The 113,764-nt window shown below is 72.2% G+C and carries 100 protein-coding genes (2 of these 100 running past the window's edge); 57 read left to right on the top strand and 43 right to left on the bottom strand.

Features of this window, described 5'->3' with window-relative positions; translation table 11 throughout:
• From ACIBQZ_RS05935 to ACIBQZ_RS05925, 3 genes are all read left to right on the top strand, one after another.
• Positions 1-618 carry the 3' portion of a sugar phosphate isomerase/epimerase family protein gene (locus ACIBQZ_RS05935; protein WP_396087314.1) on the top strand. 303 nt of this gene lie to the left of the window's left edge, so 618 of the gene's 921 nt are visible here — the last part of the coding sequence; its start codon lies off the left edge, out of view; it ends in the stop codon at positions 616-618.
• Positions 619-631: 13 nt separating this feature from the next.
• Entirely contained in the window at positions 632-2,716 is a 2,085-nt protein-coding gene (locus tag ACIBQZ_RS05930; protein WP_396087313.1) for a PQQ-dependent sugar dehydrogenase, read from the top strand.
• Positions 2,717-2,810: 94 nt separating this feature from the next.
• A complete protein-coding gene (locus tag ACIBQZ_RS05925; RefSeq protein WP_396087312.1) occupies positions 2,811-3,578 on the top strand; it encodes a hypothetical protein in 768 nt (255 codons plus the stop codon).
• A 53-nt stretch (positions 3,579-3,631) separates the two neighbouring features.
• On the opposite strand, the gene ACIBQZ_RS05920 is transcribed toward ACIBQZ_RS05925, so the two are convergent.
• Genes ACIBQZ_RS05920 through ACIBQZ_RS05885 form a run of 8 tightly spaced genes read right to left on the bottom strand, consistent with a single transcriptional unit; the run spans position 3,632 to position 11,901 of the window.
• Positions 3,632-4,768 carry an ABC transporter substrate-binding protein gene (locus ACIBQZ_RS05920; protein ID WP_396087311.1) on the bottom strand — a complete coding sequence of 379 codons (1,137 nt, stop codon included), beginning with the start codon at positions 4,766-4,768 and terminating at the stop codon, positions 3,632-3,634.
• An 8-nt stretch (positions 4,769-4,776) separates the two neighbouring features.
• Positions 4,777-5,541: an ABC transporter permease gene (locus tag ACIBQZ_RS05915; protein WP_396087310.1), complete on the bottom strand. Its 765-nt coding sequence runs from the start codon at positions 5,539-5,541 to the stop codon at positions 4,777-4,779.
• Entirely contained in the window at positions 5,538-6,338 is an 801-nt protein-coding gene (locus ACIBQZ_RS05910; protein WP_396087309.1) for an ABC transporter ATP-binding protein, read from the bottom strand. Before ACIBQZ_RS05910 ends, ACIBQZ_RS05915 begins: the two co-directional genes overlap by 4 nt.
• Positions 6,335-7,177, bottom strand: a complete 843-nt coding sequence (locus ACIBQZ_RS05905) for an ABC transporter permease (protein WP_396087308.1) — start codon at positions 7,175-7,177, stop codon at positions 6,335-6,337. Before ACIBQZ_RS05905 ends, ACIBQZ_RS05910 begins: the two co-directional genes overlap by 4 nt.
• Positions 7,174-8,169: a TIGR03842 family LLM class F420-dependent oxidoreductase gene (locus ACIBQZ_RS05900; RefSeq protein WP_396087307.1), complete on the bottom strand. Its 996-nt coding sequence runs from the start codon at positions 8,167-8,169 to the stop codon at positions 7,174-7,176. The genes ACIBQZ_RS05905 and ACIBQZ_RS05900 overlap by 4 nt, the downstream gene beginning before the upstream one ends.
• 2 nt (positions 8,170-8,171) lie before the next feature.
• Positions 8,172-9,656: a CoA-acylating methylmalonate-semialdehyde dehydrogenase gene (locus ACIBQZ_RS05895; RefSeq protein WP_396087306.1), complete on the bottom strand. Its 1,485-nt coding sequence runs from the start codon at positions 9,654-9,656 to the stop codon at positions 8,172-8,174.
• An 8-nt stretch (positions 9,657-9,664) separates the two neighbouring features.
• Positions 9,665-11,065: a dihydropyrimidinase gene (hydA, locus tag ACIBQZ_RS05890; protein ID WP_396087305.1), complete on the bottom strand. Its 1,401-nt coding sequence runs from the start codon at positions 11,063-11,065 to the stop codon at positions 9,665-9,667.
• A complete protein-coding gene (locus ACIBQZ_RS05885) occupies positions 11,062-11,901 on the bottom strand; it encodes a nitrilase-related carbon-nitrogen hydrolase (protein WP_396087304.1) in 840 nt (279 codons plus the stop codon). Before ACIBQZ_RS05885 ends, hydA begins: the two co-directional genes overlap by 4 nt.
• A 182-nt stretch (positions 11,902-12,083) precedes the next feature.
• Between ACIBQZ_RS05885 and ACIBQZ_RS05880 the strand changes: the two genes are divergently transcribed.
• The 6 genes from ACIBQZ_RS05880 to ACIBQZ_RS05855 all read left to right on the top strand — a co-directional run bounded on the left by ACIBQZ_RS05880 (position 12,084) and on the right by ACIBQZ_RS05855 (position 19,532).
• Positions 12,084-13,463 carry a PLP-dependent aminotransferase family protein gene (locus tag ACIBQZ_RS05880; RefSeq protein WP_396087370.1) on the top strand — a complete coding sequence of 460 codons (1,380 nt, stop codon included), beginning with the start codon at positions 12,084-12,086 and terminating at the stop codon, positions 13,461-13,463.
• A gap of 16 nt (positions 13,464-13,479) precedes the next feature.
• Positions 13,480-14,781 (top strand): aspartate aminotransferase family protein, encoded by a 1,302-nt coding sequence (locus ACIBQZ_RS05875; RefSeq protein WP_396087303.1) that lies wholly within the window; start codon positions 13,480-13,482, stop codon positions 14,779-14,781.
• A 141-nt stretch (positions 14,782-14,922) separates the two neighbouring features.
• Positions 14,923-16,146, top strand: coding sequence for an anion permease (locus tag ACIBQZ_RS05870; RefSeq protein ID WP_396087302.1), 1,224 nt, complete (start codon positions 14,923-14,925; stop codon positions 16,144-16,146).
• Positions 16,147-16,162: 16 nt separating this feature from the next.
• Positions 16,163-16,474, top strand: coding sequence for a hypothetical protein (locus ACIBQZ_RS05865; RefSeq protein ID WP_396087301.1), 312 nt, complete (start codon positions 16,163-16,165; stop codon positions 16,472-16,474).
• Positions 16,475-16,480: 6 nt separating this feature from the next.
• Positions 16,481-16,804, top strand: a complete 324-nt coding sequence (locus ACIBQZ_RS05860) for a DUF3349 domain-containing protein (protein ID WP_396087300.1) — start codon at positions 16,481-16,483, stop codon at positions 16,802-16,804.
• 1,549 nt (positions 16,805-18,353) lie between these two features.
• Positions 18,354-19,532 (top strand): hypothetical protein, encoded by a 1,179-nt coding sequence (locus ACIBQZ_RS05855; protein ID WP_396087299.1) that lies wholly within the window; start codon positions 18,354-18,356, stop codon positions 19,530-19,532.
• Positions 19,533-19,580: 48 nt separating this feature from the next.
• Here the strand turns inward: ACIBQZ_RS05855 and ACIBQZ_RS05850 are convergent, their stop codons facing one another.
• Together ACIBQZ_RS05850 and ACIBQZ_RS05845 are read right to left on the bottom strand one after the other, a co-directional pair.
• Positions 19,581-20,111 carry an RNA polymerase sigma factor gene (locus ACIBQZ_RS05850; protein ID WP_396087298.1) on the bottom strand — a complete coding sequence of 177 codons (531 nt, stop codon included), beginning with the start codon at positions 20,109-20,111 and terminating at the stop codon, positions 19,581-19,583.
• Positions 20,112-20,522: 411 nt separating this feature from the next.
• On the bottom strand, positions 20,523-20,933 hold the full coding sequence (locus tag ACIBQZ_RS05845; RefSeq protein ID WP_396087297.1) for a nuclear transport factor 2 family protein: 411 nt from the start codon (positions 20,931-20,933) through the stop codon (positions 20,523-20,525).
• 76 nt (positions 20,934-21,009) lie between these two features.
• Between ACIBQZ_RS05845 and ACIBQZ_RS05840 the strand changes: the two genes are divergently transcribed.
• Complete coding sequence (locus ACIBQZ_RS05840) at positions 21,010-21,522, top strand: TetR family transcriptional regulator (RefSeq protein WP_396087296.1); 513 nt, start codon at positions 21,010-21,012, stop codon at positions 21,520-21,522.
• A gap of 294 nt (positions 21,523-21,816) precedes the next feature.
• Here the strand turns inward: ACIBQZ_RS05840 and ACIBQZ_RS05835 are convergent, their stop codons facing one another.
• The 3 genes from ACIBQZ_RS05835 to ACIBQZ_RS05825 are packed head-to-tail and all read right to left on the bottom strand — an operon-like array spanning position 21,817 to position 25,865.
• The gene (locus ACIBQZ_RS05835; protein WP_396087295.1) at positions 21,817-23,523 is read right to left on the bottom strand and encodes a glycerol-3-phosphate dehydrogenase/oxidase; all 1,707 of its coding nucleotides are present in this window, start codon (positions 23,521-23,523) and stop codon (positions 21,817-21,819) included.
• Positions 23,516-25,033, bottom strand: coding sequence for a glycerol kinase GlpK (glpK, locus tag ACIBQZ_RS05830; RefSeq protein WP_396087294.1), 1,518 nt, complete (start codon positions 25,031-25,033; stop codon positions 23,516-23,518). The genes ACIBQZ_RS05835 and glpK (ACIBQZ_RS05830) overlap by 8 nt, the downstream gene beginning before the upstream one ends.
• The gene (locus tag ACIBQZ_RS05825; protein WP_396087293.1) at positions 25,026-25,865 is read right to left on the bottom strand and encodes an MIP/aquaporin family protein; all 840 of its coding nucleotides are present in this window, start codon (positions 25,863-25,865) and stop codon (positions 25,026-25,028) included. The genes glpK (ACIBQZ_RS05830) and ACIBQZ_RS05825 overlap by 8 nt, the downstream gene beginning before the upstream one ends.
• A gap of 126 nt (positions 25,866-25,991) precedes the next feature.
• Here ACIBQZ_RS05825 and ACIBQZ_RS05820 point away from each other — a divergent pair, with 126 nt between their 5' ends.
• From ACIBQZ_RS05820 to ACIBQZ_RS05810, 3 genes are all read left to right on the top strand, one after another.
• The gene (locus ACIBQZ_RS05820; RefSeq protein WP_396087292.1) at positions 25,992-26,747 is read left to right on the top strand and encodes an IclR family transcriptional regulator; all 756 of its coding nucleotides are present in this window, start codon (positions 25,992-25,994) and stop codon (positions 26,745-26,747) included.
• A 19-nt stretch (positions 26,748-26,766) separates the two neighbouring features.
• Entirely contained in the window at positions 26,767-28,260 is a 1,494-nt protein-coding gene (glpK, locus tag ACIBQZ_RS05815; protein ID WP_396087291.1) for a glycerol kinase GlpK, read from the top strand.
• Positions 28,261-28,335: 75 nt separating this feature from the next.
• Positions 28,336-30,564, top strand: coding sequence for a LuxR C-terminal-related transcriptional regulator (locus ACIBQZ_RS05810; protein ID WP_396087290.1), 2,229 nt, complete (start codon positions 28,336-28,338; stop codon positions 30,562-30,564).
• Here the strand turns inward: ACIBQZ_RS05810 and ACIBQZ_RS05805 are convergent.
• Positions 30,561-31,679 carry a glycerophosphodiester phosphodiesterase gene (locus ACIBQZ_RS05805; protein WP_396087289.1) on the bottom strand — a complete coding sequence of 373 codons (1,119 nt, stop codon included), beginning with the start codon at positions 31,677-31,679 and terminating at the stop codon, positions 30,561-30,563. The two genes, ACIBQZ_RS05810 and ACIBQZ_RS05805, sit on opposite strands and share 4 nt — an antisense overlap.
• Before the next feature lie 149 nt (positions 31,680-31,828).
• On the opposite strand from ACIBQZ_RS05805, the gene ACIBQZ_RS05800 reads away from it, so the two are divergent.
• A complete protein-coding gene (locus tag ACIBQZ_RS05800; protein WP_396087288.1) occupies positions 31,829-32,026 on the top strand; it encodes a hypothetical protein in 198 nt (65 codons plus the stop codon).
• A 69-nt stretch (positions 32,027-32,095) separates the two neighbouring features.
• Positions 32,096-32,698 (top strand): hypothetical protein, encoded by a 603-nt coding sequence (locus tag ACIBQZ_RS05795; protein WP_396087287.1) that lies wholly within the window; start codon positions 32,096-32,098, stop codon positions 32,696-32,698.
• Between the two features lie 55 nt (positions 32,699-32,753).
• Here ACIBQZ_RS05795 and ACIBQZ_RS05790 read toward each other — a convergent pair whose 3' ends face one another.
• A complete protein-coding gene (locus ACIBQZ_RS05790) occupies positions 32,754-35,675 on the bottom strand; it encodes a glycine--tRNA ligase (RefSeq protein WP_396087286.1) in 2,922 nt (973 codons plus the stop codon).
• 44 nt (positions 35,676-35,719) lie between these two features.
• Here ACIBQZ_RS05790 and ACIBQZ_RS05785 point away from each other — a divergent pair, with 44 nt between their 5' ends.
• Positions 35,720-36,871, top strand: a complete 1,152-nt coding sequence (locus ACIBQZ_RS05785) for an acyl-CoA dehydrogenase family protein (RefSeq protein ID WP_396087285.1) — start codon at positions 35,720-35,722, stop codon at positions 36,869-36,871.
• A 10-nt stretch (positions 36,872-36,881) separates the two neighbouring features.
• Positions 36,882-37,475, top strand: a complete 594-nt coding sequence (locus ACIBQZ_RS05780; protein WP_396087284.1) for an SAM-dependent methyltransferase — start codon at positions 36,882-36,884, stop codon at positions 37,473-37,475.
• A gap of 4 nt (positions 37,476-37,479) precedes the next feature.
• Here the strand turns inward: ACIBQZ_RS05780 and ACIBQZ_RS05775 are convergent, their stop codons facing one another.
• Positions 37,480-38,352, bottom strand: a complete 873-nt coding sequence (locus tag ACIBQZ_RS05775) for a hypothetical protein (protein WP_396087283.1) — start codon at positions 38,350-38,352, stop codon at positions 37,480-37,482.
• Between the two features lie 184 nt (positions 38,353-38,536).
• Here ACIBQZ_RS05775 and ACIBQZ_RS05770 point away from each other — a divergent pair, with 184 nt between their 5' ends.
• Positions 38,537-39,046, top strand: a complete 510-nt coding sequence (locus ACIBQZ_RS05770; RefSeq protein WP_396087282.1) for a hypothetical protein — start codon at positions 38,537-38,539, stop codon at positions 39,044-39,046.
• A gap of 7 nt (positions 39,047-39,053) precedes the next feature.
• Here ACIBQZ_RS05770 and ACIBQZ_RS05765 read toward each other — a convergent pair whose 3' ends face one another.
• Together ACIBQZ_RS05765 and ACIBQZ_RS05760 are read right to left on the bottom strand one after the other, a co-directional pair.
• Positions 39,054-39,230: a hypothetical protein gene (locus ACIBQZ_RS05765; protein WP_396087281.1), complete on the bottom strand. Its 177-nt coding sequence runs from the start codon at positions 39,228-39,230 to the stop codon at positions 39,054-39,056.
• Positions 39,231-39,273: 43 nt separating this feature from the next.
• Entirely contained in the window at positions 39,274-40,131 is an 858-nt protein-coding gene (locus tag ACIBQZ_RS05760) for a L,D-transpeptidase family protein (protein ID WP_396087280.1), read from the bottom strand.
• A 96-nt stretch (positions 40,132-40,227) separates the two neighbouring features.
• Here ACIBQZ_RS05760 and ACIBQZ_RS05755 point away from each other — a divergent pair, with 96 nt between their 5' ends.
• From ACIBQZ_RS05755 to ACIBQZ_RS05725, 7 genes are all read left to right on the top strand, one after another.
• A complete protein-coding gene (locus tag ACIBQZ_RS05755) occupies positions 40,228-40,500 on the top strand; it encodes a Sir2 family NAD-dependent protein deacetylase (protein ID WP_396087279.1) in 273 nt (90 codons plus the stop codon).
• On the top strand, positions 40,500-40,688 hold the full coding sequence (locus tag ACIBQZ_RS05750; RefSeq protein WP_396087278.1) for a hypothetical protein: 189 nt from the start codon (positions 40,500-40,502) through the stop codon (positions 40,686-40,688). Before ACIBQZ_RS05755 ends, ACIBQZ_RS05750 begins: the two co-directional genes overlap by 1 nt.
• Before the next feature lie 198 nt (positions 40,689-40,886).
• Entirely contained in the window at positions 40,887-41,528 is a 642-nt protein-coding gene (locus tag ACIBQZ_RS05745) for a class I SAM-dependent methyltransferase (RefSeq protein ID WP_396087277.1), read from the top strand.
• 71 nt (positions 41,529-41,599) lie between these two features.
• Positions 41,600-42,574 carry an RNA polymerase subunit sigma-70 gene (locus ACIBQZ_RS05740; protein WP_396087276.1) on the top strand — a complete coding sequence of 325 codons (975 nt, stop codon included), beginning with the start codon at positions 41,600-41,602 and terminating at the stop codon, positions 42,572-42,574.
• A 5-nt stretch (positions 42,575-42,579) separates the two neighbouring features.
• Positions 42,580-42,837, top strand: a complete 258-nt coding sequence (locus ACIBQZ_RS05735) for a hypothetical protein (protein WP_396087275.1) — start codon at positions 42,580-42,582, stop codon at positions 42,835-42,837.
• A complete protein-coding gene (locus ACIBQZ_RS05730; RefSeq protein ID WP_396087274.1) occupies positions 42,834-43,289 on the top strand; it encodes a DUF6069 family protein in 456 nt (151 codons plus the stop codon). Before ACIBQZ_RS05735 ends, ACIBQZ_RS05730 begins: the two co-directional genes overlap by 4 nt.
• Before the next feature lie 257 nt (positions 43,290-43,546).
• Positions 43,547-44,188 (top strand): DUF4360 domain-containing protein, encoded by a 642-nt coding sequence (locus ACIBQZ_RS05725; protein WP_396087369.1) that lies wholly within the window; start codon positions 43,547-43,549, stop codon positions 44,186-44,188.
• 158 nt (positions 44,189-44,346) lie between these two features.
• Here ACIBQZ_RS05725 and ACIBQZ_RS05720 read toward each other — a convergent pair whose 3' ends face one another.
• From ACIBQZ_RS05720 to ACIBQZ_RS05710, 3 genes are all read right to left on the bottom strand, one after another.
• On the bottom strand, positions 44,347-45,402 hold the full coding sequence (locus ACIBQZ_RS05720; RefSeq protein ID WP_396087273.1) for a Gfo/Idh/MocA family protein: 1,056 nt from the start codon (positions 45,400-45,402) through the stop codon (positions 44,347-44,349).
• Positions 45,399-46,163, bottom strand: coding sequence for a ThuA domain-containing protein (locus tag ACIBQZ_RS05715; protein WP_396087272.1), 765 nt, complete (start codon positions 46,161-46,163; stop codon positions 45,399-45,401). The genes ACIBQZ_RS05720 and ACIBQZ_RS05715 overlap by 4 nt, the downstream gene beginning before the upstream one ends.
• 74 nt (positions 46,164-46,237) lie before the next feature.
• On the bottom strand, positions 46,238-47,266 hold the full coding sequence (locus ACIBQZ_RS05710; RefSeq protein WP_396087271.1) for a LacI family DNA-binding transcriptional regulator: 1,029 nt from the start codon (positions 47,264-47,266) through the stop codon (positions 46,238-46,240).
• Positions 47,267-47,519: 253 nt separating this feature from the next.
• On the opposite strand from ACIBQZ_RS05710, the gene ACIBQZ_RS05705 reads away from it, so the two are divergent.
• Complete coding sequence (locus tag ACIBQZ_RS05705) at positions 47,520-48,887, top strand: UDP-glucose dehydrogenase family protein (protein ID WP_396087270.1); 1,368 nt, start codon at positions 47,520-47,522, stop codon at positions 48,885-48,887.
• An 11-nt stretch (positions 48,888-48,898) separates the two neighbouring features.
• Here ACIBQZ_RS05705 and ACIBQZ_RS05700 read toward each other — a convergent pair whose 3' ends face one another.
• The gene (locus ACIBQZ_RS05700; RefSeq protein WP_396087269.1) at positions 48,899-49,558 is read right to left on the bottom strand and encodes a copper homeostasis protein CutC; all 660 of its coding nucleotides are present in this window, start codon (positions 49,556-49,558) and stop codon (positions 48,899-48,901) included.
• A 208-nt stretch (positions 49,559-49,766) separates the two neighbouring features.
• On the opposite strand from ACIBQZ_RS05700, the gene ACIBQZ_RS05695 reads away from it, so the two are divergent.
• Positions 49,767-52,328, top strand: a complete 2,562-nt coding sequence (locus tag ACIBQZ_RS05695; RefSeq protein WP_396087268.1) for a LamG-like jellyroll fold domain-containing protein — start codon at positions 49,767-49,769, stop codon at positions 52,326-52,328.
• A 40-nt stretch (positions 52,329-52,368) separates the two neighbouring features.
• Here the strand turns inward: ACIBQZ_RS05695 and ACIBQZ_RS05690 are convergent, their stop codons facing one another.
• Both ACIBQZ_RS05690 and ACIBQZ_RS05685 read right to left on the bottom strand, forming a co-directional pair.
• Entirely contained in the window at positions 52,369-53,199 is an 831-nt protein-coding gene (locus ACIBQZ_RS05690) for a hypothetical protein (RefSeq protein WP_396087267.1), read from the bottom strand.
• The gene (locus tag ACIBQZ_RS05685; RefSeq protein WP_396087266.1) at positions 53,196-53,768 is read right to left on the bottom strand and encodes an RNA polymerase sigma factor; all 573 of its coding nucleotides are present in this window, start codon (positions 53,766-53,768) and stop codon (positions 53,196-53,198) included. The genes ACIBQZ_RS05690 and ACIBQZ_RS05685 overlap by 4 nt, the downstream gene beginning before the upstream one ends.
• Before the next feature lie 100 nt (positions 53,769-53,868).
• Here ACIBQZ_RS05685 and ACIBQZ_RS05680 point away from each other — a divergent pair, with 100 nt between their 5' ends.
• Positions 53,869-55,260, top strand: coding sequence for an OFA family MFS transporter (locus ACIBQZ_RS05680; protein ID WP_396087265.1), 1,392 nt, complete (start codon positions 53,869-53,871; stop codon positions 55,258-55,260).
• A 78-nt stretch (positions 55,261-55,338) separates the two neighbouring features.
• Here ACIBQZ_RS05680 and ACIBQZ_RS05675 read toward each other — a convergent pair whose 3' ends face one another.
• Positions 55,339-56,409 (bottom strand): class I SAM-dependent methyltransferase, encoded by a 1,071-nt coding sequence (locus ACIBQZ_RS05675; RefSeq protein WP_396087264.1) that lies wholly within the window; start codon positions 56,407-56,409, stop codon positions 55,339-55,341.
• A gap of 183 nt (positions 56,410-56,592) precedes the next feature.
• Here ACIBQZ_RS05675 and ACIBQZ_RS05670 point away from each other — a divergent pair, with 183 nt between their 5' ends.
• From ACIBQZ_RS05670 to ACIBQZ_RS05655, 4 genes are all read left to right on the top strand, one after another.
• Positions 56,593-58,353, top strand: coding sequence for a glycoside hydrolase family 6 protein (locus ACIBQZ_RS05670; RefSeq protein ID WP_396087263.1), 1,761 nt, complete (start codon positions 56,593-56,595; stop codon positions 58,351-58,353).
• A 92-nt stretch (positions 58,354-58,445) separates the two neighbouring features.
• On the top strand, positions 58,446-59,309 hold the full coding sequence (locus ACIBQZ_RS05665) for a methyltransferase domain-containing protein (protein WP_396087262.1): 864 nt from the start codon (positions 58,446-58,448) through the stop codon (positions 59,307-59,309).
• A gap of 706 nt (positions 59,310-60,015) precedes the next feature.
• Positions 60,016-61,530: a fibronectin type III domain-containing protein gene (locus ACIBQZ_RS05660; RefSeq protein ID WP_396087261.1), complete on the top strand. Its 1,515-nt coding sequence runs from the start codon at positions 60,016-60,018 to the stop codon at positions 61,528-61,530.
• A complete protein-coding gene (locus ACIBQZ_RS05655; RefSeq protein ID WP_396087260.1) occupies positions 61,523-62,002 on the top strand; it encodes a GNAT family N-acetyltransferase in 480 nt (159 codons plus the stop codon). Before ACIBQZ_RS05660 ends, ACIBQZ_RS05655 begins: the two co-directional genes overlap by 8 nt.
• A gap of 78 nt (positions 62,003-62,080) precedes the next feature.
• On the opposite strand, the gene ACIBQZ_RS05650 is transcribed toward ACIBQZ_RS05655, so the two are convergent.
• Together ACIBQZ_RS05650 and ACIBQZ_RS05645 are read right to left on the bottom strand one after the other, a co-directional pair.
• Positions 62,081-62,668 (bottom strand): DUF3455 domain-containing protein, encoded by a 588-nt coding sequence (locus tag ACIBQZ_RS05650; protein WP_396087259.1) that lies wholly within the window; start codon positions 62,666-62,668, stop codon positions 62,081-62,083.
• A gap of 266 nt (positions 62,669-62,934) precedes the next feature.
• On the bottom strand, positions 62,935-63,714 hold the full coding sequence (locus ACIBQZ_RS05645; RefSeq protein WP_396087258.1) for a hypothetical protein: 780 nt from the start codon (positions 63,712-63,714) through the stop codon (positions 62,935-62,937).
• Positions 63,715-64,192: 478 nt separating this feature from the next.
• Here ACIBQZ_RS05645 and ACIBQZ_RS05640 point away from each other — a divergent pair, with 478 nt between their 5' ends.
• The 5 genes from ACIBQZ_RS05640 to ACIBQZ_RS05620 all read left to right on the top strand — a co-directional run bounded on the left by ACIBQZ_RS05640 (position 64,193) and on the right by ACIBQZ_RS05620 (position 71,664).
• Entirely contained in the window at positions 64,193-66,094 is a 1,902-nt protein-coding gene (locus ACIBQZ_RS05640; RefSeq protein WP_396087257.1) for a translation initiation factor III, read from the top strand.
• Positions 66,095-66,407: 313 nt separating this feature from the next.
• Positions 66,408-67,880, top strand: coding sequence for an NADH-ubiquinone oxidoreductase-F iron-sulfur binding region domain-containing protein (locus ACIBQZ_RS05635; protein ID WP_396087256.1), 1,473 nt, complete (start codon positions 66,408-66,410; stop codon positions 67,878-67,880).
• A 26-nt stretch (positions 67,881-67,906) separates the two neighbouring features.
• Positions 67,907-68,446, top strand: a complete 540-nt coding sequence (locus ACIBQZ_RS05630; protein WP_396087368.1) for a TlpA family protein disulfide reductase — start codon at positions 67,907-67,909, stop codon at positions 68,444-68,446.
• A 564-nt stretch (positions 68,447-69,010) separates the two neighbouring features.
• Positions 69,011-69,793 carry a cytochrome c biogenesis CcdA family protein gene (locus tag ACIBQZ_RS05625; protein ID WP_396087255.1) on the top strand — a complete coding sequence of 261 codons (783 nt, stop codon included), beginning with the start codon at positions 69,011-69,013 and terminating at the stop codon, positions 69,791-69,793.
• A gap of 2 nt (positions 69,794-69,795) precedes the next feature.
• Complete coding sequence (locus ACIBQZ_RS05620; RefSeq protein WP_396087254.1) at positions 69,796-71,664, top strand: serine/threonine protein kinase; 1,869 nt, start codon at positions 69,796-69,798, stop codon at positions 71,662-71,664.
• 78 nt (positions 71,665-71,742) lie between these two features.
• Here ACIBQZ_RS05620 and ACIBQZ_RS05615 read toward each other — a convergent pair whose 3' ends face one another.
• On the bottom strand, positions 71,743-72,060 hold the full coding sequence (locus ACIBQZ_RS05615; protein WP_396087253.1) for a hypothetical protein: 318 nt from the start codon (positions 72,058-72,060) through the stop codon (positions 71,743-71,745).
• Positions 72,061-72,329: 269 nt separating this feature from the next.
• Between ACIBQZ_RS05615 and ACIBQZ_RS05610 the strand changes: the two genes are divergently transcribed.
• From ACIBQZ_RS05610 to ACIBQZ_RS05565, 10 genes are all read left to right on the top strand, one after another.
• Positions 72,330-73,646, top strand: coding sequence for a sensor histidine kinase (locus ACIBQZ_RS05610; RefSeq protein ID WP_396087252.1), 1,317 nt, complete (start codon positions 72,330-72,332; stop codon positions 73,644-73,646).
• A complete protein-coding gene (locus ACIBQZ_RS05605; RefSeq protein ID WP_396087251.1) occupies positions 73,639-74,316 on the top strand; it encodes a response regulator in 678 nt (225 codons plus the stop codon). The genes ACIBQZ_RS05610 and ACIBQZ_RS05605 overlap by 8 nt, the downstream gene beginning before the upstream one ends.
• Positions 74,317-74,419: 103 nt before the next feature.
• Positions 74,420-75,298 carry an FAD binding domain-containing protein gene (locus tag ACIBQZ_RS05600; protein ID WP_396087250.1) on the top strand — a complete coding sequence of 293 codons (879 nt, stop codon included), beginning with the start codon at positions 74,420-74,422 and terminating at the stop codon, positions 75,296-75,298.
• A 2-nt stretch (positions 75,299-75,300) separates the two neighbouring features.
• Positions 75,301-75,804 carry a (2Fe-2S)-binding protein gene (locus ACIBQZ_RS05595; RefSeq protein WP_396087249.1) on the top strand — a complete coding sequence of 168 codons (504 nt, stop codon included), beginning with the start codon at positions 75,301-75,303 and terminating at the stop codon, positions 75,802-75,804.
• Positions 75,801-78,197: an aerobic carbon-monoxide dehydrogenase large subunit gene (locus ACIBQZ_RS05590; protein WP_396087248.1), complete on the top strand. Its 2,397-nt coding sequence runs from the start codon at positions 75,801-75,803 to the stop codon at positions 78,195-78,197. Before ACIBQZ_RS05595 ends, ACIBQZ_RS05590 begins: the two co-directional genes overlap by 4 nt.
• A 260-nt stretch (positions 78,198-78,457) precedes the next feature.
• Positions 78,458-79,318: an XdhC family protein gene (locus ACIBQZ_RS05585; RefSeq protein WP_396087247.1), complete on the top strand. Its 861-nt coding sequence runs from the start codon at positions 78,458-78,460 to the stop codon at positions 79,316-79,318.
• Between the two features lie 8 nt (positions 79,319-79,326).
• Positions 79,327-80,013 (top strand): NTP transferase domain-containing protein, encoded by a 687-nt coding sequence (locus ACIBQZ_RS05580; protein ID WP_396087246.1) that lies wholly within the window; start codon positions 79,327-79,329, stop codon positions 80,011-80,013.
• Positions 80,003-80,899: an AAA family ATPase gene (locus ACIBQZ_RS05575; protein WP_396087245.1), complete on the top strand. Its 897-nt coding sequence runs from the start codon at positions 80,003-80,005 to the stop codon at positions 80,897-80,899. The genes ACIBQZ_RS05580 and ACIBQZ_RS05575 overlap by 11 nt, the downstream gene beginning before the upstream one ends.
• A gap of 2 nt (positions 80,900-80,901) precedes the next feature.
• Positions 80,902-82,014: an SRPBCC family protein gene (locus ACIBQZ_RS05570; RefSeq protein WP_396087244.1), complete on the top strand. Its 1,113-nt coding sequence runs from the start codon at positions 80,902-80,904 to the stop codon at positions 82,012-82,014.
• 91 nt (positions 82,015-82,105) lie between these two features.
• Complete coding sequence (locus ACIBQZ_RS05565; protein ID WP_396087367.1) at positions 82,106-83,182, top strand: VWA domain-containing protein; 1,077 nt, start codon at positions 82,106-82,108, stop codon at positions 83,180-83,182.
• A gap of 61 nt (positions 83,183-83,243) precedes the next feature.
• On the opposite strand, the gene ACIBQZ_RS05560 is transcribed toward ACIBQZ_RS05565, so the two are convergent.
• Positions 83,244-84,200, bottom strand: a complete 957-nt coding sequence (locus ACIBQZ_RS05560) for a LysR family transcriptional regulator (protein ID WP_396087243.1) — start codon at positions 84,198-84,200, stop codon at positions 83,244-83,246.
• Positions 84,201-84,403: 203 nt separating this feature from the next.
• Here ACIBQZ_RS05560 and ACIBQZ_RS05555 point away from each other — a divergent pair, with 203 nt between their 5' ends.
• Complete coding sequence (locus ACIBQZ_RS05555) at positions 84,404-86,179, top strand: serine/threonine protein kinase (RefSeq protein WP_396087242.1); 1,776 nt, start codon at positions 84,404-84,406, stop codon at positions 86,177-86,179.
• Positions 86,180-86,219: 40 nt separating this feature from the next.
• On the opposite strand, the gene ACIBQZ_RS05550 is transcribed toward ACIBQZ_RS05555, so the two are convergent.
• Entirely contained in the window at positions 86,220-88,637 is a 2,418-nt protein-coding gene (locus ACIBQZ_RS05550; protein WP_396087241.1) for a Tex family protein, read from the bottom strand.
• 72 nt (positions 88,638-88,709) lie between these two features.
• Complete coding sequence (locus ACIBQZ_RS05545; RefSeq protein WP_396087240.1) at positions 88,710-89,678, bottom strand: LuxR C-terminal-related transcriptional regulator; 969 nt, start codon at positions 89,676-89,678, stop codon at positions 88,710-88,712.
• Between the two features lie 76 nt (positions 89,679-89,754).
• Here ACIBQZ_RS05545 and ACIBQZ_RS05540 point away from each other — a divergent pair, with 76 nt between their 5' ends.
• The 4 genes from ACIBQZ_RS05540 to ACIBQZ_RS05525 all read left to right on the top strand — a co-directional run bounded on the left by ACIBQZ_RS05540 (position 89,755) and on the right by ACIBQZ_RS05525 (position 93,571).
• Positions 89,755-90,474, top strand: a complete 720-nt coding sequence (locus ACIBQZ_RS05540) for a PP2C family protein-serine/threonine phosphatase (protein WP_396087239.1) — start codon at positions 89,755-89,757, stop codon at positions 90,472-90,474.
• Between the two features lie 124 nt (positions 90,475-90,598).
• Entirely contained in the window at positions 90,599-92,167 is a 1,569-nt protein-coding gene (locus tag ACIBQZ_RS05535) for a methyl-accepting chemotaxis protein (protein WP_396087238.1), read from the top strand.
• A gap of 317 nt (positions 92,168-92,484) precedes the next feature.
• On the top strand, positions 92,485-92,994 hold the full coding sequence (locus ACIBQZ_RS05530; protein ID WP_396087237.1) for a hypothetical protein: 510 nt from the start codon (positions 92,485-92,487) through the stop codon (positions 92,992-92,994).
• Between the two features lie 28 nt (positions 92,995-93,022).
• Complete coding sequence (locus ACIBQZ_RS05525; protein WP_396087236.1) at positions 93,023-93,571, top strand: GNAT family N-acetyltransferase; 549 nt, start codon at positions 93,023-93,025, stop codon at positions 93,569-93,571.
• Here ACIBQZ_RS05525 and ACIBQZ_RS05520 read toward each other — a convergent pair.
• From ACIBQZ_RS05520 to ACIBQZ_RS05490, 7 genes are all read right to left on the bottom strand, one after another.
• Positions 93,523-93,876, bottom strand: a complete 354-nt coding sequence (locus ACIBQZ_RS05520; protein WP_396087235.1) for an MmcQ/YjbR family DNA-binding protein — start codon at positions 93,874-93,876, stop codon at positions 93,523-93,525. The two genes, ACIBQZ_RS05525 and ACIBQZ_RS05520, sit on opposite strands and share 49 nt — an antisense overlap.
• Positions 93,876-94,292 (bottom strand): VOC family protein, encoded by a 417-nt coding sequence (locus ACIBQZ_RS05515; protein WP_396087234.1) that lies wholly within the window; start codon positions 94,290-94,292, stop codon positions 93,876-93,878. Before ACIBQZ_RS05515 ends, ACIBQZ_RS05520 begins: the two co-directional genes overlap by 1 nt.
• Before the next feature lie 606 nt (positions 94,293-94,898).
• Positions 94,899-97,058 carry a 1,4-alpha-glucan branching protein GlgB gene (glgB, locus tag ACIBQZ_RS05510; RefSeq protein WP_396087233.1) on the bottom strand — a complete coding sequence of 720 codons (2,160 nt, stop codon included), beginning with the start codon at positions 97,056-97,058 and terminating at the stop codon, positions 94,899-94,901.
• Positions 97,059-97,215: 157 nt separating this feature from the next.
• Positions 97,216-98,526, bottom strand: a complete 1,311-nt coding sequence (locus ACIBQZ_RS05505) for a maltokinase (protein ID WP_396087232.1) — start codon at positions 98,524-98,526, stop codon at positions 97,216-97,218.
• Positions 98,523-100,298: a maltose alpha-D-glucosyltransferase gene (gene treS, locus ACIBQZ_RS05500; RefSeq protein ID WP_396087231.1), complete on the bottom strand. Its 1,776-nt coding sequence runs from the start codon at positions 100,296-100,298 to the stop codon at positions 98,523-98,525. The genes ACIBQZ_RS05505 and treS overlap by 4 nt, the downstream gene beginning before the upstream one ends.
• Positions 100,299-100,347: 49 nt before the next feature.
• The gene (locus tag ACIBQZ_RS05495; RefSeq protein ID WP_396087230.1) at positions 100,348-102,318 is read right to left on the bottom strand and encodes a maltotransferase domain-containing protein; all 1,971 of its coding nucleotides are present in this window, start codon (positions 102,316-102,318) and stop codon (positions 100,348-100,350) included.
• A 149-nt stretch (positions 102,319-102,467) separates the two neighbouring features.
• Positions 102,468-103,283 carry a spermidine synthase gene (locus tag ACIBQZ_RS05490; protein ID WP_396087229.1) on the bottom strand — a complete coding sequence of 272 codons (816 nt, stop codon included), beginning with the start codon at positions 103,281-103,283 and terminating at the stop codon, positions 102,468-102,470.
• A 90-nt stretch (positions 103,284-103,373) separates the two neighbouring features.
• Here ACIBQZ_RS05490 and ACIBQZ_RS05485 point away from each other — a divergent pair, with 90 nt between their 5' ends.
• Positions 103,374-103,937 carry a hypothetical protein gene (locus ACIBQZ_RS05485; protein WP_396087228.1) on the top strand — a complete coding sequence of 188 codons (564 nt, stop codon included), beginning with the start codon at positions 103,374-103,376 and terminating at the stop codon, positions 103,935-103,937.
• 949 nt (positions 103,938-104,886) lie between these two features.
• Positions 104,887-105,018: a hypothetical protein gene (locus ACIBQZ_RS05480; RefSeq protein WP_396087227.1), complete on the top strand. Its 132-nt coding sequence runs from the start codon at positions 104,887-104,889 to the stop codon at positions 105,016-105,018.
• Positions 105,019-105,060: 42 nt separating this feature from the next.
• Here ACIBQZ_RS05480 and ACIBQZ_RS05475 read toward each other — a convergent pair whose 3' ends face one another.
• Both ACIBQZ_RS05475 and ppgK read right to left on the bottom strand, forming a co-directional pair.
• Positions 105,061-105,522, bottom strand: coding sequence for a PPOX class F420-dependent oxidoreductase (locus ACIBQZ_RS05475; RefSeq protein WP_396087226.1), 462 nt, complete (start codon positions 105,520-105,522; stop codon positions 105,061-105,063).
• 8 nt (positions 105,523-105,530) lie between these two features.
• A complete protein-coding gene (gene ppgK / locus ACIBQZ_RS05470) occupies positions 105,531-106,310 on the bottom strand; it encodes a polyphosphate--glucose phosphotransferase (RefSeq protein ID WP_396087225.1) in 780 nt (259 codons plus the stop codon).
• 215 nt (positions 106,311-106,525) lie between these two features.
• Between ppgK and ACIBQZ_RS05465 the strand changes: the two genes are divergently transcribed.
• From ACIBQZ_RS05465 to ACIBQZ_RS05455, 3 genes are all read left to right on the top strand, one after another.
• Positions 106,526-108,097 carry a S8 family serine peptidase gene (locus ACIBQZ_RS05465; protein ID WP_396087224.1) on the top strand — a complete coding sequence of 524 codons (1,572 nt, stop codon included), beginning with the start codon at positions 106,526-106,528 and terminating at the stop codon, positions 108,095-108,097.
• 35 nt (positions 108,098-108,132) lie between these two features.
• Positions 108,133-110,595 carry a putative bifunctional diguanylate cyclase/phosphodiesterase gene (locus ACIBQZ_RS05460; RefSeq protein WP_396087223.1) on the top strand — a complete coding sequence of 821 codons (2,463 nt, stop codon included), beginning with the start codon at positions 108,133-108,135 and terminating at the stop codon, positions 110,593-110,595.
• Between the two features lie 92 nt (positions 110,596-110,687).
• On the top strand, positions 110,688-111,497 hold the full coding sequence (locus ACIBQZ_RS05455; RefSeq protein ID WP_396087222.1) for a SigB/SigF/SigG family RNA polymerase sigma factor: 810 nt from the start codon (positions 110,688-110,690) through the stop codon (positions 111,495-111,497).
• A 215-nt stretch (positions 111,498-111,712) separates the two neighbouring features.
• Here ACIBQZ_RS05455 and ACIBQZ_RS05450 read toward each other — a convergent pair whose 3' ends face one another.
• From ACIBQZ_RS05450 to ACIBQZ_RS05440, 3 genes are all read right to left on the bottom strand, one after another.
• Positions 111,713-112,285, bottom strand: coding sequence for a hypothetical protein (locus ACIBQZ_RS05450; RefSeq protein WP_396087221.1), 573 nt, complete (start codon positions 112,283-112,285; stop codon positions 111,713-111,715).
• A 516-nt stretch (positions 112,286-112,801) separates the two neighbouring features.
• On the bottom strand, positions 112,802-113,383 hold the full coding sequence (locus ACIBQZ_RS05445) for a general stress protein (protein WP_396087220.1): 582 nt from the start codon (positions 113,381-113,383) through the stop codon (positions 112,802-112,804).
• A 12-nt stretch (positions 113,384-113,395) separates the two neighbouring features.
• Positions 113,396-113,764 carry the 3' portion of a phosphatase PAP2 family protein gene (locus ACIBQZ_RS05440; RefSeq protein ID WP_396087219.1) on the bottom strand. The gene runs 579 nt beyond the window's last position, so the window shows 369 of its 948 coding nt (coding positions 580-948); the start codon falls outside the window, past its right edge — the gene reads right to left on this strand; it ends in the stop codon at positions 113,396-113,398.

Genomic DNA, 113,764 nt, shown 5'->3' with positions numbered 1-113,764 from the left:
CTGCGCGCGACCTCCGGGCACGTCGGCATCCCGCAGCCGTTCAACGCCTCGACCTGGCGGGCCGCCCTCGAGGACGCCCTGATCGTCGGCAACAAGTACATCGTGCACCCGTACTTCGGCGCCGGACCCAACGGCCCGATCCGGGACTCCGCCGTCTACAAGGCCTTCGCCAAGGACCTCAACAAGGCCGGCGCGCTGGCCCGCAAGGCCGGGCTCAGCTTCGGCTACCACAACCACCAGAACGAGTTCGCGCGGCAGGACGGTGGCAAGCGCACCGGCTTCGACGTCCTGACCCGCGAGACCGACCCCGGCCTGGTGCACCTGGAGGTGGACCTGTTCTGGGCCTATCGCGGCGCCCAGGACCCGGTTGATCTGATCCACACCCACCGCGGCCGGATCCGCCAGGTGCACGTCAAGGACCTGGGCTTCAACGGCAGCTTCGCCGACCCGGGCGACGGCCTGATCGACTTCGGCCGGATCTTCGAGCGGTCCCGCGAGGCGGGCCTGGTCGAGTACATCGTGGAACGTGACGACGCGGGCAGCCCGCCGCGTACCCCCGCCGACGCGCTGACCACCGCGGAGGTCGGCTTCCGGTACCTCGACACCCTGCGTTTCTGAAGGGGACAACCGTATGACGAAGCGACTGCTGCGTGCCGTACCGGTGCTGGCGCTGGTGGCGACGGCCCTGTCCGTACCGACCGGCCCGGCCACCGCCCGGGCCGCGGCCGAACCCCCGGCCGACTCGAACTTCCAGAAGGTCACCCTCGACGACTTCCCGGGTGAGCCGATCGCGCTGGCCGTGCTGCCCGACCGCCGGGTGCTGCACACCGCCCGCACCGGCGAGGTCCGGATCAACGACCCGAAGAGCGGCCGCAACATCCTGGCCGCGAAGATCCCCGTCTACCAGCACGACGAGGAGGGTGTGCAGGGCGTCGCGATCGACCCCGACTTCGCCCGGAACAAGTGGGTCTACCTCTACTACTCGCCGCCGCTGAACACCCCGGCCGACGACCCCGCGACGCCCGGGGTCAACGAGGGCGACGCGCCCGTGACCGGCACCGCCGCCGACTTCGCCCGCTACAAGGGCGTGATGCGGCTGTCCCGGTTCAAGCTCACCGGCAACACGCTGTCGCTGCCCAGCGAGCAGAAGATCCTCGAGGTGCCCACCGACCGGGGCATCTGCTGCCACGTCGGCGGCAAGATCGACTTTGACGGCCAGGGCAACCTGTTCCTGTCCACCGGCGACGACTCCAACCCGTTCGCCTCCGACGGCTACGTGCCGATCGACGAGCGGGCCGACCGCAACCCGGCCTACGACGCGCAGCGCACCTCGGCCAACACCAACGACCTGCGCGGCAAGCTGCTGCGGATCAAGGTCGGCGGCAACGGCAGCTACCGCATCCCGAAGGGCAACCTGTTCAAGCCGGGCACGGCCTACACCCGCCCGGAGATCTACGCGATGGGCCTGCGCAACCCGTTCCGCTTCGCGGTCGACAAGAAGACGGGTACGGCGTACGTCGCCGACTACTCGCCGGACGCGCGCAACCCCAACCCCGGGCGCGGCCCGGCCGGGCAGGGGCGCTGGATGGCGATCGACAAGCCCGCCAACTACGGCTGGCCGTACTGCGTCGCGCCCGACCTGCCGTACGTCGACTTCGACTTCGCCACCCGGACCTCCGGCGCGCCGTTCAACTGCGCGGCGCCGGTGAACGAGTCGCCGAACAACACCGGCAAGCGCAAGCTGCCGCCGGTGGAGAAGGCGGAGGTCATCTACTCCTACGGCGCCTCGGCGGAGTTCCCCGAGCTGGGCACGGGCGGCATCGGCCCGATGGGCGGGCCCGCGTACGACTTCGACGCCACGAACAGGTCGGCGACCAAGTGGCCGAAGTACTACGACGGCAAGCCGCTGTTCTACGAGTGGACCCGCGACTACGTCCAGGAGTTCACGCTGGGCGCAGCGAACGAGGTCACCGCGATCCTTCAGGTGCTGCCGTCGGTCATCTTCGACAACCCGATGGACCTGGAGTTCGGCCCGGACGGCGCGCTGTACGTGCTGGAGTACGGCGACGGCTACTTCGCCGAGAACCCGGAGGCGCAACTGGCCCGGATCGACTACGTCCGCGGCAACCGGAGCCCGCTGCCGAAGATCACGGCCACGCCGATGCTCGGCCAGGCCCCGCTGACGGTGACGTTCTCCAGCGCCGGCACCACGGACCCCGACGGCGACAGCCTGCGGTACGCGTGGGACTTCAACGCCGACGGCATCGTCGACTCGCGGCAGCCGAACGCGGTCTACACGTTCACCGAGAACGGCAACTACCGGCCCACGCTGAAGGTGACCGACCCGACCGGCCGCTGGGCGTCCGCCGAGGTGCTGCTCCCGGTGGGCACGGCAGCCCCGCAGGTCACTCTGGTCGCGCCGGCTGAGGGTCAGCCGTTCGAGTTCGGTGACACGGTGACCTTCCAGGTCTCCGTGGTGGACGACCAGCCGGTCGACTGCTCCCGGGTCACCGTGACGTACGTGCTGGGCCACGACGAGCACGGTCACCCGCTGTCCACCGCGACCGGCTGCACGGGCTCCATCCAGACGTTCCTGGACGGCGGCCACGCCGGTGCCGACAACCTGACGGCGGTGTTCGTGGCCTCGTACACGGACTCCGGCACCCCGCCGCAGACCGACACGGACGAGGTCGTGCTGACCCCGACCGCCGGCTGAACCACCCACGGACCGAGGTCACCGCCGTCACCTGCGGCGGTGACCTCGGCCGTTCCGGCCGCATCGGGCGGCCGATTGCGTCACCCTGGTAGTCGTGGGGGTGCACCTGGAGCAGTGGTGGGCGCAGTTCCTCGAAGCGTCCGACCGTTTTGACGCCGCCTACCTGGTCGAGGGCCTCAGCGACCTGGTCGGCCCGTACATCAAGGCCCCGCTGCTGCGCCGCGAGGTCAAGATCGCCGCCGACACGGTGATCCGCTACCTGGAACGCCCGGCCGCCGCCGAACGCGCCGAGCAGGCCGGGGAGGCCGCGGACCGGCTGAGCCGGACCCTGGAGCGGATCAAGGACCGATCCACCGGGGCGGCGATCTCCACCGACGAGGCGGAGATCATCAGCCGCGCGCTGCGCGGCGAGTACGCCGCCGCGGCGGCCGCGGCCGAGCGCCTGGTCGGCGACAAGAAGCTGTACCGCCTGTTCGTCACGGCGCTGCGCCTGGAACGCTTTGACATCCCGATGGCCCTGCGCCTGCTGGACGGCGGCCAGAGCCCCCGCGAGGCGGTCCGATCGGGCCACCTGCTGGGCCGGTACAGCTGGTGGCCGTCCTGGCTGCTGCGCATCGTCACCGAACGGGCCCTGGCGGGCACCCTGGACGAGGAGACGATCGCGGCGCTGGACAAGTGCGCGTACGCGGAACTGACCCCGCTCCAGGCGAACCTGGCCCGCAAGCTGCTGGGCGGCAACCCGGCCCTGATCGACACGGCGGCGCACCGGCTGATCAGCCTGGGGGAGACGGAAGCCGCGGCCCGGCTGCGCGAGGGTGACGTCACCGCGGTGGCGCTGGCGGCCCGGCTCAGCGCGCTGTAGCAGCGAACGGGCCCGGCCGTCGGGAGACGACCGGGCCCGTTCATCGGTGCGGGTTACGCGCCGCCGGCGGTCAGGGTGACCGTCGTCGGCTGGAACGCGGTGCCGTTCACGTCCACCCCGGCCGCCTTCGCCTGGGTGATCGCCTGCTGGATGTAGTCGTTGGTGAAGGCCAGGCCCTCCGGCTGCTTGGTCAGCACCGTGTCGCCGGTCTGGTTCTTCGTGGTCAGCGACAGGTCCACCGTCTGCTTCCAGTCGGCGTCGTTGATCACGCCGATGCCGCCGGCGGCCGGCCAGACCAGCTTGTTGACCTCGTTCATCTGCCAGAGCTGGTGGCTCTTGCCGAGCTTGGAGCCCTTCGCCACGACCAGGTCGCGGCAGGACTCGGCGTTGTCCCGGCAGTACGCCCAGCCCTTGATCGTGCCGGCGAGGAACTTCACCGTCTGCTGCTGGTACGCGGCGTCGTTGAGCTTCTCCGTGTTCGCCCACACCGCGTCCTGCAGCATCGACGAGCCCTCGGCCTTCCAGTCGATGATCGCGAAGTCCTCGGGCGTGTAGAGCTTGCCCGTCGCCGGGTTCTTCGCCTCCAGCAGCTGGGCGTACTCGTTGTAGCTCATCGCCTGGGCCGCGTCGATCTCCTTCTTGAGCAGCGCCTGCATGTCGAACTGCTGCTGCACCAGGGTGACGTCCTTGCCCGGGTCGATGCCGGCCTTGGTCATGCCGGCGAACAGCTCGAACTCGTTGCCGAAGCCCCAGTTGCCGACCTTCTTTCCCTTCAGATCCGCGGCCTTGGTGATGCCGCTGTCCTTCCAGGCCACCTGGTACGTGCCCGAGCGGCCGAAGATCTGGCCCACGTCGGTGATGGCCGCGCCCTGCTCGCGGGAGGCCAGCGCCTTGGGCACCCAGGCCACCGCGTAGTCGGCCTTGCCCTGCGCCAGCACGGTCTGCGGCACGATGTCCACGCCGCCCTCCAGCAGCTGGACGTCGAGTCCCTGCTCTTTGTAGAAGCCCTGGTCCACGGCGGCGATGTAGCCGGCGAACTGGGCCTGGAAGAACCACTGCAGCTGCAGCTTGATCGGGGTCAGGGCGCCGCCGCTGGCGCCCGGGGTGGTGGTGGCGGGGGTATCGGCGGTGCCGCAGCCGCTCAGCGTGAGCACGGCGGCGACAAGGGAGGCGAGCAAGGGACGACGCACACGAACTCCTACGAGATGAGGCGGGTTTTCCAGGGCATCGCGATCCGCTCCAGCAGGAGCGTGGCTAGGTAGAAGAACAGTCCGAGCAGGCAGGCGCCGACCACGAAGGCCCAGGCACGGGGATAGGCGGTGAACGCGGCCGCGGAGGTGATCCGCGAGCCGAGCCCGGTCTGCAGCCCGCCGAAGTACTCGGCGACGACCGCTGCGATGACGGCCAGCGACGACGCCTGTCGCAGGCCGGTGAAGACGAAGGGCAGCGCGCCGGGCAGCCGGACCAGCCGGGTGAAGGTCCAGCCGCCGGCCGCGTAGCTGGTCATCAGCTCGCGGTGGGTCGGGTCGACCTCGCGCAGCCCGCGCAGCGTGTTGATGAAGACCGGGAAGAACACGATGATCCCGGCGACCAGCCGGCGCGGCAGGCTGGAGGTCGACTCGAACATGTTGTTGAGGATCGGGGCGAGCGCGATGATCGGCAGCGCGTTCAGCACCGCGGCCAGCGGGGCGGAGACCTCGGAGAGCAGCCGGAACCGGCTCGCCGCCATCGCCGCGAGCACCCCGGCGACCGTGCCCCAGGCCAGGCCGATGAGCGCGTTGAGGCCGCTGGACAGGGCCGCCTCCCAGACGTTCTGCCGCTGGGCGACCAGCTCGTGCCAGATCGCCGACGGCGCCGGCAGGATGAACGGCGCGATCCGGCCCAGCGAGACGGTCAGCTCCCACGCCACCAGCGCGAAGATCCCGAGCAGGACCGGCGGGGCGACACGGCGCAGGAGATTCACGGCGCGGCCACCTCGTCGGCGGTCGCCGGGGCCTGGTCGGCGCCGCGCAACGCCCGGCGCACCGCCGTGATCGCGTCGAAGTAGGCGGGGGACTGGCGGGCCGCGTCGTCGCGGGCCGGCAGCTCCACGTCGATCGTCGCGGTGATCCGGCCCGGCCGCGGTGACATCACCACGACCCGGTTCGACAGGAACACCGCCTCGGAGATGGAGTGCGTGACGAACACCGTGCTGGTGCCGGTCTTCGCGCAGATCGCCAGCAGCTCGGACTGGAGCCGTTCGCGGGTCATCTCGTCCAGCGCGCCGAACGGCTCGTCCATCAGCAGCAGCGGCGGGTGCACGGCCAGCGCGCGGGCGATCGCCACCCGCTGCTGCATGCCGCCGGAGAGCTGCGCCGGATAGTGCCCGGCGAAGTCCGCGAGCCCGACCAGCGCGAGCATCTCCGCGGCCCGGGCCCGGCGTTCGGCCCGGGGGGCGCCGCGCAGTTCCAGCGGCAGCTCCACGTTGCGCTGCACCGTGCGCCACTCGAAGAGGCCGGCCTGCTGGAACGCGATGCCGTACTCCTGGTCCAGCCGGGCCCGGGTGGCGGGCTTGCCCGCCACCTCGACGGTGCCGGAGGTGGCCGGGATCAGGTCGGCGATCAGCCGCAGCAGGGTGCTCTTGCCGCACCCGGACGGGCCGATCAGCGAGACGAACCGGCCGGGCTCGATGGCCAGGTTGATGCCGGACAGGGCGGTGACCTCGTCGGGCCGGCCGGGGTTGAAGATCTTGGATACGTCCGTGAGGGATACCGCGGTCACATCGTCACCACCGAAACGCGTCGTCGGTGCCGCATCAGCGGCAGTTCCAGCAGGCTGACCAGGGCGGCGACGACGAGCCCGAGCAGGGCCGCGCCGAGCATGGCGGTGTAGACCTTGGCGGGATCGCTGGTGGCCTCCCGGGAGTACTCGATGATGAGCCGGCCGATGCCGCCGCGCGTACCGGTGGAGATCTCACCGACCACCGCGCCGACCACCGCGGCCGCGCCGGCCAGCCGCAGCGCGGGGAACAGGTACGGCAGCGACGCCGGCAGGCGCAGCTTGAGCAGGGTGCGCCACCAGCCGGCGGCGTAGCTGCGCATCAGCTCGACCCCGGCCGCCTGCGGCGACTGCAGGCCGCGCAGCACGCCGACGGCGACCGGGAAGAACGCCAGGTACGCGGCGATGACCGCGACCGTCATCCACTCCGGCCAGATCGTGCCGCCCCACCCGGCGATCAGCGGCGCCAGCGCGACCAGCGGCACGGTCTGCGACAGGATCACGTACGGGAGCAGCCCCCGCTCGACGATCCGGAACCGCTGCATCGCCACCGCCAGCAGGAACCCGATCACCGCGCCGGCCAGGAACCCGACCGTGGTGATGCCCAGCGTGACCAGGCTCGCGCTCAGCACCACCTGCCAGACCGGCCGCCCGCCGGTGAGCTCCGGGCGGCCGAGCCGGCTGAGCATGTCCGAGACGTGCGGCATGGACAGGTCGTCGGCCCGGGGCAGGATCCGCACCCCGAACAGCACGGTCCCGTCCGGGTTGCCGACCGCCTTGTAGCCCTCCCAGAGGGCAACCAGCACGACCAGCCCGACCACGGCGCTGACGGCACGTCTCACGAGACCACCGGGATGATCTTCTCGCCGTACGCGCGCAGCGTCGCCTCCTTGTCGTCGTGCTGGAGGTAGAGGGCGAACTGGTCGACCCCGAGGGCCCGCAGCTCCTCGAGCCGCTTGAGGTGGTTCTCGATCGGGCCGAGGATGCAGAACCGGTCCACCACCTCGTCCGGCACGAACGAGGTGTGCGAGTTGCCGGCCCGGCCGTGCTCGGCGTAGTCGTAGCCCTGCCGGCCCTTGATGTAGTCGGTCAGCACCGGCGGCACCGCCCCCTCGGCGCCGTAGCGGGCGACGATGTCCGCGACGTGGTTGCCGACCATGCCGCCGAACCACCGGGTCTGGTCCCGCTGATGCGCGAGGTCGTCGCCGACGTAGGCCGGCGCCGCGACGCAGAACTTGATCGCGTCCGGGTCGCGGCCCACCCGGGCCGCGGCGCTGCGCACCGCCTTGATCATCCAGGCCGCGATGTCCGGGTCGGCGAGCTGCAGGATGTAGCCGTCACCCACCTCGCCGGTCAGGGCCAGGGCCCGCGGACCGTACGCCGCCACCCACATGTCCAGCCGGCTGTCTGGCGCCCAGGCGAACTGGAGCTCCTGCCCGCGCACCGTCACCTTCTCGCCGCCGGCCAGCCCCTTGATGACGGCGATGCTCTCGCGCAGCTCGCGCAGCGAGTTCGGTTGCAGGCCCAGCACCCGCAGGGCCGAGTCGCCGCGGCCGATCCCGCAGATCGTGCGGTTGCCGTACATCTCGTTGAGGGTGGCGAACTGGGACGCGATCACGGTCCAGTCCCGGGTGCCCGGGTTGGTCACCATCGGGCCGACGATCACCCGCTCGGTGTCGCTGAGGATCTTGCTGTAGATGACAAACGGCTCCTGCCACAGCACGTGCGAGTCGAACGTCCACACGTGGCTGTAGCCGAGCTGCTCCGCCTTCTTGGCCCACTCGACGACCTCCATCGCCGGCGGGTCGCACTGGAGCACCACGCCGATGTCCATGCTCAGCGCACCTCCGGGAAGCCCAGGTCGACCGTCGAGGTGGCCGGGTCGGGCCAGCGTGAGGTGACCACCTTGCTGCGGGTGTAGAACTGGAGCCCCTCCGGGCCGTACATGTGCAGGTCGCCGAAGAGCGAGGACTTCCAGCCGCCGAAGCTGTAGTAGGCCACCGGCACGGGCACCGGCACGTTCACGCCGACCATCCCGCAGTTGACGTCGTACTGGAAGCGCCGCGCGGCCCCGCCGTCCCGGGTGAAGATCGCCGTGCCGTTGCCGTACTCGTTGGTGTTGACCAGCTCCAGCGCCTCCTCGTACGTGTCGGCACGGACCACCGACAGCACCGGGCCGAAGATCTCGTCGGTGTACAGCGGTGAGTCCGTCGGCACCTTGTCGACCAGCGAGGCGCCCAGGAAGAAGCCCGGGCCGTCGCTGATCGGCGCCTGCCGCCCGTCCACCACGACCTCGGCCGGGCCGGCGCCGGCCAGGTAACCGGCCACCTTGTCCCGGTGCTCGCGGCTGATCAGCGGGCCCATCTCGGCCGCCGGGTCGCTGGCCGGGCCGACCGCGATCCGGCCGATCCGCTCCTTGATCGCGGCGACCAGCGGGTCACCGACCGCGCCGACCGCCACCACCACCGAGACCGCCATGCAGCGCTCGCCGGCCGAGCCGTACCCGGCGCTGACCGCGGCGTCCGCGGCCGCGTCGACGTCGGCGTCCGGGAGCACGACCATGTGGTTCTTCGCCCCGCCCAGCGCCTGCACCCGCTTGCCGGCCCTGGAGCCCTGCTCGTAGATGGCCTTGGCCACCGGGGTGGAGCCGACGAACGACAGCGCCTGCACGTCCGGGTGGGCGATCAGCGTCTCGACGGCCTCCCGGTCGCCCTGCACGACGTTGAACGCGCCGTCCGGCAGCCCGGCCTGGCGCAGCAGGTCGGCCAGCAGCAGCGCCACCGACGGGTCCTTCTCGCTGGGCTTGAGCACAAACGTGTTGCCGCAGACCAGGGCGTTGCAGAACATCCACATCGGCACCATGGCCGGGAAGTTGAACGGCGTGATGCCGGCGACCACCCCGAGCGGCTGGCGGATCGAGTAGACGTCCACCCCGGTCGAGGCCTGCTCGCTGTAGCCGCCCTTGAGCAGGTGCGGGGCGCCCGCGGCGAACTCGATGTTCTCCAGCCCGCGGGCCAGCTCGCCGCCCGCGTCCGCGACGGTCTTGCCGTGTTCCTGGCTGACCAGTGAGGCGATCTCCTTGCGGTTCGCGTCGACCAGCTCGCGGAAGCGGAACATGACCTCGGACCGCCGCGACAGCGACGCCGCCCGCCAGGCCGGGAACGCCGCCTTGGCGACGGTCACCGCCTGCGCCGTCTCGGCCGCGGTGGCCGCGACCACGTACGCCTGCTGCTCGCCGGTCGCCGGGTCCCAGACCGGCAGCTGCCGGCCGCTGGTGCCCGCGACCGCGGCGCCGTTCAGCCAGTGCTTGATCTCGCGCATGTGGCCTCCTAGACCAGGTAGTCGGAGAGTCCGCGGCGGACGTACCGGCCGTGGCCCTTACGTCCCAGGTATTCGTCGCCGCGGACGACGACCGTGCCGCGGGAGATGACGGTGTCGACCTTGCCGTCGATCTCCCAGCCCTCCCAGGCCGAGTGGTCCATGTTCATGTGGTGGGTGGCCGCGCTGATCCGGGTGCGGCCGTTCGGGTCGTAGAGCACGATGTCGGCGTCCGAGCCGGGCGCGATGACGCCCTTGCGCGGGTACATGCCGAACATCCGCGCCGGGGTGGTGGCGATCGTCTCCACCCAGCGGGCCAGCGACAGCTTCTTGTCGACCACGCCCTGGTAGAGCAGGTCCACCCGGTGCTCGACGCTGCCGATGCCGTTCGGGATCTTGGAGAAGTCGCCGAGGCCCAGCTCCTTCTGGTCCTTCATGCAGAACGGGCAGTGGTCGGTGGAGACCACGGCCAGGTCGTTGGTGCGCAGTCCGCGCCACAGGTCGGCGCGGTGGCTCTCGTGCTTGCTGCGCAGCGGCGTCGAGCAGACCCACTTGGCGCCCTCGAAACCCGGCGCGCCGAGCTGGTCCTCCAGCGTCAGGTACAGGTACTGCGGGCAGGTCTCGGCGAACACGTTGCGGCCCTGGTCGCGGGCCGCGGCGACCTGTTCGAGGGCCTTGGAGGCGGACAGGTGCACGATGTAGAGCGGGCAGTCGGCGGCCACGCTCGCCAGCCAGATCGCCCGGCTGGTCGCCTCGGCCTCCAGCTCCTGCGGCCGGGTCAGGCCGTGGTGGATCGGGTCGGTCTCGCCGCGCTCCAGGGCCTGCTTGACCAGCACGTCGATGGCCGGGCCGTTCTCCGCGTGCATCATGATCATGGCGCCGTTGTCCCGGGCCTTCTGCATCGCCCGCAGGATCTGCCCGTCGTCGCTGTAGAACACCCCCGGGTACGCCATGAACAGCTTGAAGCTGCTGATGCCCTCGTCGGTGACCAGCTGGTCCATCGCCTTGAGCGACTCGTCGGTGACCCCGCCGAGGATCATGTGGAAGCCGTAGTCGATGTGGCAGTTGCCCTCGGCCTTGGCGTGCCAGGCGGCCAGCCCGTCCTGGACCACCTCGCCGTAGCGCTGCACGGCGAAGTCGACGATCGTGGTGACCCCGCCGAACGCGGCCGCGCGGGTGCCGGTGTCGAAGGTGTCGCTGGCGTGCGTGCCGCCGAACGGCAGCTCCATGTGGGTGTGCGCGTCGACCGCGCCGGGGATGACGTACTTGCCGGTGGCGTCGATGGTCTCTGCTTGATGTGGCGCCGCCCCGGGCGCGTAGAGGGCGACGATCTTCTCGCCGTCGACGAGGACGTCCGCCGGGATCGGACCGGTGGGCCCGACAACCGTCCCGCCCTTGATCAGGTAGCTCACGGCGCCACCAGCCCGTCGTAGCTGTCCGGCCGCCGGTCGCGGTAGAACGCCCAGCGGTCGCGGACGGTGGCGAGCAGGTCCATGTCGAGGTCGCGGACGATCAGCTCCGGGTTGTGCGTGTCGCCGACCGCGCCGACGAACTTGCCCTCCGGGTCGACGAAGTAGGACTGGCCGTAGAAGTCGTTGTCGCCGAGCTCCTCGATGCCGGTGCGGTTGATCGCGCCGATGAAGTACTCGTTGGCGACCGCGCTGGCCGGCTGCTCCAGCTGCCACAGGTACGACGACAGGCCGCGGCTGGTCGCCGACGGGTTGAAGACGATCTGGGCGCCGCCCAGGCCCAACGCCCGCCAGCCCTCGGGGAAGTGCCGGTCGTAGCAGATGTAGACGCCGACCTTGCCGACCGCGGTGTCGAACACCGGGTAGCCCAGGTTGCCCGGGCGGAAGTAGAACTTCTCCCAGAAGCCGTTGACCTGCGGGATGTGGTGCTTGCGGTACTTGCCGAGGTACGAGCCGTCCGCGTCGACCACGGCCGCGGTGTTGTAGAGGACGCCGGGCTGCTCCTGCTCGTACATCGGCAGGATCATCACCAGGCCGAGCTCGGCCGCGAGCGCCTGGAAGCGCTCGGTGGTGGGGCCGGGGATGGACTCGGCGTAGGAGTAGTAGGCCTTGTCCTGTACCTGGCAGAAATAGGGGCCGTAGAACAGCTCCTGGAAGCAGATCACCTTGGCGCCCTGGGCGGCGGCGTCGCGAGCGTAGTCCTCGTGAGCCTTGATCATCGATTCCTTGTCGCCTGTCCAGGTGGTCTGGACGAGGGCGGCCCGGATCAGGTTGCTCATCGCTGCGGCCCCTCTCTGAGTTCAGTGGTGGCGTGAGTCACCCCACGATTGTGATCGTCTCTCCACCCGCTGTCATCGTCCCCCGCTCATCCCTTGACATCCGGGGCCGATGTCGTAGGACACTAATGACACAACCGGGGGCGGACAATTACCCGCCTGTTACCAAATGTTTCGGAGACGTCATTTTTCTGGGGCTTATCGCCGGGGCCGCGGACGATCGCAGCGCTCGGGGAATCGCGGCTGCTGTCAGCCGGCTGGTCACCGCGGGTGACCTGCCGGTCGGCTCGCGGCTGCCCACCGTGCGCGACGTCGCCCGGGAGCTCGGCGTCAGCCCGACCACGGTGAGCGAGGCGTGGCAGAGCCTGGCGCGGGCCGGGGCGATCCAGACCCGCGGCCGGTCCGGCTCGTTCGTCAGCGCCCCGGTGCTGCCCCGCCAGCGGCTGCGGTACGCGCAGCTGCACGGCCTGCTGACCGGGGTCGCCCGGGACTTCTCCACCGGCGTGCCCGACTACGACCTGTTGCCGAACCTGACCGAGTCGCTCAAGCGGATCGGCGACGCGCGGCTCACCACGAGTTACCTCGAGGGGCCGGTGCTGCCGCCGCTGGAGGCGGTGCTGCGGCGGCGGTGGCCGTATCCGGTGGAGCACCTGACCGTGGTCGACGGCGCGCTCGACGCGCTCGACCGGGTGACCGCCACCGTGGTCCGCTTCGGTGATCACGTCCTGGTGGAGAACCCGGCCTTCCCGCCCGTGCTCGACCTGCTCGACGCCGTCGGCGCGACCGTCGTCGGCGTGCGAATCGACGAGCACGGCCTGCTCCCGGACGCGCTCGGCGAGGCGCTCAGGACCTACGAGCCGGTGGCGGTGTACCTCCAGCCGCGGGCACACAACCCGACCGGGGCCGGCCTGACCGCGCGACGGGTCGGTGAGCTGGCCGACGTGCTGGCCGCGTACCCCCAGGTCACCATCGTCGAGGACGACCACGCCGGCGACATCGCGACCGCGCCCCCGGTGAGCCTGGGCACCCGCCTGCCGGACCGGACCGTGCACGTGGCCGGCTTCTCCAAGAGCTACGGCCCGGACCTGCGGCTGGCCGCGCTCGGCGGCCCGGCCGCGGTGATCACCGCGGTGGCCGACCGCCGCCTGCTCGGCCCGGGCTGGTCCAGCCGGCTGCTCCAGGCGGTGCTGCTCGACCTGCTGACCTCGCCGGCGGCGATCGCGCGGGTCGCCGCCGCCCGCGACGAGTACGCCCGGCGCCGCACCGCGCTGCTCACCGCGCTCGCCGCGCGGGGCGCGACCGCCGTGTCCTGCGACGGCATCAACCTCTGGCTCACCGTCGAGGACCAGCAGATGGCCATGCTGGCCCTGGCCGCGCACGGCATCGCCGTCGCTCCCGGCGCACCCTTCGAGGTCACCCCGCTCGGCGCCGAACACGTCCGGGTGACCGTCGGCCTGATCCGCGACGACTTCGACTCCGTAGCCGAGATCCTCGCCTCCGCCGCCGGCGCGTCCGCGCGCGGCAGCGGCTCCCGTTCCCGCCCGCACCCGCGGGGCTGGCGCTGACCCCTTGGAGGACCCCGTGACCGATGACCTGCTCGCCCGGCACCAGGCCGTGCTGCCCTCCTGGGTGACGACCTACTACGGCGACGACGCGATCGAGCTCGTCCGCGGCTCCGGCCGCCGGGTGACCGACGCGAACGGCCGCAGCTACCTGGACTTCTTCGGCGGCGTGCTGACCAACATGCTGGGCTACGACATCGCCGAGGTGCGCGAGGCGGTCGAGCGCCAGCTGGCCACCGGCATCGTGCACAGCTCGACGCTGTACCTGATCCGGCACCAGGTCGAGCTCGCCGAGCGGATCGCCCGGGTCTCCGGCATCCCGGACGCCCGGGTGTTCTTCACCAACTCCGGCACCGAGGCCAACGAGGCCGCGCTGCTGTTCACCACCAACTTCCGCCGGTCCAACCAGATCCTGGCGATCCGCAACAGCTACCACGGCCGCTCGTTCGCCGCGATGGCGATCACCGGGCACCGCAGCTGGTCGGCGAGCGCGCTGAGCCCGGTCAGCGTCTCCTGGCTGAACTCCGGCGACCGGCTGCGCGGCCGGATGAAGGGCCTGTCCGACGCCGACCACATCGACGCGGCGGTCGAGGACCTGCGCGAGGTGCTGGCCACCACCACGTCCGGCGACGTCGCGGCGCTGATCGCCGAGCCGATCCAGGGTGTCGGCGGCTTCGTGCACGCCCCGGACGGCCTGCTCGGCGCGCTGAAGAAGGAGCTCGACAACCACGGCATCCTGCTGATCGCCGACGAGGTGCAGACCGGCTGGGGCCGTACGGGTGAGCACTTCTGGGGTTACCAGGCGCACGACGTGCAGCCGGACCTGATCACCTTCGCCAAGGGCATCGGCAACGGCTTCGCGCTGGCCGGCGTGGTGGGCCGGGCGGAGCTGGTCAACGCGGTCCCGGCGACCAGCTTCAGCACCTTCGGCGGCAACCCGGTCTCCACGGCCGCCGGCATCGCGGTCCTGGACTACGTGCTGGACCACGACCTGCAGGCCAACGCGAAGCGCACCGGCGCGATCCTGCTGGACGGCCTGCACGCGGCGGTCGGCGACACGAAGATCGTGGGGGAGATCCGCGGCCGGGGCCTGATGATCGGCATCGAGTTCGTCCGGCCGGGCACCACCGAGCCGGACGCCGCGGCGACCATGCGGGTCTTCGACGGGTGCCGCAAGGGCGGCCTGCTGGTCGGCAAGGGCGGCCTGTACGGCAACGTGCTGCGGATGGGCCCGCCGCTGACGCTGACCGAGGACGAGGCCCGCGAGGGTCTGGCCATCCTGGTGGACGCGATCCGCACGGCCGACGCCGAGGCGTACTGAGCAGCCGGTCACCCGGCGTGGACCTGCGCCGGGTGACCGTTCGATCACGATGCGGTGGACGCTCATCCGTGCCGAATGAAATTTCCCACGTGTTACCGATCGGCTCTGTCGAACGATGATCGGGAGCGCGACCATCTGCATGTGACAGAGACTTCCGTGATTCTCGCCTTGGTGGTCGTCACCGCCCTCGGGTTCGATTTCACGAACGGGTTCCACGACACCGCAAACGCGATGGCCACGTCCATCGCCACCAGGGCTCTCCGGCCGAAGGTCGCCGTCGCCCTCTCCGGCATCCTCAATCTCGTCGGCGCGTTCCTGTCCGTCGAGGTCGCCCTCACCGTCACGAACGCCGTCGTGAAGATCCAGAATTCCAACGGCACCCCCCGGCCGGAACTGCTCGTCGACGATGGATCGGCGCTGCTGCTGATCGTCCTGGCGGGCCTGGTCGGCGGCATCGTCTGGAACCTGCTGACCTGGCTGCTCGGCCTGCCGTCCAGTTCCTCGCACGCCCTGTTCGGCGGCCTCATCGGCGCCAGCATCGCGGGCCTGGGCTGGGCCGGGGTCAACTGGACCGGCGACGGCAGCAAGCTCGACGGCGTCATCGGCAAGGTGATCCTGCCGGCGCTGATGTCCCCGGTCATCGCCGGCGTCGTCGCCGCCACCGGCACCTGGCTGATCTACCGGCTCACCGTCGGCGTCGCCCAGCGCTTCACCGACAACGGGTTCCGGTGGGGGCAGATCGGCAGCGCCTCGCTGGTCTCGCTCGCGCACGGCACCAACGACGCGCAGAAGACGATGGGCGTCATCACGCTGGCGCTGATCGCCGCCGGGGACTGGACCGACACCAAGAGCATCCCCTTCTGGGTCAAGGCCTCCTGCGCGCTGGCCATCGCGCTCGGCACCTACCTGGGCGGGTGGCGGATCATCCGGACGCTCGGCATGGGCCTGGTGGAGATCGCCCCGCCGCAAGGGCTGGCGGCCGAGTCCGCCGCGGCCGCCGTGATCCTGTCCTCCAGCCACCTGGGCTTCGCGCTCTCCACCACGCACGTCGCCACCGGCTCGATCCTGGGCTCCGGTGTGGGCCGGCCCGGCGCGCAGGTGCGCTGGCGGGTGGCCGGCCGGATGGTCGCCGCCTGGCTGATCACGCTGCCGGCCGCCGCGGCCGTCGGCGCGCTGATGTGGTGGGTGACCGAGGTGCTCGGCGGCGGCATGGTCGGGGCGATCGCGGTCGTGGTCATCCTGGTGGCCCTGGCGCTGGGCATGTGGCTGCGGTCGCGCCGCGCACCGGTCGACCACACCAACGTCAACGACGAATGGGAAGCGGCGCCCGCCGCCGACCGCGTGCCCGCCGGCACGGCGAGTTGAGAGGGGTACGCGCGACATGCACAACCTGGGATTCGCCCTCGAAGGCGCCTGGAAGGTCCTGCTCGCCAGCGTCATTCTCGGCGCCGGGCTGCCGGCCCTGTTCGCGCTCGGCATCCGCTCCCTGGCCTACGGCGCCGGCGGCGAGGCCGAGGTACACGAGACCGGGGTGTCCGGGCCGGCCCCGCACCGGATCGGCACGGCCGTCGGGTACCTGCTGTTCGCGATCGTGGTGCTGGGCGTGCTGCTGGGCATCACGTTCATCGTGGCCAGCGGCTTCGGCAAGACGCTGAGCTTCGCGCACTTCTACCCGACGATCGTCGACAAGTGACCCGGCGTGACTGACTCCCGGTCGAACTTCATGGTCCGGGCCGTCGAGTGGCTGCGGGCCGGCTATCCGACCGGTGTGCCCCGCGGCGACTACGTGGCGCTGCTCGGCGTGCTGCGCCGCAAGATGACCGAGGACGAGGTCCGCGCCTTCGCGATCGACCTCGCCGACCAGTCCGTGCTGGCCGGCGACGACCCGATCAGCACCGCCGACATCGAGCAGATGATCTCCTCCGCGCTGCTCCAGGAGGCGACCCCGGAGGACGTGGTCCGGATCTCGGCCCGGCTCGCGGCCGGCGGCTGGCCGCTGGCCGACCCGCCCGCCCGGGACTGACGCCGTACCGGTGGCCGGGCCGGGGTGATCGCCGGCCCGGCCCGCCGAGATCCTGACTCTGCTGCACGGTGCGGGCGCGGCGGGGCTCAGCGCCGGCCGGCTGAGCCGCGCCCTGTACGGCGACGACGCCCACGTGGTGACCGTCCGGGCGGAGATCTCCCGGCTGCGGCGCGCAATCGGGGCGCTGGTGGCCACCAATCCTTACCGGCTGGCGGCCGGGGTCAGTTTGGAGATTGCGGGCTGAGCCGGTCGGTCGGGGACCTTCTGCGGGGAGCTTGTCGCTGCGCGAGGGCGGACGGTAGGGGTTCGGGTTCCGTCGGGCTTCGGGCTCCTGCCTCCCTGCCGTCGCCTTGTCACGCCTCGTCTTGTCACGCCTTGTCACGCTCGTTCTGTCTCACTTCATCACGTGTTGTCGCGCCTCGTCTCGTCTTGTCGGCGGCGGTTCTTGCCTTCGCGTCGCCGACGGTGTGCGGGCATGCACGGGGCGAGGGTGTTGATCATGCCGAAGCCGCCGGCGGGATAGATCATGGTGAGCTTGGGTCACCCGAATTTCGCCATTTCTGGATCACGGTCCCCCGTGATCCGGCCCGTTGCCGGGTTCGTCCGGTATGCGGAATTGGCTCCCGGAGGGTGTGTGGCGATGGCGGAGGTTGAGGGGGGTCATTTCAGGAGGAAAGGGGTGTGAGTGGTGGACCTTGTATCGGTGTGGTGAGGCTGGATCGTTTTAGCTCATCAAGATCCGCGACGGCACTGAAAGGCGAAAGCCGACGGGTCAGCTCCGCACCGCTGCGGCACAAGATCGCCGATCGGGCCTGGCGTGAAGGGGGACGCGGAAAGAAATCGCACTCTCTGTAGCGGCAGAGGTTCAGGCTGCGGAACGGCTGTCCCTTGCTGAGACCGCGGTCCCAGCCCAGCGCGGTCCCAGCCAGCCCAGCCCGGCCCGCCCAGGGCGGCGCGGCCCAGCCCTGCCAGGCGCGGCCTTCGCCCAGTGCGACCCAGCCCCCGCCAGGCGCGGCCTTCGCCCCAGCGCGACCCAGCCCCCGCCAGGCGCGGCCTTCGCCCCAGTGCGGCCCCGCTTCACCCCGCCCCGCGCTGCCCCCGTCCAGCGCGTCCCAGCCCGGCCCTGCCCGTCAGGCGGGGTCCCGCCCAGCGCGTCCCTGCCCCATCCCGCCCTGCCGTGCTCGGTCCCCCCAGCCCGGCGCGGCTGGGCGCGGCCGGACCCGGACTCGGGCGAGGGCATCGAAGCCGGCCCCGACCGCGGGCGTCCACTTTGCCGGCTCGGAGTGGGGGCGTGTGGTCCCGGGCCGAGTTGGCCGCGCGGCCCGTGCGGTGGTTTGCCGCGACGGTCCCGGCTGCGGGTCACCTGCTCTGCCCGCGACCCCGGAGATATCCCCGGCATGGCCGCTGAGCAGCGGTGTCGCCTGCCGGAGCGGGCCGGTCTCCGGCTTCCGTGAAAAATGTTATCGAGATTCTCAAGATCTTGATCTGTTGTGGGAGCGCTTCCGTAATGAGGACTGAGGTCCTACGACAGGAAGGCTCAGGCGACAGAATGAATCGCTCCCGTACCCCCGCCCGGCGCTGGCAGATCGCCGGCGTCGGCGCAGTCGCCGTCGCACTCGTCGGTGTCGGCCTGGGCGTCGCGTCCGCCGCCGAGGGCACCGCCCCCACGGTCAACTGTCCCGCCGTCGCCGGCAAGCTGGGTGCCGTGCCGGCGCAGGCGCAGGCGGAGATCCAGCGCAATCTGGCGCTGTTGAACACGCAGATCGCTGAGGCGAACAAGCGCCTGGTCACCAGTCAGGGTGAGGGTGGCCCGGCGTTCATCCAGAACGCGATTCTCGGCCCGCTGAAGGACAAGCGGGTGGCGACCATCAACCGGATGGCGACCGCGATCGGCCGTAACGCGGCCAAGCCGGTGCTGGACGTGAACGGCCTGGCGACCTGCTCGCTGAACGCCAACGGCGGTGGCAACGCCGCTCCCGAGCCGACCAAGGTCGAGGCCGGTGGCAACAACGCCGGTGGCAACAACGCGGGCGGCGGCAACGCCGGTGCCGCGCCGACGGTGAACTGCCCGGCGGTGGCCGGCAAGCTGGGTGCCGTGCCGGCGCAGGCGCAGGCGGAGATCGAGCGGAACCTGGCGCTGTTGAACACGCAGATCGCTGAGGCGAACAAGCGCCTGGTCACCAGCCAGGGTGAGGGTGGCCCGGCGTTCATCCAGAACGCGATTCTCGGCCCGCTGAAGGACAAGCGGGTGGCGACCATCAACCGGATGGCGACCGCGATCGGCCGCAATGCCGCCAAGCCGGTGCTGGACGTGAACGGCCTGGCGACCTGCTCGCTGAACGCCAATGGCGGTGGCAACGCTGCTCCCGAGCCGGCGACCGTCCCGGCCGCCGGTAACGCGGGCGGCAACACGGGCGGCAACACCGGCGCCGGCGCCGCGCCGACCGTGAACTGTCCCGCCGTGACCGGCCTGCCGGCCATCCCGGCGCAGGCGCAGGCCGAGGTCGCCCGCAACCTCGAGCTGCTGAACACCCAGATCGCCGAGGCCAACCGGCGGCTGATCACCAGCCAGGGCCAGGGTGGCCCGGCGTTCATCCAGAACGCGATCCTCGGCCCGCTGGAGGACAAGCGCGTCGCGACCCTGAACCGCATCGAGACGGCGATCGGCCGCAACGCCGCCCGGCCGGAGGGCCTCGAGCGCTTCGCCCCCTGCTCGCTGAACGAGTAACCGCAACCCGCGTCGCCGATGACGGGGTCACCGCTCGCGGTGGCCCCGTCAGGCTGTCAGCAGCTTGCGCAACTCCCGCCGGGCCTGGTGGATCCGCGACTTCACGGTGCCCTCGGGCACCTGGTGCAGGACCGCGATCTCGGCGTAGCTCAGGTCGAGCACGTCGCGCAGCGCCACCGCCTCGGCCAGTTCCGGGCGCAGCTGCGCCATGGCGTCGAGCAGGTCGAGCCGGGTCGCCGCGATCATGCTGGTGCGCCGCGGATCGGCGACCTCGGCCAGCACGTCGTCGCTGCCGGCCGGGACGTGCGAGCGGGTGCGCCGGTACGCCGACCGGGACCGGTTGGTGGCCAGCCGGTACATCCACGTCCGGAACGCGCTGCGGCCCTCGAAGCGGGGCAGTCCCCGGGCCACGGCCAGCAGGGTGTCCTGGCAGGCCTCCTCGGCGTCCTCGCGATTGGGCAGCAGCCGTACGCACACCCGCAGAACTTCCGGGCGCACCGCCACGAGCAGCACGTTGAGGGCGGCCAGATCGCCGGCGGAGGCGACCCTGGCCAGTTCTTCGACATCGGGAGCGTGCATAGCGCGTCCTCTCCGCGCTCAGTATGCGTCCGGCCCGCCGACCCCAGCTCCCCCGTTCATGCCACGTTCCGTAGCGCCGCGGCCACGGTCGGGCAGGGGCCGGTGGACGAACCGGCCCACGTCGCCGTCGCCGTGGCGCTCTCCGGGACGCCGGCCGCCACCGGTGCGCGCGAGCACCTCGACTACGCCGGCGCGGACAAGGACACCTGTGCGGGGTGGCGGTCGTTGCCGACACCGGGTGGGAGACCGCGAGTGGGCACGAGACGCTGGCCCGGTTGCTGAGCATGGCGGCCGTGCGCCGGGCCGCGGCCCGGCGGGCGGCGCGCCGGGCGACCGATGGCGGGTTGAAGGTCATCGACCGGCGGCGGGCGGAGCGGGACCGGCCGCGGTCGGGTCCGGGCGGTGACGCTTTCAGGACGCCGCGGCCTGCACCGCCTGGGCGATAGCGACCGGGTTCTGATACTCCCGCCAGCGGGAGACCCGTCCTTCGTGGACGGTGAGCACACCGATGAAGGTGGCCGCGGCGGATCTTCCTGTCGCGGTCATCGTCGCGGCCAGCTCGTACTCGACGACGATGGTCGCGGGGTCGGCGGTGTCGTGCACGGCCAGGACCCGGCAGTCGTCGAAGCGGAAGGGCAGCTCCGCGCGCCCGGCCCGGACGAAGGCCAGCACCGCGGCCCGGCCCGCGATCCGGGCCGGCCGGCCCGGCGCGGCGAACGGCATCTCCAGTACGACGTCGTCGGTGAGCGCGTTGTCGTCGAAGGTGGTCTTGTTGGCGATCCAGCGGTCCCGCATGCGGCCGAAGGCCTGGCGCGGCGTCATGGTGCCTCCCCGGATAAGATGAGTGTCGGCTCGACTTACCATAATGAGTCTGGACTCACTTTCCAAGGGGGGCGGCGTGCGGTCGGACGCGCAGCGCAATCGGGGGCGCATCCTCGACGCGGCGGAGGAGGTCTTCGCGCGGCGCGGCGCGGCGGCGTCCACCGAGGAGGTGGCCCGGCTCGCCGGGGTCGCGATCGGCACGGTCTTCCGGCACTTCCCGACCAAGGACGAGCTGCTGGCGGCGATCCTGAAGCGCCTGCTCGCCCGGCTGGCCGAGGACGCGGCCGGGCTCGGCGGGGCGGACGGCCTGCACACGTTCTTCCGCCGGTCGGTCGCCCAGGCGGCGGCCAAACGCACCGTCGTCGACCTGGTGGGGGTCAGCGTCCCGGCCGCGCTGGGTCAACTGGACGACGCGGTGGGCGAACTGCTGCGCCAGGCGCAGGACGCCGGCACGGTACGCCGTGACGTCCGCCCGCCCGAGGTGATGGCGCTGCTGGTGAGCGTGTGCCAGGGCGCGGTGCACGGCGGCTGGGACGCGGAGCTGCAGGACCGGACGCTCGCGGTGATCTTCGCCGGTCTGGCCGGCTGACGTGCGCCGGGTGTCGGGGTGGGCATCAGGCCCGGCCCGTACGGCACGAGCACGCTCGACGACGAGTTCCACGCCGCGTCGTCACCGCCCAGTGGTCGCCGGTCGTCCGCCGCCCGCTCGTGTCACCGTCGGTGAAGTCGTCGCTCCCCCGGACCGGGGGAGGTGTGGCGGCCTGCGCGGGCACGGGGACGGCGGTCAGCAGGAGCGTGGCCAGGGCCGCGCGAGCAGGGGACGAATGGCCGGTCGCATGGCCGCACGGAGGACCGGCCATTCATCACCGTCAATCAGACCCCGTCATTGCACCTGCAACGGCACGACGTCCGGCGCGCCCAGCCGGGCCGCGTCGGCCGTCTCGTCGTCCGGCTGTTCCTGCGAGGCCCGTTCTGCCTCCACCCGCAGCCGGTAGTGCTCGACCTCCCGGTGCCGTTGCTCGTCGGTCCAGCCCAGCACCGCGCCGAGCAGTTCCGCCGCCACCGGCGCCGCGGCGAGACCCCGGTCGAAGGTCTCGATCGAGATCCGGGTCCGCCGGGTGAGCACGTCCTCCAGGTGCCGGGCGCCCTCGTGGCTGGCCGCGTACGCCAGCTCGGCGCGCAGGTGGTCCTCCGCGCCCTCGACCGGCCGGGCCAGGTCCTTGTCGTCGGCGATCAGGCCGAGCACCTCGTGCACCAGCGAGCCGTAGCGGCCCAGCAGGTGCTCGATCCGGGCCACGTGCAGCCCGGACTCCTCGGCCAGCACCCGGCGGCGGTTCCACAGTGCCGGGTAGCCCTCCGCGCCCAGCAGCGGCACCCGTTCGGTGCAGGAGCGGGGCGTCGAGCGGCCCAGCCCGTGCACCGCCGCGTCCACCGCGTCCTTGGCCATCACCCGGTACGTCGTGTACTTGCCGCCGGCCACCACCACCAGGCCCGGGGTCGGGCTGGCCACGGTGTGCTCGCGGGACAGCTTCGACGTCGACTCCGACTCGCCGGACAGCAGCGGACGCAGGCCGGCGTAGACGCCCTGCACGTCGGTCCGGGTCAGTGGGGTGGCCAGCACCTTGTTGACCAGGTCCAGCAGGTAGTCGATGTCGGTGCTGGACGCCGCCGGGTGGGCCTTGTCCAGCGCCCAGTCGGTGTCGGTGGTGCCGATGATCCAGTGCCGGCCCCACGGGATGATGAACAGCACGCTGGTCGGGGTGCGGCTGATCAGCCCGGTCGAGGACTGGATCCGGTCGCGGGGCACGACCAGGTGGATGCCCTTGGAGGCGCGGACGTGGAACTGGCCGCGCTCGCCGACCAGCGCCTGGGTGTCGTCGGTCCACACCCCGGTGGCGTTGATGATCTGCTGGGCGCGTACCTCGAAGGTCCGGTCGTGTTCCAGGTCGTGCACCCGGACGCCGGTGACCCGCTCGCCCTCCCGCAGGAAGCCGATCACCTCCGACCGGGACGCGACGTGCGCGCCGTAGGCGGCGGCCGTCCGGGCCAGGAACATGGTGTGCCGGGCGTCGTCGATCTGCGCGTCGTAGTACTGCAACGCGCCGACCAGCGCGTCGCGGCGCAGGGCCGGGCAGACCCGCAGCGCGCCCCGGCGCGACAGGTGCCGGTGCCGGGGCAGGCCGGGCGCCGCCGCGGCCATCGTGTCGTAGAGCAGCACGCCGGCGCCGGCGTACAGGCGTTCCCAGCCGCGGTGCTGCAACGGGTAGAGGAAGGGGACCGGCCGGGCCAGGTGCGGCGCCAGCCGGGTCAGGATGAGGCCGCGTTCCCGCAGCGCCTCACGGACCAGCCCGAAGTCGAGCATCTCCAGGTAGCGCAGGCCACCGTGGATCAGCTTGCTGGACCGGCTGGACGTGCCCGAGGCGAAGTCGCGCGCCTCGAGCAGGCCGACGGAAAGACCGCGGGTGGCGGCGTCGAGGGCGCTGCCGGCGCCCACCACCCCGCCACCCACGACGAGCACGTCGACCTCGCTGGCGGCCAGGGCGGACAGCGCCGCCTCCCGGCCGTGCGGAGAGAGCGTCGTGTCAGTCAACGTCGACCCAATCGAGAGTGCGCTGCACGGCCTTCTTCCACTGGGCGAAGCCCTGCTCGCGCTGCTCGTCGGTCCATTCCGGCTGCCAGCGCTGCGACTCGTTCCAGTTCTCCCGCAGCTCGTCGGTGTTCTTCCAGAAGCCGACGGCCAGCCCGGCCGCGTACGCGGCGCCGAGCGCGGTCGTCTCGGCCACCACCGGCCGGCTCACCGGCACGCCCAGCACGTCGGCCTGGATCTGCATGCACAGGTTGTTGACGGTGATCCCGCCGTCCACCTTGAGCACGTCCAGCGTCACGCCCGAGTCCTGCGCCATCGCCTCGACCACGTCGCGGCTCTGGTAGCAGATCGCCTCCAGGGTGGCGCGGGCGATGTGCGCGTCGGTGTTGAAGCGGGACAGCCCGACGATCGCCCCGCGCGCGTCCGAGCGCCAGTACGGCGCGAACAGCCCGGAGAACGCCGGGACGAAGTACACCCCGCCGGAGTCCGGCACCGAGCGGGCCAGCGTCTCGCTCTCGTCCGCCGAGTTGATGATGTGCAGCTGGTCGCGCAGCCACTGCACGGCCGAGCCGGTCACCGCGATCGAGCCCTCCAGGGCGTACACCGGGGCCGCGTCGCCGAACTTGTAGCAGACGGTGGTGAGCAGGCCGCTCTTCGACCGGACCAGTTCGGTGCCGGTGTTGAGCAGCATGAAGTTGCCCGTACCGTAGGTGTTCTTGGCCTCGCCCGGCGCGAAGCAGACCTGGCCGAACATGGCCGCCTGCTGGTCGCCGAGGTCGCCGGTGAGCGGGACGTCGCCGCCCAGCGGGCCCGGCGCGTGGGCCATGCCGTAGGTGTTCGGGTCCGACGAGGGGCGGATCTCCGGCAGCATCTGCCGGGGGATGCCGAAGAACGACAGCAGCTCGTCGTCCCACTGCAGGCTCTCCAGGTCCATCAGCATGGTGCGGCTGGCGTTGGTGACGTCGGTGATGTGGTTGCCGCCGTCGGTGCCGCCGGTGAGGTTCCACAGCACCCAGCTGTCGGTGTTGCCGAAGATCGCGTCGCCGCGCTCGGCCGCCGCCCGGACCCCGTCGACGTTCTCCAGGATCCACTGGATCTTGCCGCCGGAGAAGTACGTGGCCGGCGGCAGCCCGGCCTTGCGGCGGATCACGTCGCCGCGGCCGTCGCGGTCCAGCGCCGAGGCGATCCGGTCGGTCCGGGTGTCCTGCCAGACGATCGCGTTGTAGTAGGGCCGCCCGGTGCGCCGGTCCCACACCACCGTGGTCTCGCGCTGGTTCGTGACGCCCAGCGCGGCCAGATCACTGGCCTGCAGGTTCGCCTTCTGCATGGCGGTGCGGACGACCGAGACGGTCCGTTCCCAGATCTCGATCGGGTTGTGCTCGACCCAGCCGGCCTGCGGCAGGATCTGCTCGTGCTCCAGCTGGTGCCGGCCGACCTCGTTGCCACCATGATCAAAAATCATGAACCGGGTGCTGGTGGTGCCCTGGTCGATAGCACCGACGAAGTCAGCCACTGGTCGCCTCCTCGCGTTCGCGTTCGCTGGTGGGGAGCCGGCCCGGCTCCGGGGGAGCGGCGGACGGCAGGAACCGCCCGACCAGGCCCTGGTAGAGCCCGGCGCCGAGGATCCCGCCGACGATCGGACCGACGATCGGGACCCAGAAGTACAGATAACCCGTCTGATCCCGGAACGCGCCACCGTATCCGGTCAGGAAACTGGCGAGTCGCGGCCCGAAGTCACGGGCGGGGTTGATCGCGTAGCCGGCATTGGTGCCCCAGGCCATGCCGATCGCGACCACGATGAGGCCGATGATGAACGGCGCCATGTTGGCGCCCGGCGGGGTGCTGGCGGCGTCGGTGATCGCCAGGATGAGGAACAGCAGGATGGCCGTGCCGATCACCTGGTCGCGCAGCGCGCCCCACTCGTTGACGGGCAATGTCCCGTTTCCCGGCAGGGTGGAGAAGACGCCCTGGGTCTTGATGGTCAGGCCGGGGTCGGCCGCGTGCAGCGCCTCGGTGTAGTTCCACCGCACCAGCAGCGCCGCCACGAACGCCCCCAGGAACTGGGCCAGACAGTAGGGGGCCACCTTGCGCCACTCGAAGCCCTTGAAGACCGCGAGTGCGACGGTGACCGCGGGGTTGAGGTGCGCGCCGCTGATCCGGCCCGCGACGTAGACGCCGAGCATGACGCCCAGCCCCCACGACCAGGCGATGCTGTCGTGATCTCCGAAACCGCCGGCCACCACCTGCGCGACGACGCCGACGCCGAAGAGGATGAGGATCATGGTCCCGGCGAACTCGGCGGCAAGTTCGCCGAGCATTCCCGGGATCTTGAGTCGTTCTGCCATGTGCCCTCCAGGGTCCGATGTGCTCCGACGCTATGGAGGGGCACCCGGGGCGGCAATGAACGCCGTTCGGCATTGTCGAACGCTGACCGTGAGCGTGTCGTAACGCAGTGGCATAGCATCCGAAACATGCCCGGGACGGTGCAGTCCATCGAACGAGCAGCTGCGATCCTGCGGATGCTCGCCGGTGGCACGGGCCGGCTGGGGCTGGGGGAGATCGCCCGATCCCTCGATCTGGCCAAGGGCACCACCCACGGCATCCTGCGCACCCTGCAGGGTGTCGGCTTCGTCGAGCAGGACCGGGTGTCCGGCCGCTACCAGCTCGGCGCGGCCCTGCTGCACCTGGGCACCAGCTACCTCGACATCAACGAACTGCGGTCCCGCTCGATCAACTGGGCCGACCCGCTGGCGGCGCGCAGCGGGGAGGCCGTCCGGATCGGCACTGTCCTGGAGGGACGCGTGCTGGTCGTGCACCACGTGTTCCGTCCCGACGACACGTTTCAGACCCTGGACATCGGAACGTTGCTGCCGCTGCACGCCACCGCGCTGGGCAAGGTCCTGCTCGCGTACCGGTCGGCCGGGCCGGCCACCGAGCTGGAGCGGTTCACCCGGCGCACGGTGGTGGCGCCGCGCGAGCTGGCCGTCGCCCTCGACGAGGTGCGGGCGGCCGGCTGGGGGGCCGAGATCGAGGAGCTGACCCTCGGGCAGGCGGCGATCGCCGCGCCGATCCGGGGGTACGGCGGCCTGGTGGTCGGCGCGATCGGCATCTCCGGGCTCGTCGAACGGATCTGCGACACCAGATACCGGCCGCACCCGCGGCTGGTCGGCTACGTCCGGGACGCCGCCCGCGCGGTCTCCCGGGACCTCGGGGCCGCCCGGCACTGAGAACGCAGGGGGAGGCACCATGACCGAGCGCTACGTCATCGCGATCGACCAGGGCACCACGTCGACGCGGTGCATCGTGTTCGACCGGCGCGGTCAGCTCGTCTCCCTGGCCCAGCAGGAGCACAAGCAGTTCTTCCCGCGGCCCGGCTGGGTCGAGCACGACGCGGCGGAGATCTGGCGCAACGTGGAACGGCTCGCCCCGCTGGCGCTGAGCCGGGCCGGGATCAGCACCGACCAGGTCGCGGCTCTCGGCATCGCCAACCAGCGGGAGACCACCGTGCTCTGGGACCGGCGCACCGGGGTGCCGATCGGCCGAGCCGTGGTCTGGCAGGACACCCGCACGGACACCCTGGTCAACACGCTGATGGAGGTGCCCGGCGCGGACGAGGTGCAGCACCGCAGCGGGCTGCCGCTGGCCACCTACTTCTCCGGGCCCCGGCTCAACTGGATCCTGGACCACACCCCGGGCCTGCGCGAACGGGCCGAACGCGGCGAGGTGCTGTTCGGCACCATGGAGACCTGGCTGATCTGGAACCTCACCGGCGGCCTGCACGTCACCGACGTGACCAACGCCAGCCGCACCATGCTGCTCGACGTGCGCACGCTGCGCTGGTCGGAGCGGGCGTGCGCGTTCTTCGGCGTGCCGATGGCCATGCTGCCCGAGGTGCGGCCGTCGGTCGGGGTGTTCGGCACGGCCACCGCCGCGTTCCCCGGGGTGCTGATCGGCGCGGCGCTCGGCGACCAGCAGGCCGCCCTGTTCGGGCAGACCTGCTTCACCCCGGGCGAGGCCAAGTGCACCTACGGCACCGGCAGCTTCCTGCTGCTCAACACCGGTACGGAGCTGGTCCGCTCGACCCACGGGCTGCTTACCACGGTCGCGTACCAGCTCGCCGACGAGCCGGCCCAGTACGCCCTGGAGGGCTCCATCGCGATCACCGGCTCGCTGGTCCAGTGGTTCCGCGACCAGCTCGAGCTGATCACCAGCGCGCCGGAGATCGAGACCCTGGCCCGGACCGTCGACGACAACGGCGGCTGTTACATCGTCCCGGCCTTCTCCGGCCTGTACGCCCCGCACTGGCGCAGCGAGGCCCGCGGGGTGATCGTGGGGCTGACCTCGTACATCACCAAGGGGCACCTGGCCCGGGCGGTGCTGGAGGCGACCGCCTGGCAGACCCGCGAGGTGGTCGACGCGATGAACGCCGACTCGGGGCTGGCGATGACCACGCTCAAGGTGGACGGCGGGATGACCGCGGACAACCTGCTGATGCAGTTCATCGCCGACGTGCTGGACGTGCCGGTGGTCCGCCCGCTGGCCAGCGAGACGGTGTCGCTGGGCGCCGCGTACGCCGCCGGGCTGGCGGTCGGGCACTGGCCGGACCTGGCGGACCTGCGGCACAACTGGCACCGCGCGGCCCAGTGGATGCCGGCGATGGACCCGGTCCGGCGCGACCGCGAGTACGACAACTGGCGGCGCGCGGTCGAGCGCACCTTCGACTGGATCAAGCCGGCCTGACCGGCAACACTTTTGACACATCGGTGAAATCACCGGTCTTGCCCGAACGGGGCGGATCGGCCGACACTGGTGCGCATGGTAATTGCACCAATAGTGCAAGAAGCCTTCCGGTACGGCGGCGCCACCGCGCGCGCCGACGAGGAGGGCCGGGCCCTGCTCGCCGCCCTGGTGCCGGGGCTGCCCGCCGAGGTCGCCGCGGCGGTGCTCGAGCTGGCCGGCGGCGACCCCGCCGTGCTGCGCGAGGTGGCCGGCACGCTGACCCCCGAGCAGGTCCGCGGCACCTACCCGCCGCCCTGCACCCTGCCCGCCGGGAGCGAGCTGGGCCGCCGCTGCCGGGCCGCCCTCGCCGCGCTGCCCGGCCGCACCCGCGGCGCCCTGCTGCTGGCCGCCACCGACCCCGACCTGACCCCCGGTGAGCTGCTGGCCGCCGGCGCCGCCGAGGCCCTCGCCGTCGCCGAGGAGGCGGGCCTGGCCACCGTCACCTCCGAGGCCGTGCAGTTCACCCCCGCGGTGCTGCGCGCGGTCGTCTACTACGACGCCCCGCTGGCCCACCGCCGGGCGGCACACAGCCTGCTCGCCGACGTGCTCGCCCGGCGCGGCGAACGGCTGCGCGGCCTGGTGCACCGGGCCGCGGCGGCCGTCGGCTCCGACGAGGGGCTGGTCCGCGACCTGCTCGCCGCCGCCGCCGACGGGCCGCCCCGGACGGCCTCGGCCGCGTACCGCTACGCCGCCGCCCTGACCACCGGCCCGGACGGCGGCGCCGCGCTGGTCGCCGCCGCCCGGCAGGCCTGGCTGGCGGGGGAACGGCAGCAGGCCGGGCTGCTGCTGCGCCGGGCCGCCCGGCGCCCGGAGGTGCGCGCCCCGGCCGGCCGGCTCGCCGGCGAGCTGGAGCTGCGCGAGGGTGACCCGGTCATCGCCCGCGACATCCTGCTCGACGCGGCCGCCCAGCTGGTGCCCGACGACGTCCCCGCGGCCCTCGACGCCCTGCTGCTGGCCGGCGAGGCGGTGCACCTGGCCGGCGAGCACGGCCGCTACGGCGAGGTGGCCCGGCGCGCCCTGGCCCTGCGCCGCGGCGACGAGCCGCCCCCGGTCGCGCTCGCCTTCGAGCAGGTCGCCGGTCTCGCCGGGATGGTCGCCGGCGAGTACGGCGCCGCGTTCGCCCGGCTGCGCGGCGTGCTGCGGCTCGCCGCCGGGGTCGAGGAACCCGCGGCGCTGATCCGCGCGGCCCTGACCGGCGTGCTGGTCGGCGACGACCGCTGCGCCCGCGCGCTGGCCGGCCGGGCGGTCGCGCTGGCCCGGGACCGCGGCGAGGTCACGCTGGTGCCGCAGGGGCTGCAGGTCGTCGCGTTCGCCGGGCTCGCCGCCGGGCACCTCGAGGCCGCCACGGCCGCCGCGACCGAGGGCGCCGCGCTGGCCCGGGTCACCGGCCAGCCCGCGCTGGCGCAGAGCCACTTCGGCATCCTGGCGGTGCTCGCGGCGCTGGTCGGCGACCGGGAGAGCTGTGTGCTGCGGGTCCGCGAGGCCGGCGCCCAGGACAGCGCGCACGGCCCCGGCGAGGCCCGGGCGCTGTGCCAGTGGGCCCTGGCCCTGCTGGACCTGGTGGAGGGCCGGCCCCGGCGCACCGTCGAGCGGCTCGGCGCGCTGGTCGTCACGGCGTCCGGCCGGGGCAACCTGATCGTGCAGGTCGCGGCCACCCCGCACCTGGTCGAGGCGGTCTGGCGGTGCGACCCGCCGGCCCGGTCCGCCCGCACCGACCCGGCGGCGACCGCGCTCGACCGGGCCGTCGAGCCGTTCGACCGGTGGACCGCCGGGACCGGGCAGCCGGCCTGGCTGGCCCTGCGCTCCCGGTGCCGGGCGCTGCGCTCGCCGGAGCCGCAGGCCGCCGAGGACCACTTCCGGGAGGCGCTGCGCCAGCACGGCCGCGGCGACGCCGACTTCGCCCGCGCGCACACCGAGCTGCTGTTCGGCCGGGACCTGCGGCGGCGCCGGCGGCCCGGGGCGGCCCGGGAACACCTGCGCAGCGCGGTGGAGACGTTCCGGCTGCTCCAGGCCGAGCCGTGGGCGGCGCAGGCGGACGAGGAGCTGCGGGCCGCGGGGGCGCCCGTACCGCCGGATCCGGCCGGGGCCCGGGAGCTGACCGCGCAGCAGGAGCGGATCGCCCGGCTGGTGGCCGACGGGGCCACCAACCGGGAGATCGCCCAGCAGCTGTTCCTCAGCCCCCGCACGATCGACCACCACCTGCGCAACGTCTTCGCCCGGCTGGGCGTGCGCTCCCGCACCGAGCTGGTCCGCCGGTTCTCCTAGACCCGCGCGAGGGCCGCGGCGCGGGCGAGCACGCCGACGTCCGGCTGGTCGGTGAACAACCCGTCCAGCCCGGTCCTCAGGTAGGTGACCTGCTCGTTGATGGCCCGGCCGTACGCCGCCGGGTCGGCGCCGGCCCGCAGGTCGGCCGGCAGGAACTGGTTCTCCGCCCGGAACGTGTACGGGATGACCTTGAGCCCGGCCGCGTGCGCCTCGGCCACCAGGCCGGTCGGCGAGCCCAGGGTGCCGTCCGCCGCGCGCGGGATGACCTGGGACTTCTCCGGGCCGAGGCCGTCGGCGTACCGGGACAGCTGCCGCAGGCCGGCCGGCGTCAGGTAGTCGGCGTAGCTCCGCTCGTCGCCGAACGGCCCACCGGTCGCGCCGGTCAGGAACACCAGCGGCGCCCGCAGCCGGTACTCGGCCCGCAGCGCGGCCAGGTTCTTCGCCTCGAAGGACTGCACGAAGACCTTGGCGTCGGCCCGGTCCAGGCCGGCGCGGCGCAGCGCCCGCACCAGCGGCGCCTCCAGCTCCAGGCCCAGGCCGCGGAAGTAGGTCGGGTGCTTGGTCTCCGGGAAGACGCCGATCTCCCGGCCCAGCTCCCGGGACAGCCGCTTGCGCAGGTCCAGCACCTCCTGGAAGGTCGGCACCTCGAAGAGACCGTCATAGAGCGTGTTGTGCTGGCGCAGCTGCGGGATGCGCTCGACGGCGCGCAGCGTCTTCAGCTCGGCCAGGGTGAAGTCGTGGGTGAACCAGCCGGTCACCGGCACCCCGTCGAGCACCACCGTGCGCTTGCGGCCGGCGAACTCGGGCCGCGCCGCGACGTCGGTGGTGCCGCCGATCTCCGGCTCGTGCCGGGCGACCAGCACGCGGTCCTTGGTGATGACCAGGTCCGGCTCGATGTAGTCGGCGCCCAGCCGGGCGGCCAGCTCGTAGGAGGCCAGGGTGTGCTCGGGCCGGTAACCGGAGGCGCCCCGGTGCCCGACGACCAGCGGGCCCCGGCCGGGCCGGTGCCCGCCCAGGTCGGCGGTGGCCAGGGCCGGCGTCGCCGCCCCGCCCAGCACCGCCGGCACGCCGGCGGCCAGCGCGCCGAAGCGCAGCACCTGTCGGCGATCTGCCACGGTTCCTCCACGGGATCCGCCGGCGACCGTCGCCGGACCTCCCGTGGCCGAGTCCAGGCGATCAGCCCGACCGGCAGGCGAAGTCGCCGTGGCTGCCGGACAAACGCCGCGGTAAAGATCACCGACCCGCCGTGGCGTACTGCGCGGTCATGAGCACCTGGACGGCGACGGCCGGCACGCACCAGTTCACCGTCGCCGACGAGCAGAGCGCCACGGTGGCGGCCGACGCCCTGAGCGCGTACGGGTTCGCGCTGGTCTCGGCCAACCCGTCCCGGTCCGCGCCGGGCACGTCCGCGCCGACGGCGTGTCGCGCGTGGTCTGACGCCCCGGCGGCGATCGTCCCTTGAGGTCGGTCGAGGACCGGCTTAGGGTGGTGATCCGAACGCTCACAGTGAAAATGCCTTCGTGGGGTAGTCATGGGATCTCTGGAGCACCGCGCCGACGAGCATCGGCAGTCCGGGTCGGCCCGCACCGAGGACAGGTACGGCACCAGGCCCGGCGCCCGCGGTCCCAACGCCGATCCGGTCGGCCTGCCCGCCACGCCCCGGCCGGTCGGCCGCACCGACCTGACCGTGCTGCTCGGCCGGACCGTCCTGGAGGCCCGGGTGCAGCAGATCTGCCGGGAGTACGGCCTGCGCCCGCGCTCCGGCGAGGCGGTCGGCTCCGGGCTGTCCCGCTCGTACCTGTCCCGCGAGTCCGGGGTGGAGCTGGCCGCCGACGCGCACGGCCTGGTCACCACGATCTTCCTGCACTTCCACGGCGCCGACGGGTTCACCGCGTTCCAGGGGGAGATCCCGGGCGGGGCGGGCGGGGTGCCGCGGCGCACCCACCTGTGGGCGATGCTGGGTCACCCCGACGAGCAGGGTGAGCCGCACCGCGACCGCCGCCGGGTCGCGGTCGGGCCGTGGGACCGCTGGGTGCTGGCGGGCTTCGCACTGCACGCCCAGTTCGCCCCGGACGCCGAGCAGCTGGAGCGCGTCACCCTTTCGCTGCCGGACCGCTTCCCCCACGCGGCCTGACGGGTCGGCGTCCCAGTCCGGGCCGGGAGCGCCCGGCGCGCCCCCGGCCGTCGGGTCAGAGCCGCAGCTGCGGCCAGTCCAGCAGGTCGGCGCCCAGGTCGCGGACCGTGGCGAGCAGGCCGAGCCGGGCCGCGCGCAGCGCCGGGTCGTCCGCCATCACGAACACCTCGTCGAAGAACGCGTTGACCGGCCCGGTCAGCGGTCCCGCCGCGGCCAGGAATCCGGTCAGGTCCGTGCTGGGCCGGACCCCCTGCACGGTCTCGTGCAGCGCCACCTCGGCCGGTTCCTTGAGCAGCGCCGGGTCGTACTGCGCCGACGTGCCCTCCGGGACGATCCGGCGGGCCCGCTGGATCGCCTCGGCCAGCGCCAGGAACGCCGGCTCCGCGATCAGCCGGCCCAGCTGGGCCAGCAGCAGGTCGGCGAAGGACGGGCGGCCGGCGTGCGGCAGCACCGCGCGGACCCGGTCCACCGGGTGGCCCTCCTCGGTCAGCACCTGCTCCAGGCGCTTGGCCAGGAACTCGCCCGCCTCCGCCAGCACGCTCGCCGGCACCGCCACCGGCTGCAACGCCGCGGCCGAGGCCAGCGCGTCGGTCAGGCTCAGGCCGGTCAGCTCCGGGTGGGCGCGGTGCACGGCGATCAGGCCCAGCACGGCCCGGCGTACCGCGAAGGGGTCGCTGCTGCCGGTCGGCAGGCCGACCGTCGCACCCAGGCCGGCCAGCAGGTCCAGCCGGTCGGCCAGCGAGAGCAGCGCGCCCGGCAGCGAGGCCGGCAGGTCGTCGCCGGCGCTGCGGGGCAGCTCGGCCTCGTAGACCGCCTGGGCGACCGCCGGGGTCTCGCCGGCGTGCCGCGCGTAGTCGCGGGCCATCACCCCGGCCAGGCTGGTCATCTCGGTGACCAGCTGGGAACCCAGGTCGACCTTCACCAGCTCGGCCGCGCGCCGCAGGGTGTCCGACGGCTCGGCCAGCGAGAGCGCGAGCGCGGCGATCCGGTCCGCCCGGTCGGCCATCGAGCCCAGCTTGTCGGTGAACGTCAGCCGCTGGAGCCGGTCGCGCATCGCCGCCAGCGGCAGCTGCCGGTCGGCACGGTAGAAGAACGCCGCGTCCTCGTACCGGGCGCGCAGCACTGCCTCGTTGCCCGCGCGGACCCGTTCGACGTCCACCGGGCCGTTGGCGACCGTGACGAACATCGGCAGCAGCGTGCCGTCGGCGTCGCGGACCGGCAGGTAACGCTGGTGCTTGCGCATGACCGTGGTGAGCACCGCGGCGGGCAGCTCCAGGTAGCTCTCGTCGAAGGTGCCGAGCAGCGGCGTCGGCTGCTCCACCAGGTAGGTGATCTGGTCGATCAGCGCGGCCTCGCCGGCCACGTCGATCCGGCCGGAGTCCCAGACCAGGTCCTGCGCGCCGGTGACGATCAGCTCGCGGCGGTCCTCGGCGTCGGCGACGATCCCGTTGATCGCCAGCGTCTCCATGAACGTCTCGGCCGAGGCCACGCTGACGGCCGGCTGCGCGGCGGTGCGCAGCACCCGGGTCTCCCGCCCGGCCAGCAGCGTGGACACGGCCAGCGGGACGATCTCGTCGCCCCAGAGCGCCACCAGCCAGCGGATCGGCCGGGTGAAGGCCAGCTGCGGGTCGTTCCAGCGCATGTTCTTGGCCGCGCGCAGGCTGCCGGCGACCTTCGCGAGCACGTCGGCGAGCACGGCCGGTGCGGCGCGGCCCGCTTCGTGCTTGCGCACGACCAGATGCGGTACGCCGTTGACCTCGGCGGTCGCCAGCGACTCCACCGGTACGCCCTGGGAGCGCGCGAACCCCGCGACGGCCTTCTCGGGCGCGCCGACCTTGGGACCCTTGACCGTGCGCTCGTGGTCCTGCTCGCGCGCCGCCACCTCGGTGACCACCGCGATCAGGCGCCGCGGGGTGGCGTGCACCCGGACGTCGCCGTGCGCCAGCCGGGTGCCGCCCAGGCGCTCGGTGAGCTCCCGCCGCACCTGCTCGACGGCGGAGCGGACCTCGCTGGGCGGCATCTCCTCGGTGCCGACCTCGAACACCAGCGTCCGGGGCGCCGCGCCGGCCGGGGCGGCCTCGAAGGCGGCGGCCGGCGGCAGCGGCTGGGCCACGCCGAGCGGGTGGCCGAGCTCGTCGCGGCGGACCACCCAGAGCCGGGCCACGTCACCGGCGAGCCGGCGCATCCGGGCGAACTCGGCGGCCCGGTCGGCGGTGGAGACCGCGCCGCGCGAGTCGAGCACGTTGAACGCTTGCGAGCACTTCAGCACGTACGTGTGCGCGGGCACCGGCAGGCCCAGGTCGATCAGCCGCTGGGCCTCGCCGGCGTAGAGCTCCAGCAGCCGGCGGTTGGTGGCCACGTCGGCGTCGTCGAGGTAGTAGCGGGACATCTCGTACTCGGCCTGGCCGAACACCTCGCCGTAGCTGACGCCCTTGGCGTACTCGATGTCCTTGAAGTGGGTGACGCCCTGCAGCGCCATGATGATCCGCTCGATGCCATAGGTGATCTCCACCGAGGGCGGGTCCAGGTTGAGGCCGCCGGCCTGCTGGAAGTAGGTGAACTGGGTGATCTCCAGCCCGTCCAGCCACACCTCCCAGCCCAGGCCCCAGGCGCCCAGCGCGGGGGAGGCCCAGTTGTCCTCGACGAACCGGACGTCGTGCGCCGCCACGTCGATGCCGAGCGCGGCGAGGCTGCCCAGGTAGAGCTCCTGCGGGTAACCCGGGTCGGGCTTGAGGATCACCTGGAGCTGGGTGTGGGTCTGCAGCCGGTTCGGGTTCTCGCCGTAGCGGGAGTCGTCGGGCCGCACCGACGGCTCCACGTAGACGACCCGCCACGGCTCCGGCCCGAGCACCCGCAGGAACGTGGCCGGGTTCAGGGTGCCGGCGCCGACCTCGGTGTTCATCGGCTGCACGACCAGGCAGCCCTGGTCGGTCCAGTACGCGGTGAGGCGGGCGAGGGCGTCCTGCATGGTGAGCATGACCTCACAGTCTAGTGAGCCCGTCACCTGGGTATACGAACCCCATGTCGGAGCTGCTGGTAGGAGATCTGTACCGCTTCCAGGACCTGCTGGACGCCGAGGAGGCCGCCGTCGTCGAACGGGTCCGCGCCTTCCTGGCCGCCGAGGTCGTCCCGATCGCGAACGACCACTGGGCCCGCGCCGAGTTCCCGTTCCCGCTGATCAAGGGCTTCGCCGAGCTGGGCCTGGCCGGGCGCAAGCGCTCGAACCTGCTCTCCGGCTGGCTGGCGATGGAGATGGCGCACGCGGACGCCTCGATGGCCACGTTCTTCGGCGTGCACGCCGGCCTGGCGATGGGCAGCATCGAGACCTGCGGCTCGCCCGAGCAGCAGGAGCGCTGGCTGCCCGCGATGGCGAGCTTCGACAAGATCGGCGCGTTCGCGCTCACCGAGCCGACCGGCGGCTCGGACGTGGCCGCAGGCCTGCGCACCACGGCCCGCCGCGACGGCGACCACTGGGTGCTGAACGGCCAGAAGCGCTGGATCGGCAACGCCACGTTCGCCGACCTGACCGTGGTCTGGGCCCGCGACGAGGGGGACAACCAGGTCAAGGGCTTCGTGGTCGGCAAGGACACGCCCGGCTTCACCGCCACCAAGATCGAGAACAAGATCGCCCTGCGGATCGTGCAGAACGCCGACATCACCTTGACGGACTGCGTGGTGCCCGAGGCGGACCGGCTCCAGCACGGCAACACGTTCAAGGACACCGCGAAGATCCTCCGGCAGACCCGCAGCGGGGTGGCGTGGCAGGCGGTCGGGGTCATGCTGGCCGCGTACGAGATCGCGCTGGCGTACGCCAAGGAGCGCGAGCAGTTCGGCCGCCCGATCGGGTCGTTCCAGCTGGTCCAGGACCTGCTGGTGCGGATGCTGGGCAACGTGACCTCGTCGCTGGGCATGGTGGTGCGGCTGACCCAGCTGCAGGACGCGGGGGAGTTCCGCGACGAGCACTCGGCGCTGGCGAAGGCGTACACGACGACCCGGATGCGCGAGGTGGTCGGCTGGGCCCGGGAGATCCTGGCCGGCAACGGCATCGTGCTCGACTACAACATCGGCCGCTTCGTGGCGGACGCCGAGGCGCTCTACTCGTACGAGGGCACCCGCGAGATCAACACGATGATCGTGGGCCGCGCGGTGACCGGGCTGAGCGCGTTCGTCTAGGGTCTCCGCCGTGACAGACGCAGCGGCCCCGGAGGCGACGGTCTCCCAGGAGCACTTCATCGGCATGTACCTGGCCAAGACCGACCCCTGGGACAACGCCACCAGCTGGCACAACCGCCGCAAGTACGCGGTCACGCTGGCCGCCCTGCCCCGCGAGCGCTACCGCAGCGCCTACGAGCCGGGCTGCTCGATCGGCATGCTGACCCGGCAGCTCGCGCCGCGCTGCGACGAGCTGCTGGCCAGCGACTGCGTCGACGAGGCGGTCCGGACAGCCCGCGAGCAGGTCGGCGAGTTCCCGCACGTCCGGGTGGAACCGGAGATGCTGCCGGCCGACCTGCCGGACGCGACGTTCGACCTGATCGTGCTCGGCGACCTGCTCTACTACCTGTCCGCTGCCGACCTCGAAACCATGCTCGACGGCCTGGTCAAACGCCTGGAGCCGGGCGGCGACCTGGTCTCGGTCCACTTCCACGACCGCCAGACGGGCGGCAACTACGACGGCGCCTCGGTCCACGCGGCGCTGGCGGCCCGGCCGGGCCTGGAGCGGGTGGTGCACCACGAGGACGAGTGGTTCGTGCTGGACGTCCTCCGCCGCCTGCCCTGACCGGCTACCGCCCCGCGCCCTGCTTGCAGTGCGTGGTGGCCTCACCGCCGCCGTCCGGCGCCTCGACCCGTACGGTGATCTCCACGCAGCCCGCGGTGTCGAGCAGGATGTTGCCGAAGACCGGTTGCCCGTCGAACGCCGTCGAGAACGCGGTGCCGACCGTGCCCGTCGCGGGCCGGTGGGCGATGACCGTCACTCGGACCGGCCCGGACAGGAAGGTCAGCCGGGCACTCGGCTCGAACCTGCCCCAGGACGCGTGGCACTGCGGCGCGTGGCGTAGCACCGCCACCCCGAGCAGGTTCTCGTTCAGCGTGTTGACCTGCACCCGGTCCAGCTCCTGGATGGTGTCGGGGTGGTCGGCGCACCCGCTCTTCTTCGGATCGGCGTTGTCCCGGACCGCCTCGCCGCCCGAGCCGGGGAACCGGGCGGTGGGCTCCCGCGACCCCGGTGCGGGTGGCAGCACCTGCTCCCGGCCGGTCCGCGCCGGGTCCGCCGGCGCCCGGGCGACACCCCACGCGGCGAGCGACCCGGCCAGCACCAGCACCGCGGCGACGACCACCACAGGCACCCACCGCCGGCGCCGCGCCGCGACCGGGACCGGGGCGTCCGGCTTCACCTCGGCGCGGACGGCGAGCCAGCGTGCGCGCCACTCGTCGACCGGGCCGCCGCACGCCCGCACGTACCCCTTGGTGACCTCCCAGGTCGGCAGCCGGTGGCCGCTCGCGGCGGCCGACAGGCTGGCCCGGGAGATGTGGGCGGTCCGGGCCATCTCGCGGTAGGGCGGATTGTCCGCCTCGCCGCGAAGCTTGCGCAGGTCCGCGGCGAACCGCTGGACGGGACCCGCGGACGGGTCGACGGGGCGCTCGGGACGGGGCATGGCGCGGCCTCCGCTCTGCGTGCGCGGACCGGGACACCTCCATCAGACCGCCGCGGGCGGCACCGCGGTCCGCACTGTCGGGGTGCGGACAGAGTTGGCTGCAACCTCGTTGTCCAGGCCGGACAACGTTTCGGACATCGACCGATCTTGATGCGGTGGAGGCCTGAGCCGAAGGGAGCACCCCATGCGTCATCGATCGATCGTCCTGGCCGCCTCGTTGCTGGCGGCCCTGACGACCACCGGCTGCGAGCCGCCGGGCACGCGAGAGCCGGCCGCCACCGACTGGCGGAAGGTCGCCGACCGGGACCTGAACTGCCCGGGCGGCGCCGCCGAGGTGTTCGGCGGCGTGGACGAGTACGACATCGACCAGGACCGGATCCTCGACCAGTTCGTGACGATGCGCTGCCGGACGGCGGCCGGTTCGCCCGCCGCGCCGGGCCAGCTCGAGGTCTTCAAGGGCGGCACGGCGCCGGACAACCCGACCCGGCTCGCGGTGATCGTGCACCACGGGCAGAACCTGCGGCTGACCGGCTGCGTGACCTTCGCGGGCCTGGAGGCCTTCACCCGCGGCGCGAACGGCGAGACCACCGCGGTCTGGGGAGCGCACTGGGTCGCCGCCGGCAAGAAGAAGCGCCTGGCCGGCTACGAGTACCGGAACCCGGGCCAGCTGGCCGGCTGCGACCCGCGGCGTTAGCTCGTGGTCAGCCGTAGCGAGGGACGGCGAACGGCTGTCGCACGTACAGCCGGAGCCGTTCCACCACCGCGCGCCGCTTGCCGTCCCCCAGGTCGCCCGTCGCGATGGCGTCGGCCAGCCCTGCCAGCCGCGGCCGCGGCCGGATGCCGAGCGGCGCGCCGGCGGACAGTCGCAGGGCGGCCACGACGCCGACGGTAGGGCAGCCGCGCCAGCCGCCGCGGCGCCGGTCAGTCGACGACCGTGACGACCGTGCCGTGGTCGATGTTCTTGAGCAGGGTGCGTTGTGCCGCCCGCGGCATCCGGATGCAGCCGTTCGACGCGCTGCGCCCGAAGTCGTCCGCGCGGTGCCACCCGTGGATGCCCGTGTGTGCTCCCCGCAGCGACGCCGGCAAGAACCGCCTGCTCTCCGGCACCGAGTTCAGCGCAAGCGCGTCCAGCCCGCCGTAGATCGACCCGCTGGTCGGCGTGCGGCCGAGCACGAAGCTGCGGCCCAGCGGCGTCGGCGTCTCCGCCGTACCCGTGGCGACCGTCCAGGCCGCCCGGCGGACGCCGTCGCGGCGCCAGATCAGCTTGTGGCTCCGGCGCTGGACGATGAGGTGGTCGCGGAGCGGGCGGATCGACCAGCCACGCGGCGGCAGCCAGCCGATCCGGCGGTTGGCGGTGGGCAGCAGCACCGCGACCCAGCCGGCCCGCCGGTCGGTGATCGGCAGGACCAGCGTCATGCCGCTGATCTCGGGCCGGAGCCGGGCCCGGGGCCGGCCGCCGGGCGCGTCGTAGACGGCGATCGAGCGGGTGGGGTGCAGGCCCTGGGTCAGCGCCCGGAGCTCCAGCGGGGCCGGGTCGGCCGGGAAGCCCCGCGGCGCCGTCCAGTAGTCGAGCACCGGCAGGCCGGGCGGGGCGGGCGAGGCCGGCAGCGTCGGCTCCGGGGTCCGCGGTGCGACGCTGGGCGAGGGCGCCGCCGTGGCCCGCGGCGCGGCCACCGGGCGGTCGTCGGTGCGGCTGAGCAAGCCGGCCGCGGCGGCGACGCAGGCGGCCAGACCGAGCAACCCCGCTCTGGTACGGGTGAGGCGCAGGGTCCGGGACACAGGACCACGATATGCGGACAAACCACCCGGCGGCGCGTGTTGCCGGACTGTGTACCGGAACGATGGAATTCGGCGGCGACGCGTATCCCCGCCGCCGTGGGACGCCGCGCTGGTCGACGCCTTCACGTACGAGTCCATCATGCCGCCGCGGACGTACGCGCGACGTTCTGGCGTACCTATCTCGGGCACGCCGCCTGGCAGGCCGAGCCGAACGCCGCGCACAGCGCGCCGGCCGCGCTGGAGCGCGGCGGGATCGCCGTGCGGGTCCTCACCCAGAACGTCGACGGGCTGCACCAGCGGGCCGGGTCCAGCGCGCGCAAGGTGCTGGAGCTGCACGGATCCCTCCACGAGGTGGTCTGCACCGGCTGATGCTGGTGATCGGCAGCTCGCTGCGGGTCGAACCGGTCGCGTCGCTCTGCGCGGTGGCGGTCAAGGCCGGCCACCCGCTGGTGATGGTCAACCGGGACCCCACGCCGTACGACGACCTCGCCGCCGCGGTGATCCGCGAGCCGATCGGCGACGCGATGCCGCGCCTCTGCGCGGCCCTCGCCGCCTGAGCCGCTACCCGATCCGCCGGACGAAGGTGTCGCTCACCTCGTTGGTGTCGCCGGGCACCAGGTTCGTCGCGTACGAGACGAAGGCGACGTAGCGGCCGTTCGCGCTGAGCTGCGCGGAAGTTGCTCACGCTGTTGCCCTGCACGCCGGTGCCGGAGACGCTGACCCGCGCAGTGGTGCCGGCGCGCGACGATGGCCGGATGACTCTGCGGGACACGTACGACACGGTGGCGCGCGCCTATGCCGAGCAGCTCGCCGACGAGCTGGACCACAAGCCGCTGGACCGGGCGCTGCTGACGGCCCTCCTGGAGCTGGCCGGGCCCGGCCCGGTCGCCGATGTCGGCTGCGGCCCGGGGCACGTCACCCGTTTCCTGGCGGCCCGGCACCCCGGCGTGCTGGGCCTGGACCTGTCACCCGCCATGATCGCGATAGCCCGGGAACGCGCGCCCGGCCTGCCGCTGGCCGTCGCGTCGATGCTGGCCCTGCCGGTGGCCGACGGCGCCTGGGCCGGCGCGGTCGCGCTGTACTCGATCATCCACCTGAGCCCGGCGGAACGCACCATCGCCTTCCACGAGCTGGCCCGGGCGATCCGCCCCGGCGGCCGGCTGCTGGTGTCGTTCCATCTCGACGGCCCGGACCTGCCCACCGGCGGCACCACCCACCTGACCAGCTGGTTCGGCGCGGAGGTCGACGTCGACGTGCACTTCCTCGACGCGGCCGTGGTCGGCGCCGACCTGGCGGCGGCCGGCTTCCTTATCGAGTCCACGCTGCGCCGCGAACCGCTCGACCCGGCCGAGTTCCCCAGCCGCCGGGCCTACCTGCTGGCCCGCCGCGCCGGCTGACCAGTGATGAGTTGTCGCGCCCGCGCCCGTCTCACCTACGACGGGACCTGACACGACGGAAGGATGACGTGATGAGTGCGGACACGCGGCTGGGCGAGGTCAACGAGCCGGCGTTCTCGGGGCTGGCGGAGCGGCACCGGCGGGAGCTGCACGTGCACTGCTACCGGATGCTCGGGTCGTTCGAGGACGCCGAGGACACCGTGCAGGAGACGTTCCTGCGGGCCTGGCGGCGGCGGGAGACCTTCGAGGGGCGGTCGACGTTCCGGGCCTGGCTGTACCGGATCGCCACCAACGCCTGCCTGGACCTGCTCGCCAAGCGCCGCCCGGAGCCCGCGACCGGTGGCGAGGTGCGGTGGCTGCAGCCGTACCCGGACCGGCTCATCGACGAGCTGCCGGCGGGCGCCGCGGACGAGCCGGAGACCGTCGCCGTCGCGCGGGAGACGATCGAGCTGGCGTACGTGGTCGCGGTCCAGCACCTCGCGCCGCGCCCGCGGGCCGTGCTGATCCTGCGGGACGTGCTCGGCTGGCCGGCCAAGGACGTCGCGGAGCTGCTCGGGGACTCCGTCAACTCGGTGAACAGCGCGCTGCAGCGCGCCCGCGCCGGCATGCGGGAGCACCTGCCGGCCGAGCGGCAGGACTGGACCGGCGGCGAGGAGGACGCCGGGACGCGCGAGCTGGTGCGCCGCTTCACCGAGGCCAGCGTGGCCACGGACGTCACGCGGGTCGCCGCCATGCTGCGCGACGACGTCCGCTGCTCGATGCCGCCCACGCCGGGCCTGCACATCGGCCGCGACGCGGTGGTGAACGACTGGGTCGAGGACGGCTTCGCGGACCTGGGGCGACTGCGCGCCGTAGCCACCCGGGTGAACCGGCAGCCCGCCGTCGCCTTCTACCTCTGGCGCGAGGACGAGGGCGCGTACCTGCCGCTGACGATCGACGTCCTGCGCATCACCGGCGGGGCGATCACCGAGATCGTCATCTTCCACGCCGACCAGTTCCCGCGGCTCGGGCTGCCGGAGCGCCTGCCGGCGGACGGCACGGAGTAGTCCCGGTGCGGACGCTCATGCTGCGCGGCGGCGCGCGGGTCGAGGTGGTCGCGGAGCAGTGGCACCACGCGTTCGGCGTCGTCACCCGCGGTCGGGTGCAGCTGGAGCTGCGCGACGGCGAGCCCGGTCCGGTCCTCGGACGCGCCGCCGGGTTCTGGCTCCGCGGCACCGGCGTCCGCGCCCTGCGCAACCCCGGCCGTCGCACGGCGCGGGTGCACATCGTCACCCCACCCTCGGTTACCAACGATGGAGGAACGCCATGACCAGCAGGAACGACATCGGGGTCGGCGCACGCCCGGCCTCGGGCCGCACCAGCCCCACCCACCGGTTCCGCGGGCTCGCCGGCGTCGGCCTCGTCGCCACGCTCGCGGCGATGGTGGCCACCACCCTCGCCGCCGCGCTCGCCCGGGCCGCGGGCGTCGACTTCCAGATCCCCGACGGCGGCGAGACGATCCCGTTGTCCGGGTTCGCCGTGGTGACCGGCTTCTTCTCGGTCGTGGGCGTGATCCTCGCGGTCGCCCTTCTCCGGTGGAGCGCTCACCCCGCCAACCGGTTCGTGGCGACGGCAGTGTCGCTGACCGTGATCTCGTTGGTCCCGCCCCTGCTCTCCGGGGCGGACGCCGCCACCGTCACCGCCCTGCTCGGGCTGCACCTCGTCCCGGCGGCGGTGATGATCCCCGCCCTGGCGCGGAGCCTCCGCACCCGGACCGATTGACGATCCGGCAGGGCACCTCGTCGACGAGGACCGGCCGGCCTCGGGCCGCCGCGCCGGCCATTTGTCCGGCATCTTGCAGGCTGCATCGTCAATGGTGGGAAATTCGAGCCGAACGGACCTTTGTCGGTGGATCGAAAGGACGATGGCGCGCGTTTCATCAACGACGCGCAGTAGTGAAACGTACCGTTTGAAATACCCGGTGCGTCAATTCATCTGTCCTTTCCGTCAGCTATTCACCAGGAGTGGTCATGCTACGCATGCGCACCATCACCGCCGGAGCGGCGCTGCTGGCAGCTCTCGCCGTCCCGTCGCCGGCGCTCGCCCGGCCATCGGTCCCGCTGCCGCCCGACCAGATCATGATCATCGATGTGGTCAACGCGAACGGCTCCGGCTGCCCGCTGGGCACGACGGCCGTCGCGGTGTCACCGGACAACACGGCCTTCACCATCACCTACAGCGAGTACACCGCCATGGTCGGACCGGAGGCCGGTGCGCTCGACTTCCGCAAGAACTGTCAGCTCGCCCTCGACATCAAGGTGCCGTCCGGATTCACCTTCGCGATCGCCAGCGCCGACTACCGCGGATTCGCCAAACTCGCCGCCGGCGCCACCGCCCTGGAAGCGGCCAACTACTACTTCCAGGGCAATTCCCAGACAGTCCGGCTGAAGCACCATTTCCGCGGGCCGATGGACAGTGACTGGCAGAAGACCGACACGGTGGGAATCGCCTCGCTGAGCTTCCTGCCCTGCGGTGAACGGCGCTATCTGAATATCAACACAGAATTGCGGGTCAGCGGCGGCTGGTCCGACACGAGCACGAAGACCAGCATCATCTCGATGGACTCCACCGACGCCGCGATCAACACCATCTACCGGGTGGCCTGGAAGCGCTGCCGGTAAACGCTGCAATACGCGAGATGCCGGCGGAGCCCGCCGGCATCTCAGCCGGCCGGCATCTCCTCGGCCGCGTGCGTCGGGCCGGCAGCACCTTGACCGGCTGCACCTTGACCGGCTGTACCGGGCCGGCTGTATCGGGCCGGCCGCGCCGGGCGCTCGGCTCAGGCTGGTTGGAGCGCGGCCTGGACGTCCGTCCAGCCCCGCAGCACCTCGCGGACGTCCGCCCGGCTCTCCTCCCGGACCGCCTGCTCGTGGGCCCGGGCCAGCACGTCGTCGATCAGCACCGGCCGGCCCCGGGCCGCCGCGGAGTCCACCGCCGCCTCCACCATGGCCAGGCTCAGCACGTTGCCGTGCACCTCGCCCATCGGTGTCACCCCGCTGTCCAGCGCCTCCGCGAAGACCCGCAGGGCGCCGCCGATCCCGGAGTACCGGCCCTCCGACGCGTCGACGGGTGGCCCGGCCGGGTCGTGGTCGCCGTCCCAGCGGGCCGTCCCGTGTTCCGCGCTGACCCGCCACTCGCCGTTCCACGAGGTCTCCGCGCCGGGGCTGCACCAGCTGCCGTGGTAGACGTACCGGGCGCCGGTGGTCATCTCGAAGACCGCGGCGGCGCAGGCGTCGCCGGCGTACCAGCTCCAGGGCGGGTTCCAGGTCTGGCAGGTGACCGCCACCGGGTCGGCGTCCAGCAGGAACCGGGCGGCGTCGAACGCGTGGATCGCCATGTCCACCAGCAGCGGTTGCGCCATCTGCTCCCGGAAGCCCCCGAAGCGCGGCGCCCGGTGGAAGTCGGTGCTGACCGCGTGGGCCGGGCCGAGCGCCTCGGTCATCGCCCGCAGCGTGAACAGCTGCGGGTTCCACCGCCGGGACTGGCTGACCATGAACAGTTGCCCGCTCACGTCGGCCGCCGCCACCAGCGACAGCGCCCGGGCCAGGGTGTCCGCGACCGGCTTCTCGCCGAGCACCGGCAGCCCGGCGAACAGGGCGGCGGTGGTGACGGCGTGGTGGGCCGCCGGGACGGTCACGTCGATCACGGCGTCCGCCCCGGTCGTGGCCGCGAGCGCGGTGACGTCGGTGCCGACCGGCAGCCCGGGCGCCGCCCGGCGGGCCGCCGCCAGGTCGAGGTCGACCACGCCGGCCAGCTGGACGCCCGGGTCGTCACGGACGGCTTCCAGCCAGGCCTGGCCCATCGCGCCGGCGCCGACCAGCAGCACCCGGATCATGCCGTCGGGCCGTGGTACGCGCGCCCCGCGAAGAACTCCCCGGTGTCGTACCGGAGCAGCTCGGGCAGCACCCGCTCCGGCCGGTCGCTGCGGGCCCAGCGCACCCCGTTGGCGATGACCCGGCGGATGTCCGGGTGGTGGTAGACCGGATAGTCCTGGTCGCCGGGCTTGAAGTAGAAGATCCGGCCGTGCCCGCGCCGCCAGGTGCAGCCGCTGCGGAACACCTCGCCGCCGCTGAACGAGCTGATGAAGATCAGTTCGTCCGGGGGCGGCACGTCGAAGTGCTCGCCGTACATCTCGTCCTCGGGCAGGACGATCGGGTGCGGCACGCCCTGCGCGATCGGGTGCGTCGGGTCGACCGTCCAGATCAGCTCGCGGTCGTGTGCGTTGCGCCAGCGCAGCGTGCAGGTGGTGCCCATCAGCCGGGTGAAGATCTTCGACCAGTGCCCGGAGTGCAGCACGACCAGCCCCATCCCGGACAGCACGTGCCGGTGCACCCGCTCGACCACCGCGTCGGCCACCTCGCCGTGCGCGGCGTGCCCCCACCAGGTCAGTACGTCGGTCGTGGCCAGCACGCCCTCGGTCAGCCCGTGCTCCGGCTCGTCCAGGGTGGCGGTCCGGACCGTCGCGTCCGCACCGAGGTGCTCCCGGATGCCGGCCGCGATGGTCTCGTGCATCCCGTCCGGGTACAGCCCGGCGACGTGCGCCTCGGTCTGCTCGTGGCGGTTCTCGCCCCATACGGTCACGCGGATCGGGTCCATGCTGCGTCCCTTCGGATAGCTCCGCCGATACGTATCGACGGTCGGCGGGCGGTGCCGGCGCGCCAGGGAGCGCGTCAGCCGGGGCGGGTGGTCCGGCGCCGGGTGAGCCGGGGAGCGACCAGGTCGACCTGGTCGGCCACCTCGGCCCGGTCCCGGTCGAGCAGCCGGAAGAGCGTGCGCATCGCCCGCCGGGAGACGTCGCGCGGCTCCAGCGAGACGTTGGTGACCGGCGGAGTCATGCCCTCGGCCAGTACGTCCGGGCAGAGCCCGACGACGGAGAGGTCCCGGCCGGGCAGCCAGCCGCGGGCGACCAGCGCGTGCAGCACGGGCTGCACCGCCTCAGCGTCATGCACCACCAGCCCGAGTCGCCCACCAGAACCCGGACCGCCGCCGCCCGCCAGCGCCCGGTCCAGGGCGGCAGCGAGCCCGCCCGCCCCCCGCTCCGGCCGCTCGGCGACCGTGCAGGCCACGCCGTGCGCTGCCGCCGCCGCGAGGGCCGCGCGGCGGAACCGGCCCACGAAGTTCACCTCGCGGGCCACCGTTTCCCTCGGGTGGCCGATCAGCACGATCCGGTCGTGCCCGGTTGCCGCCAGGTGGTCCACCGCGAGTCGGCCGGCCTGCTCGAAGTCGAGGTCCACGCAGGGCAGGCCGAGCGGATCGGCCGGCAGCCCGATCAGGATCACCGGGACCGGCAGCGCGGCCGCGACCGGGATGCGGGCGTCGTGTTCCTCGATGTCCATCAGCACGATGGCGTCGCACAGCGAGCGGGACGCCAGCCGGGTCAGCCCGGCCGAGCCCTCGTCCCGGGTCACCAGCAGGACGTCGTAGTCCTGCTCGCGGGCGCAGGTCGTGATGGTCTCGATGAACGGCAGCAGCCCGGCGGTGTCGGTGCCCGCCCCGAACGGCACCATCAGGCCGATGACCTGGGTGCGCTGGCTCTTCAGCGCGCGGGCGCCGGCGTTGGGCTGGAAGGCGAGCTCGGCGATCGCGGACTCCACCCGGCGGCGGGTCTCGGCGGAGATCGACCGGCGGCCGCTCAGCACGTACGAGACCGTGCTCTGGGAGACGCCCGCCAGGCGGGCCACGTCCCGGCTGGTGACCACGCACGCCGCCGATCGTCGATACGTATCGAATGCCTACCGCGAGCCTAACCACGGTCCCGCCCCGGGTTCAAGAGGTCGTCGCGACGCTCAGGTCGTTGGGTATCGGGGTCGTCGCTCACGGTCACCGTCGCGGATGTGGCAGTGATCCGACTCGCCCGCGGGTCCCCGCGACGGCCGCCGGGGCGACAGGACGGATTACCGTGCAGCGACCGGGTCCATCCGGACCGGATGTGAACGGAAGGGAAGTGCGCTCATGAAGGTGTGCGTCGTCGGAACCGGCTACGTGGGTCTCACCACCGGCGTCAGCCTGGCGTTTCTCGGCCACGACGTCACCTGCGTGGACCTCGACCAGGCCAAGGTCGACCTGCTCAGCGGGGGCCGTTCGCCGATCTACGAGCCGCACATGGACGCCCTGCTGGCCGACTCGGCGGAGCGGATGACCTTCACCACCGACTACAGCGTGGCGGTGCCCGGCGCGGACGTGGTGTTCATCGCCGTGCAGACCCCGTCGCTGCCGGACGGCAACCCGGACCTGAAGTACCTGCGCTCGGCCGCGGAGAGCGTCGGGCAGCACATCACCGGCGAGTTCACCGTCGTGATCAACAAGTCGACGGTGCCGATCGGCAGCAGCAACTGGGTCGACTCGATCCTGCGCGAGTCCTTCGAGCGCACCCACGAGCGGCGCACCGACGGCGAGTTCTCGGTCGCCTCGAACCCGGAGTTCCTGCGCCAGGGCGCGGCGATCCAGGACACCCTCTACCCGGACCGGATCGTGGTGGGCTCGGACAACCCGCGCAGCCTGGACGTGCTGAACCGGCTCTACCGGACCATCCTCAACCAGACGTTCACGCCGCCGACCTACCTGCCGCGCCCGGCGGAGCTCGGCGCCGTGCCGATGGTCTCGACCGACCTGGCCTCGGCCGAGCTGATCAAGTACGCCGCCAACGCGTTCCTGGCTCTCAAGATCAGTTTTGCGAACGAGATCGGCCAGCTCGCCGGCCGGGTCGGCGCGGACATCTCCCAGGTGACCCGGGGCATCGGCCTGGACACCCGGATCGGGTCGCGCTTCCTGCAGCCGGGCATCGGCTGGGGCGGCTCCTGCTTCGGCAAGGACACCGCGGCGCTGATCGCCACCGGCGCCGAGTATCACCACGCGATGCCGATCGTCACCGCGGCCCGCGAGGTCAACCAGCTGCAGCGCCGGCTGGTGGTGGACCGGCTGCTGAGCGAGCTGCGCATCCTGAAGGGCCGCAAGATCGGTCTGCTCGGGCTGGCGTTCAAGCCGAACACCGACGACATGCGCGACGCGCCGGCGCTGGACATCGCCCGGATGCTGATCGACCGCGGCGCCCGGATCCGGCTGCACGACCCGGTCGCCGCCGAGCGCTTCCGCCGCGAGCAGCCGGAGCTGGTGCCCTACCTCGCCGACACCGTCGAGGAGGTCTTCGACGACAGCGACGCGGTCGTGCTGGTCACCGAGTGGTCGGAGTACCTCGACCTGGACTGGGCGAAGTTCGCGGCCCTGATGCGCACCCCGGTGCTGCTGGACGGCCGGCACTGCCTGGACCCGGAACGCCTGACCAAGCTCGGCTACCGCTACCTGTCGGCCACCGGCCACTGACCCGCGGCCGGTCAGGGCAGGGCGGCCCGCCAGGCCTCGACCAGGCCGGCCTCCACCGGTACGTCCCACCGGCCGCCCGGGCGCACCGCGCTGCCGGTGTGAAAGGCATCCACCCCGGCCGACGCCACGTGCCGCTGCCGCAGCCCGCCTCCGGCCAGCACCCGGGGCGCCGAACCAGCCTCGGCGGTCAGCGTCGCGAGTCCTTCCTCGACGGTCGCCGGGCCGCCCGCGGTGAGCACGCAGTCCAGCCCGGGCAGCCCGGCCAGCGCCCGGCGGGCGGCCGTCCGGTCCGCGGCGTGGTCCAGCGCGCGGTGGAACGTCCACCGGCAGCCCTCGAGCGCGCCGAGCAGGGTCTTGACCGCCACCAGGTCCACCGCGCCGCGGGCGTCGAGGAAGCCCAGCACGAACTCGTCGGCGCCGGCCGCGCGCAGGTCCGCCGCCGCGTCCAGCAACGCGCCGGGGTCGCTCAGCGCGTACCCGTCCTCGGCCCGCAGCATCACCCGGACCGGCAGGTCGACCGCCGCCCGGACCGCCGCGAAGGTCGCGACCGCGGGGGTGAGCCCCTGCTGCCGCATGTCGGCGACCAGCTCGATCCGGTCGGCGCCGCCGGCGCGCGCGGCCCGCGCGTCCGCGGCGTCCAGCGCGATCACTTCCAAGATCGATTTCGGCACCGCGGCATCGTCGCACATCAGTCTGAACGGCTCTGCCGGACCGGCTCCACCATAGACGTTCTTCCCTGGAAGCCTTGACGGGATCTGAGCAATCTTGTTGAACTGTGTTTGCTCCTGGGTGGTAACACCGGCGCTCTCCGTGATGTCTCGCGCGGCCGAGTGCTGATGGCCGCTGCCCGCCCTCTTTCCCACCGAGAGGACCAAACGCATGAGCACATCCCGGACCGGCCGCCGGCTCACCGCCGTCGGCGCCGCCGCCCTCCTCGCGATAGGCACGCCCGGCGCCGCCCCGGCAGCCCCTTCCCCGGCCGTCCCCGCCCCGGCCGTCGCCGCCCGCATCCCGGCCGTCGCCGCGGTCGCCGCCCCGGCCGGCCCGGTCTGGCGCAAGGGCATCCCGCCGATCGCCACCCCGTGGACCGCCGAGGTCGGCCCGCGCAACGCCCTGCCCGAGTACCCCCGGCCGCAGCTGGTCCGCAGCCGCTGGCAGAACCTCAACGGCGTCTGGGAGTTCGGCAAGGCGGCCGTCGGGCAGGCCCCGCCGGTCGGCCAGGAGCTCACCGAGCGGGTGCTGGTGCCGTACCCGATCGAGTCGGCGCTGTCCGGCATCCAGCGCCACGAGGACCGGATGTTCTACCGCCGCGCCTTCACCGTGCCCACCGGCTGGCAGGTCGGCCGGGGGCAGCGGCTGGTGCTGCACTTCGGCGCGGTCGACTACGACGCCAAGGTCTGGGTCAACGGCACCCAGGTGGCCACCCACCGCGGCGGCTACGACAAGTTCGACGTCGACGTCACCGACGCGCTGACGGGCACCGGGCCGCAGGAGCTGATCGTCTGGGCCGAGGACCTCACCGACGCCACCGGCCAGCCGATCGGCAAGCAGCGCCGGGTCTCCGACCGGGGCATCTTCTACCAGGGCAGCTCGGGCATCTGGCGCACGGTGTGGATGGAGCCGGTGGCCGACTCCAGCATCTCCGGGCTGGTGACCACCCCGGACCTGGCGGCCTCGGCGCTGCGGCTCACCGCCGAGACGGTACGCGGTGAGGGCCTGACCGTGCAGGCCGTGGCGAAGGCGGGCGGCAAGGTGGTCGGCAAGGTCACCGGCGCCGCGGGTACGGAGCTCCTGGTCCCCGTGCCCAAGGCCAAGCTCTGGTCACCCGACAACCCCTACCTGTACGACCTCGAGGTCACGCTGCTGAACGGCCGCACCACCGTGGACACCGTCAAGTCGTACTTCGGCATGCGCGAGATCGGCACGAAGCCGGGCGCCGACGGCAAGCTGCGGATCACGCTGAACGGCAAGATCCTGTTCCACATGGCCACCCTGGACCAGGGCTTCTGGCCGGACGGGCTGAACACCGCGCCCACCGACGCCGGCCTGAAGTTCGACCTCCAGCAGCACAAGGACATGGGCTTCAACGCGGTCCGCAAGCACATCAAGGTCGAGCCCGACCGCTGGTTCTTCTGGGCCGACCGGCTGGGCCTGCTGGTCTGGCAGGACATGCCGGCGGCCAACACCGGCCCGATCCCGGCGGAGTGGCGCGCCCAGTTCGAGGCCGAGCTGCACGAGCTGGTCCGCGAGCACCGCAGCTGGACCTCGGTGGTCGCGTGGGTGCCGTTCAACGAGGGCTGGGGCGAGTGGGACCGCGCGGCCACCGGCCGGATCGCCGACGACGTCAAGAAGCAGGACCCGAGCCGGCTGGTCAACGCGCACAGCGGGGTGAACTGCTGCAACTCCAAGGGCGACTCCGGCCGGGGCGACGTCATCGACTTCCACCAGTACCTCGGCCCGGCCTCGCCGGCGCCGGACGGGACCCGGGTGTCGATCGACGGCGAGCACGGCGGCTTCGGCCTGAAGACCTCCAACCACATGTGGTTCGGCGACGGCCAGGCGTACGAGATGGAGCCGGACTCCGCCACGCTGACCCGCAAGTACGTGGAGAACCAGCGGGCGGTGCTCACCTCGGCGCAGGCGTGCGGGATCAGCGCGGCGATCTACACCCAGATCACCGACGTCGAGGGCGAGCTCAACGGCTTCTGGACCTACGACCGGCAGGTCGCCAAGATGGACCTCCGGCAGGTCCGGGCGATCAACCGGGAGATCATCGCCAAGGCCGACGGCACCGCGGGCGACCTGCCGCAGCCCGGCCCCGGCACGCCCGGCCTGACCGGCATCGCGTTCTACCCGCTGGACGGCACGGCCGAGGACGCGGCGGGCGACCACGACGCCACCCTGGTCGGCGGGCCCGGCTACGTCGACGCCAGGAACGGCCAGGGCGTCGAGCTGAACGGCTCCACGCAGTTCCTCGACACCGGCGCCCCGGTGCTGAACACCGCCTCGGACTACACCGCCTCGGCGTGGGTGAAGCTGGACAAGGCAGACGGCGCGTTCCAGACGATAGTCAGCCAGGACGGCCCGACCGTCAGCGACTTCTTCCTCCAGTACTCCGGCGCCGACCAGCGCTTCGCGATGAGCTTCGCGGGCGTCCGGGCGCTCGGCCCGGTCAAGCCGGAGGTGGGCCGCTGGTACCACCTGACCGGGGTCCGCGACAGCGTCCGCGGTGAGCTGCGGCTCTACGTCGACGGCGAACCGGCCGGCCGGACCGGCGCCTGCCTGCCGCAGGCGGCGCCGACCGGCAACACCGTGATCGGCCGCGGCAAGTTCGGCGGCAACCCGGTCGACTACCTCGACGGTACGGTCGACCAGGTCCACCTCTTCGACCGGGCACTGTCCGACACGGAGATCAAGGACCTGTACGCCTCGGGCAGGTAGCGCGACACGCGGCGGGCTCCCACCGGGGCCCGCCGCGTTCCTACCGGGTCCAGCGGTCGGCGGGCAGGCAGTCCGGCCCGGGGTCGCCGTAGACGACCCGGCCGGCCGGGTCGGCGTAGCACCGCGGGAAGTCCTCGCCGGCCGCGAACAGCCGGCGCCGGTCGATCTCGCGCCCCGCGGCGTCGTAGCTGACCAGCTCGGCGTCCCGGCGCACGTCGTCGGTGCGGCTGACCAGCCCGAAGGCGCCGTCCCGGAGCCGCGCCGTCGTCTTCCGGCCGGTGCCGTGCTCGAGCACCAGCCGGTCCACCCGGGCGCTGACCCGGCCGAGCACCGCCACCTGCCCGCCGGACGCCTCCGACGAGCTCAGGCTCAGGCGCTGGACCGGGCCCGGCAGCCACTCCCGGGACTCCCAGGCGCCGCTGGAGGAGCCGCCGGACACCTCCGCGCCGTCCTCGGCGGTCACTCCGCAGCCGTAGTAGCCGGCCCCGGTCAGGAACAGCACGGCGGTCTCGTTCCCGCGCCGGGCGGCGACCGCCACGTCGGCGGCCGTGATCGGGATCTGGTCCGGCGCCGTGCCCGCCGGGTACGAGGCGTGGTTCCACTGCACACACTGCCGGACGGCCTTGCGCAGTCCCTGGTCCAGCTCGCCCGGGCCCAGCGCGACGACCTGGGTGCGGTCCTCCTGGCGTACCTCCAGGGTCACGCCGGCCCCCACGACCAGGGTGACGGCCGCCGCGGCCGCGACCAGCAGCCGGCGCCGGGCCGATCGCGGTGCGGGCGCGGCGACCGCGGCGAGCAGCTCGGCGCGCATCCGCGCGGCCCGGGCCGGCGGCAGCTCCCGCTCGGCGGGGGTCTCGATCAGGTCGTTCATCGGTGGTCCTCCTTGTCGGTGGGGCCGAGCAGGGTGGCCAGCCGGGTCCGGGCGCGGCTCACCCGCGAGCGGACGGCGACCTCGGTGACTCCCAGCACAGCGGCGGCGTCGGGATAGGAGACGCCTGACCACAGGCAGAGCGCGACGGCCTCGCGCTCGGCGCGCGGCAGCTTCCGCACGGCGGCCAGCACCCGGCCCATCGCACGCTCGGCGTCCAGCCGCCCGGCCGCGTCGTCGGCCGGGTCCGGCACGTGCTCGCGGGGCATCCGGCCGAGCAGGGCCCGGCGGCGGCGCGCCGAGCGTCCCTCGGTGAGCGCCAGGTTGCCGGCCACCACGAGCAGCCAGGGGCGCGCCGTACCGTGGGTGAGCTGGACCTCTCCGCGCCTGCGCCAGGCCACCAGGAAGGTCGTCTGGGTGAGGTCCTCGGCCACGCTCCACGAGCCGCAGAGCCGGAAGGCATGGTTGTAGACGGCCCGCGAGTGCCGGTCGAAGAGGGTGCCGAAGGCGGCCTGCTCCCCGGCGGCCACCGCGGCCCACAGGTCCTGGTCGGTCGGCTCGGTCTGCGTCATCACACCCTGCTGTGTCCGCCCGGGCGGCATCTGTTGCAGCGGGTCCGCCCCGGACTGATGATGATCCTCGATGGGTCATCCCCGGGTCAGGAGGCGCCAGATGCTGTCCGCGCTCGACCGTCGTCATACCGAGGCACCGCCCGGCTTCAGCCGCTGGCTGATCCCCCCGGCCGCGCTCTCCGTGCACCTGTGCATCGGCCAGGTGTACGCGACCAGCGTCTACAAGAACTCCTTCGTCGCCCATTTCGACGCCGGCGCCACCTCGGTGGGCATCATCTTCAGCATCGCCATCGTGATGCTCGGGCTGTCCGCGGCGGTCGCCGGCACCTGGGTCGAGGCGAACGGGCCGCGCAAGGCCATGTTCGTCTCGGCCTGCTTCTGGGCGGCCGGCTTCCTGATCGGCGCGCTGGGCATCGGCACGAGACAGCTGTGGCTGGTCTATCTCGGCTACGGCTTCCTCGGCGGCATCGGCCTGGGCATCGGCTACATCTCGCCGGTCTCGACGCTGATCAAGTGGTTCCCGGACCGGCCCGGCCTGGCCACCGGCCTGGCGATCATGGGCTTCGGCGGCGGCGCGCTGATCGCCAGCCCGCTGTCGCGGCAGCTGCTGTCGTTCTACGACGCGGGCTACGACCCCGACGTGGCCACCTCGGTGGCCGGCGGCGGGGCGCTCGTGGCGCTGTTCCTGACGCTGGGCATCGGCTACTTCGTGGTGATGATGTTCGGGGTCGCGAACATCCGGGTGCCGGCCGAGGGCTGGCGGCCGGACGGCTGGGATCCCGCCTCGGTCCAGAAGAAGCCGTTGGTCACCACCGCCAGCGTCTCCGCGGCCAACGCGATCCGCACCCGGTCCTTCTGGCTGCTGTGGATCGTGCTGTTCTGCAACGTGACCGCGGGCATCGGCATCCTCGAGCAGGCCAGCCCGATGATCCAGGACTTCTTCCGGGACGCCGGCAGCAGGTCCGCCGTCGCGGTGGCCGCGGCGGCCGGTTTTGTCGGGGTGCTCTCGCTGTTCAACATGGCCGGCCGGTTCGTCTGGTCGTCGACCTCGGACCTGATCGGGCGCAAGCGCATCTATCTGGTCTATCTCGGCGTCGGGATGATCCTGTACGCGCTGCTGGCCTCCGTCGGTCACCTGGCCGTGGGGCTGTTCGTGCTGCTGGCCGGCGTGATCCTGTCGTTCTACGGCGGCGGGTTCGCCACGGTGCCGGCGTACCTGCGGGACCTGTTCGGCACGTACCAGGTGGGCGCGATCCACGGCCGGCTGCTGACCGCCTGGTCGGCCGCCGGGGTGGCCGGTCCGCTGATCGTCAACGGCTTCCTGGACGCCCAGGGCAAGCCGGGCACGCTCACCGCGTCGGCGTACCGGCCGGCGCTGTTCACCATGGTCGGGGTGCTGGCCGTCGGCTTCGTGGCGAACCTGCTCATCCGAGCGGTGCCGGACCGCTTCCACGAGCCCGAACCCGAGCCGGAGAAGGAGGCAGTGGCATGAAGACGTCCCCGGTACGGCTGATCCTGTCCTGGGCGCTCGTCGTGGTCTTCCTCGGCTACGGCGTGGTCCAGACCGCGATCACCGCCGCGAAGCTGTTCCAGTAGCGGCGGCCGCCCATCGGCGGTTCTGGATCGGCTCCACCGCCAGGACCGCCGCCACCGCCGCCGCGGCCACCCCGAGCACCAGGAGGTCGGTGGTCGCCCGGGCGGCGAGGACCACCCCGGCCACCGCGACCAGCGGCCGGGCGAAGGTGAACGGGCCGAGGATCAGCGCGGTGGCCAGGAACCGGCGGCGCCAGCTCAGCACCGCGTACCCGGCCAGGGCGGCGAGCACGACCGCACCGAACGGCAGGTACAGCGCGAGCGCGGCCCGGCCGGCGCGCTCGTACGCCTCCCACCGTTCCGGGCGGGCCGTGACATGGGCGCGGCGGGCCGACAGGACGCCGTCGTGGCGCGACACCGGCTCGCGCATCCGGGCCCGGTGGAAGACCCACGCGCCGAGCGTGGTCCAGGGACCCGGGTCGATGTCCCAGTGTGCGAATGCCGCGACTTCCAGGGCGCGCTGGGCGGCGAAGAAGCCCGGTAGGGCGGTCGCCGGCAGGTGGTGCAGCAGACCCGAGGAGATGACCACCGTGGCCCGGCCGTCGTCGCCGGCCACCCCCGGGGCGAGCGCGTCGCCGGCCACGAACCGGCAGCGCAGCCCCTCGGCCGCGGCCAGCTCCCCGGCCCGCTCGACCAGCGCCCGGTTCAGGTCGACGCCCACCAGCTCCACGCCCGGGCCCAGCACGCCGTACGCGGCCAGCCACCGCACCACGTAGCCGAGCCCGCAGCCGACATCGACCACCCGGATCGGTTCGCTGCCGCGCGATTGCCGGAAGCGCAGCACCCATTCGGCGACGCGGCGGGGGAGCTGGAGCTCCTCGCCGAGCCGCTGAAGTTCACAGTGGACGCGAATCTGCAGGGCGTCGATCTCGCCGGCGACGAGCACACCGTCGCGGGCCGGCAGCTTCCGGGCCAGGCGCGCGGCGCGGCGCTGCCCGCCCTTCTCGAGCTGGGCGATCACCGCTTCCCGGCGCACCGGCAGCCGCTCGCCGGAGACCGGGTCGGCGGCCCACAGCAGGTCCGTCAGCTCGTCCACAAAGATCATCATCGGCCGTCCGTCGAGAAAACCGCGAAAAGTTTCGCAGGCATTACGTATTGATGTCATGGGAGCGCTCCCATAGTCTGGGGCTCACGCGGAGGTCAGCGACAACGATCGATCCCCGCGCCGGAAGTTCGTTCCCCTCGGCACGCCTGCCCCGGGCGTCGCCATGTCTTCCAGGAGCGCTTGCGCATGAGTCCACGTCCCCACACGCTGGTGCGAGGCCTGACGGCCGCCACCGCGATCACCCTCCTCACCGGCGTCGGCATCGCCGTCGCCGCGCAGAACGCCAGCGCCGCCGCGGGCTGCCGGGTCAACTACACGGCCAACTCGTGGAGCACCGGGTTCACCGGCAACGTCCAGGTGACCAACCTCGGTGACCCGATCTCCAACGGCTGGACCCTGACCTGGGCCTTCGCGGGCAACCAGCGGATCACCCAGGGCTGGAGCGCCACCATCGCCCAGAGCGGGCAGAACGTCACCGCCACCAACCCGTCCTGGGCCGCCAGCCTGGGCACGAACGCGTCGGCGACGTTCGGTTTCAACGCCGACTACTCGGGCACGAACGCGAACCCGACCTCGTTCTCGCTCAACGGCACGGCCTGCACCGGTTCGGTTCCCACCACCCCGCCGACCACGCCGCCGACCACCCCGCCGACGACGCCGCCGACGAGCCCGCCCACGAGCCCGCCGACCAGCCCGCCGCCGGTCGGCACCAAGGCGGACAACCCCTACGCCGGGGCCAAGGGCTACGTGAACCCGGAGTGGAAGGCCAAGGCGGACGCCGAGCCCGGCGGCAGCCGGGTCTCCAGCAACCCGACCGCCGTCTGGCTGGACCGCATCGCGGCCATCGAGGGCACCACGGGCAGCAGCTCCAACGGCAGCATGGGCCTGGAGGACCACCTGGACGCGGCTCTCGCCCAGGGCGCCGGCTACATCCAGTTCGTCATCTACAACCTGCCCGGCCGGGACTGCTCGGCGCTCGCCTCCAACGGTGAGCTCGGCGTCAACGACCTGCCGCGCTACAAGAGCGAGTACATCGACCCGATCGCGGCGATCCAGTCCCGGGCGAAGTACGCCGGCCTGCGGATCATCAACGTCATCGAGATCGACTCGCTGCCGAACCTGATCACCAACACCAACGTCGCGACCTGCGCCACCATGAAGTCCAACGGTGGCTACGTGCAGGGTGTCGGCTACGCCCTGAACAAGCTGGGCGCGATCGGCAACGTCTACAACTACGTGGACGCGGCGCACCACGGCTGGATCGGCTGGGACACCAACTTCGGCCCGACCGCCGACATCATGCTGCAGGCCGCCCAGGCGTCCGGCAACGTGAAGAACGTGCACGGCTTCATCACCAACACGGCGAACTACTCGGCGCTGACCGAGCCGTACTTCACCATCAACTCCACGGTGAACGGCACCTCGGTGCGGCAGTCCAAGTGGGTCGACTGGAACTTCTACGTCGACGAGCTCTCGTTCGCCCAGGCGTTCCGCACCAAGCTGGTCTCGGTCGGCTTCGACTCGGGCATCGGCATGCTGATCGACACGTCCCGCAACGGCTGGGGCGGCGCCAACCGGCCCACCGGGCCCAGCACGGCCACCACCGTCGACGGCTTCGTCAACGGCTCCCGCATCGACCGCCGGATCCACGCCGGCAACTGGTGCAACCAGTCGGGCGCCGGCCTCGGCGAGCGCCCGAAGGCCGCACCGGCCTCCGGCATCGACGCCTACGTCTGGGTCAAGCCCCCGGGCGAGTCGGACGGCTCGAGCTCCCTGATCCCGAACAACGAGGGCAAGGGCTTCGACCGGATGTGTGACCCGACCTACACGGGCAACGAGCGCAACGGCAACAGCGCGACCGGTGCCCTGGCGAACGCGCCGATCTCCGGCGCCTGGTTCTCCGCTCAGTTCCGCGAGCTGATGGCCAACGCCTACCCCGCTCTCTGACCCTCTCCCAGACGGACGGCCCGGTCGGTTACCACCGACCGGGCCGTCCGGCCGTCCCCCCGCCGCACGCCGCGCGGCGCTAGCGTGTCCGCGTGGGCACCGACAGATGGGCGAGCTGGCTGCTCCGGCACCGCGACGGCGGCTCGGCGGGCCTGCGCGCGCAGTTCGCCCCACAGCTGACGGATTATCGCGACGGGGTCCTGGACCGCGCGACGATCACCCCCGGCGACACGGTGCTGGACGTGGGCACCGGCACCGGCCTGATCGGGCTCGGCGCGCTGGAGCGGGTGGGCCCGCACGGCCGGGTCATCTTCAGCGACGTCTCGCCGGCCCTGCTCGACGAGTGCCGCCGGCAGGCCGACCCGGACCGGTCCACATTCGTGCAGGCGGTGGCCGACGACCTCAGCCCGATCCCGGACACCTCGGTCGACGTGGTGACGACCCGCTCGGTGCTGATCTACGTGGCTCGCAAGCCGGCGGCGTTCGCGGAATTCCACCGGGTGCTGCGCCCCGGCGGCCGGCTGTCCATCTTCGAGCCGATCAACAGCTTCCCGGTCCGTACCGGAAGGAACACCGTGCTGGGCCTGGACCCGGCGCCGATCGCCGACCTGATCACGAAGATCCGCGCGGCCTACGCCGCGGCCGCGCCGGCGGCCGACCCGATGCTCGGCTTCGACGAGCGCGACCTGGTGCGCTGGGCGGACGAGGCGGGCTTCACGGGGGTACGGCTGGACTACCGCGCGGAGATCGAGGTGCCGGGGCTCCCGATCACGGACTGGGCGGCGGTGCGGCGCACGGCCCCCAACCCGCTGGTCCCGACGTACGGGAAGGTGCTCGACGCGGCGTTGACACCGGGGGAGCGGGAGCGCTTCGACGCCTACGTGGAGTCGCAGACGGCCGTACCGACCCGGCACACGATGGCGACGGCCTACCTGAGCGGGACCCGGGCCGGTTGAGGCCGCGCCTGCGGTCGCACTGAATAGGACTTTTCGGGTATATAGGGTGGGTTGGTGTGATTCGCTGACGCGCATGTGGATCTTCATCCGTCGGGGTGGCGGGGTGGTCGCGGCGCTTGCTCTCGTGGCGCTTGGGCCTGCGGCGGGTGCAGCGGCCGGGTCTGGGGCCGGGATGGCGGCCGGGTCTGGGGCCGGGGTGGCGGCCGGGTCTGGGGCCGGGATGGCGGCCGGGTCTGGCGTGGACGTCGTGCGGGCCACCGAGGCCGCGATCGTCCGTGCGGCAGGGCTGGTGCCCCGGACGCCCTCCGCGATGTCGGGTCCGGTGGTCGGTTCGGGTGCTGCGGAGGCCTGGGCGGTGCCGGGGCGGTCTGCCGGGACGTCGGGCCCGGAGGCGGGGTCGGGTGCCGCGGACCTGGGCCCGGTGCCATCTATCGGGGTGTCGGGTGTGGCGGTCGGTTCGGGTGCTGCGGAGGCCGGGCCGGTGCCGGGGCCGTCCGCCGGGATGTCCGGCCCGGGGTTGGCCGCTGTGCCGGTGCCTCGGCCGGGGCCGTCCGCCGGGATGTCCGGCTCGGGGTTGGCCGCTGTGCCGGTGCCTCGGCCGGGGCCGGCTGCCGGGATGTCCGGGCTGGTGCTTCGGCCGGGTGCGGCGGAGGCCGGGCCCGGGTCCGGGCTCACCGCCGTCGGCGGCGGTCATACCTGTGCCGTTGTGCGGTATGCCGATCTCTGGTGCTGGGGCGCCGGCGACCGGGGCCAGCTCGGTGTCGGCGGCGCCCGTGGATCCGCGCGGCCGATTCGGGTCAGCGCGAGCGGTGGGCTGGCCACGGCCGCCGGACTGCTCGCCGTGCACGCGGGCCGGGTGCACACCTGCGCGCTCACCCTGGAGTACGCCGTCATGGGGCTGGTCGCCTACTGCTGGGGCGGCAACGACGAGGGGCAGCTCGGGGACGGCAGCTTCGCCGACCGGGCGCGGCCCGCGCAGACCGCCGCCGGGGTGGTGCAGGTCGTCACCGGGGCCGAGCACACCTGCGTGCTGGCCGTCGAGCTGACCGTGTCCTGCTGGGGCCGCAACAACGCCGGTCAGCTGGGCCGGGGCACGCTGGGCACCAGCGAGGCCAACCCCGAGCAGGTGCCCGGGCTGGCCGGCATCGTCGACCTGGCCGCGGGGGACGACGCCACCTGCGCGCTCGACCAGGGCGGCAAGGTCTGGTGCTGGGGTTCCGACGCGGACGGCCTGCTCGGGGACGGCGGCGGGGCCGGTGCGCCCGCGTCCGGTCCGGTTGCGGTCCGGGGCGGGCCGTACACCGAGATCAGCCTCGGCGGCCGGCACGCCTGCGCGCTCGGGCCACGGGCCGCCGCGTACTGCTGGGGTGCCGGGGGCCGGGGGCAGCTCGGCCGGGCCGGGGACCGTTCCGCGCCGGGGCGGGTCGGTGGGCGGGCCTATGCCGGGTTGCGCGCCGGCGGCGACTCGACCTGCGGGATCACCACCGGCGGGGAGGCGTACTGCTGGGGAGCCAACGACGGCGGGCAGCTCGGCGTCGGTGACACCGCCGACCGGGCCCGGCCCGCCGCGGTCGACCGGACCCGGATCCACACCTCGACACCCGCCCGGCTGCTGCTCGGGCATCCGGCCCCGCTGCTCGCCGACCTCTCGGTCGGCGCCCGGCGCAGCTGCGGGGTGGACGCCTCGCTGGCCGTCTACTGCACCCGGGACGGCGTGCTCAGCGCCGTACCGTTGGCTCCGGGTCCGGCCACCGCCGTGCGGGCCGCAGCGAGGCCGGGTGGTCTGCGGGTCAGCTGGGCCGCACCGGCCGCGACCGGGGCCGACCGGATCGCCGCCTACGTGGCCGTGGCCTTCACCGGCCGGAGCCTCGACGAGGGCCGGACCTGCACCGCCCGGCCGGCCCACGCCTGCACGGTGACAGGCCTGACCGGCGGCAAGCGGTACACGGTGGTGGTGGCCGCGGTCAGTCACGGCGGGGTGTCGTTCAGCGCGCTGAGCCACGGCGTCCCGCGGGCCGCCGGCGCGGGGCTCCCGATCACCGGGCCGGGCCCGGTCGCGGCGTTCGGTGTTGCCCTGCTCACGGTCGGTGGGGCGTTGTTGCGGGGGTCCCGTTCGGTAGGCTGCCGCCACTGGTTCCGAGGTGCGGTTCCCTCCGGGCCCGGCGACGACGACGCGACGGCCTCGGTGACCCGGGCCGGGACGGGAGCGACGGATGGGTGAGATCGGCCTGCGCGCGGTGCGCGACGACGACCTCGACATGATCTACGACCAGATGCGCGATCCCGTCGCGGTGCGGATGGCCGCGTTCACGGCTGAGGACCCCGATGACCGGGCCGCCTTCGACGCGCACTTCGCGCGCCTGCGCAGCGACCCGGAGATCCTGATGTTCGCGGTCACGGTGGACGGCGAACTGGCCGGAACGACGGCCGCCTTCCCGATCGGCGACGACACCGAGATCACCTACTGGCTGGACCGCTCCTGGTGGGGGCGGGGCATCGCCACCCGCGCCGTGGAGCTGCTGGTCGACCTGGTGCCGGTGCGGCCGATCACGGCCCGGGCGGCCAGCGACAACGCCGGCTCGCTGGCGGTGCTGCGCAAGGTGGGCTTCCGGCCGGTCGGCAAGGAGATTGCGTACGCGACGGCCCGCGGCACGGAGATCGAGGAGACGGTGCTGCGCCTCGACGGGCCGTGACGGATGGATGCCGGTGCCCCACCGTGACGGCGGGACACCGGCATCCGGCCCCTCGGAAATGTCAGCGCGTCAAGAAGGTCAGCTCTTCTTGAAGAAGCGGTACACCGCCGTGTACGGCACCGCGGCCGTGGCGCCCGCGGTGCAGGCGGCAGCCGGTGCCACGCCGCCGACCGTGTCGAGGCGCTGGATGAAGGTGACGTCGCCGAAGACGCCGGGCCCGCGGCTGAGCTTGGCCGTGACCAGCAGCTGCGGGATGCTGTTCGGCGTGGCCGACGGCGCGGTCACCGGCGACATGCCCTCGACCAGCGAGCCGTCGTCGGGCGACTCCCAGCTCGGGCCACGGAAATGCAGCGCCGAGGCCGCCTTCACCGGGTTGAGGGTGATGCCGACGAGGGTCGCGGCCGGCTCGATCAGGGCCCACTTGGCATCCGTGCAGCCGTAGATCTGCACGCCCTTGGCCTTGAACACGGAGGTCAGCGCGTTGCCGGCCGGGGGAACCAGGTTCGCCGGCACGGTGCTGGCGCCACCGAGGAAGCGATCCGCCGCGGTGGCAGGGGTGGCTGGGGCGGGCTTGTCGTCCGCGAAGGAGACACCGGCGGAAATGCCGACGAGGGCCAGCGTGACCGCACCGACCCCGGCCGCGATCCGGACAGACTTGGTCTTCAAGAATCCTCCACAGTAGGGGTTTACGCCCGACCCACCCTAGGGCTACTGTCCGCGACGGTCTCTTAACTGCGGCCTAAGTCTTGCGCAGGTTTACCCCAGAGAGTTGTGGAGGAAGATCGCCTTCCGTTCCGGTGTGCTTTCGGTTGGCCGGGTCCGTGCAGTTGGCCGGGCTCGTGCAGTTGGCCGGGCTCGTGCAGTTGGCCGGGCTCGTGCAATTGGCCCGGCCTGTCTAGTTAGCCTGGTATGTGCGGTTGGCTGAGCTTTGTTCAGTTGGCCGGGTAGAAGCCTGTCGGGAGCTGGCTGCTGTGCTTCGGCGCCCGGCTGCGCATCCGCAACCGCAGCAGCAGGCCGACCCCGAGGAAGACCAGGATGCCGCCGACGATCAGGCCCGCGCCCAGCAGGCTCGGCGTCCCGCTGTCGCTGCCGGCGGCCGGCACTGCCGCGACGTCCTCCTCGGTGCTGGTGGGCTCCGGCTCGGCGGTCTCCTCGTCCGTCGCCGACTCCTCCGGCGCGGGGGAGGACTCGCTGGGCGACGGGCCGGCCTCGGGGCTCGGCGACTCCTCGGCCTCCTCGCCCGCCACCTGGCTGCGCGAGCTGGCCTCCTGCAGCAGGGTGCGGCCGGCGTTGAAAGCCTGCGCCCGGAAGGTGACCCGGCCCGAGTCGGCGTCCTCGTCGAAGCCGATCCGGTACCGCGCCGTCACGGTACGGCCACGGCACAGCTGGCCGGGGTCGAGCTGCACGTCGGTGATCCGGGCCGAGTCGTCGCCGGCGTTCTGCACCTGGATCGGGAAGTCGCCGTTGTCCTCGATCCGGGCCACCTCCACCTCGTCCAGGTCCGGTCCGTCCACCGCGATGAGCAGCGACCAGCGCACCTTTTGGCAGCGGTTCTGCTCGCTCGAGGCGACGACGGTGACCGTGCGCGCGCCGTCCCCGGCGGTGAAGGTCTCGGGCAGCTCGGTGATGTCCACCTGGAACCCCGGCTCGACGGCGGCGGCCCGCCCGGGCAGGATCAGGGTCGCGGCCCCGATGGTCAGAACGGCGGACAACAGAGCAGCGCGATGCCGCACAGCAATCATCTCCTCACGCAAAGGCGTCAACGAGCACGCACGTGAGGTAGTTCGGAGGAGCCGGGCGAAAGGTTCAGCCCGGACCGGGGATTCCACCGGGGATAACACTTTATTTTTGCCTTACCCCCAGGTTTCCAGGTCGTATCTCCCCAGGTCAGTGTCCTTCCGGGCGAGATCGGTAGCATGCTCGCGCAAACTTGCCCGCAAAGAACTTCCCGAACGTTCATCCGATCCCTCGCCGCACACGTAGATGGGGGAGGGCAGGAGACCGGCTTTCACGCACCGTGACGAAAGGCAGGCCGCCGGTAAACCGGCCCGACAGTAACGAGCGCGGGGCATCCCCCACGGATGCCGGCGTCCCGACCGCCCAGGACGGACGCCCTGCCGCTGCGGAGAACGAGGAGTTATGGCCCGGACGAAGATGAACCAGCGATCCGCCAGTCGTGTGGACGTCCCGATGAGCGCTACCGGCGGCCGAACACCGCCGTCGATGATCACCTTCGCGGTGCTCGGCGTCTCGATCATCGCCGCGATCTGGGCCGCCGCGATGCTCACCCCGGCGGGTCAGATGGGGTACGTGTACGTCTTCGCGTACACCGAGTTCTACGTGGGCGTCGTGTCGCTCGTGTCGCTCTCGATCACGATCATGGTGGGACTGGTCGCCACCGACCGGCTGGTCCTGTCGATCCGGCAGCGGGTGCTGCTGCAGTCCGCGCACCGCACCACCGGTGTCATCGCGGTCGTCGCCCTCTTCTTCCACGTCTGGACGAAGGTGGCGGTGGGCAAGGTCGGGGTGATGGCGGCGTTCGTGCCGTTCCTCGCGCCGTACAAGACGATGCTGATCGGCTTCGGCGTCCTCTCCGGCTACATCATGGTGATGGTGATGTGGACCGGTATCGCCCGGTCGCGCTTCATCGGCAAGGGCAAGCCGTGGATGTGGCGCGGCATCCACGCCATCTCGTACCTGATGTGGCCGATCGCCCTGCTGCACGGCCTCGGCGCCGGCCGTCCGGCCGCGGCCTGGGTCGTGGTCTCCTATATCCTGTGCATCTTGATGGTGCTCGTCGGCCTGGCCGTCCGCCTGTCGGTGCGGTTGAACCGCCGCAAGGACTTCGCGTCGCAGGCCGGCACCGGCACCGGCAAGATCCAGCCGGTCGGCAAGCTGGTCCCGACCACGACCCCGAGCATCAAGGGCCGGGGCAAGAGCCGCCGCGACGACGCGGTTGTCGCCGACGGGTCGGCAGCCCTGCAGACGTGGGCGCCCGCCGCCCGCGCCACGGGCGCGCCCCCGCTGGTCGAGACCCCCGCCAAGCCGGTCAGCGCCAAACCGGCCATGGTCGAGCCGGCCATGGCCGAGCCGGAGCCGGAACGCCGCCCGCGCCGCGGCGTCGACGACGAGGAGCGGGTCCGCCGCCGCCGCGACTTCGACGACGCGCCCACCCAGCGCTGGGAGTTCGAGGAGGACGAGCTGCCGGCGCCCCGCTCGCGCCGCTACGCCGAGGAGGACGCCCCGGCGCCCCGTCAGCGTCGCGCGGCCGCCGCCGAACGCTTCGACGAGCCGACCCGCGCCATGTCGCGCCGGGCGCTGGACGAAGGGCTGCGCAGCTACGAGGACGAGGACGAGGTGCCCGCGCCGCGCAGCCGCCGCCGGGCCGGCGACCCGTACGTGGAGGACGCCGCGCCGCGCTCGCGCCGCTACGCCGGCACCGAGTTCGAGGAGCCCCCGGCCCGGTCCCGCCGCTACGCCGGCACCGAGTTCGAGGAGGAGCCCGCGGTCCGCAGCCGGCGCTACGCCGACGAGGAAGACCTGCCGGCACCCCGCGGCCGGCGCATCGTCGAGGAAGACCTGCCGGCGCCCCGCAGCGGGCGCGTCGTCGAGGAGGAAGCGCCGCGTTCCCGGCGTTACGCCGCCGACGATGAGGTCCCGGCCCCGCGGCAGCGCCGTTACGTGGAGGACGACCGGTACGAGGAGGCGCCGCCACCGCGGCGGCGGTCCGGCCGCTACCCCGACGAGGAACCGCCGAGGCCGACGCGCTCCTCGCGGTACACCGATGAGAGCGAGACTGCGCCCCGGACCCGGCGCGACCGGGGCGCCGACGTCGACAGCGCCGACTCGGGACGGCACAGCCGCAGTGAGTTCGTGGACCTGGCCGGCGACCCGCGGGCCACGGTCGGCCCGGACCTGGAACCCGACGAGACGCCGACCCTGGTCGACATGGCGTCCCGCCGGGCCCGCCGGGCAACCCAGCAGGAACCCGCCCGAACGGCGAGCCGGGGGGCTCGCCGCGGCACCAAGGGCAGAGCGGACGAATCGGCTGACGACGTGTACTGGCGTCAGCTGCGAGGGGAAGCACAGTGACTGAACGCGCCACCGACCGGTACGCGCGCCGCGCAGCCGGCCACACCGCCGCCCGCGGTGGTGCCCCGGCTCTCGCTCCGGCCCGCTCCGGCCGGTCGCAGAGCGGGGCGCCGCGGGGCGGTGCTGCGCCGGTTCTTGCTTCGGTCCGTTCCGGCTGGCTGCGGAGTGGGGTGCCGGTTCTTGCTTCGGTCCGTTCCGGTCGGCTGCGGAGTGGGGTGCCGGTTCTTGCTTCGGTCCGTTCCGGTCGGCTGCGGAGTGGGGTGCCGGTTCTTGCTTCGGTCCGCTTCGGTCGGCTGCGGAGCGGGGCGTCGCGGTGAGCGCCGATCAGGTTCCCCCGGTCACCAGCATTGGGACGCCGCGGATCACGGCCGGCTTCGACGAGTACGGCCGCCTCGACCTGATTGCGCACCAGGAGGTGCACGGCGGCTTCGCGGCGCTGTCCAGCGGCGAGTTGATCGGCCTCGCCGACCGGATCGAGCTGCGGGGCCGCGGCGGCGCGGGCTTCCCGTTCGCTCGCAAGGTCCGCGCGGTGCTCGACTCCTGCCAGCGGCAGGACCTGCCGCCGGTGATCGTCGTCAACGCCACCGAGGGCGAGCCGCCGTCGTGGAAGGACAAGGCCGTGCTCACCCGCGGCCCGCACCTGATCCTCGACGGCGCGGCGCTGGCCGCCGCCGCGCTCGACGCCGAGGAGATCGTGATCGGCATCGCCGACGACGGCATCGGTCAGGAGTCGCTGGCCGCGGCCCTCGCCGAGCGGCGCATGCCGGTGCCGACCCGCATCGTCACCGTCCCGCACCGGTTCATCTCGGGCGAGGGCGGCGCGCTGGTCCGCGGCATCAACGGCGAGGCGCACATCCCGCCCGGCCGCAAGGTCCGCTCCAGCGACAACGGCGTCGGCGGGCTGCCCACCCTGCTCTCCAACGCCGAGACGTACTCGCAGCTCGCCATCGCGGCCCGCCTCGGCCCGTGGGAGTACAACGCGGTCGGCATCCCCGAGGAGCCCGGCACGGTCATGCTGACCGTGGGCGGCTCGGCCACCGCGCCCGCCGTGGTCGAAGCGCCGACCGGCACGCCCCTGATGGACGTGCTCACCATGTGCGGCGCCGACATCGGCCCCGGCCTGCTGGTGGGCGGCTACCACGGCAAGTGGATCACCGCCGAGGCGGCGAAGACGGTCACCATCTCCCGCAAGGGCTTCGCCAAGGTCGGCGGCACGCTCGGCGCCGGCATGTTGATCCCGATCGGCTCGTCGACGTGCCCGCTGGGCGAGGTCGCGCAGGTGACCCAGTACCTGGCCGGCGAGTCGGCGGGCCAGTGCGGCCCGTGCCGGCTGGGCCTGCCCGACCTGGCCCGCGCGGTGACCCTGGTCGCGCTCGGCGGCAGCGCGCTGGAGAACGTGCGCCAGGCGGCGGGCGTGGTCAAGGGCCGCGGCGCGTGCAGCCACCCCGACGGCACGGCGCGGTTTGCGCTCTCGGCGCTCGAGGTCTTCGCCCGCGACGTGGAGCTGCACGCCAATGGTGAGGGCTGCGGGAAGCAGGTGCGCGGAATCCTGCCGCTGCCGTACCACACGGATCAGGGCGCGCGGAAGCTCGCGGTGGACTGGTCCCGCTGCGACGGTCATGGCCTCTGCTCGGCGGTGGCACCGGAGATCATCCGCCTCGACGCGAACGGCTTCCCGGCGTTCCCACAGACGCCACTGCCGCCGTGGCTCGAGAACGGCGCCCGCAAAGCGGTCAACGTGTGCCCGGCGCTGGCGCTGCGGCTGACGGAGGCGGTCAAGAAGTGATCACTCCCAAGGTGTTGTCCGTGGTGATGGCTGGGGCGCTGGCGGTTGTGCTGGCCGGATGCGGGTCGACGGGCGCGCCGGTTGGCGCTCCACCTGCCGCCGCCCCGCCTGCCGCCGACCCGGCGGCTTCGGCGGTGGCTGGTGCTGTCGGGGGCGCTGCGGTGCCGGCGGCGTTGAAGTTCACGGGTACGACCGTGGACGGCAAAGCATTCGACGCGGCGACCATGGCGGGCAAGCCGACGATCCTGTGGTTCTGGGCGCCGTGGTGCGCGACCTGCGCGAGTGAGGCCATGTCGATCTCCGATCTGCAGGACGAGTACGCGGGTCGGCTGAACATCCTGGGCATCGCGGGCATGGGCGAGAACAAGGACATGCACGAGTTCGTGTCGGACCTGGAGGTGGGCACGGTGCCGCACCTGGACGACAAGCCGGGCAAGCTCTGGAAGAAGTTCGGCATCACGGAACAGAGCACCTACGTGATCCTGGACCGGGCGGGGCAGATCGTGACGACCAGTTATCTGGACGATCTGCAGCTGACCAACAAGGTCAAGTCGCTGGTGGCTTGAGCGGTGTTGGCCACGCTGCTGCTCGCCTTGACCGCGGGGATGCTGGGGGCGGTCAATCCTTGCGGGTTTGCTCTGCTGCCGGCTTATTTGTCGGTGCTGGTGGTGGGTGACCGGCCGCGGGGTTCGGGTGGGCGTGGATCTCCTGCTGGCTCCTCTTCTTCCTCGGCTGGCTTGCCATCCGCGGTCGGGTCGTCTCCCTCGGCAGGGCCATTGTCTTCGGTCGGGTCGTCTTCTTCGCCTGGGTCGTCTTCCTCGGGCGGGTCAGCTACGGCTGGCTTGCTTTCCTCGGCCGGGTCGCCCTCGCCTGCCGGATCAGCCTCTTCGGTGGGGCCGGCGGGCTTGCCCACCTTGTCGGGGTCGTCCTTTCCGTCTGGCGTGGCTTCCTCGTCCTCGTCTTCCTTGATGGACTCGTCGTCATTGACTGCCCGGGCCGCGGTCTCGCCCGGTGCCGTCGGCGGCGAGTCGCCGACGGCACTTGCTCCCGTCAGCCGGGCGTCGCGCTCTGCGGGCTCTCCTGGCGGTGACGCCGGCGATCCGCGGGCGACTCTTGCGGCCGTCAGCCCGGTGGCGCACGCTGCAGGCTCCCCGGGTGATGTGGCCGGCGATTCTCGGGCGACTCTTGGCGCCATCAGCCGGGCGCTGCGCTGCACTGTCGCCCTGACCGTCGGATACGTCGCGGTCTTCGGTGCGTTCGGGCTGGTGCTCGCCCCGCTGACCAGCCGGCTGCTGCCGCGGCTGCCCTGGCTCACGGTCGTCTTCGGGCTCGGTCTGCTGGCGATGGGCGTCTGGTTGCTCGCCGGGCGGTCACTGCCGTCGCCGGGCAAGGGCATGCGCGCGCCCCGCCTGACCGGCTCTTCCGCGTCGATGGTTCTCTTCGGCATGGCCTATGCCGTCGCGTCGCTCGGCTGTGCGATCGGACCGTTCCTTGCCATCGTCGTCTCCAGTCTGCGCGCCGGGTCGATCGCCGAGGGCGTCGCTCTGTTCGTCAGCTACGCGGCCGGGATGGGACTGGTCATCGGAGTGACCGCGCTGGCCGTCGCTCTGGTCCGGGTCTCCGCCGTGTCCCGGCTGCGCCGGGCGGCGGCTTTTGTGCCCCGGATCGGCGGTGCGGTGCTCGTCGTCGCCGGAGCGTATGTGGCCTACTACGGATGGTATGAGCTGCGTCTTGTCAAGGATCTGAGGACTTCCGGGCAGGATCCGGTAGTGAATCTTGCCTCGAATGTCCAGCGCGAGTTGAGTGGTGTGGTCGGACACCTCGGTGCGGGGTGGTTCGTGCTGTTGCTGACCGTCATGGTCCTGGCAGCGCTCCTCCTGTCCCGGCGCCGTCGTACCTCAGTGGGGAGTTGATCGTGGACACCGCGTACCGCGTGAGTCCACTGCGCCGGGGCGACCCGGAGCGCCTGGGCGAGTACTGGCTCACCGGCCGGCTCGGCTCGGGTGGGATGGGAGTCGTCTACCTGGCGACCGACCGCGACGACAACTTCGTCGCGATCAAGTTGGTGCACGCGACCCTGGTCAACGACCCGGAGTTCCGTGGCCGCTTCCGCAGCGAGGTGGAACGTGCCCGGCAGGTGCCGTCGTTCTGCACGGCCGAGGTGCTCGACGCGGACCTTGACCACAACCCGCCGTACCTGGTTGTCGAGTACGTCGACGGGCCGAGTCTGGGCGAGGTGGTGGAGGAACGCGGCCCGTTGCGCGAGGCGGCGCTGCACTCGCTGGCGGTCGGGGTGGCCACGGCGCTGACCGGCATCCACGGCGCCGGCGTGATCCACCGAGACCTGAAACCGGACAACGTGCTGCTCGCGCCCGGTAGCCCCAAGGTCATCGACTTCGGCATCGCCCGGGCCTTCGAGGCGACGAGCCAGCACACCCGCACGGACCAGATGGTGGGGACGGTCGCCTACATGGCACCCGAACGCTTCTCCTCCGAGCCGGGCACCCCGCTGACGGCGGCGGCGGACGTGTTCGCCTGGGGCTGTGTCGTCGCCTACGCCGGCACGGGCCAGACACCGTTCCACGGCGACTCGCCCCCGGCGACCGCGGCCCGGATCCTCACCCAGCCGCCCCACCTGAATGGGTTGCCGGAGTCGTTGCGGGAAATCGTCGCCCTCTCGCTGTCGAAGGACCCCGAGGAGCGGCCGACCGCCCGCGAACTGCTCGACATGCTGCTGGGCGACCGGCCGGGACCCCGCCTTGCCGCTCGTCAGCGAGCCACGGTGACCGGCGCGGCGCCCGTCCCGGTGTCGCCGGCAGCTGGCGGATATTTCGAGTCCGCAGACGAGCCCTACGACTCCTACACTTCTGCTGCGCCCCAGGAAGTCGACCGCTCCTATGGCCCCTCCTATGCCTCTGGTTCCTTCTCGACCGATCACGAGGTTGGGCGACCGCGTGGTCATCGGATGCTTGCCGTGCTTGCCATCCTGCTGGTGGTCGCCGGCGTCGCGACCGTGGCGCTCGTGCTGAACGCGCAGGGACGCGCCGGGAACCCGCTGACCACCGGATCGCAGCGCGGTGGTGGGGCCGCCGCCGGTGCCGAGCAGTCCCCGGAGCAGGGGGGTGGCGCACCCTTGCAGAACAGTGCGCCGCCGACGACCCCGGCCGACTATGCGAGCGACGACGAACTGCCCGGCGCCGATGCCACTCGCTCGCCGGTGGAGCCCGGCAGGGGCGAGCTGATCATCGAAGACGAGCTGACGCAGCCCGGCCAGTGGCTGGACAGCGAGATCCGCGAACAGAACGCGAACTGTTTCACCCGGGGCGTGATGCGCGTCGCGCGGGTGGACGCCGGCACCTACCAGTGCGTCGGCCCGGACGAATCGATCGTGGACGACTTCGGGGTGGAGGTGTCCACCGTGCTGCAGTCGGCGGGCAGCTGCGCTGCGATCTGGTTCCACTGGGATCCGAAGCGAGGCGGACAGGTGCTGCGGGTCTGTCAGGAGGAGATGTCGGTGGTCGCGGACACGCCGAACGACCGTGAGGTCTACGGACGGATCCCGCTGGACGAGCGGATCGAGCTGCGCCAGGCGACCCGAATCCACCTCGTGGTCCGCGACGGCCAGGCGCAGGTGTTCCGCGACGGCGACTTTGCGGGCGCGGTGCGGCTGCCGAAGGGCGGCCCGGACAAGGGCCAGGTGCTGCTCGGCATGAGCGTCGGAGCGGTCGACGCGGATCCGCCCTATGTGGTGACGTTCTCGAACGTGAAGATCCGGTCCTTCTGACACGGTCCGCCTCGCCTTCTCCGGTCTCTTGCGGCCGGCCGCCGTTCTCGTGATGCGTGGGTAGTCGTTGGTCGGGCCTCACGGTGGCGGGCCTGAGATGGTGTCCTCGGTGCCGCGTCGTCGGCGGACAAGGCGAGTGATCATCCACGCCGTGACGCCGCAGACCGTGCCGACGGCGAGCCCGGTGAAGAGGCTGCTCAGTACCGTCGCGCTGCGCAGCAGGACCTCCTCGGTCCCGGCCGGTAGCCGGCCTTCGAGGTTTCCGCCGAGCCGTGGTGGGTCTCCCGCCGAGCCGCGGCTCCAGAAGATGGTGTGCACCGCCGCGAGACAGATGCCGTAGATCCCGCCGGCGGCAAGCAGCGCGGGGAAGGGATTGCCGGCCAGCCGCACCGCCACGACGGCCCACAGAACGAGGGGCCGAACACCAGCAGGATGGTGACCGGGCCGTCCTCGGTCACGATGCCCAGGTCGTGCAGCACCGCTCTGGGCGCGGGGAGCAGGCCGAGCACCATGATGAGCCAGGCGGGGAGCCCGAGCCGGTGAGGTCTGTGCGTCATGACGGCGACGGTACGGAGCCCTCGGCGTGAGTGGATCCCGCAGGAAGCGACAAGAGGTGTCGCTTTCCGGCGTACACCCGGCCCGCAAGCCGCTCCTACGATCGGTGCGTGGACAGCACTCGGAGAAGGTGGGCGGACGCAGCCGTCGCAGTGGGCGTGGCTGCGGTGCTCGCCGTGGTCGTTTCGGCAGATCAGGGCGGCGGGGCCGGATTCGCCGCCTACCTGTGGGCCGCTGCCCTGGGCGCGCTGATGTTCTGGCGGCGCCGATATTCGCGCACGGTTCTCGCCCTGACGATCCTGGGCCTGTTCGTCTACTACGCGGAGGGGTTCCCGGCGATCGGGGTGGCGGTGCCTGTCGCCGCCGCGTTGTATGCGGCCGCCGAGGCCGGTCATCGCGCCGCGGCTGTCATCGGCGCCACGACGGTGCTCGCGGTGTCGGTCACGTTCCGGCTCCTGGAGGGCCAGGACTTCCGCTACGTCGTGCTCTACGAAGACGTCGGCCACGCGGCGCTGATGACCGCAGCGATCATGCTGGGGGAGCTGGTCCGGGCGCGCCGGCGCATCGACGCACTCACCGAGCAGCAGATCACCCTCGAGGCGGAACGGCGGCTCAGCGCGCACAAGCAGGTCCTGTCCCGGGACCTGCACGACTCGATCGGGCACACCCTGACCGTGGCGGCGATCCACACCAGCGTCGCCCAGCAGGAGGTCCGCCGGCATCCGGACGCGGCCGCGGCAGCGCTCGACCATGTTTCGGAGGCGTTGGCGCAGGCGCTCGACGAGCTGCGCGCCACCGTCCGGGAACTGCGCGCCGGCCCGCAGCCCTCGCTGCGAGACGTGGAGTCACTCGCCGAGACGGCCCGGGCGGCGGGCTTCCACGTGCGCACCCGGATCGAGCCGGTCGACGAACCCGAGGTGTCGGCCGCGGCATACAGGCTGGTGCAGGAGGCCGTCACCAACGCGTTACGGCACTCGGACGGCTGGCGGATCACGGTCGACGTATGGCACGCGAGCGACAAGCTGAACGTCCGGGTCGAGAACGACGGTGCGCCGGTTGCGGCGGCGGAGGACCATGCCGGTCTCACCGGTCTGCGTGAACGAGTCGGAGCGCTGGGCGGCCATCTCGACGCCGGCCCGGCAAAGCGCGGCTGGCACGTCAACGCGACACTCCCACTCGTCCGCCGCCGACCGCGGGTCGGCACCGCGCTGCTCGAAGTCGACGATGTCCAGGAGGCCAGCAGCTCGGCGCCGCAAGCCGGGTGGCCCACGGATCAGCCGGATGGCGGTGCATTTTCGGACGGCGGTGCACTTTCGGACGGCAGTGCACTTCCGCACGGCGGTGCACTTCCCGACAGCAGCGACCTTCCGGACGGCAGAGACCCTCACCAGGGCGCCGCTCTCCCGCACGGGAGCACCCGTGACTGACCGGACCATCCGCGTCGTCCTGGTCGACGACCAATCCCTGATCAGATCAGGTATCGCCACGCTGCTGGCCGGCGACGACGACAACACCGGCCGCTCCATCGAGGTCGTCGGCGAGGCTTCCGACGGTGCCGCGGCGCTGCCGCTGATCCGCCGCATCCGGCCGGACGTCGTCCTCATGGACATCCGCATGCCGGGGACCGACGGCATCGAAGCCACCCGGCAGATCCGCGCCGATCCCGTCTGCCGGGCGTCGGTTGTTCTCATGCTGACCACCTTCGACACCGACGAGGACGTGCTCGACGCCCTGCGAGCCGGCGCGGACGGCTATCTCCTCAAAGCCGCGGTGCCGTTCCGGCTGCGTGCGGCGGTTCGCGCCGCCGCGGACGGTGAGCCTGTTCTTTCGCCGGCGGTGGCTCGGCAGGTCATGGCCCACGCGGCCTCGACCGCTCGGCCGGAACCCGATCCTCGGCTGGAGCGCCTCACCGTGCGGGAGCGCGAGGTTCTGACCGCCTTGGCGCAGGGCGAGGACAACAGCACGGTGGCACGGGCTATGCGGCTGAGCCCGGAGACCGTGCGCACCTATGTCAGCCGTCTGCTGGCCAAGCTGGGGGCCACGAGCCGGGCGCAGCTCGTGGCCATCGCCCATCGCAGCGGCCTCTCGCGGCGGTGACCCACCGATGTGGACATTGCGAGGTTCTGCCCCGGACCGCCGGATTAAGCATTGGCTTAGGTTGCCGTTGACAGCTAGATCAGGTGGCTGCCCATACTGCGACATGCAGGTTCCGGCACCCTTCGAGTACGCACGCGCCACCTCCGTGGACGACGCCATCGGGCTCATGGAGCGCTACGGCGACACCGCCCGGCTGGTCGCCGGCGGACACAGTCTGCTGCCCATGATGAAGCTGCGGCTCGCCAACTTCGAGTACCTCATCGACATCAATGATCTTCGTGGTGAGCTCGGGTACATCGCCGTCGAGAGTGATCAGGTTCGCGTCGGGGCGCTCACCCGGCATCGTGAGCTGCTCGAGTCCGATGCGCTCGCCGCCGTGCTGCCGATCTTCCGCGATGCCGAGCGGGTCATCGCCGATCCCACGGTGCGCAACCGGGGGACCCTCGGCGGTTCGCTCTGCCAGGCCGACCCCTCCGAGGATCTGTCCGCTGTGTGCACGACGCTCGGCGCCAGTTGCGTGATCCGTGGCTCCGGCGGCACCCGGACGGTCACCATGGAGGACTTCCACCGCGGGCCGTACGAGACTGCGGTCGCCGACGGTGAGATTCTGCTGGAGATCCGTATCCCGGTTCGGGAGCGCGGCGGGAGCGCCTACGAGAAGGTTGAGCGCCGGGCTGGTGACTGGGCCGTGGTCTCCGCCGGCGCCGCTGTCTGGCTCGGCGCCGACGGTCTTGTCGCCGACGCCCGCGTCGGCCTCGCCGCGGTCGGCCCGAACACCACCGGCATCCCGGCGATCTCGGCCGCGCTGCGCGGCAACCCGCCGTCCGAGGAGTTGTACGCCCGGGCCGGCGAGATCGCCGCCGAGAGCTGTGAGCCCGTCACCGACCAGCGGGGCAGCGCCGACTACAAGCGCCACCTCGCCAAAGAGCTCACCGTCCGTACCCTGCGCCGCGCCGTGGCGCGCATCGCCGAGAGAGGCTGAGCATGCAGGTCTCGATGACCGTCAACGACGTCGAAGTCACCGAGGAGATCGAGGGGCGGCTGCTGCTCGTGCACTTCCTGCGCGACCATCTCGGGCTCACCGGCACCCACTGGGGCTGCGACACCAGCAACTGCGGCACCTGCGTGGTCTGGCTCGACGGCGAGCCCGTCAAGTCGTGCACCGTGCTCGCCGCGATGGCCGGCGGCCACGAGGTCCGTACCGTGGAGGGCCTGGCGAAGGACGGCAAGCTCGACCCGGTCCAGGAGGGTTTCATCCAGTGCCACGGGCTGCAGTGCGGTTTCTGCACGCCCGGAATGCTGATGACGGCTCGCGCCCTGCTCGACCGCAACCCCGATCCCACCGAGTCCGAGATCCGCGAGGCCATCTCCGGGCAGATCTGCCGGTGCACGGGCTACGCGTCGATCATCCGGTCGGTGCGCTGGGCGTCGGTCCACGAAGCGGCCGAGGCCCAGGGGGCGCCGCAGGCTCAGGAGGTGTCGTCATGACCGCCGTGCAGGACGCCGGCCGGCTCACCACGTTCGAGGACAACGACCAGAAGCCCGTCGGGCACGGCCGGATGCTGCGCAAGGAAGATCCGCGGCTGGTCCGGGGCCGGGGGCGCTTCACCGATGACATCCGGCTGCCCGGGATGCTGCACCTGGCCATCCTGCGCTCACCGTTCGCGCACGCCCGGATCGTCAGCATCGACACGTCCGCCGCCGCGGCACTGCCCAAGGTCAAGGCCGTCGTGACCGGCGCCGACCTGGCCGCGCAGGGGCTGGCCTGGATGCCGACGCTCTCCAACGACGTGCAGGCCGTGCTCGCCACCGACAAGGTCCGTTTCCAGGGCCAGGAGGTCGCGTTCGTCGTCGCCGAGGACCGGTATGCGGCCCGCGACGCCCTCGAGCTCATCGACGTCGAGTACGACGTGCTCTACCCGGTCATCGACGTGCGGCAGGCGCTCGCGCCGGGCGCCCCGGTGATCCGCGACGACCTCGACGGCAAGGACAACAACCACTGTTTCGACTGGGAGACCGGCGACAAGGCCGCCACCGAGGCGGTGTTCGCCGCCGCTGACGTGGTCGTCAGCCAGGACATCGTCTACCCGCGGGTGCACCCGGCGCCGATGGAGACGTGCGGCGCGGTCGCCGACTACGACGCCGTCGAGGGCAAGCTCAAGCTCTGGTCGACCACCCAGGCCCCGCATGCCCACCGCACGCTCTACGCGATCGTCGCCGGCCTGCCCGAGCACAAGATCCAGGTGATCTCGCCGGACATCGGTGGTGGCTTCGGCAACAAGGTCCCGATCTATCCCGGCTATGTCTGCGCCATCGTCGCCTCGATCGTCACCGGCAAGCCGGTGAAATGGATGGAGGATCGCTCCGAGAACCTGATCAGCACCGGCTTCGCCCGCGACTACATCATGCGCGGCGAGATCGCCGCGACCCGCGACGGCAAGATCCTCGGCATCCGCACGGATGTGCTCGCGGACCACGGCGCCTTCAACGGTACGGCCGCGCCGGTCAAGTATCCGGCCGGCTTCTTCGGTGTCTTCACCGGCAGTTACGACATCGAGGCCGCGTACTGCTCGATGACGGCCGTGTACACCAACAAGGCCCCCGGCGGCGTCGCGTACGCGTGCTCGTTCCGGATCACCGAGGCCGTCTACCTGGTCGAGCGGATCGTCGACTGTCTCGCCGCCGAGCTGGGCATGGACCCCGCCGAGCTGCGCCTGAAGAACTTCATCAAGCCCGAGCAGTTCCCGTACACGACCAAGACCGGCTGGGTCTACGACTCCGGCGACTACGAGCCGACCATGCGCCTGGCCATGGACATGGCCGGCTACGCCGAGCTGCGCAAGGAGCAGGCGGAGAAGCGGGCCCTCGGCGAGCTGATGGGCATCGGCATCGCCTTCTTCACCGAGGCCGTCGGCGCGGGACCGCGCAAGGACATGGACATCCTCGGGCTGGGCATGGCGGACGGCTGCGAGCTGCGGGTGCATCCGACCGGCAAGGCAGTGGTACGCCTGAGCGTGCAGTCCCAGGGCCAGGGCCACGAGACGACGTTCGCGCAGATCGTGGCGGAGGAGATCGGCATCCCGCCCGCCGACATCGACGTGGTGCACGGCGACACCGACAACACGCCGTTCGGGCTGGGCACGTACGGCAGCCGGTCCACCCCGGTGTCCGGGGCCGCCGCCGCGCTGGTCGCGCGCAAGGTCCGCGACAAGGCGCGGCTGATCGCCTCGGCGATGCTCGAGGTCTCCGTGGCCGACCTCGAATGGCAGAAGGGGTCCTTCCAGGTCAAGGGCGACCCCGGCAAGTCCGTCACCATCCAGGACATCGCCATGCGCGCGCACGGCGCCGGCGACCTGCCCGAGGGCATGGAGGGCGGGCTCGAGGCGCAGATCTGCTATAACCCGTCGAACCTGACCTACCCGCACGGCGCCTACATCTGCGTGGTCGACATCGACCCGGGGACGGCGCAGGTCAAGGTGCGCCGGTTCATCGCGGTCGACGACTGCGGCACCCGGATCAACCCGATGATCATCGAGGGTCAGGTGCACGGCGGGCTCACCGACGGCGTCGGCATGGCGCTGATGGAGATGATCGCCTTCGACGAGGACGGCAACTGCCTCGGCGCGTCGCTGATGGACTACCTGATCCCCACCGCTCTTGAGGTGCCCGACTGGGAGACCGGCTTCACGGTCACCCCGTCGCCGCACCACCCGATCGGCGCCAAGGGCGTCGGCGAGTCCGCCACCGTCGGCTCACCACCCGCCATCGTCAACGCCGTGGTGGACGCGCTCGCGCCCTTCGGCGTCCGCCATGCCGACATGCCGCTCACCCCGTCCCGGGTCTGGGACGCGATGCGCGGCGTGCCGCAACCGCCGATCTGAGGTGCGTCATGACCGCCCGCACCGAACCACGCCCGACCAATGCCGATGACGGCCGTGCCGGTGCGGGCGGGATGGGCATGACGAGGGAGGCTCGGCCATGAGTGTCTGGGTTGAACCGCACATGGCTGATGCCGACGACGGCCGTGCCGGTGCGGGCGGGATGGGCATGACGAGGGAGGCTCGGCCATGAGCATCTGCGTTGGACCGTGCCTGGCTCACGCCGATGAGGGCCGAGAGGGCATGACCAGGGAGGCCCAGCAATGACCGACATCGCCGAACGCGCCCGGACGCTGACGCAGCAGCGGCGTCCGTTCGTGCACGCCACCGTTGTGCGTGCGCAGGAGCCGACCTCGGCGCGTGCGGGAGACGCGGCCGTCATTCTCGACGACGGTTCCATCGAGGGCTTCGTCGGCGGGCAGTGCGCGGAGAGTTCCGTGCGTTCCGCCGCGCTCGACACGTTGCGGGACGGTCAGACGCTGCTGCTCCGGGTGCTGCCGGACAGCTCTGCCGACTTCCCGGAGACGCCGGGCGCGCTGGTCGTGGTGAACCCGTGCCACTCCGGCGGCGCGATCGAGATCTTTCTGCGGCCGGTGCTGCCCGCGCCGGTGCTGCGGCTGGTCGGTAGCACGCCGATCAGCGATGCGGTGGCGACGCTGGCCGGCTTCCTCGACCTCGAGGTGGTCCGCGGCGAGAGCTTCGAGGGTGCGACCGCTGCCGTGGTGGCGGGGCTCGGCAAGGGGGAGGAAGCGGCGATCCGGCAGGCGCTGGACGCCGGGGTGGGCTTCATCGCCCTGGTGGCCAGCCGTCGGCGCGGCGCGGCGGTGCTTGACGGCCTCGGGCTGAGCGACGAGGAGCGGGCTCGCGTGCACACTCCGGCCGGTGTGGACATCGGGGCGCGTACCCCGCAGGAGATCGCCCTGTCGATCATGGCGGAGGTGGTCCGCGCGATCCGGGTCGACGGCCTGGCCGCGCCCGTCGGCGGGCAGCCGCCTGCGGCGCCGCCGACGGCGATCGACCCGATCTGCGGCATGACGGTCGTGATCGGACCGGATGCGATCGCGGCCGGAGGCCACTACTTCTGCGGTACGGGCTGCCGGACCGCATTCCTCGCGCGGGCCTGATCGTGTTCGTGTGCGGCATCGTCCTCGCGGCGGGCAACTCGGCTCGTTTCCGGGCTTCGTCCGACGGCTCGGATGCCACGACCGGTGCCGGTCAGGGAACGGGGCGCGCGGGTGCCGGCGAGGGAACGGGGCGCGCAGGCGCCGGCGGGCTCGTCGAGACGAAGCAGTTGTTGCCCTATCGGGGGCGGACGTTGCTTGATGCCGCGCTCGACACTGCGCGGGCCTGTGCGTTTGACCAGCGGATTGTCACGCTCGGCGGGTCGGGTGCCGCGGTGCGGGCGCGAGTTGATCTCAACGGGTTCACCGTTGTTGACGTGCCTGCCGCCGGCAGCGGATGCGGTGCCTCGGTGCGGACTGCGGCCGGCACGGTTGATCCGCGGGCCGACGGGCTGGTGTTGCTGCTGGGGGATCAGCCGCAGGTGCGGGCGGCCTCGGTCGCCGCGCTGATCGCTGCCGCCGGGGACAGTTCGATCGGTGTCTGTCGTTACGGCGATGGGCTGGGGCATCCGTTCTGGTTCCGGCGGGAGGTGTTCGCCGCGTTGCGGGAGTTGCACGGTGACAAGGCGGTGTGGAAGTTGCTGCACTCCGGGGACTTCGCGGTCACCGAGGTGCCGGTCGACGGGCCGGTGCCCATCGATGTCGACACGCCAGCGGACTACCGGCGGCTCCTGGCCGGAGATCACCTTGTCGGCTGATCACGACCTCACCGGACTGTTCAGCGGGCCGGACGAGGTTCGGCAGCGGCTCGACCGGGTTGACTATCTCGTCGACGACGGGCTGGCCATGGCGCTCTTCCTGGCGTTGCGGCTGGGACGGCCGTTGCTGCTCGAGGGTGAGCCCGGCGTCGGCAAGACCGCTGCGGCCAAGGCGCTCGCCCGGGTGCTCGGCACGGCGCTCATCCGGCTGCAGTGCTACGAGGGTCTCGGCGTACCGGAAGCGCTTTATGAATGGAACCACCAGCGGCAGCTGCTGGCCATCCGGCTCGCGGAGGCCCGGTCGGAGAAGCTCGGCGAGGCGGATCTGTTCACCGCCGACTTCCTGCTCGAACGGCCGATCCTGCGGGCCGTGCGCGATGCCGGGCCGGTGCCGCCCGTGCTGCTCATCGACGAGATCGACCGGGCCGACGACGAGTTCGAGGCGCTGCTGTTCGAGTTCCTCGGCGAGGCCGCGATCACCATTCCCGAGCTGGGCACGTTCACCGCCGCGCGGCCGCCGATCGTGGTGCTGACCTCGAACCGCAGCCGCGAGTTGCACGATGCGCTGCGCCGGCGTTGCCTGTATCACTGGATCGACTACCCGTCGGCCGTCCGCGCGGCGGAGATCCTGCGCCGCACGGTGCCCGGCGCGGACGCGGCGCTGATCAACGCCGCCACGGCGTTCGTCGGCCGGGTCCGCGGCCTTGATCTCGACAAGTCGCCGGGGATGGCCGAGACGATCGACTGGGTCGGCGCGCTGTCGGCGCTGGGCGTCACCGACCTGGTCCCTGACCAGGTGGTCCGCACGCTCGGCGCGATCGCGAAGACCCCCGACGACCGTGATCTGATCACGGCGGCCCTCGCGGCCGGACCCCAGGAAAGGTAACCATGAAGATCACCAACGAGTTCACGGTGCACACGCCGATCGAGCGGGCCTGGGCGGTGCTGACCGACCTCGAGGGCATCGCGCCGTGCCTGCCGGGCGCGCAGCTCACCGGGATCGACGGGGACACCTACTCCGGCAAGGTGAAGGTCAAGGTCGGCCCGGTGGTGTCGGACTTCGCGGGTACGGCCCGGTTCGTCGAGAAGGACGACCAGGCCCGGCGCGCGGTGATCGACGCGAAGGGGCGCGACTCCCGATCGGCGGGCAACGCGGCGGCGTTGGTGACGGCGCAACTGCGCGCGGACGGCGACCGGACGCTGGTCAACGTGGACACCGACCTGAAGATCTCCGGGAAGCTGGCCCAGTTCGGCAGCGGGATGATCAAGGAGGTGTCGGGGAAGCTGCTGGGTCAGTTCGTCGCCAACCTGGAGGCCAAACTCGCGGCCGAGCCTGCTGCTGGAACGCCTGCGGTGGGTGTGCCGACGGCTGGGGTGACTCCGGGTGGTTCGGGCGGCACGCCTTTGCGCGCTGCGGCTCCGGCTGCGGTTGGTGGGTCTGCGTCGAGCAGCGGGTCGGCAGCAGGTGGCGCGTCGGAAACGGATGGTGGGTCCGCGCTGACGGCCGGCTCCGCGGGGGGCATCGGCTCCGCATCGGGATCCGGCTCTGCGCCGGCCGGCGGAGCGGCGTCAGGCGGCGGATCGGACTCGGATAGTGGAAGCGGGTCTGGTGGCGGGAGTGTGGCCGGGGACAGGCAGTCCGCCACGACCGGTTCCGGCGGCGGCGGCGAGGATTCCGAGGGTGCCGGGCCGCTCGGCGCGGGCACGGTTACCGCTGGTGATCCTGGGGTGGCGCAGACTCCGTCCGAGACCCCGGCGACCGCGTTCGATGTGGCTGCTTCGGCCAGCTCTGTGCACGGTTCCGCGCTGCATGTTGTGCCTGAGCAGGACAGTTCCGGCTCTTCGTCGACCGGTGACGGTGATGGTGCTCTGCGTGAGGAGCCGGAGGCGCTTGATCTGCTTGCGCTTGCCGGGGGTTCGGTTTACAAGCGGTTGATTCCGGTCGGGATCGGGGCCGTGGTGGTTGCGGCCGTGATCGTCTGGTTTGTTGCCCGGCGGTGAGGTGGTGCTGCGGGGTGTCGACCGGGCTGCTTTTGCGGTGGGGCTCGGTGGGCGGTTGCGGCGGGCCGGGGTGCCGGTCGGGTTGACCGATGTGGACGATTTTGTCCGGGCGCTTGGGGTGTGTCCGCCGCGGTCGCGGGATGAGCTTTACTGGTCCGCGCGGGTCAGTTTGGTGCGGCGGCAGGCCGACCTTGCCGCTTTTGAGCGGGTCTTTCGCGGGGTTTTTGACGATGCCGTGATCGTTGCGCCGCGTCGGGGGGCCGGGCCTCGGGGGGATTCCTTCGTGTCGTTGCCTGCTTCCGAGGGTTCGCCTGACGGGGGTGGGTTGCCGTGGGCGACGTTGCCGCCGGTTGTCGGGGACGCCGAGGAGGCCGGGGCCGAGCGGAGTGTGCCCGAGCGGCGGCCCAGCGGTCTTGCCGGGCTGGCCGACCGGCCGTTCGAGGAGCTTGATGCCGCGCAGGTCGCGGCGCTGGGGGAGCGGTTGCGGGCGGCCGACTGGCCGTCGCGGCGGACCCGGCGGGCGCGGATCGGGGCTTCCGGGCGGCGGATCGCGTTGCGGCCCACGTTGACCCGGGCCCGGCGGACCGGCTGGGAGCCCGTTGCCCTCGTCCGGTCGCGGCCTGAGCGCCGGCCGCGGCGGGTGGTGCTGCTCTGTGATGTCAGCCAGTCCATGCAGGCTCAGGCCACCGCCTACCTGCATCTCATGCGGGCCTTCGCGACCGTTGCCGACGCGGAGGTGTTCGCCTTCGCGACCACGTTGACCCGGCTGACCGTGGTGCTGCGGCACACCTCGGCGGTGGCCGCGGTCGAGCGCGCCGGGGAGATCGTCACCGACCGGTTCGGGGGCACTCGGATCGCTACCAACCTGCGGGCGTTGCTGGCCTCGCATCACGGCAACGCGGTTCGGGGTGCTGTCGTGGTGATCGGCTCCGACGGGTGGGACAGCGATCCGCCGGCTGAGCTGGCGGCGGTTCTGGCCCGGTTGCGGCGGCGGGCGTACCGGATCATCTGGATGAATCCGCGGGCCGGGGTGGCCGGGTTCGCGCCGCAGGTCGGGGCGATGGCGGCGGCTCTGCCCTTCTGCGATCGGTTGGTGCCGGCCGGGACGTTCGATGATCTGGCGCAGGTCGCTGTGGAGATCGCTGAGTGTGCGAGGACGCGTGTGTGACGAGGTGTCGGCCGGCTGAGGCGACACGCCTGAGCGAGGAGGGCGAGCCCGCCCGGACCCCTCAGCTCCACAGGGTCACGTGCACCGACGGGCGGAAGTGGCCCACCGTCACCCCGGCCCCCCGCATCATCGCCTGGATCGCCCTCGGCGTCGCCGCGAACCTGCTCAACTCCGCCGCCGCCGACGGCCCTGCCTGGCCGATCAGCATCAGCGAGTGCCACACCGCGTCCACTGTCACCTGCTGCCCCGTCACGTGCACCAGATGGCCGTGCGCCACGTCCTGTGCCACCGTGAACGACAGCCCGGCCGCCACGCCCTTTCCCCGCTTCGCCTCCTCCAGCGCCGCCGCGTGGCTCTGGAAGATCTGCTGCCTGCTCTCCGGCACGCCCAGGCGGCGCAGCATCGCCGGCACCGCCCCCGCCGTCGCTGCCGCCGACGGGCCCAGCAGCCAGGTCTGGTCGCGGAGCTGGTGCGGGCCCGCCGTCACCCCGGCCAGGGGGTGGGTCGGGCCGACCACCAGGACGATCCGGTAGTTCATCACCGGGCGGACGGTCAGCGCCGGGTCGATCGCGGCCGGCTGGGGGCCGATCGCCACGTCCACCGTGCGGGTCAGCAGCAGCGATTCGAACTGGGCCGGGTTGCAGACGCTCAGCTCCACGTCCAGGTCCGCCGAGCGTTTCGCGAACAGTTCGATCAGCCCGGGTGCCGCGTGCTCGGCGAACAGGCTTGACGCCGCCACCCGCAGCAGCCTTCTGCCCCGGCCGGCCGCGCTGACCTCGAGCACCGTGCGGTCCTGGAGGCCGAGCAGTTCCGTCGCGCGGCTGGCCAGGCGCAGTCCGCCCGGCGTGAACGCCAGGCCGGCCGCCGTCCGGGAGAACAGCGGGTCGCCGAGTTCGCGGCGGAGCTGGCCGATGTGCAGGGAGACCGCCGATTCGGAGACCTCCAACTGGGCGGCTGCCCGCTTGACGGAGCCTAGTCGCACGACGGCGGAGTACGCCCTCAGCTGCGTGGGCGTCATGCGCGCGCTTCCATGCCGGTAAATCTAGCCCGCGGTCCGCCGGCCGGTGGCCCCGGTTGATCTGTCCCGGCGGAGGCGATCTGTGTCGGTTAGGCGGCAACCGGTGGACGGGTGTTCGCAGGCGATGACATCGCCCGATAGGGTGACCTTTCCTGTCGGGGGATGGGGCGGCGTCGGCCGCCGGGGGCGTAGGAGTAAACGGCATGTCGGACGAGCGGACCACCCCGCTGCGCCCGCGTGATCCCCGCCGGCTCGGCCCCTACGAGTTGCTCAGCCGGCTCGGCGAGGGTGGCATGGGCACCGTCTACCTGGCTCGCAGTGCCGCCGGGGTGCTGGTCGCGGTCAAGATGGTGCGTGCCGACCTGGCTCCCGACGACGCTTTCCGGCGCCGGTTCCGCAGCGAGGTCAACCGGGTGCGGCAGGTGCCGCCCTTCTGCACCGCCGAGGTGCTCGACGCCGACCCCGACCATGAGCAGCCCTACCTGGTCGTCGAGTACGTCGACGGGCCGAGCCTCGCCGAGGTCGTCGAGAGCCGCGGGCCGCTCACCGCCGCCAATCTGCACAGTGTCGCGATCGGCGTGGCCACCGCCCTGACCGCCATCCACGGCGCCGGGGTCATCCACCGCGACCTCAAGCCGCGCAACGTGCTGCTGGCGCCCGGCAGCCCCAAGGTCATCGACTTCGGCATCGCCCGGGCGATGGAGGCGACCAGCGCGCACACGTACACCGATCAGATGGTCGGGACGGTCGCGTACATGGCGCCGGAGCGGTTCGGTCCCGACGTCGACCAGCCGCTCACGCCCGCCGCCGACGTGTTCGCCTGGGGCGGCGTCGTCGCATACGCGGGCACCGGACGCACCCCGTTCAGCGCCGACTCGCCGCCCGCGACCGCCGCGCGGATCCTCACCCAGCCGCCGGACCTGAGCGGGCTCAGCGGACCGCTGCGCGACCTCATCGGGCACGCCCTGGAGAAGGACCCGGCCAACCGGCCCAGCGCCCGTGAACTGCTGGATCTGCTGGTCGACGGGCCGCAGCGGCCGGCCGCGTCCGGCGCCGCCCTGGACCATCAGCCGGGGCTGCGCTTCGCCGCGCAGGAGGCGCAGGCGGTCACCGGGGTGCATCCCGCCGGGCAGCTCACCGCGCTGACCGCCGAGCCGACCCTGGTGGGTTACTCCGAGAACGCGATCGTCACGCAGCCGGTGCCGACCTCGCCGGCCGCGCCCGGCACGCCGTTCACCAGCGATCCCGCGCCGCGCCGGCCCTGGGTGCTGCCGGTCGCGGTGGCCCTGTTGATCGTCGCGATCCTGGCGGTCGGCGGGGCGGTCGCGGCCTTCTGGCCGAACGGCGCCGGGGGCGTCGTGGACCCGGGCGGCACCACGGAGGCGTACCCGGGCATCGGCGAGCCCGACCCCGACGCGGAGCCGATGCTGGCCGACTCGCTGGCCCAGGAGCGGCTCTGGCAGGCCACCTCGGACGACCGGGAGAAGGCCTCGTGCTCGTTCGACGGCGGCCTGGTGGTGCGCCGCGACACCCGCGGCGTCTTCCGCTGCCGCGGGCCGCAGGACGCCGAGCCCGCCGACCTGCAGGCGGAGGTCAAGGTCCAGTTGCTCACCCCGGACAGCTGCGCCTCGATCTGGATGCGCTTCGCGCAGAACCGGGGCTATCAGGTACGCGTCTGCGAGCGCAACGTCTACATCGGCACCCACAAGTCCGAGCAGACCGAGGTGCTCAGGACGTTCCCGCTCGACGACGCCGCGATCGGGCTGCGCGCCCCGGCGACCCGGATCACCGTGAGCATCGTCGGTGACGTGCTCGAGGTGCTGCGCGACGGCGAGCTGGTGGGCGCCGTGCCCGCGCAGGACGGGGAGATCCTCGGCGGCCGGGTGGTGCTGGGGATCTTCACCGAGCGCAGCGCGCCGGTGAAGGGGCCTTACGAGGTCGCGTTCACCGACATCAAGATCTGGCCGATCGACCGCTGAGCGGCGGCCGGGCCCGGCGCTCCGGGCCCGGCCGCACGCCTCAGTCCTTGGTCAGGCCGGCCCGGCGCAGCGCGTCGGCCATCGCGCTGTTGCCGAAGGCGTTCGCACCGGAGGAGCCCTGGCCACCCTGCCGGGGCTGGCCACCCTGCCGCGGCTGGCCCTGACGGGCGGGCCGGTCCGAGCGGGCGGCCCCGTCCGAGCGGGCCGCCCCGTCCGAGCGGGCGGGACGGGCGGGACGGTCCTGACGGGCGGGACGGTCCTGGCGGGGCTCGCGCGGGGCGCGCTGCTCCGGCTTGTCCTCGAGCTTCATGGTCAGCGAGATCCGCTTGCGGGCCTCGTCCACGTCCACGACCCGCACCTTCACGACGTCGCCGGACTTGACCACCTCACGCGGGTCCTTCACGTAGGTGTTCGACAGCGCCGACACGTGCACCAGGCCGTCCTGGTGCACGCCGACGTCAACGAACGCGCCGAACGCCGCCACGTTGGTGACCACGCCCTCCAGGATCATTCCCGGCTTCAGGTGCGCCAGCTTCTCGACGCCCTCGGCGAACGTCGCCGTGGTGAACGCCGGGCGCGGGTCCCGGCCCGGCTTCTCCAGCTCACGCAGGATGTCGGTGACGGTCGGCAGGCCCACGGTCTCGGTGACGAACTTCTCCGGGCGCAGGGCCCGCAGCAGCGGGCTGTTGCCGATCACCGTCTTCAGGTCGCCGCCGGCGGTCGCCAGGATGGTCCGGACCACCGGGTACGACTCCGGGTGCACGCTGGACGCGTCCAGCGGGTCGTCGCCGTCCGGGATGCGCAGGAAGCCCGCGCACTGCTCGAACGCCTTCGGGCCGAGCCGGGCCACCTTCTTGATCTCCGAGCGGTTGCGGAACGGGCCGTTCGCGTCGCGGTGCAGCACGATGTTCTCGGCCAGGCCCGCGCCGATGCCCGACACCCGGGTCAGCAGCGGGGCCGACGCCGTGTTGACGTCCACGCCGACCGCGTTCACGCAGTCCTCGACCACCGCGTCCAGCGACTTCGAAAGCTTCACCTCGGACAGGTCGTGCTGGTACTGCCCGACCCCGATCGACCGGGGGTCGATCTTCACGAGCTCCGCGAGCGGATCCTGCAGGCGCCGGGCGATGGACACTGCTCCGCGCAGCGAGACGTCCATCCCGGGCAGTTCCTGCGACGCGTACGCCGAAGCCGAGTAGACAGACGCACCAGCCTCGGAGACCATCACCTTGGTCAGCCCCAGCGCAGGGTGCAGCTTGATCAGATCCGCCGCCAGCCGGTCCGTCTCCCGGGACGCCGTGCCGTTGCCGATCGCCACCAGGTCGACGTGGTGCTCCTTGGCCAGCGCGGCCAGGGTGTGCAGGGACTGGTCCCACTTGTTCTGCGGGACGTGCGGGTAGATCGTCGAGGTGGCCACGCACTTGCCGGTCGAGTCGACCACGGCCACCTTCACCCCCGTACGGAATCCGGGGTCGAGGCCCATGGTCGCGCGCGTGCCGGCGGGCGCGGCAAGGAGCAGGTCGCGCAGGTTGGCCGCGAAGACCCGGACGGCCTCGTCCTCGGCCGCCTGCCAGAGCCGGACCCGCAGGTCCGCGCCGAGGTGGATGAGGATTCTGGTCCGCCACGCCCAGCGCACCGTGTCGAGCAGCCAGCGGTCGCCGGGCCGGCCATGGTCGCTGATCCCGAACCTACCTGCCACGGAGGCTTCGAAGGTGGACGGAGAAAGGTCACCCTCCTCGGGCTCCATGGTCAGGTCCAGCACCTCCTCCTTCTCGCCGCGGAACATGGCGAGGATGCGGTGCGAGGGCAGCTTGGTGAACGGCTCGGCGAAGTCGAAGTAGTCGGCGAACTTGGCGCCGTCGGTCTCCTTGCCGTCGCGCACCTTGGCGCTCAGCCGGCCCTTGGTCCACATGCGTTCGCGCAGCTCACCGATGAGATCGGGGTCCTCGGCGAAACGCTCGATCAGGATCGCCCGGGCACCGTCGAGCGCCGCCGCGACATCGGCGATCCCCTTGTCGGCGTCCACGAAGGCCGCCGCCTCGGCCTTCGGCTCCCGGGTGGCGTCGCCGAGCAGCAGGTCGGCCAGCGGCTCCAGGCCGGCCTCGCGGGCGATCTGCGCCCGGGTCCGGCGCTTGGGCTTGAACGGCAGATAGATGTCCTCGAGCCGGGCCTTGGACTCCGCCGCGAGGATCTGCGCGGAGAGGGCGTCGTCGAGCTTGCCCTGCGAGCGGATCGACTCGAGCACGGCCGCCCGGCGGTCCTCGAGCTCCCGCAGGTAGCCGAGCCGCTCCTCGAGCGTGCGCAGCTGCTGGTCGTCGAGGGTGCCGGTGACCTCCTTGCGGTAACGGGCGATGAACGGCACGGTGGCTCCGCCGTCCAGCAGGTCGACCGCGGCCGTCACCTGTCCCTCGCGGACCCCGAGCTCCTGGGCAATGCGCTGATGGATGCTGGTCGTCACGTCGACGATTGTGACCGAGGCGCCCGGTGCTTGTCGCGCCGCCCCGCGATTACCGCGGAGATGATCACCCGGTCAGGAGGCGGCGGTGGCCCTGAGGTCGCGCTGCACCGCCCACAGCGCGGCCTCGGTGCGCGAGGCGGCGCCCGTCTTACGCAGCAGGTTCGACACGTGCACGGTGACCGTACGCACCGAGATGCCCAGTGCGCGGGCGATCTGCTTGTTCGACATGCCCTCGGCCAGGCAGCCGATGACCTCCCGCTCGCGGGCGGTCAGCTCCGGCTGCTCCTGCAGGTACGTCGGCAGCGTCGCGTCGGCCAGCGCCTCCGGACCGCCCGCCAGCGCCAGCAGCTCGGTCAACCGGTACGGGTTGCCGCCGGTGCGCCGCCACACCGCCTCCGCCACCTGGGGTGCCGGGGTGCTCTCGCCGTACACGTGATCAAGGATGCGCCGCACCTGGCCGGCGGTGAGCGCACCCAGATGCTGGCGCACCGCGCCGGGGGCTCCGGAGAGCCGGGCCAGGACCCGGGCGGTGAGCAGCTGGGAGACCGCCTCGTCCGGCGGGCGGCTGGTGACCAGCAGCAGGGCCGGCAGCTCCGCGCCGGCGAGCTCGCCGATCAGGTTGAGGCTGGCCGGGTCCAACGCGTGCAGATCCTCCACCACCAGCACGGCGGGTCGGCCGCCGACCAGCGTCCGCACGGTCGTGACGGCCAGCCGCAGCAGCGCGTCGGGCGTGTACCGCTCCCGGGGGACATCCGGATCCTGCGCCAGCCAGGCCAGCGCGTCCGGCGGCACCGGCAGCGCGGGCCGCGCACCCAGCCCGGCCAGCACCGCGGCCAGCCAGTCGTAGGGCGCGGGCGAGTGCAGCCGGGCCGAGCCGGAGAGCACCACCTGCGGCGTCGTGAGCTGCAACGCCGCCGCGGCCAGGGTGGTCTTGCCGGTGCCGGGCAGCCCGGTGATCACCGCGGGGACACATCTGCCGGTGGCGCCCACACGCTCCCAGGCGCCCCGGAGCTCGTCCAGCGCGGCCGTTCGTCCCACCATCGGTACCGGCATCACCACCCAACACTACGTACTACGTACTACAGACACCGCCTCAGCCCTTTGGCACTCTTGGGGCATGAGTGTCGTGCTACGTGCGGTCGCCGCGTCCGATCAGGGCCTGGTCCGGTCGAACAACGAGGACGCGGTCTTCGTCGGCGACCGGTTGCTGGTCGTGGCGGACGGCATGGGTGGCCTGCCGGCCGGGGAACTGGCCAGCGACATCCTGGTCCGCGCCCTCGCCGACGTGGACGGCAAGCCGGACACCGGGGAGCCGCTGCAGGACCTGATCGCGGCGCTGGACACGGCCAACGAGCGCATCGAGGCGGCGGTGGCCGACGACGACGCCCGCGACGGCATGGGCACGACGGTGACGACCCTGCTGCTCTCGGGCGACCGGGTGGCGGCCCTGAACGTGGGCGACTCCCGCTGCTACCTGAGCCGCGACGGCGAGCTGACCCAGATCACCCGCGACGACACGTACGTGCAGGCGCTGGTCGACCAGGGGGTGCTGACCCCGGACGACGCGCGCCGGCACCCGCAGCGGGCGCTGGTGACCCAGGCGGTGCAGGGCGGTCCGTTCCGGCCGGCCGGGCGGATGGTGCCGGTCCGGGTGGGTGACCGGTTCCTGCTGTGCAGCGACGGGCTCAGCGACTACGTCGAGGACGAGGTGATCGCGACGACGCTGCGCTCGTACCCGGACCGGCAGGTCTGCGCGGCGGAGCTGATCGCCCGCACGCTGGAGGCGGGCGCCCCGGACAACGTCACGGTGATCGTCGCGGACGTGGAAGAGGCCTGACCGCCGTCGTCCTATTTTTCCCGTTCGCCGCCACCAACGGCCGGTTTCGCGCTGCAATGGATGCCATAGGGCGCGGCACGGGCCGCAGGCTCCGAGCGATTGGGCACCGATCAGCATGGGTTGGTTGCATCGCATCAAATACCGGCTGGTCGCGGCGTTCACGGTCCCGCTGCTGGTGCTCTGTGTCGTCGGCTGGCTGGCCCATCGCAACACCGGCACCCTCGAGAACACCAGCGGCCAGGTGACGCACACCTACCAGGTGCTCGGCGCGCTGGACACGGTCACCTCGACGCTCAAGGACGCGGAGACCGGGCAGCGTGGCTACCTCATCACCGGCGAGGACCGGTACCTGACGCCGTACCAGGACGCCCTGCGGTCCATCGATCCGGCGATCGGCGCTGTCGCCTCGTTGACCAGCGACAACGCCGCCCAGCAGGAGCGGATCGCCACGCTGCGGCCGCTGGTGAAGAGCAAGTTCGCCGAGCTGGCCGAGACGATCGAGCTGCGCCGCACCGACGGTTTCGCGGCCGCGCAGGCCGTGGTGGCGACCGACCAGGGCAAGGCGGTCATGGACCAGATCCGGGCCGTCATCGCGGAGCTGGAGAAGGCCGAGTCGGGCCTGCTGGACGAGCGGGCCGCCCTGACCGCACAGACCGCGGACCACTCGCGGACCGCGATCCTGCTCGGCATCGCGGTCGCCGTGCTGCTGGTGGTCGTGCTCGCGTTCCTGCTGTCCCGCAGCATCCTGCGGCCGCTGAACGCGCTGACCGGGCGGCTGTCCGAGATCGCCGACGGCGAAGGCGACCTCACCCGCCGGGTCGACGAGACCCGCAAGGACGAGTTCGGCCCGCTGGCCGCGGCGTTCAACCGCTTCGTCGCCAAGCTGGCCACGACGATCCGGCAGATCGGCGACCAGGCGACCTCGCTGGCCGCGGCCAGCGAGGAACTCTCCGCCAGCTCCCAGCAGATCGCGGGCTCGGCCTCCGACACGTCCCGCCAGGTCGGCGGCGTCGCCGGCGCGACCGAATCGATGAGCGGGGCGCTGACCACCGTCGCCGCGGGCGCCGAGGAGATGGGCGCCTCGATCCGGGAGATCGCGTCCAACGCCTCCGACGCCAGCCGGGCCGGCGCCGAAGCCGTCGACGTGGCGAACGAGGCCACCCGGATCGTGGCCGAGCTGGGCACCTCGTCGGCGGAGATCGACAACGTGATCAAGCTGATCACGGCGATCGCCGAGCAGACCAACCTGCTCGCGCTGAACGCGACCATCGAGGCGGCCCGGGCCGGCGAGATGGGCAAGGGCTTCGCCGTGGTCGCCTCTGAGGTCAAGGACCTGGCCCAGGAGACCGCCCGCGCCACCGGCGACATCAGCCGCCGGGTGACCGACATCCAGCAGAGCGCGACGGCCACCACCGGGGCCATCAGCCGGATGAGTGAGATCATCGTGCAGGTCAACGACTACCAGACGACGATCGCGTCGGCGGTCGAGGAACAGACGGCGACGACGTCGGAGATGGCCCGCAACATCACGGACGCGTCCGGGAACAGCCGGGAGATCTCGGGCAGCCTGGTGGCGGTGACGGCCGCGGCGACCGAGACGTCAGCGGCGATCGTGGGCACCCAGCAGGCGATCAACGAGCTCGCCACGATGAGCTCCACGCTGCACACGCTGGTGAACCAGTTCAAGTACTGAGCGGGCAGCCGGGTTGACCGGGCGAATACGGTGACGGGGTGACGCAGCTGCCGCCCGAGGGCCCGAGCGAGGGCCAGCCCTCGTCGTCCGAACCGCCCGGTGAGCCGCCGGTGGATCTGGCCGCTTCGCCGGCGTGGCCTCCCTCCGGGCCGGCGGTGCCGGCTGCGGGGCCGACGGTCTGGTACCAGATGGATGCCCCACCGGGGTCCGCGGCCGGTCCGGCTGCCGGGCAGCCGCTGAGTCCGCCGCCGGGGTCCGTCGCTGGTCCGGCTGCCGGGCATCCGCTGCCTCCGCCACCGTGGATTCCGCCCGATCAGGTGCCGGGTCAGGCTCCGCGCGCGGGGAACCGCCTGCCCTGGCTGCTGGGCGGCGCGGCGGTCGTCGCACTGCTGTGCCTGGTGGGTGGGCTGGCAGTGGCGGTGTGGTTGGTCCGCGACGGCGGGCAGGAGCCGGCAGCGGTGCCGGTGGCCCGGCCCACCGCGCCGGCGGGCGAGCCGGCGGGAAGCGCGGCGCCCGGGCCGGCGGGCCAGGACGAAGCGGACTGGCCGGCCCTTCCGGTGCTGCCGGCCTCCGCCGAGCAGACGTCGCGGGCGTCGGGCAACGGCCCGGCCACCGAGGTGGCGTTTGTCAACACCCGCGCCGATCAGGTCACCGTCTCGTGGCTGAACGAGGACGGGCGGCGGGTCGACTACCAGGTGCTGGGCCCGGGGGAGTCGTACACGCAGCGGACGTTCGTGGGTCACACGTGGGTCGTGTCCGGCGCCGACGGCACGGCGATCGCGGTGTTCCAGCCGACGGCCGCACCAGGCCGAGCCGTCATCAGCTGATCGAGCGCCGGCTCCGTAGGCTGGGGTCGTGCTGCTCACCACCGACCGGCTCGTGCTGCGCCGGTTCCGCCCCGCCGATGCCGAGACCCTGGCCGCCTACCGGACGGATCCGGAGGTCGCGCGGTATCAGTCCTGGGCCTCGCCGTATTCGCTGCAGCAGGCCCGCTACACCGTCGAGAGCATGATGGCCGCCGACCCGGACCAGCCCGGCTGGTTCCAGTACGCCGTGGAGCTCACCGCCGAGGGCGTGCACATCGGCGACGTCGGGGTGAACCTGCACGACAACCGCCGGCAGGCCGAGATCGGCTACACCCTCGCGCCCCAGCGGCAGGGGCACGGCTACGCGACCGAAGCCGTGCGTGCTGTCCTGGACCACCTCATCCGCGTCAAGGGGCTGCACCGGGTGTCGGCCGAGTGCGACGCCCGCAACGACGCGTCCTACCGGCTGCTCGAGCGAACCGGATTCCGGCGGGAGGGGCATCTGCGCCAGGCCAGCTGGGTCAAGGGCGAGTGGACGGACGACCTCCTCTACGGCCTGCTGGAGGAGGACTTCTTCGGCGTCGCGACGACGTCGTAGGCGTCCCGGCACAGCTCGGCGATCTCGGACCAGTCGACGTCGCCGTCCAGCCGGACGCCGAGCCATCCCCGGTGTCCCACATACGGCGGGCGGAAGAAGCGGGCCGGCTCCGCGGCGATCAGCTCCAGCTGGGCGCCGGGCGGCGCGGCACACCACAGGTGTGGGAACCGGTTGTCATGATGGCCGTGCTCCCACAGCGTCACGAACGTGCGGCGACCGCGCACGAACCAGGTGGGCGCGCCGTGGCTGAGCCGCTCGGTGACCTCGGGCAGGGCCGCGCAGACCCGCCGCAGCTCGGCGAGCATCAGGCCGGTGGCGCGGCGATGTTGACCATCCACTCGACGCCGAACCGGTCGGTGCAGGTGCCGAACTCGTCGCCCCACATCTGCTTCTCCAGCGGGGTGCTGACGGTGCCGCCGTCGGCCAGCTTGGACCACCACTCGCGCAAGTCGTCGGCGTCGTCGCCGCTGAGGCTGACCGCGATGGTGTTGCCGGGGACGTGCTCGATGCCGGGCGGGGCGTCGGCGCCCATCAGGGTCAGCCCGCCGTCGGTGACCAGCATGGCGTGCATGACCTTGTCGGCGAGCTCCGGATCGGGCGCGCCGAACTCACCGAAGGTGTTGACGTCGAGCTTGCCGCCGAACACGGAGTGATAGAACTCCATCGCGGGGCGGGCCTTGCCGTCGCTGAACGCGATGTATGGATTGAGGCGAACTGCCATGACCGGCTCCTTTGCCGAGACGACCTGCGGACCACTTCTCGCACGATAGACCCGGGGTAGGACACTTTTCAGCCTCCTGCCGGGACGGGCGCGGCCGGAAATTCACGATCAAATTCTGGATGTCGTGCCTGGTTGCATGGTGCTGACCGGCGCTCCCGCCGATCGCCGGCTGATTGCATGGCTTCCCTCCGGCGTTGGGTGGCGGCGTGGTTGTCCCGCGCGTCGTCCGATTGCATGGCAGAGGTTGGGCTCGGCCGACTTGACCGACCACCCGCCCGTTTGCTGCTGCGCCGTGGCGCGCACCGACCAGATGTTGTTGCGACACGCTGGGATCGCCCGCCCTGCCGCTACAAGATCCCGCTCTGGGCGTGCGTCCCTGCATCGCCGAGCGCCGAGCGCCGAGCGCCGAGCGCCGAGCGCCGAGCGCCGAGCGCCGAGCGCCGAGATGGGCGTGGTGGGCGTTGATAGGCAACGGCGGTCCGGAGACTGTTCGGCGGCTGGTGCGCGGGGCCGGGTACCCGAACCGGTGCCGGCTCGTTTCGGTACAGCGGGTGACAGACGACGGGCGCGCCCCCGGAGGGAGCGCGCCCGTCGGTCAGGCCGTTGTCAGTTCTCGTAGCGGAGCCAGACCGCGCCCAGCGGCGGCACCCGCAGCGACGCCGACGCGTTCAGGCCGTGCCATGGCAGCTCTTCCGCGTGCACCTCGCCCAGGTTGCCCACGCCCGAGCCGCCGTAGATCGTGCTGTCGGTGTTGACGATCTCGCGCCACACGCCGGCCCGGGGCAGGCCGATGCGGTAGTTGTCGTGCGGGACCGCCGCGTAGTTGACCACGCAGGCCATCGCGTCGCCGTTCGGGGCCAGGCGCAGGAACGAGAACGTGTTGTGCTGGGAGTCCTCGCTGGTGATCCAGCGGAAGCCGCTCGGCACGGTGTCCTGGGTCCACATCGCCGGGGTCTCCCGGTACGCCCGGTTCAGGTCCTGCACCAGCTTGTGGATGCCGCCGCCGCGGCCGGGGTCGGCGAGCAGGTCCCAGTCCAGGCCCCGTTCCTCGCTCCACTCCCGCTCGTCGCCCATCTCGGCGCCCATGAAGAGCAGCTGCTTGCCGGTGAACGCCCACATGAAGCCCAGCAGCGCCCGGGTGTTCGCCAGCTTCTGCCACTGGTCACCGGGCATCTTGCCGGTCAGCGAGCCCTTGCCGTGCACCACCTCGTCGTGGCTGATCGGCAGGATGTAGTTCTCGCTCCAGGCGTACACCGTGGCGAAGGTCATCTGGTGGTGGTGCCACTGCCGGTAGATCGGCTCCTTCTCCATGTACGAGAGGGTGTCGTTCATCCAGCCCATGTTCCATTTGAAGCCGAAGCCCAGCCCGCCGAGGTGGGTGGGGCGGGTGACGCCCGGCCACGCCGTGGACTCCTCGGCGATGGTGACCACGCCGGGGTTGTTGCGGTAGACCGTCGCGTTCATCTCCTGCAGGAAGCTGATCGCGTCCAGGTTCTCCCGGCCGCCGTACTGGTTCGGGGTCCACTCGCCGTCCTTGCGCGAGTAGTCCAGGTAGAGCATCGAGGCCACCGCGTCCACCCGCAGGCCGTCGGCGTGGAACTCCTCGCACCAGTAGCCGGCGTTGGCGACCAGGAAGTTGCGGACCTCGCGGCGGCCGAAGTCGAAGACGTACGTGCCCCAGTCCGGGTGCTCGCCGCGCCGCCAGTCGCCGTGCTCGTAGAGCGGGGTGCCGTCGAAGCGGGCCAGCGCCCACTCGTCCTTGGGGAAGTGCGCCGGCACCCAGTCCAGGATGACGCCGATGCCCGCCTGGTGCAGCTTGTCGACCAGGTAGCGGAACTCGTCCGGCGAGCCGAACCGCGACGTCGGGGCGAAGTAGCCGGTGACCTGGTAACCCCACGAGCCGCCGAACGGGTGCTCCATGACCGGCATCAGCTCGACGTGCGTGAAGCCCGTCTCGGTGACGTAGTCGACCAGCTGGGTGGCCAGCTCGGTGTAGGTCAGGCCGGGCCGCCACGAGCCGAGGTGCACCTCGTACGCGCTCATCGGCTCCTGGTGCCACTGCTTGGTGGCCCGCTCGGCCATCCACTCCGCGTCCTGCCACTCGTAGGTGGACTCGTACACGACCGACGCCGTGCGCGGCGGGATCTCGGTGTGCTGGGCCAGCGGGTCGGCCTTCTCGCGCCAGACGCCGTCCCGTCCGAGGATCTTGAACTTGTACTTGGTGCCGGAGGCCGCGCCGGGCACGTAGAGCTCCCACACGCCGCTGCTGCCCAGCGAGCGCATCGGCCAGCCGTCGTACGGGCCCCAGCCGGCGACGTCGCCGATGACCTGCACGCCGCGGGCGCCGGGCGCCCACACCGCGAAGGCGACGCCGCCCTCCTTGGGCTGGGCGCCGAGCACCTTCCACAGCTTCTCGTGCCGGCCCTCACCGATCAGGTGCAGATCCAGCTCGCCCAGCGTGGGCAGGTGCCGGTACGGGTCGTCGTGCACCGACCCGTCGACGTCGAGCCGGTAGTCCAGCACCTCGCCGGGCACCTCGACGGCGAAGATGCCGTCCGGGTGCACCTGGGTCATCGTGGTGCGCTCGTCGCCGACGACGACGGCGACCTCCTTGGCGCCCTTGCGCATCGTGCGGATCACCGTGTGCCCGCCGGTGGGGTGCGCGCCCAGCAGACTGTGCGGGTCGTGGGTCTCGCCGGCGATCACCGCGTTCAGCGCGCGCTGGTCGCCGGCGGTGGACGGCGACGGGGTGGTCTGCCCGATCATCGGAACTCCTCAGGGATGGGTCTTCAGTCCGGTCAAGGGCGGCGGCGGGGTGGTCGGATGGGGGTCTTCAGTCCGGTCAAGGGCGGCGGTGGGGTGGTCGGATGGGGGGTCTTCAGTCCGGTCAAGGGCGGCGGTGGGGTGGTCGGATGGGGGGTCATCAGCCGACGAGCCGGGCGATCGACCGCAGCGGGATCCGCAGCCATCCGGGCCGGTGCCGGGATTCGTACGCGGCCTCGTAGACCGCCTTGTCCAGCTCGTACGCCGCCAGCAGCGCACCCTGTTCACGCGGGTCGTGGCCGGAGGCGGCAGCGTACCCGTCGCAGAAGGCGGTGCGGTTGCGGTCGACCCATTCGCGGGCCCGGGCGGCGAGGTGCTCGTCGTCGCCGGAGTCCACCAGCAGCTGGTAGGCCGCGTACTCGTAGCTGCGCAGCACCCCGGCGACGTCGCGCAGCGGCGAGTCCGGCAGCCGCCGCTCGTCGAGCGGCTGGCCGGGCTCGCCCTCGAAGTCGATGAGCAGCCAGGCCGCCGGCACCCGCAGCACCTGGCCCAGGTGCAGGTCGCCGTGCACCCGCTGGACGATGACCTGCTCACCGGCGAGCTTGCGGAAGCGTTCCTCGATGGCCGGCACGTACTCGCCGAGCTCGGGCACCGCCGCGGTGGCGCTGCCGAGCCGGGCGATGACCGCGTCGACCGGGAACGGCGCCGGGGCGGAGCCCAGCTCCGCCGCCAGGGTCCGGTGCACCGAGGCGACGGCCTCGCCCAGCCGGTACGACTCGCCGGCGAAGTCACCGCCCACCTCGTCGGCGCCCAGTTCGGACTCGGCGAACAGGTCCCGGGCGCTGGCGGTGGCCATCGCCCAGCCCTCGGCGGAGTTCAGCGCGTACGCGGTCACCATGCCCAGCGGGTACGGCTGCCCGCCCTCGGTGGTCTCGAACGAGCCGAGCAGCTTGGCCACGTGCGGGTTGCCGGCCCGGCCGAGCACCCGGTTGAGCTCGATGTCGGGGCTGATCCCGCGGTCCACCCGGCGGAAGACCTTGAGGATGGCCTCCTGCTCGAAGATCACGCTGGTGTTGCTCTGTTCGGCGTCGAAGACCCGGGAGGCGTGCTCCAGCGGGAACGTCGCTCCCGGCTCCGAGGAGAACACGATGTCGCCGGCGGTGGCGTCGGAGGAGATCAGCGAGAGCAGGTAGGTCGCTGCCTCCGGGTCGTAGAGCCCGTCGTAGCCGGTCCGGGCGCCGTCCGTGCCGATGGTGGCCACGGTGCTGTACTCCGAGATCGGGCCCGAGTCCCAGGCCACCAGCACCTGGTAACGCTCGGTGCTGCCGTCGGTGTAGGAGACGTCCAGCAGGACCAGGTCCAGGTCGTCCTTCAGTGCCGTGGACGAGGCCTGCTTGACGTCCGCCAGGGTCCGGCTGCGGCCCGCGTACCAGCGTTGCTGGGGGAGCCATTCGGCGTAGGGCAGCGTCATTGCTTCTCCTCCGACCCGCACAGCTGGAACCAGTAGAACCCGTGTCCCGGCAGGGTCAGCAGGTAGGGCAGCTGGCCGATGCGCGGGAAGTTCACGTGCCCGGTCAGCTCGACCGGCGTGTACCCGTTCCAGTGCTGCAGGTTCAGCTCGATGGGCTGGGGGAACCGCGAGAGGTTGTTGACGCAGAGCACCACGTCGTCGCCGTCCTCGCGCAGGAAGGCGAGCACCGACGGGTTGGAGCCGCCGAGCTCGCGGAACGTGCCGGTGGCGAACGCGTCGTGCCGCCGCCGCACCGCCAGCATCGTGCGGGTCCAGTTGAGCAGCGACGTCGAGTTGTCGCGCTGGGCCTCCACGTTGACCGACTGGTAGCCGTAGATCGGGTCCTGGTTGGCCGGCAGGTAGAGCCGGCCCGGGTTGGCCGTGGAGAAGCCCGCGTTGCGGTCGGGCGTCCACTGCATCGGGGTCCGTACGCCGTCGCGGTCGCCGAGCCAGATGTTGTCGCCCATGCCGATCTCGTCGCCGTAGTACAGCACCGGCGAACCGGGCAGCGACAGCAGCAGCGCGGTGAACAGCTCGATCTGGTTGCGGTCGTTCTCCAGCAGCGGGGCGAGCCGGCGGCGGATGCCGACGTTCGCCTTCATCCGCGGGTCCTTCGCGTACTCGGTGAACATGTAGTCGCGCTCTTCGTCGGTGACCATCTCGAGCGTGAGCTCGTCGTGGTTGCGCAGGAAGATGCCCCACTGGGCCATGTCGGGAATGGCCGGCGTCTGGGCCAGGATCTCGGAGATGGGGAAGCGCGACTCCCGCCGGACCGCCATGAAGATGCGCGGCATCAGCGGGAAGTGGAACGCCATGTGGCACTCGTCGCCACCGGTGTCCGCATCACCGAAATACTCGACCACGTCGGCCGGCCACTGATTGGCCTCGGCGAGCAACACCCGGCCCGGGAACTCGTCGTCGATGACCTTGCGGCAGTGCTTGAGGAACGCGTGGGTCTCCGGCAGGTTCTCGCAGTTGGTGCCCTCGCGCTCGAACAGGTACGGCACCGCGTCCAGCCGGAAGCCGTCGATGCCGAGGTCCAGCCAGAAGCGCAGGACGTCGATCATGGCTTCCTGCACGGCCGGGTTGTCGTAGTTGAGGTCCGGCTGGTGCGAGAAGAACCGGTGCCAGTAGAACTGCCGGCGCACCGGGTCGAACGTCCAGTTCGACTCCTCGGTGTCCACGAAGATGATCCGGGCGTCGGCGTACGGCTCGCTGGTGTCGCTCCACACGTAGTAGTCGCCGTACGGGCCCTCGGGGTCGCGCCGCGACTCCTGGAACCACGCGTGCGAGTCGGAGGTGTGGTTCATGACCAGGTCGGTGATGACCCGGATGCCGCGCTTGTGTGCCGCGTCGAGCAGGGCGACGAAGTCGTCGACCGTGCCGAACTCGGGCAGCACCCGGTAGAAGTCGCGGATGTCGTAGCCGCCGTCGCGCAGTGGCGAGTCGTAGAACGGCGGCAGCCACAGGCAGTCGACGCCGAGCCACTGCAGGTAGTCCAGGCGCTCGATGAGCCCGCGCAGGTCACCGGACCCGTCGGAACTGGAGTCGTAGAAAGCCCGGACCAGCACCTCGTAGAAGACGGCGCGTTTGAACCAGGTCCGGTCGGCGGGCAGCGTGCGGGCATGCCCGAAGTCGTCGGCGGTCGGATGCTCGACCACCCCGTCCTCGACGTGGCTGCCCTCCGCGGGATCGTGCTCGACGCTCTCGTCGAGTTCGCTCGTCAGGTCCATCAGACGTTCACCTACCCCACCCCGCAGGAACTTCAATCGCTTGTCGTGCCTATCTGCGTGGGTGCACCACGAACACGTGTGCCGGCTCGACGTACGGATCGATCCGGACCGGGTTGTGCTGACCCCACTCGTACGTCGCCCCGGTGAGCTGGTCGGTCACGGTGAACCGCTCGTGCCAGTCCAGGCCCAGGGCGGGCATGTCGAGTGTTGTGTTACCCCATTGCACGTTCGCCGAGTCGAACGAGCAGATCACCAGGACGGTGTTGCCCGTCTCCGGATCACGTTTCGACCAGCACAGCAGAGACGCGTTGTCGATCTCATGGAATTCCAGGTTCCGCAGCCAGTGCAGCGCCGGGTTCTCCCGCCGGACCGCGTTGAGCTTGGTGATGTACGGCGCCAGCGTGCGCCCGGCCCGCTCCGCCGCCGCCCAGTCCCGCGGCTTGAGCTCGAACTTCTCGTTGTCGATGTACTCCTCGGCGCCCGGGCGCGCGACGTGCTCAAAAAGCTCCAGACCCGAGTACATGCCCCAGGACGGCGAGAGCATGCTCGCCAGCACCGTCCGGATCTTGAACATCGGCGGCCCGCCGTGCTGCAGCGACTCGTGCAGGATGTCCGGGGTGTTCGGCCAGAAGTTGGGCCGCATCCAGTCGATCGAGGCCTTGAGCTGGCCCAGGTACTCCTTCATCTCCCAGGCCGTGGTGCGCCAGGTGAAGTACGTGTACGACTGGGTGAAGCCGATCTTGCCGAGCCCGTTCATCATGGCCGGCCGGGTGAACGCCTCGGCCAGGAACAGCACGTCCGGGTCGGCGTCCTTGATCTTCGCGATCACCCACTGCCAGAAGTTCAGCGTCTTGGTGTGCGGGTTGTCCACCCGGAAGATCTTGACGCCGTTCGCCACCCAGTGCAGGACGATCCGCAGCACCTCCTCGCGCAGGCCCTTGGGGTCGTTGTCGAAGTTCAGCGGGTAGATGTCCTGGTACTTCTTGGGCGGGTTCTCCGCGTACGCGATGGTGCCGTCGGCGCGGGTGGTGAACCACTCCGGGTGCGCGGTGACCCACGGGTGGTCCGGCGCGCACTGCAGCGCCAGGTCCATCGCCACCTCGAGGCCGTTGTCGTGGGCGACCCCGATGAAGCGCCGGAAGTCCGCCAGCGTGCCCAGCTGCGGGTGGATCGCGTCGTGGCCGCCCTCGGCGGAGCCGATCGCCCAGGGCGAGCCCACGTCGACGCCCTCGCGGGCGACCAGCGTGTTGTTGCGGCCCTTGCGGTTGACCTCGCCGATCGGGTGGATCGGCGGCAGGTACAGCACGTCGAAGCCCATCGCGGCGACCGCGGGGATGCGCTCGGCGGCGGTGGCGAAGGTGCCGTGCCGGACCGGGGTGGCGTCGGGGCCCACCTCGGCGCCCTCGGAGCGCGGGAAGAACTCGTACCACGAGGAGAACAGGGCGCGCTGGCGGTCGACCCAGATCGCGTACGAGCGGGTGGTGGTGACCAGCTGGCGCACCGGGTGCTGCCAGAGCAGCTCCGCCAGCTCCAGCCCGGGGGAGACCCGGGAGAACAGCGAGCGCTGCGGGTCGCGCAGCGCGGCGGCCGCGTCGCGGACCCGCTCCTCCTCGACGGCCGGCACGATCTTGGCGGCCAGGTCCAGCAGCTCGGCGCCCTCGGCCAGGTCGTTGGCCAGGTCCTCGAGCCCCTGCCCGGCACCGATCTTCTTGGTCACCGCGTTGCGCCAGGTCTGGTACGGGTCGTCGAACGCCTCGATGGTGAACGTCCAGCGGCCCACCCGGTCCGGCTTGATCACCCCGTGCCACTGGTCCAGGCCGGGCGCGCCGGGGGTGAGCCGGGTGAACGGCTCGGCCTCGCCCTCCGGGCCCTGCCATACCACGTTCACGCCGAGGGCGTGGTGGCCTTCCCGATAGGACACCGCCGAGACGGGGACGAGCTCGCCGACCACCGCCTTGGCGGGGTAGCGGCCACAGGACACCGATGGCGTCACATCTTCGATGGGGAAGCGACCGGTCATGATCTCCACCGTAATCTTGGGCGCGGGAGCGGGGACGGCGTCGGGCGAAATGCGGCAGCCGACTGGACAGATTCCTGGTCAGCTTTCTCCGCTATGGAGCAACCGCAAACGGCCGAGCACCCGGTGCCGTTCAACCTACCGGAGAGCGCTCAGCGTGGCCCGTCCAGGCGCGCCATCGCGCCCGCCAGGAAACCGGTCAATTCCGCCCCGTGCCAGACCCGGGCCGGTTCGGCGTCGCGGGCCAGCGACCGGCTGAGCCGGGTGAGGTCCAGCAGCTCGGTCCGCCGGGTCGCGGCGAGCACCACGTTGCCCGCCTTGCGGCCGCGCAGCATGCCCGGCGGGGCGATCAGCGCCACGTCGGCGAAGGCCGCCCGCAAGGTCGCCGCCTGGATCCGGGAGTAGGACAGCGGCGGCACGTCGGTCAGGTTCATCGCCAGCACGCCGTCGGTGCGCAGCAGCCGGGCCGCGGCCGTCGCGAAGCCCACCCCGGCCACGCTCGCCGGCATCGCCGCGCCCTCGAAGACGTCGACCACGATCACGTCGTACCGCTGGGCCGCGCCGGCGTCCACGAACTCGCGGGCATCACCCACCACGACCTCGACGGCGGCCGGCCACGGCAGCGACCGGGAGACCAGCGCGAGCAGCAGGCCGTCGCGTTCCACCACGGTCTGCGCGGACCCCGGCCGCGTCGCGGCCACCCACCGGGGCAGGGTGAGGGCACCCCCGCCGAGATGCAGAACCGACAACGGTACGGCCGCGGGCGCCGCCAACCGCAGCACCGTCGCCAGCCGGCGCACGTATTCGAACGCCAGGTAGGTGGGATCGGCCAGGTCGACGTACGACTGCGGCACCCCGTCGACCAGCAGCGTCCAGCCCCGCTCCCGGCGGCGGTCCGGCTCGAGCGAGGCGGTGCCGGAGGCGACCCGGGTGAAACTCGTTGCGCGTCGGTTGCCGTGCGGTGCCATCGGGGCGAGGCTACTCAACCCGGCCCTCCCGCGGCCGAGAGGTAGCGTGACGCACCCTGCCGAGGGTGTGCGCAACCTCAGGGGGCACACATGGCCGGACCGTCCACCGCGCTGTCGCCGGTCATCGCGGCGAGCACGCACTGGCTGGTCCGGGCGTACCCGGCGAGCGGCGCCGACCGGGCCGCGGACACCCTGGCCGAGCTGCAGGCACGGCAGGCCGTGACGGTCGCCGCGTGGCTGCGCTACCCGACCGCGGTGGACGCCGAGCTGGTCGCGATGGCGGGCCCGGGCGGTTCGGCGGTGCTGGACTGGCGGGCCGGCAGCGAGCCCGACGACGAGCTGGCCGAGGACGAGGGCTGGCGTACCTGGGTCGACGAGGTCGTGGTGAGCTGGGCCGCCTGCCTGCTCGCCGACCCGCACCTGGCGGCCCGCGCGGTCGACTCGGTGGCGGCGGCCGTACCGATCTCCGACAGCCGGCCCCGGCCCCGCCCGCGCGCCGCCGGCGACCTGCCGAGCGAGTTCCGCCGGCTGACCGACCCGGACCCCCGCGACCTGGAGGCGGCGGCCCTGCTCCGCCACCCCGACCTGCTCGAACCGGTGGCCGAGCTGCACCGCGACAACCTGCTGTACCTCCTGCCCACCCGGGTGGGTTAGCCCTCGGCCGGTCGCTGGGTGAGCACGGCGTGCGGGTCTTGTCGCTCTGCGCGATGCCCCGCACGAACGAAACCTTGGTAAGGACGGCCCCGGGGGCCACTGGAGTTTCGCCATTTGCGGGTGCCAGTCCGCCGTGGCGTTCCGGCGCGGACCGCTACCGTTGGTGGCCTCCTTCGCGATCCTGTATCGGACTGGTTCGGAGCGGAGTCTTTTGCATGGCTGGTGTGATGATCGATCGCCATCCCCCGGAGGGGCGACACGCTTCTGCCGCGCCGAAACGGCCGCGCCAAGCATTGCCGTAGGCCTGCCCACCGCCGAACCCGCAGCACTGGGCCACATATTGAACTCCTAAGGGAACAAAGGGCGTAAAAGTCACGAAGCGGGCAGCAAATTGTCGATCTTGTGGACTTAAGGTTCGGAGGGCGGGGTCACACCAATTCAACAAGATCGAAATCTTGCGCGTCGGTGGCGGTCGGCGCGCAGCCCACGTCACTCCGGCGGGCTATTGCCATCGCCCGATACACCAACCACGCAAAAAGACTCAGCGGACCGCTACGGCACAAGATTGCTCGTCGCGCAGGCTGCGGTGGGTGTTTCGGGTGGATTGTCGGTTGTCTGCCGATGGCAAGCGCCGCTGCGGGTGACGGGCAAAAGTCGAGGAGGCCAAATCCACCAAGATCTCCTGTTTTGCGATCAACTCACCTACTGCAAGATCGCTTGTCCGCGGGCGCCGGGCCGTGACCCGATCGAAGAGGATGCACATCGGTGGGCACCGTCGCCACCCACCCGGTGCCCGAGGCCTGGCTGCGGCTGACCATCTCGCGGCTGGCCACCGACCGGTGGCGCCGCTCAGCAGCTGGCGCACCGTGCTGAGCCGCACCGGGCCACCGAACCGGTCGCGCCACCCAGCGAGGACACCGCGATCCTCACGGCGGAACGCGCTCTGGAGGTGCACGATCGGCGTGCGCGGCACATGGCGGGCGGCTACCAGGAGGGCGGCACGATCGACACCCTGGAGCGCGCGGACGCCGAGGGCATCACCGCGAAGGCCGTCAAGCGCGCGCGGAACTGGCGCGGCTGACCCGGTGGCGGCCCGGGAACTCCGGCCGCCACCCGGTCACCGTCAGGCCAGCCGGGCCGGGAAGCCGCCGGTGGCGATCGGCCCCCAGCGCTCGATCGTCACCCGGATCAGGGATTTGCCCTGCTCCCGCATGGCCTGGCGGTACTCGTCCCAGTCCGGGTGCTCGCCGGAGATGACCCGGAAGTACTCGACCAGCGGCTCGACCGACTCGGGCAGGTCGATGACCTCGGCGACCCCGTCGACCTGGACCCACGGCCCGCCGAAGTCGTCGGAGAGCACGCAGACGCTGACCCGCTGGTCCCGGCGGATGTTCGCCGCCTTGGCCCGCTCCGGGTACGTCGAGATCACGATGCGGCCCTCGGCGTCCACGCCGCAGGTGTTCGGCGACGCCTGCGGGCGGCCGTCGCGGCGGGTGGTCATCAGCAATGCGTGGTGCCGGGGCCGGAGGAACTCGAGCAGTTCCTCGCGGCCGACCGTGGTGGTGGTGGCGACGGTGCGGGCCATGATCCTCCTCAGTTCGGCCGGTCGGCGTCGACCGCGATCGGGCCGGGATGCCCGTCGGCCTGCCCGGCGGTGACCGCGGCGCCGATGATGCCGGCGTTGTTCAGCAGGGTGGCGGGCACGATCGGGGTGCGGATCCCGATCAGCGGCAGCCACCGGTCGGCCTTCTTGCTCACGCCGCCGCCGACCACGAACAGCCGCGGCGACAGCAGCATCTCCACGTGCCGCAGGTAGTCCTGCACCCGGCCGGCCCACTTCTCCCAGCTCAGGTCGTCCTGCTCGCGGGCCCGGTCGGAGGCGCGCAGCTCGGCGTCCTTGCCGTCCAGCTCCAGGTGGCCGAGCTCGGTGTTCGGGATCAGCGTGCCGTCCAGGAACAGGGCGCTGCCGATGCCCGTACCGAAGGTGAGCATCATCGTCAGGCCGCGCTGGCCCTGCCCGGCGCCGAAGGCGACCTCGGCGACGCCCGCGGCGTCGGCGTCGTTGAGCACGGTCACCGGCTTGCCGAGCCGCTCGCTGAACAGCTTGGCCGCGGGCGCGTCGAGCCAGGACTTGTCGACGTTGGCGGCGGTCCGGGTGATCCCGTCCACCACCACGCCGGGGAAGGTGATGCCCACCCGGTCGTAGCCGTCGAACTGCGCGGCGACCTCGGCGACCGCCTCCACGACGCTGCCGACGTCGGACGGCTGCGGCGTCGGCACCCGGTGCCGTTCCTGCAGCAGCTCGCCGCGCGCCGTGTCCACCGGCGCGCCCTTCACGCCGGACCCGCCGATGTCGATGCCAAGAATGGCCATGCCAGTTCTCCGTCTCCGGTGCGTTTCCGGTGTGTGTACCCACGCGCACCCGGACTCGAATCGTGCCATCCCGGGCCGCGCCCGCCTCGTGCCGGGTACCGCGGGGTTTTTTGTTCAAGTCCTGAGCGGCGTGGCCGATAGGGCGGCTGTACCGGCACTGGGCCCCCCCGGCGACTCCCCGACCCCGTGGGCCCGCTGCCATCGAAGGAGCATTGATGCGGAAACTCGCGGCCCTGGCCGTCACCGCAGTCGCGGCGGCCGGCTCGCTCGCCGTCGCCGTCCCCGCCCGGGCCGCCCCGGATCCGGCCTGGCTGGGCGCGAACTGGCTGGTCCAGACCGGCACCACCACGCTGAGCACGGTCATCCGGACCGCCGGCGCCGACCGCGCCGACCTGGACAACCCGGACGACGGCGACACCGCGACCGGGGTCGCGCTGACCGGCGCCGGGATCGGCGTCGCGCTGATCGACTCCGGGGTGTCGCCGGTGCCGGGCCTGAACGGCGCCGGCAAGGTCATCAACGGGCCGGACCTGTCCTTCGAGTCGCAGGCGCCGAACCTGCGCTACCTCGACACGTTCGGGCACGGCACCCACATGGCCGGCATCATCGCGGGGCAGGACCCCGTCGCGGGCACCGGCGCCCGCTTCGCCGGGGTGGCCCCGGGCGCGCACATCGTCAGCGTCAAGGTGGCCTCCGCCGACGGCGCCGGCGACGTCTCCCAGGTCATCGCGGGCATCGACTGGGTCGTCGCGCACCGTAACGACCCCGGCCTCAACATCAAGGTGCTGAACCTGTCCTACGGCACCCTGTCGACCCAGCCGGCGACCCTGGACCCGCTGGCCTTCGCCGTGGAGAAGGCCTGGGAGGCCGGGATCGTCGTGGTGGTCGCGGCCGGCAACGACGGCTTCACCGCCAACACCCTCACCATGCCGGCCGCCGACCCGGACGTCATCGCCGTCGGTGCCGCCGACACCCGCGGCACGGACGCCCGCACGGACGACGTGGTCGCCGACTTCAGCAACCGCGGCAACGCCGCCCGGCACGCCGACGTGCTGGCCACCGGGCGTTCCCTGGTGTCGCTGCGCAGCCCGGGTTCGTACATCGACCGCACCTATCCGGGCGCGCGGCTGAGCCTGACCGACGACCCGGGCCAGCGGTTCCTGCGCGGCAGCGGCACCTCGCAGGCGGCCGCGGTGGTCTCCGGCTCGGTCGCCCTGCTGCTCCAGCAGCGTCCCGGCCTGCGGCCGGACCAGATCAAGAAGATGCTGATGAGCACCGCCGACCCGATCGCCGGCGGCGACGCGTACGCCGCCGGGGCCGGCCAGATCAACGTCGCCCGGGCCGCGCGCACCAAGAGTGTCCCCGGCGCCCCGCAGATCAACGCCGCGGCCACCGGGCTGGGCTCGCTGGAGGCCGCGCGGGGCGGCGCGTACGTCTACGACTCGGTCACCGGCACCCCGCTGACCGGCGAGCGGGACATCTTCGGCATGGCCTGGAACCCGCGTACCTGGACCGTGGCCTCGGCCACCAAGCGCAGCTGGATCGGCGGCGCCTGGAACGGCTCCACCTGGACCGGCACCGCCTGGGGCACCGTCCTGGCCGGCAGCAAGACCTGGGCGCCCGTGATCTGGACCGGCCGGTCCTGGTCCGGCAGCAGCTGGACCGGGCGCAGCTGGTCGGGCGCGGTCTGGAGCGGGCGGAGCTGGTCGTCGCAGACCTGGACGGGCCGGTCGTGGAGCGGGCGGAGCTGGTCCGCGGCCGGCTGGACCGGGGAGCCATGGCACTAGCGCGGCGTAAGCGGCGGCCGCGCCCGGAGGTCCTGGTGGCTCTGCTCACCACGGCCATGGGCGCGGCCTCGGCCGCCGTGGCGCTGACCTTCGCCGCCGGCGGCATCACCGCGCCCGCGATCTCCGGCGGCCTGTGGTGGCTGGCCGGCCTCGCCGTGCTGTTCTTCCTCACCGAGGGTTTCACCGTGCACGTCCGCGTCCGCCGCGGCGCGCACGGCATCAACGTCTCCGAGCTCCCGATGGTCTTCGGCCTGCTCGGCTTCGACCCGGTCCTGCTGATCCTGGTCCGGGCCCTGGCCGGCGGCGCCGGCATGGTCGCCATCCGCGGGCAGCGCGGCACCAAGCTGGCCTTCAACGTCGCGCTGCTCGCCGTCCAGGCGTCCGTCGGCGTGCTGGTCTTCCACGCGGTCACCCCGTACGTGCCGGGCATCCCCGCCGCGGGCCTGGACCTGCGGATCGTGGTCGCCACCTACCTGGCCATGATCGCGGCCGACGTGGTGGCGGCGGTGCTGCTGACCGCCGTGATCGCCGTGCACGACGACCCGGGGGAGTGGCGCCGGCTGCCGGCCGCGCTGCGCAGCACCTGGCTGGTCGTGGTCACCACCACGGTCGCGCTGGTCAGCTTCCTGGCCTGCACCCGGCCGGGGTGGGCGCTGGTGCTGGTCGGCATCGTCGCCGTGGTGCTGCTGCTGGCGTACCGGGCGTTCATGGCGCTGGGCAACGGCAACGCCGAGGTGGAGCACCTGTACCGCTTCACCCGGGCGCTCGACGGGGCCGGCGGCCTCGACGACCTGGTCGCGGTGACCCTGGACCGGTCCCGCGACATCCTGCGGGCCGGCACCGCCGAGCTGGTGGTCGCGCACGGCGCCGAGCTGCGGCACACCCGGCTGACCGGCCAGTCCGGCCGGCCGTCGGCGCACCTGGGCCGCCCCGGCGACGACGCGTGGCTGCGCCCGGCGCTGCGGGGCACCCCGGTGCTGCGCCCGGCCGGCCCCGGCGGCGACGCGATGGCGGTGCCGGTGGCGTTCGGGGAGCACCGGGCGGTGCTGGTGGTGGCCGACGGCCTCGCCGACGCCGGCCGCTTCACCGAGGCCAAGCTGCGGCTGTTCGGCGCGGTGGCGAACCACGCCGGTGCGGCGCTGGGCCGGGCCGACCTGGTCGACCGGCTGCGCCGGGAGGCCGACGACCGGCGCCACCTGGCCCTGCACGACCCGCTCTCCGGGCTGCCCAACCGCCGGTACTTCCACGAGCTGCTCGAGGCCGCCCTCGCGGAACCGGGGGCCGCCGGCGCCGGCCCGGCGGTGCTGATGCTCGACCTGGACCGGTTCAAGGAGATCAACGACGCGCTCGGCCACGAGACGGGCGACGCGCTGCTGTGCGAGGTCGGCGAGCGGCTGCGCGCGCACCTCGACGGGCGCGGCCGGGTGGCCCGCTTCGGCGGCGACGAGTTCGCCGTGCTGCTGCCGACCGACGGCAGCCCCGAGGCCGCCCTGGCCGCCGCGGCGGAACTGGCCGAGCTGGTCGAGCAGCCGATCCGGATCGGCCCGCTGGTGCTGGCCGCCCGGGCCAGCGTCGGCGTCGCGGCCGCGCCGCGGCACGGCACCGACCCCGAGACCCTGATCCGGCACGCCGACGTCGCCATGTACGCCGCCAAGGAGAGCAACGGCCTGCGCCTCTACGACAGCGAACTGGACCGGCACAGCCCGCAGCGGCTGGCGCTCATCGCCGACCTGCGGCAGGCCGTCGAGCGGGGCGAGCTGACCGTCGCGTACCAGCCGAAGGTCGACCCGCGGACCGGCCGGGTGGTCGGCGCCGAGGCCCTGGCCCGCTGGCTGCACCCGGAGCGGGGCCCGATCCCGCCGGACGTGTTCATCCCGCTCGCCGAGCACAGCGGCCTGATCTGGCCGCTGACCCTGCACGTGCTGGAGCTGGCGCTGCGCCGCCGCGCGGAGTGGGCCGAGGCCGGGCACGACCTGCACGTCGCGGTCAACCTGTCGCCGAACAGCCTGCTCGACGCCGCCCTGCCCGAGCTGGTGGCGCGGCTGCTGGCGGCGACCGGCAACCCGGCCGGCGCGCTGACCCTGGAGATCACCGAGAGCACCATCCTGAGCGACCCGGCCGGCAGCCGGGCCACCCTGGAACGGCTGCACGCGCTGGGCGTCAAGATCTCGATCGACGACTTCGGCACCGGCTACTCGTCGCTGGGCCGGCTGCGCGAGCTGCCGATCCACGAGGTGAAGATCGACAAGTCGTTCGTGCAGCGGGTCGCGGAGGACCACCGGGACCGGGCCGTGGTGCGCTCGGCGGTGCAGCTCGGGCACGCGCTCGACCTGCGGGTGGTCGCCGAGGGGGTGGAGGACGCCGACACGTACGCGTACCTGGCGGCGGAGGGTTGTGACGTTGTGCAGGGCTATCTGCTGTCCCGGCCGCTGCCCCCGGACGAGTTCGCGTCCTGGCTTCACATTCACTCACGGAACGTCACTCATACTTTCGGCTAGTCAGGGCTCGTCCACTCGGCTAGCGTAAGGAGAAATGAACGGTCGCCGCGTGCGGGCACGGCTCTCTGCCCGCTTGATGGAGGACCTCCTCGATGACCGCGCTCACGATCAAACCCACCACCGTCCGTGACGTCTCCCCGTTCGGTGACACCGTCCCCGAGACCGCCGCCGAGCTGTTGAACCGGCTGGCCGCGACCCCCGCCGGGGACCGCCGCCGGGCCAGGCTGCGGGACCGGGCGATCGAGGCCTGGCTGCCGCTGGCCCGCCACCTCGCCCACCGCTACTCCGGCCGCGGCGAACCCACCGACGACCTGATCCAGACCGCCACCGTCGGCCTGATCAAGGCCGTCGACAAGTTCGACCCCGAACGCGGCGTCGACTTCGCCGGCTACGCCATCCCCACCATCATCGGCGAGATCAAGCGCCACTTCCGCGACCGCACCTGGTCCGTACGCGTGCCCCGCCGCCTGCAGGAACTACGCCTGGCCATCACCGAGGCCAACAGCACCCTGACACACACCCTCGGCCGGTCCCCGACAGTCGCCGACATCTCCGTGCACCTGGGCGTCACCGAGGAAGAAGTCCTGGAAGGCCTGGAAGGCGCCCGCGCCTACAACGCCACCAGCCTGTCCACCCCGATCAGCGCCGACGGCACCACCGAACTCGGCGACACCCTCGGCGGCGAGGACCACGAGTTCGAACTCGCCGAGACCCGGGTCGCCCTCGGCCCCGCCCTGGCCATGCTCGACGAGCGTGAGCAGAAGATCCTCACCCTGCGCTTCTACGGCAACCTGACCCAGTCGCAGATCGCCGACCAGGTCGGGATCTCCCAGATGCACGTCAGCCGGTTGCTGGCTCGGGCCCTGACCAAGTTGCGTGGGGAGCTTCAGTACGGGCTTTAGGGGTTTCGGTTCTCTTGCGGCGGCCTTGCATTCTCGCCTGTTTCGGCTGAGGGATCGGTCCCGCGCGCCCTGGTTGCCAGTCGGGCTGAGTCATCCCCTTGCGGGAGTGGTCTGGCTGCCGCGCTGTGGTGACGCCAGGGGATCCCGTCGGGCAGGCCGGGCTGCGTGCGGCTCAAGCGAACATTGCTCGCCGGTTGCGGTCGGTGGGTGGTTGCTCAGCCTGAGCTGGTGCAGGTTTCCTTGCTGCTTGTGGACCAGGGTGTGCCGTCGAGGGCTACCGGGGAGATGGTGCGGAGTTGTTCGTCGCCGGTCTCCACAGTGAGGGTGGCGGCCAGGGTCGTGGGCTGGGTGGCGGTGCAGGGCCACTCGAGCACGACGTCGACGGGCAGGGCGGTGCCTGGTTCGATCGCGCGTTCCTTTTCGGGGCTGCGCAGGGTGACGTTCGGCTGGTTGACGCGGATGGCTAGGACGTTGATGGTTTCCGGGCCCGCGTTGACGACCGTCACCTGGGTTTCCAGACGCACCCGGCGCTGGTCGCGGTGGGCCGTCGTCAGGTCGGGTTCGGCGAAGAGAAGCACCGACGCCTTGGACCAGTCGGCTTCCACGGAGGCTGCCAGCGGGCGGTGCCACCCGAGGTAGGTCGCGAGGCCGCCCACCAGCGCGCCGGCCACGAACGACGCCACCACGATCAGGGCCAGCGTGCGCAGGGTGGCGAGGCGGCGCCATCGATCGGACAAGGCTCCGTGGGGTGGTGTCGGGTCCTGAGCCGGCTGGTCCAGATCGATCATCGCCTACCCCTTCCCGGCCCCGCGGTCACTCCCCGTCAAGAGCCCCGCACGGTGGCCGTCGAGCACGGCGCAGCGTACCCACCGACAGCCACCCACCCCGACCCGTTCGCCGGCAGGCAGCTGATCGAGGCAGTCGCGTGGGAGCCCGGACCGGGCCGTGGCGGACCCATCGCGGAGCCGGCCCGCCGGCAGCGCCGGGTTAGCACCGCCGGGTAGCGGCCTGCCGTCCACGGCCGCAAGCGGCGAGGAATGTTCGCTTGAGCCGCACGCAGCCCGGCCTGCCCGACGGGATCCCCTGGCGTCACCACAGCGCGGCAGCCAGACCACTCCCGCAAGGGGATGACTCAGCCCGACTGGCAACCAGGGCGCGCGGGACCGATCCCTCAGCCGAAACAGGCGAGAATGCAAGGCCGGGGCCCGGGGTGACCACGCACGGCATAGAAACGATCCACCAGCAGTGCGTGGTCACCCCGGGCCCCGGCCGTCCACCGTTAGCAAAAGACAACCGACAAAGAATCAGCTGGCCCCGCTGGTCTGCCAGTTCAGCCGGGTGAGGAGCTGACGGGCGCCATCAGCCACGTCCGCCTCGACGACCACCGCGTACTGGCTGGCCTGCAGCGAGCTGCGCGAGGTGAAGTCCCGCCGCCCGCCGGTCATCGCCTGGGCGATAGCGCCGAAGATCGCCCCCCAAGCAGCGCCGATGAGCAGGCCGAGGAAGATCAGCCCGAACCAGTTCGAGTCGCTGAAGATGCCGATGAACAGCCCGATGAACAGGCCGAACCAGGCGCCACTGGCCGCGCCCGCGAGCGCCGCCCGGACCGTGGTCATCCGGCCCAGCACGTTCTCGACCAGGCGCAGGTCGGTGCCGACGATCGCCGTCTTCTGCACCGGGAACTCGTTGTCGGACAGGTAGTCGACGGCCCGCTGGGCGAGCGCGTAGTCCGGGTAGGTCGCCACCGTCACGGTCGGCACGTGCGCGCCCGCGCCGGCGGCCGGGTCAGCGGCGGGCATCGCCGGCACGCCGCCGGGTCCCGGCGGTACGGCACCGGCGGCGCCGGGCATGGTCGCGGGCGGGGGGTTCTCGGCAGGGGTGGTCATCAGAGTTCCTCCTCAGTCGGCGGCCGGCGCGGGTTGCGCGGACGCCAGGACGGATCCGGATCCCACCGGCCGGTCGCCGGCGGCGAGCCGCACCCAGATCGCAAAGACCCCGGCGACCGCGGCGGTGATGGCCGCGGCGCCGGCGAAGAACGCGAACCGGCCGGAGACCAGGTCCGGCATGACCCGCTCGGAGAGCACGACGGCGCCGATGCCGAGCAGGCCGGCCAGCGCGGCGAGCGTGCCCACACCGCCGAAGAGCAGCATGGCGAGCCGGTTCGGCCGGGCAGTGACACCGGTGATCCGGGCGCGTTTGGCCCGGATGAGGGCGGACGCGCCGGCTCCCCAGGCGAGCACGACCAGCAGGGCGGCGATGGTGTCGCT

It is taken from the genome of Actinoplanes sp. NPDC049599 (assembly GCF_044465625.1).
Classification (GTDB): domain Bacteria; phylum Actinomycetota; class Actinomycetes; order Mycobacteriales; family Micromonosporaceae; genus Actinoplanes.
Note: the sequence above shows the minus strand (reverse complement) of the source record. Positions and strands in the feature narration are given on the sequence as shown.

What these genes read in the sequence shown, in the direction of transcription:
- ACIBQZ_RS05695 (WP_396087268.1), top strand. Translation starts at nt 49,767, where the DNA reads ATGAGCACATCCCGGACCGGCCGCCGGCTCACCGCCGTCGGCGCCGCC.
- ACIBQZ_RS05750 (WP_396087278.1), top strand. Translation starts at nt 40,500, where the DNA reads ATGCTGGTGATCGGCAGCTCGCTGCGGGTCGAACCGGTCGCGTCGCTC.
- ACIBQZ_RS05825 (WP_396087293.1), bottom strand. Translation starts at nt 25,865, where the DNA reads ATGGCAGAACGACTCAAGATCCCGGGAATGCTCGGCGAACTTGCCGCC.
- ACIBQZ_RS05450 (WP_396087221.1), bottom strand. Translation starts at nt 112,285, where the DNA reads ATGATCGATCTGGACCAGCCGGCTCAGGACCCGACACCACCCCACGGA.
- ACIBQZ_RS05820 (WP_396087292.1), top strand. Translation starts at nt 25,992, where the DNA reads ATGCCCGGGACGGTGCAGTCCATCGAACGAGCAGCTGCGATCCTGCGG.
- ACIBQZ_RS05475 (WP_396087226.1), bottom strand. Translation starts at nt 105,522, where the DNA reads ATGGCCCGCACCGTCGCCACCACCACCACGGTCGGCCGCGAGGAACTG.
- ACIBQZ_RS05670 (WP_396087263.1), top strand. Translation starts at nt 56,593, where the DNA reads ATGAGTCCACGTCCCCACACGCTGGTGCGAGGCCTGACGGCCGCCACC.
- ACIBQZ_RS05680 (WP_396087265.1), top strand. Translation starts at nt 53,869, where the DNA reads ATGCTGTCCGCGCTCGACCGTCGTCATACCGAGGCACCGCCCGGCTTC.
- ACIBQZ_RS05485 (WP_396087228.1), top strand. Translation starts at nt 103,374, where the DNA reads ATGGCCGGACCGTCCACCGCGCTGTCGCCGGTCATCGCGGCGAGCACG.
- ACIBQZ_RS05720 (WP_396087273.1), bottom strand. Translation starts at nt 45,402, where the DNA reads ATGATCCGGGTGCTGCTGGTCGGCGCCGGCGCGATGGGCCAGGCCTGG.
- ACIBQZ_RS05790 (WP_396087286.1), bottom strand. Translation starts at nt 35,675, where the DNA reads ATGCTCACCATGCAGGACGCCCTCGCCCGCCTCACCGCGTACTGGACC.
- ACIBQZ_RS05495 (WP_396087230.1), bottom strand. Translation starts at nt 102,318, where the DNA reads ATGACCGGTCGCTTCCCCATCGAAGATGTGACGCCATCGGTGTCCTGT.
- ACIBQZ_RS05630 (WP_396087368.1), top strand. Translation starts at nt 67,907, where the DNA reads ATGGCTGGGGCGCTGGCGGTTGTGCTGGCCGGATGCGGGTCGACGGGC.
- treS (WP_396087231.1), bottom strand. Translation starts at nt 100,298, where the DNA reads ATGGACCTGACGAGCGAACTCGACGAGAGCGTCGAGCACGATCCCGCG.
- ACIBQZ_RS05855 (WP_396087299.1), top strand. Translation starts at nt 18,354, where the DNA reads ATGAATCGCTCCCGTACCCCCGCCCGGCGCTGGCAGATCGCCGGCGTC.
- ACIBQZ_RS05895 (WP_396087306.1), bottom strand. Translation starts at nt 9,656, where the DNA reads ATGCGCGAGATCAAGCACTGGCTGAACGGCGCCGCGGTCGCGGGCACC.
- glgB (WP_396087233.1), bottom strand. Translation starts at nt 97,058, where the DNA reads ATGATCGGGCAGACCACCCCGTCGCCGTCCACCGCCGGCGACCAGCGC.
- ACIBQZ_RS05640 (WP_396087257.1), top strand. Translation starts at nt 64,193, where the DNA reads ATGAGCGCTACCGGCGGCCGAACACCGCCGTCGATGATCACCTTCGCG.
- ACIBQZ_RS05730 (WP_396087274.1), top strand. Translation starts at nt 42,834, where the DNA reads ATGACCAGCAGGAACGACATCGGGGTCGGCGCACGCCCGGCCTCGGGC.
- ACIBQZ_RS05740 (WP_396087276.1), top strand. Translation starts at nt 41,600, where the DNA reads ATGAGTGCGGACACGCGGCTGGGCGAGGTCAACGAGCCGGCGTTCTCG.
- ACIBQZ_RS05570 (WP_396087244.1), top strand. Translation starts at nt 80,902, where the DNA reads ATGAAGATCACCAACGAGTTCACGGTGCACACGCCGATCGAGCGGGCC.
- ppgK (WP_396087225.1), bottom strand. Translation starts at nt 106,310, where the DNA reads ATGGCCATTCTTGGCATCGACATCGGCGGGTCCGGCGTGAAGGGCGCG.
- ACIBQZ_RS05445 (WP_396087220.1), bottom strand. Translation starts at nt 113,383, where the DNA reads ATGACCACCCCTGCCGAGAACCCCCCGCCCGCGACCATGCCCGGCGCC.
- ACIBQZ_RS05520 (WP_396087235.1), bottom strand. Translation starts at nt 93,876, where the DNA reads ATGCTCGCCGAGCTGCGGCGGGTCTGCGCGGCCCTGCCCGAGGTCACC.
- ACIBQZ_RS05690 (WP_396087267.1), bottom strand. Translation starts at nt 53,199, where the DNA reads ATGAACGACCTGATCGAGACCCCCGCCGAGCGGGAGCTGCCGCCGGCC.
- ACIBQZ_RS05775 (WP_396087283.1), bottom strand. Translation starts at nt 38,352, where the DNA reads ATGCCCCGTCCCGAGCGCCCCGTCGACCCGTCCGCGGGTCCCGTCCAG.
- ACIBQZ_RS05725 (WP_396087369.1), top strand. Translation starts at nt 43,547, where the DNA reads ATGCGCACCATCACCGCCGGAGCGGCGCTGCTGGCAGCTCTCGCCGTC.
- ACIBQZ_RS05930 (WP_396087313.1), top strand. Translation starts at nt 632, where the DNA reads ATGACGAAGCGACTGCTGCGTGCCGTACCGGTGCTGGCGCTGGTGGCG.
- ACIBQZ_RS05770 (WP_396087282.1), top strand. Translation starts at nt 38,537, where the DNA reads ATGCGTCATCGATCGATCGTCCTGGCCGCCTCGTTGCTGGCGGCCCTG.
- ACIBQZ_RS05505 (WP_396087232.1), bottom strand. Translation starts at nt 98,526, where the DNA reads ATGACGCTGCCCTACGCCGAATGGCTCCCCCAGCAACGCTGGTACGCG.
- ACIBQZ_RS05785 (WP_396087285.1), top strand. Translation starts at nt 35,720, where the DNA reads ATGTCGGAGCTGCTGGTAGGAGATCTGTACCGCTTCCAGGACCTGCTG.
- ACIBQZ_RS05675 (WP_396087264.1), bottom strand. Translation starts at nt 56,409, where the DNA reads ATGATGATCTTTGTGGACGAGCTGACGGACCTGCTGTGGGCCGCCGAC.
- ACIBQZ_RS05745 (WP_396087277.1), top strand. Translation starts at nt 40,887, where the DNA reads ATGACTCTGCGGGACACGTACGACACGGTGGCGCGCGCCTATGCCGAG.
- ACIBQZ_RS05845 (WP_396087297.1), bottom strand. Translation starts at nt 20,933, where the DNA reads ATGACGCCGCGCCAGGCCTTCGGCCGCATGCGGGACCGCTGGATCGCC.
- ACIBQZ_RS05865 (WP_396087301.1), top strand. Translation starts at nt 16,163, where the DNA reads ATGCACAACCTGGGATTCGCCCTCGAAGGCGCCTGGAAGGTCCTGCTC.
- ACIBQZ_RS05585 (WP_396087247.1), top strand. Translation starts at nt 78,458, where the DNA reads ATGACCGACATCGCCGAACGCGCCCGGACGCTGACGCAGCAGCGGCGT.
- ACIBQZ_RS05810 (WP_396087290.1), top strand. Translation starts at nt 28,336, where the DNA reads ATGGTAATTGCACCAATAGTGCAAGAAGCCTTCCGGTACGGCGGCGCC.
- glpK (WP_396087291.1), top strand. Translation starts at nt 26,767, where the DNA reads ATGACCGAGCGCTACGTCATCGCGATCGACCAGGGCACCACGTCGACG.
- ACIBQZ_RS05900 (WP_396087307.1), bottom strand. Translation starts at nt 8,169, where the DNA reads ATGGACATCGGCGTGGTGCTCCAGTGCGACCCGCCGGCGATGGAGGTC.
- ACIBQZ_RS05800 (WP_396087288.1), top strand. Translation starts at nt 31,829, where the DNA reads ATGAGCACCTGGACGGCGACGGCCGGCACGCACCAGTTCACCGTCGCC.
- ACIBQZ_RS05850 (WP_396087298.1), bottom strand. Translation starts at nt 20,111, where the DNA reads ATGCACGCTCCCGATGTCGAAGAACTGGCCAGGGTCGCCTCCGCCGGC.
- ACIBQZ_RS05540 (WP_396087239.1), top strand. Translation starts at nt 89,755, where the DNA reads ATGAGTGTCGTGCTACGTGCGGTCGCCGCGTCCGATCAGGGCCTGGTC.
- ACIBQZ_RS05795 (WP_396087287.1), top strand. Translation starts at nt 32,096, where the DNA reads ATGGGATCTCTGGAGCACCGCGCCGACGAGCATCGGCAGTCCGGGTCG.
- ACIBQZ_RS05455 (WP_396087222.1), top strand. Translation starts at nt 110,688, where the DNA reads ATGACCGCGCTCACGATCAAACCCACCACCGTCCGTGACGTCTCCCCG.
- ACIBQZ_RS05590 (WP_396087248.1), top strand. Translation starts at nt 75,801, where the DNA reads ATGACCGCCGTGCAGGACGCCGGCCGGCTCACCACGTTCGAGGACAAC.
- ACIBQZ_RS05465 (WP_396087224.1), top strand. Translation starts at nt 106,526, where the DNA reads ATGCGGAAACTCGCGGCCCTGGCCGTCACCGCAGTCGCGGCGGCCGGC.
- ACIBQZ_RS05655 (WP_396087260.1), top strand. Translation starts at nt 61,523, where the DNA reads ATGGGTGAGATCGGCCTGCGCGCGGTGCGCGACGACGACCTCGACATG.
- ACIBQZ_RS05555 (WP_396087242.1), top strand. Translation starts at nt 84,404, where the DNA reads ATGTCGGACGAGCGGACCACCCCGCTGCGCCCGCGTGATCCCCGCCGG.
- ACIBQZ_RS05685 (WP_396087266.1), bottom strand. Translation starts at nt 53,768, where the DNA reads ATGACGCAGACCGAGCCGACCGACCAGGACCTGTGGGCCGCGGTGGCC.
- ACIBQZ_RS05490 (WP_396087229.1), bottom strand. Translation starts at nt 103,283, where the DNA reads ATGGCACCGCACGGCAACCGACGCGCAACGAGTTTCACCCGGGTCGCC.
- ACIBQZ_RS05600 (WP_396087250.1), top strand. Translation starts at nt 74,420, where the DNA reads ATGCAGGTTCCGGCACCCTTCGAGTACGCACGCGCCACCTCCGTGGAC.
- ACIBQZ_RS05715 (WP_396087272.1), bottom strand. Translation starts at nt 46,163, where the DNA reads ATGGACCCGATCCGCGTGACCGTATGGGGCGAGAACCGCCACGAGCAG.
- ACIBQZ_RS05885 (WP_396087304.1), bottom strand. Translation starts at nt 11,901, where the DNA reads ATGAGCAACCTGATCCGGGCCGCCCTCGTCCAGACCACCTGGACAGGC.
- ACIBQZ_RS05515 (WP_396087234.1), bottom strand. Translation starts at nt 94,292, where the DNA reads ATGGCAGTTCGCCTCAATCCATACATCGCGTTCAGCGACGGCAAGGCC.
- ACIBQZ_RS05595 (WP_396087249.1), top strand. Translation starts at nt 75,301, where the DNA reads ATGCAGGTCTCGATGACCGTCAACGACGTCGAAGTCACCGAGGAGATC.
- ACIBQZ_RS05560 (WP_396087243.1), bottom strand. Translation starts at nt 84,200, where the DNA reads ATGACGCCCACGCAGCTGAGGGCGTACTCCGCCGTCGTGCGACTAGGC.
- ACIBQZ_RS05545 (WP_396087240.1), bottom strand. Translation starts at nt 89,678, where the DNA reads ATGGTGGGACGAACGGCCGCGCTGGACGAGCTCCGGGGCGCCTGGGAG.
- ACIBQZ_RS05705 (WP_396087270.1), top strand. Translation starts at nt 47,520, where the DNA reads ATGAAGGTGTGCGTCGTCGGAACCGGCTACGTGGGTCTCACCACCGGC.